We start from the raw sequence: 103,452 nt of genomic DNA, 5'->3' as shown, positions 1-103,452 counted from the left end.
CAACGAGCCGATCTGCGTCGAGGTCAAGGCCCGCAGCTGCGTGGAGGCCAGCGTGCCGATCTGATCCGTCGTCAACAGACCAACCTGCGTGCTGTTCAGGCCCGCAATCTGGCTGGTCTGCAAGCCACCCAGCTGCGTCGAGGTCAGCGCAACAACCGCCGTCGTCGTCAGGGCGTTCAAATGACCCGTCGTCAGGCCCGGCATCTGGGTGGCAGACAGACCACCAAGCTGCGTCGTCGTCAGACCCGCAAAGTCAGACGTCTCCAGAGCGCGAAGCTGCGTCGTCGTCAGACCGCCAAACTGCGTCTCCGTCAGCGCCGACGTCTGAGTGGTGGTCAGCGCGGCAATCTGGGCCGTCGTCAGACCACGCACCTGCGTCGTCGTCAGGGCAGCAAGGTCCGTCGTCTCAATCGCACTGAACTGCGTAGAGGTCAGCGCGGTCAACTGGAGCGTGGTCAGACCTGTGATCTGATCTGTTGTCAGCGCCGCAAGGTCGGTTGTTTCAATAGCCCGAACCTGGGTCGTCGTCAGCGCGCCAAGCTGCGTCGTGGTCAGTGCAGCGGCTTGCGTCTCTGTCAGCGCCGCCACCTGCGTTGTGGTCAACGCACGAACCCATGTTGTCGGCAGAACCGACAACTGAGTTGTTTCCAGGGCGCCGACCTGTGTGGTGCTAAGGGCGCCGATGCTGGTTGAGGTCAGCGATGCAAAAGCCGTGGTCGACAACGCACCAAGGGCCGTGGTGCTCAAGCCCACGACCTGCGTTGTTCCGATTGTCACCAGCTGACTGGTACCAAACGCTTGAATCTGATCGGTTGTGAGGGCACCCGCCTGCGTCGAGCTGAGCGACCGTATCTGGGTCGATGTCAGCGATGCGATGGTGGTGGTGGTCAACGCAGCGACTTGCGTTGTCGTGAGGAAAGACAAGACCGACATGGCTGTTGCTCCGACGCCCAGGTTTATTGGAGGAACAAGTCAAGACACGGTGCTGCCACACCATCGCCTGCGACTCACGAGCACGCCCCCGCAGACGCGCTCTAAACCCAATGGACCTCTGGAGCCTAACGCCGGATACACGCAGCCCATCTTATGGAATGCATTAAGCATCCAAGATAAACCGAGTCATTCCCCTTTTGGAGTAAGGCACCCAAATTTTTTGGGCCTGTATGGATATGATACCTCTTTCGGGCGGGAGTCAAGACGCATTTCTATTGCAGCTTTATGTCGACCCGTCATGACCCCAAAGACGCCCCCCCAAAAGGAAGACCAGGGATAAATCCACAATAACACGGGAATTTTTTCTCGTGAATTTTGGAGAATCCCTTTAATTTCGGATCGATAGGTTTACCCCCTCGGAAAATAGGCCTCCCTTGTCCCCCCATATGACGGCCTTGCGCTGCCTTTTCCTGATTGCCATGCATCATGGGATTCAGCTTGCGCCAGAAGAGCTACCCATCAGTGGCGCTAATGATATCAAGGGCTCTACCTTGAAGGCGATGCGCGCTGTCGGCCTGAAAGGCCGCACGTTGGAGCGCTGCAGCTGGGAAAAGGCCGGGCAGTTGGGAACAGCCTATCCGGCCTTTGCGATTCGCAAGGATGGCACTTGGGTGGTGCTGGCCCACATCATCACCGCCCCCGATGGCCAGCGTTTTGCGGCAGTTCTAGACCCGATCACCGAGCAGGAGGGCGTGAAGCTGCTGACGCCGGAACAGTTCATGGCGGACTGGAGCGGCACACTGATCATCTGCAAGCGCGTCTATGCGCTTACCGATGATAACCAGCCCTTCGGCTTTCGCTGGTTCATGCCGGAGATCGTCCGCCACGCCAAGTTGTTCCGTGGAGTCGCCATCTCGGCCTTGATGGCCAACCTGATCGGCCTGGGCATTCCCATGCTTTTTCAGGTACTCATCGACAAGGTCATCAGCCACCAGAGCTATCAGACACTTTTTGCTGTCGTGCTGATTTTCATCGTGCTGACCATGTTCGATGGCTTCTTCAGCTATGTGCGGCAAAACCTGATGCTGCTGGCATCAAATAAGATCGATGCCAGACTGACATCGCGCACATTCCAGCATCTTCTGGGGCTGCCGCTTTCTTTCTTTGAGACCAACACGGCCGGCGTATTGGTACGACATCTGCAGCAGACGGAAAAATTAAGACATTTTCTGACGGGGCGCCTGTTCCAGGTCATCCTGGACGCGGCAACCTTACCGATTCTTGTTGTGCTTCTGGTGTTTTATTCCGGCAGCCTGACCTGTGTGGTGCTCGCTTTTTCGCTGGCGATCGCTTGTGTGATCGGCGGCATGGTGCCCCGTTTCCGGTCAGAACTTGATCGGCTTTATCAAACGGAAGGTGCCCGTCAGGCGCACCTGGTGGAGACAATCCACGGTATGCGGGCGGTGAAATCATTGGTGCTGGAACCGCTGCGCCAAAAGGAATGGGACAATAAGGTGGCCCAGGCCGTGCGTCGGCATGCCTCTGTCGGCCGTATCGGCGCGCTCGGCACCGTCATCACCAACGGCCTGGAAAAGCTGATGCAGATCAGCGTATTGGCCGTTGGTGCCGTTGAGGTTTTTGATGGCAGCCTCAGCTTGGGCGCCTTGGTTGCCTTCAATATGCTTTCCGGGCGCGTCACCGGTCCCCTGGTCCAGATGGTTGCCCTGATCAATGAGTATCAGGAAGCCTCTCTTTCCGTGAAGATGCTGGGTACGGTGATGAATTCGGTGCCGGAACGATCTACCCGGTCCCGTCCTTCCCGCCCCCTGATCACCGGCGATATCCATTTCGATAGCGTAACGTTCCGCTACAGCGCGGGTGCCAATCCCGCTTTGCGGCATGTTTCCTTCACGGTGGAGGAAGGGCAGGTCATCGGGGTGGTCGGTCGTTCCGGTTCTGGAAAGACCACGATCACCCGCCTCATTCAGGCTATCCATTCGCCGCAGGAAGGGATGATCCAGCTGAATGGTGTGGACCTGCGCTACATTGACCTCAATCACCTGCGCCGGTCCATCGGCGTTGTGTTGCAGGACAATCTGCTGTTCCGCGGCACCATCCGCGACAATATTGCCGCTGCGCGGCCCGATGCCCAGATGCCGGAAATTCTGGAAGCGGCACGGATGGCCGGTGCAGATGAATTCATCAACCGGCTGCCAATGGCCTATGATACGTTTGTTGAAGAGAATGCGGCGAACTTCTCCGGCGGGCAACGCCAGCGTATTGCCATTGCGCGGGCCCTGTTGACGCGCCCGAGGCTGTTGATTTTCGACGAAGCAACCAGCGCCCTGGATCCGGAAAGCGAGGCTGTCGTGCAACGGAATCTCTCTGACATTGCCCGCGGCCGCACCATGGTCATCGTTTCACACCGCCTCTCCTCCCTGGTGACGGCAGATAAGATCATTGTGCTGGAGCAGGGTGAACTGGTGGATTTTGCACCCCACTCGGTGCTGCTTGAGCGCTGTGATATCTATCGCCATCTTTGGCAAACCCAGACGCAGCATATCCAATGAACGCGCCCTTGAAGAAGCTGGTCCCAGCCGCCCTGTGGCGACGCGCCCCATCGGTGCCTGCCAATCTGATAACGCCGGAGGCGCTGCCTTTCCAGGAAGACCTGGAAGAGGTGATTGCCGAACCACCACCGCCAATCCTGGGGAAGCCGCATCTGGCCGTCGCCACCCTGTTCGTCCTGTTGATCACGATCTCCGGTCTTGTTGAGGTCGATATGATCGTGGCAGGCTCGGGGCGCCTGCTGTCAGAAAGCCCGGCCATCGTTCTGCAACCCTTGGAGCGATCCATTGTTCGTGAGATCAATGTAAAGCCCGGCGATGCTGTGAAGAAAGGACAAGTGCTCGCGACCCTTGATCCAACCTTTGCCGGTGCGGATAAGGCGAGCTTGACTGCCCAACAGAAATCCATGATCGCCCAATTGCAACGATTGGGCGTCGAAGTGGCCGGGGAACCGCTGCCAACATCCATGGAGCTGTCCGAAGACCCGGACATGGTTCTGCAGGTCAATCTCTACAGGCAGCGTCAGGCGCAATATACGTCCACATTGGCGTCATTTGATGGCGAGATCGCTAATTTGCGGGCGGGCCTGCGGACCGCCCAGGATGATCGCACTTCTTTAAGCCAGCAGCTTGCCGTGGCACAGGACGTTGAGAACCTCCGCGATGAACTGTTCCGTGGGCAAACAGGCTCCCGCTTGCAGCTGCTGGACGCCCGGTCGAACCGCCTGCAGGTGGACCGCGCCCTGCAGAACACGACCAATCGGCTGAACGAGCTGAATTCCAGCCTGTCAGCCAAACTGGCACAGCGCCAATCCTTCATTGACCAATGGCAGCGGGAGTTGCTGGAAGAGCTGGTGCGGGTCCGCAACCAGGCTGTGCAAATTGATGAGGCCCTGACAAAGGCTGTGCGAATCAGCGATCTGGTCCGGTTGACCGCACCGCAGGATGGCATCGTTCTGGAGGTGGCGAAACGGTCCGCCGGATCCGTGGCGCGTGAGGCGGAAGCCCTGATTTCCATGGTGCCTAGCAATGTACCGCTGCTGGCGGAGATCACCATCCGTTCATCCGATGTCGGCTATACCAAGCCGGGAGATCAGGTGGAGGTGAAGGTCGATGCCTTTCCCTTCCAGCGCCACGGCATGTTGAAAGGCAAGTTGCAATCGATCAGTCAGGAGTCGTTCGCCGCCAACGGGGCAACTGAACAAACGGATGCACAGCGGGCACCGCTTCCGGCGGATAGCGGTGCGCTGCACCGCGGTCGGGTGGAGCTTTTATCCACGGAGCTGACCAATCTGCCGGAAGGGGCACATCTGATCCCCGGCATGACAGTCCGTGCCGAGATCAAGGTCGGACAGCGGACCATTCTGTCCTACTTCCTTTATCCCATTACCCGCGGCTTCAGCGAAGCGATCCGCGAACCCTGATAGGGGGTGCTTGGTCTGGCGCGTCAGGCCAGATCAAGCACCCCTCCCCTTCAGATCGGTCGCTTGAGAACACGTTCCATCGCCGCCTCGAACTGGCGGGTGAAGCGTTCCGTGTTGCCGATGCTGCGCATCCATGCCTCCCCCCCATCCAGGCGGGAACGCAAGGCCTGATAACGCGCAGGGTCATGGGCCAGCGACACCGCCAGCTCCACATAATCGGCGCGATTGGTCGTCACCAGCTCCGGCAAGCCAACGGCCGTCAGCAAGGCACTGGCCATGCGGGAGGCAAAAGGCTCTCCCTGAAGCGTGAGCAAAGGCAGCCCCACCCGTAGGGCATCACTGGCCACAGTCCCCGCATTATAGGGGGTGGTATCCAGGAACAGATCGGCCATCGCCATCCGGGCCTTGTAATGATCGGGTGACACGCGGGGAGCGAAGATCAGTTGTTCTGGCCCGACGCCCCGCTTGGCGGCCTCGGCGAGGATATTTTCCCGCGCCTTCTTTTCGTCGCTGACCAGCCAGAGAACACCATGCTTCACCCGGCGCAGTATCTCCATCCAGGCGTCGAACATCTCCTCCGTCAATTTATAATGATTGGAGAAGGTGCAGAAAATGAACTTGTCCGCCGGCAACCCCTCCCCTTCACGGCTGACCGGGGGGAGTTGCGGGGCACGGCTATCATTGGCCTGATAGAGATCATCCAGGTATAGCGGCTTCGGATGATACTGGTCGGCGATTTCAGGCGGGATCACATGCCGGTCGGCAATCAGGTAATCCAGCTCCGGAATCGGCAAGCCACCGATATAACCCAAATATGTCGCCTGAACCGGTGCCGGCTTCCACCGCAGGGTCTCCATGCGGGCGCCCTTGGTCAGGCCATTGAGATCAATGAGAATATCAATCTCGTCGGCCCGAATTCGCTGGGCCAGTTCCGCATCCTTCAGATGGGAGACCGGAATATGGTGATCCAGAGCGGCAACCACCCGGCGGCGAATATCGCTGCCATCCTCACGGGATGAGCAATAGCCAAACACCTCAAACTTTGACCGATCGTGACGCTCCAGCAACTCCACGATCAGAAAGCTCATGGCGTGGGCACAGAAATCCGACGACATATAACCAATGCGGATCCGGTCATGCCGATACCCTTCTGCCGGGGCCAGAAGCTGCGGAGCCGGCTTGATTTTCCGCTCCAGCCATTCCCGGGTGATCTGTATCTGGTCTGCCACCCGGTCAAACAGCGACAAAGCCGCCAGAGGCCCGCAATACCGTTTCACTTCCTCTGGCGACATGCCCGGAAGGGGCGGGGCAAATACAGGCCAGGCGCAAATGGCCTGACGGTTCAGGCTCCAATGCTGGATGGCATCGGGCTGCCGGGGATTGGTCAGAAGCGAGCGGTAAAGCACTTGTTCCGCCCCGTCCGGATCCCGTTTTTCCTCGAGAACACGGCCGATCTGATTAAGCAGCATGGTGCGTGCTTCGTCAGGCTGCAGAGCAGCGCGCCAGACGGCGAGGGCGCCGTCCGCATCACCGGCACCGCTTTTGATGATCCCGATATTATAGGCAGCCTGATAAAGATCAGGCTTCAGCATCAGCGCATTCTGGTAGGCCGTTACAGCATTGGCCTGATCCCCGGCGGCCGACAGTTCAACCCCAAGGTTGAACCAGACACCAGGCCCCCCGGCAGCGGCATTGCCGTGAACTTCCAGCCAGAGCTTGTAAATCTCCACCACGATGGCGGGTGTATAGGGCCGGGCCTGATCGACCAGTGCGGACAATCGGACAAAATCAAGCTGCGGCATGATGCTGCGCAGCCAAACCTGTTCACCCAACGGCATCGAAGCCACAGTGGGGCGACGGGCGATCAGGGCAAATTGCGGTGCAAAATCCATGGTCACAGCCATGTCTCCATCCATCCGTCAGAATCGGTTCACTGCGGGCCGGGAGCCGGCCAGAGACGTTTGTCGTAAGGAATGGGCGAGTAAGAATGCCGCCGCGCCAGAACTGCCCGATAGCGTTCCTCATAATCGGGAAGGAAGCTGGGCTCCACGCTGTCATGATCCAGCGCCGCGCCGATCTCCAGGTAAAGGTCAAGATTGGTAAGGTCAGGCTGCGGCACCTGGCCATCCTGCCATTCCTGCCAAAGGCGTTCACACAACGCCTCCATCTCCCGCACAAACAGGGGGGTATCGAACAGGACACAAGTGTCCCGCTGCGCCCGCAACTTTTCACGCACCGCCAGCAGGCGCGCCGGATCGCGCCCCAGCTCCACGGCAAGCCGCACATAGGATTCCGGGCTGTCGCAAACCAGTTCCGGCATTCCGGCCGCCCGCACCAGACTGGCACAGACGCGGGAGGCGAAATTGCGCCCCGGCACCGTGATCACCGGCACCCCCATCCACAGCGCATCTGAAGCCGTGGTGTGCGCCCCATAGGGCAGGCTGTCCAGGAACAGGTCGGCCAGGGGATAACGCGCCAGATGCATGGCATTGGGCATACTGGGGGCAAAGATCAGGCGGGCAGGATCAATACCCTGGCTGGTCGCCTCTTCCCGCAACCGCTGCGCCACCACCTCTTGCCCGCAGAGCAGCCACAGAACCGAATTGTCGACCTGCCGCAACACGTCCATCCAGCGGGCGAAGGTAAAGGGTGAAATCTTCTGCGGACCGTTGAAGCTGCAGAAAACCACCGCATTTTCCGGCAGCCCCAGTTCCGTCCGGGTGGGCACCTTGTCGGCGACGACACGTAAACTGTCATTCGGTTGGTAGCAGGGCAGACGCACCACCTTTTCCGAGCAGTATTTCTCCAACTCCGGCGGAATGATGAAATCATCGGCGATGATATATTGATGGTAGGGGGTGCCCATCGTGCCGGCATAGCCCAGCCAGTTGACAATTACCGGCGCCGGCCGGCGCGCCAGCATACGGGTCCGGCCGTCTTTGGTGTGGCCGTTAATGTCGATCAGAATATCGATCTGTTTTTCCCGGATCAGGCTGGCCGCCTGCTCATCATTCAAATCATTGATATCAAACCAATGTTCCACATTTTCCCGAATCCGGGCCTTGATCGGATCTTCGGCCTGGAAACCGCAGAAGAAGGCAAAGACCTCCACCTTGCTGCGGTCATGCAGGGCCAACATCTCCGCCGTCAGATAGCCAATGGCATGGGCCCGCAGGTCGGAAGAGAGATAGCCGATGCGCAAACGACCATCGGCCGCGCGCGGCCGACCGCGATAATCCTCCAGATCATGGAACGTCTCGGCCCAGCCCACTTCCTTGCAACTATATTCGTAGGCAGAGGCGAGGTTGAGCATCGGATCATCGGTGTAGATCGCCATGCTCAACGGGGCCAGCGCCTTGATCATCTGCGGGGCCGTCAGCCCCGCCACCGGGTTGATCACCGGCCAGCGGCAGAGGCGCTGACGCGACGACACATAATGCTGGATCACTTCCCGCTGATTGGGGTTTGTCTCCAGCGAGAGACGCAGCACCTCTTCCGCTTCCGCCGTGCGGTTCAACTTGGTCAGCAAGCGCGCACGCTGCTTGAAGGCGGTCAGACGGTAATTCAGGGTGACTTCATTTGCCGCCCCGGTCAGGCTGAGGGCATTGCCCCAGAATTGCAGGGCCATATCCTCCGCCCCCAGCCGTTCCAGCACGGAGCCCAGGTTGATATGGGCGGGCACCAGATCCGGCTTCAGCCGGATCGCCTCATTATAGGCATGCAGGGCCGCCTGGTCGTTCCGGTTATCGCCCAGCAGCACCCCGTAATTGAACAAAACAGCGGGAAGCAGCGGGTCATCGGCATGGCTGTCGATCCATGTCTTGTAAAGGCTGATGGCCTCCCCCAGGGCGCCGCCCGCCGCCAGCTTATTGGCACCACTCATGACATCAAGCGCGCTCAGATGCTGCACTGCCCATCCCCGTTGCTTCGTCGTCGCTACACCATCACCGGCCGGCACCATATCGCACAAGCACCACAGCATCGACGGTCACTGACAGGTTCCGTGGAAGCTCCGGTAACGATCCCTATGATTTGTCTGATGCCTTTGGCATTAAAGATTTCGGGCGCGGTGGGCCCTCTGCCTTTTGTTTATACCGACAGTTGATGGCAGATGCCACGACTTAAGCTGAAATGCCGAAGAGGATGATAAAGGCTTGGCACCATTGCCGGCCAACAGTATTTGTTGCCAGCAACCTGGGGGGAATCGTGGTGGCTGGCGTTTTGCGTAATCTGGGGTTTGGCTTGCTGCTGCTGGGGTTGGCCGGCTGTACGACGCACAGCCCACCGGCTGCACCCGCCGACCCGGAACTGGTATTCTGGGAAAGCATCCGCAACAGCCAGAATCCGGCGGAATTTCAGGCCTATCTCAATGCCTATCCCAACGGGCGCTTCGCGGAACTGGCACGCTTGCGCGTCAAACCACCCGCGGCGCCCGCCCCCAGCCCCACCCCGGCGGCGCCCAAGAAGCCCGCGGCCAAGCCACAAGCCAAGAATAACGTCCGCCCGCCGCCGCCGGCCCATCGCCAGGGGGAGCCGTCCATTGTCGATGCCCCGGCCCCGCCGGTGATGTGGGCGAAGATCGAAGCCCTGAACGGGGAGGCGGGGCCGGCCCTGCGCAGCCAGCTGATGGATTGCTGGACGCCCCCCGCCGTTCCGGCCGGCAATGGCAATATGCGGGCGGAGATCGGGGTTTACTTCGATGATGCGGGCCAGGTGCGCGGGGCTGCCTTCCTGGCCGGCAACAAGGATATGAGTGATCCGATCTTCGCCAGCTTCGTGCAGAGCGCGCTGGCCGCCCCGATGGATGCGGCCTGCCGGACAAGCCTGCGCCTGCCCAAACAGGCCGGCGATGCGGACAACCAGCGCCGGGGCGTGGTGATGCTGTTCGCCCTGGACAGCCCGCCCTGACGCTGCTCAGCGCAGGGCGTTGCTGATCAGGTAATTGGCATAATCCACCGGCTTCAGCCGGATGGGTGCCCGCTCGCTCTCCCCTTCCAGGGCGCGGGCCAGCACGATGTGGCGCTGCACGTCAGTATCCGTCAGCTTGTACAGTCCCAGTTCCCCCTTGATGCGGGGATAGTAGGTGGGGTCCACCTGCTTCTGCCGCTTGGCCAGACGTTCCAGCACCGCTGTCTCGTCCAGATCGGTTTCCACCTGCTTCAGCAGCTTCCAATCGGTTTCACCGGCCATGCCTTTGGCCAGCAGGACCGCCGGGTCGCCGTCGCAGACCCCAACCTTGAAGATATTCTTGCCCAGCCCGACATCCGAGGCCCATTGGCAGATATTGGCGCTGCGCGCCACATAGAGTGCGGCCATTCCCGTTTCCCTTGGCGAGGGCCGGCACACGGACCGGCATCTGTCTTGCGCTATAGCATGAAAATGGCCTGCGTCCAGCCGTTCCACGCTGCCTTTTCATTGTTCGGGTGCGCGGTATCAACGTCGCCCAGGAAACAGGCAACCGGGATAGGCGGCGGCGCCAAAAAAGGCACCGCAGTCCGGAAACGCTTGAAAGTCCGCAGCTTAAAGTTCATTTTATTATCATTGATTGCCTAATATTTGGACTGGTTATTCATGAAATCACTGATAATATTCACGCCCATAAAGCTCCAGAAAAGGAGCAGGAGCAAAATAATCGCAACAAATCAATCCAGCAGGCACCCTACGTGACGAGCATGATGCGCAATCTGGCCCGGTCGGAACTGAATTCAACCCCAACCAGCGGCAATGCCGCCTCACCAGAAACCATCATTGCCCTGGCGCGGGAGGTGGCCGACGTTTCGGCGCTGCGCACCGGGGCCATCGGTGACATTACCCGTCGCACCAAAATACTGGCCCTGAATGCCAAGATCGAGGCGGCGCGGGCCGGCAGCCATGGCGCCGGCTTCGGTGTTGTTGCGGCGGAGGTACAATCGATTTCCAGCGAGATTGATGAGGCCGCCAGCCGGATGCGGGATGAGATTGTCGGCAGCGCCCATCGGCTGCACCGCTTGGGCCAGGAACTGGTGGGCTCCATCCGGGGTCAACGCCTGGCCGATCTGGCGCTGAACATGATCGATATTATCGACCGCAATCTCTATGAACGCTCCTGCGATGTGCGCTGGTGGGCCACCGACAGCGCCATGGTCCAGGCCCTGGAAGCACCTTCGGCAGCAACGGCGACCTATGCGGCCGAACGGCTGGGCGTGATTTTGAAATCCTACACCGTCTATCTGGATATCTGGGTGGTAGATGCCAATGGACAGGTCATCGCCAATGGCCGGCCCCAGCGCTATGGGGTGCGGGGCCAGTCGGTGGCGGATCAAAGCTGGTTCCGGGATGCCATGGCCACCCGCCATGGCGGGGAATTCGCGGTGGCCGATGTCGCCATCAATCCGGCCCTGGCGGGGCAACCGGTTGCCACCTATGCCACCGCCATCCGGGCCGGCGGGGCGGAAACCGGCCGGCCGCTGGGTGTGCTGGGCATCTTCTTTGATTGGGCGCCCCAGGCCGGCACCGTGGTCAATGGGGTGCGGCTGACGGAAGATGAACGGCTGAGCAACCGCACCAAATGCCTGATCGTGGACAGCAATTTCCGGGTGCTGGCAGCCTCTGACCGGGCACTTCAGACCACAGCCCCCTATCCCCTGAAAACCGGCGGGCGCGATACGGGTTATTATCAGGCCGACGACGGCACCATGGTGGCCTTCGCGCTGACGCCCGGCTATGAAACCTACAAGGGGTTGGGCTGGTATGGCCTGATCGTGCAGAAGCCGCTGGAAACAGTGGCATAAAGGTTCTTTGCCCTGACGCGCCGACAGGGTCGGCGCGTCAGCATGGTTGGGGCTCATACTCAGTTGCCTTGATCAGAACCTATAGGTTCTGATCAAGGCCCTCAATCGCCGGCGCCAACATCCGTTGGCTTGGCTTCACGCGGCACGTGCCGCGCGGCGGCAGTCGCCGCCGTACCAAGTTGCGATGAGTTCACATCATCGCAACTTGGTATCAGGCCTTCTGAACCCCCGGCTTCTTGGGATCGACGGCAAATTTGGCGCGGGTGGAGAGCTTGCCCCCCCGCTCCGTCACCTTGTCCAACACCTTGAATTCCATCTCAAACCGCTTGTGGTTGACGTCGCAGATGCCATAGCCGCGCTGATCATTGATCAGCTTGATGTGCGGGTTTTCCGCCAGCATTCCCTTGGCGTTGGGGCGCATGTCGCTGCCATCCCCGCCCGAGGAGATGGAGGTGACGACGAACTCCGTCGCCACCACGGGCGTCGACTGGTCCATCGGATCCAGCTTGAGGTCGCCGGCGAAGTTCTGGTGCTCATCACCGGTCAGCACCACGGTATTGCGGATATTATTGTCGCTGAGATGCCGCAGCAGCCGCTTGCGGGCCACGCGATAGGGATCCCAGCTATCCATGTTGCGGATATCCTCTGGCCCCGGCTCCCGGTCGCAGGCCATCATCATCACCTGCTGGGCCAGGCTGTTCCAGCGGGCAGTGGATTTGGCCATATTGTCATACAGCCAGGCTTCCTGCCGGTCGCCCATCACCGTCAGGGCGGGGTCGTCCACTGCCGGACAGGCGGGACGGAAACCATCATTGCAGGGCTGGTCGCTGCGATATTGGCGCGTGTCCAGCACATGCATGTCCAGCAGGTCACCAAAGGTAAAGCGGCGGAACAACTGGATATCCGGCCCATTGGGAATGGAACTGCGGCGCAGCGGCATATGTTCATAATAGGCCTGGGCCGCGGCAGCCCGGCGCAGGCGGAAAATTTCCGGCGGCGTGCCATCCTTGTCGAAATCGCTGACCCAGTTGTCGACGATCTCGTGATCGTCCCAGACGGTGATCCAACTGGCCGCCATATGGGCCTGCTGCAGATCGGTATCCATCTTATAGACGGCATAGCGGCGCCGATAATCATCCAGCGAATAGGATTCGGGCAATCCTGTCAGGCGCGGCGTCGGCTCGGCCCGGTTGGTATTTCGGCTGAAATAGAAGGGCCGACCGCCGCTTTCATAAATGTAGTCGCCATAATGATAGACGAAATCCAGCTCTTCCCGCGCCAGCAGATTATAGGCGGTGAAGAAGCCCTGTTCGTAATTCTGGCAACCGACCACGCCGAAGCGCAGTTTCTGCAAAGGCGCACCGGCTGCCGGCGCCGTGCGCGCCACACCTTGCGGCGACCGCTCCCCGCCGCAGCGGAAGCGGTAATAATAGGGACGGCCGGGCTGCAGCCCCGTCACTTCCACATGCACGGCATGGCCCAGTTCCGGATGGGCCTTGGCCTGTCCCTTGGCAACGATATTCTTGAACTGCTCGTCCCCGGCCACTTCCCAACTGACCGGGATCACATCCTTGGCCATGCCGTAATCGGGCTCCAGCGGGCGCGGGGCCAGCCTTGTCCAGATGACGAAACCGTCCGGCCAGGGGTCGCCCGAGGCGACGCCCAGCTGGAACGGATAATCCAGGAAATTCATCTGCCCGAAAGCCGGACGCACCAGGGATGGCACCGCCAGGGCCGCCACGGCGGCACCGCCGGCAAGGCGCAGCAACTGGCGGCGGGTGGCAAGCAAGGGCGCGGGCAGGACGGGCTTCATCATCGAACCTGACATAAAGAGAAATGGCGGTCCTTTGACGACCGCCAAAGGGCTTCTGCCATCAAAGCCATGGCAAAAACAAGGGGACGTGCCGCCGCACGCCCCCTGGATAGGTTAAACGCCGATCGGCCCGCCGCCCTTGCGGCTGACCACCACCACAGAGGGGCGCGGCGGCAGGGTAGGCTTGAAATCCGGCCAGCGGGTGCCGGGATCGGCGAAGGTGGCGCGGCCGCCACTCTTCGTCACCTTCTCCACCCCATCGGCACCGGGGTGCTGGACGGAAAGGAACAGAGCCGAATCATCCGGGTTGAAGCTGGGGCCGGTCATCTCCGCCCCGATCGGCACGCGGAAGAACATGCGGGCGGTGCCGCGCAGCGGGCCTTCGGTTTCCACCGCCCAGATGCCATCGGCATCGCCGCTGGTCCATTGCCACTTATTGCCCTGGTCGGTGCCCACCCACAGCCGGCCCATGCTGTCAAAGGCGCAATTATCCGGGCAGGCGAACCAGCCATTGGCCGTGGTGGCTTTGTTGAAGCTGGCGCCCGTCTTCGGATCGGCCGGGTTGCCGGCCTTCAGCAGGATTTCCCACTTATAGGTGCTGGCCGTATGGTCATCGCCGGGCGGCAGCATTTCCACAATATGGCCCCAACTATTGGCCGGGCGCGGATTGGCCGGGTTCACCTGGGCCTGCACCGGGTGGATCGGGTCAGCCTTGGCCCGGTCATCATTGTTGGTCAGCATCACATAGACGCGGCCGGTCTTGGGATTGACCTCGATATCCTCCGGCCGGTCCATGCGGGTAGCACCCAGATGCGTGGCGGCCAGCCGGGCGCTGATCAGCACATCGCCCTGATCCTTGAAGCCATTGGCGGCCGTCAGCGGCCCCTGGCCATGCACCAGCGGCAGCCAAGTGACGCTGCCATCGGCATCGAAGCGGGCGACGGACAGCGTGCCCTCCTCCAGCAGTTTCATGTTGGCCTTGCGGTCGGCCGGGTTGAACTTGCCCTTGGAGATGAAGCGATAGACATGCTCGAACTTCTGGTCGTCGCCCATATAGACGATGACGCGGCCATCCTTGTTCAGATGCACCCCTGCCCCTTCATGCTTGAACCGGCCGAGTGCGGTCAGCTTGCGCGGGGTGCTGGTGGGGTCATAGGGATCAATCTCCACGATCCAGCCGAACCGGTTGGCCTCATAAGGCTCCTTGTTCACATCAAACCGCTCGTCAAACCGGCCCCATTGATAGAAGGGGGACGGGATGGTCATGCGGTCATAATTGCGCTGTTCCGGGTGGGACTGGTCGATCTTGCCCATGAAATAGCCGTCGACATTCTCCTCCCCCGACAGGATGGTGCCCCAGGGGGTCACGCCACCGGCACAGTTATTCATCATGCCGATGACGGTGCGGCCTTCCGGGTCGGCCTTGGTCTTCATGCGGGCATGGCCGGCGGCGGGACCGGTGATCGTCATCGCCGTCTTCAGGGCGCTGATGCGGCGGTTATATTTGCTGCCGCGGACATAGGCCCATTTGCCATCCTTGCCGCGCTTGATCTCGACGATGGAGCCGCCATGGGCGGCCATCTCGATCTCCGCCATCTCCTTGGTGATGGCTTCCGGGGCGTAACGATCCTGGCCTTCCGGCACCAGACCGGGGAACATCAGTTCGGCGATGGTATATTCATGGTTCACCCACAGCAGGCCGTGATCGGCGCTGTTGGACCCCAGCGGCAGCGGCATGAAGGCGGTGAAGTCGTTATTATAGCCGAACTGCTTCAACTGGCTGTCGGCCGTCTGCTTATAGGGGTCGAATTCCGGGCTGTCGGCGAACAAGGGCTCACCCCAGCGCAACAGCACATCGGCATCATGGCCAGCGGCGACATGGTGGTGATCATCCACCCCGCGCGTGATTTCCTCAAACACAAAGCTGAAACCGTCCTTGCCCCCCTTACCGGCGGCGGGGGCGGCCTGGGCGGCGGCATCGGCGATCCCGTCGGGCAGCGGCACGGCCGGACCAAAGGCGGCGATGGCCGCCGTACCCAGCAGGCCGCGCAGGATGTTGCGGCGGCCGAGACGCTGTTGCACCACCTCACCGAAGGTCGGTTCGCTCTCCGGGCTGCTGCCGCGATTCTGGACCGCTTCGAACTCTTCCAGGGTGATGCTATCAACGGACATGGGCCGGAAACTCCAATAGGCCGGAACCGGGCAAAGGCCGGGCCGGTGGCGTCAAACATATGCCGCCGCTTATAGACCCATGATGCTACAGTTATTTGACAGTCTGGCCGACAGCGATCCTCTGCCCGTCCGCGAAACAAAATATCCGCCATATCTTGCCCCCGCCCGACGAACTGGCTAGCTTGTGCGGCTGGTGTGACGGTAGCGTTCCAACCTTTGCGAGGGTGGGCGCGTACAGCCTTTTTTCGGAACGGTGCCGATGAATTTTTTTCGCCGTGCCGCCTGCGCGGCCGCTCTGACCCTGTCTGTTGTCGCAGCCGCCCCCGGCGCTGAATCCGAGAAGACATTTGCCCCTGCCATCGTCTTTGACATGGGTGGCCGGTTCGACAAATCCTTCAATGAAGGGGCCAACCAGGGGGCGGAGCGATTCCGGGCCGATACCGGGGTCAATTTCCGCTGGTTTGAGATCACCAACGAGGCGCAGCGGGAACAGTTCCTGCGGCGGCTGGCCGCGCGCAACGCCAAGGTGATCGTCGCTGTCGGCTTTTCCATGGCCCCTTCGGTGGAAAAGGTGGCCCGGGAATATCCCGATGTCCGCTTCACCCTGATCGACGGGGTGGTCGACCTGCCCAATGTGCAGTCGGTGGAATTCGCCGAGCATGAGGGCTCTTATCTGGTTGGCGTGCTGGCGGCCCTGGCGTCGAAGACCGGGACGGTCGGATTCGTCGGCGGCATGGATATTCCGCTGATCCGCCGGTTCGTCTGCGGCTATGAACAGGGCGTGAAGGCGACCAAGCCTGACGCCAAGGTGATTTCGAACATGGCCGGTTCAACGCCCACCGCCTGGGCCGATCCCACGCGCGGCAGCGAACTGGCGAAAAGCCAGATGGACCGGGGCGCGGACGTGATTTTCGCCGCCGCCGGCCAGACCGGCCTGGGCGTGCTGCAGGCCGCCGCCGATGCCGGCAAGCAGGGCATCGGCGTGGACAGCAACCAGAACCACCTGTTCCCCGGCCATGTGCTGACCAGCATGATCAAGCGGGTGGATGTGGCGGCCTATAATGCCTTCAAGGGCGTGATGGACGGCACCTGGAAGCCCGGCCATCAACGGCTGGGCCTGACAGAGGAAGGCGTGGGCTGGGCGCTGGATGACAATAACCGAGCCCTGATCACCCCGGAAATGCTGGCCGCCGTGACCAAGGCGGCGGATGAAATCAAGGCCGGCACCCGCCATGTCGTGAATTACAGCGACAAAGATAGCTGCGTCTATTAAGGCCCATCGGTTGAACACCCAACACCACGGATGCACGCAGTGACCGTCACGCCGGCCCCGCATTCTGCCCCGAAACCCGCCCATGAATGGGCGGTGGAGCTTGTCGGCATCGACAAGCGCTTCGGCCCTGTCCATGCCAACAAGGACGTCACGCTGCGCTTTGCCCCCGCCTCCATCCATGGGCTGGTGGGGGAGAACGGGGCCGGCAAATCGACCTTGATGAGCATCCTTTACGGCTTCTACCAAGCCGACAGCGGCCAGATTCTGGTGCGCGGCCGGGAAGTGGCGATCAAGGGATCGCAAGACGCCATCGGCCTTGGCATCGGCATGGTGCACCAGCATTTCATGCTGGTGGAAACCTTCACCGTTCTGGAAAATCTGCTGCTGGGTCACGAGGGCGGGCCGCTGCTGGCCCCCGCCGTGGCCCGCGCCCGCAAGGAGGTGGAGGCGCTGGAGCGCACCTTCGGCCTGGAAGTGCCGTTGGATGCGCTGGTCTCCGACCTGCCGGTGGGTGTGCAGCAGCGGGTGGAAATCCTGAAGGCGCTCTATCGTGGCGCCGATGTGCTGATCCTGGACGAGCCGACGGCCGTGCTTTCCCCACCGGAGGTGGCGCAACTGTTCCGCATCCTGGAACGGTTGCGGGCGGAGGGGCGCACCGTGGTGCTGATCACCCATAAGCTGAAGGAAATCATGGCCATCACCGACCATGTGTCGGTGCTGCGCCGGGGGGCGGTGGTGGCGGAATTCGCCACGGCGGCGACCAACCGGCAGCAATTGGCCGACGCCATGGTAGGCCGCAAGGCCAACCTGGAGGTGGAAAAGGCCCCGGCGGCGGCCGGGCCCGTGCTGCTGGCGGCAGACGGCGTGAATGTGGTGGATGCGCGCGGCGTCACCACCTTGAAGAATGCCAGCCTGACCGTGCGGGCCGGGGAGATTGTCGGCGTGGCCGGTGTGGCCGGCAATGGTCAGTCGGAATTGCTGGAAGTGCTGTCCGGCATGTTGCCCTTTGCCAGCGGCACGCTGACGATAAAGGGGGAGGTGCTGAAGGCCGGCAGCGCCTATGACCCGGCCGATGCCCGGCGGCGCGGTCTGGCCCATGTGCCGGAAGACCGGCTGAAACTGGCCGTGGTGAAGGAATTCCCCGCCGCACAGAGCGCCATCCTGGGCTATCACGACGATAAGCCGCTGGGGCGTGGCTGGCGGCTGGATTGGAAGCGGGTCACCGCCAAGACGGCGGAACTGATGGAACGGTTCGATGTGCGCCCGCGCGATCCCTCACTGCGCACCGCCCTGTTCTCCGGCGGCAACCAGCAGAAGCTGGTGATGGCGCGGGAGATGGAGAAGGAGCCGGACATTCTGCTGGTCGGCCAGCCGACGCGCGGGGTGGATATCGGCGCCATCGCCTTCATTCACAAGCAATTGGTGGGCTTGCGCGACCGGGGCAAGGCGATCTTGCTGGTTTCCGCCGAACTGGACGAGATCATGGCCCTGTCCGACCGCATCCTGGTGATGTGCGACGGGGAGATTGTGGGCGAATTGTCCGCCGCAGAGGCCACCGAGGGCCGTATCGGCAGCATGATGGCCGGCGTCGCATCCGGCGAGGAACAGTAAGATGAGTGCGGGAACCGGACCGGATAATCTGCCCTGGTGGGCAACGGGTGTGCTGCTGCCCGTCATCAATGTCGTGCTGGCGCTGATCGTGTCGGCCATCGTCATCCTGGCCATCGGGGAAGACCCGCTGGGGGCCATGTGGACGATGGTGCAAGGCGCACTGGGCACCAGTGAGGGGCTGGGCTACACGCTCTATTACGCCACCAGCCTGATCTTCACGGCGCTGGCCGTGGCGGTCGCCTTCCATGGCGGGCTGTTCAATATTGGTGGCGAAGGGCAGGCCTATCTGGGCGGGCTGGGCGTCGGCCTGGTCTGTCTGGCCGTGGGCAACATGCCCTGGTATCTGGTACTGCCGCTGTCCGTCCTGGGCGGGGCTGCCTTTGGCGGCCTCTGGGGAGCCATCCCCGGCTATCTCCAGGCCTATCGCGGCAGCCATGTCGTCATCACCACCATCATGTTCAATTTCATCGCCTCCTCGCTGATGGTTTACCTGATGGTGAATGTGCTGATCCGGCCGGGCCAGATGTCGCCGGAAAGTGCGCAGTTCGACAAGGCGACCTTCCTGCCGCTGGTGCAGGATATGGCGGCCGCCATCGGCATCCAGATGAACCCGTCGCCGCTGAATTTCTCCCTGTTTCTGGCGCTGGCCGCCTGTGTGCTGGTCTGGGCCTTCATCTGGCATACGCGCTGGGGCTTTGCCCTGCGCACCGTGGGTGCCAATGAAAATGCCGCCCGCTATGCCGGGATTGACCCGAAAAAGGCGATCATCATCGCCATGGCCCTGTCCGGCGCGCTGGCCGGCCTGCTGGGCGTGAATGAAATCCATGGCGTGCAGCATCGTCTGCTGCTGAATTTCCCGGCGGGCATGGGCTTCACCGGCATCGCCGTGGCCCTGATGGGCCGCAACCATCCCGCCGGCATCGTGCCCGCCGCCATCCTGTTCGGGATGCTGTACCAGGGCGGGACGGAGCTGATTTTTGACTATCCGTCCATCAGCCGCGAGCTGGTGGTGGTAATCCAGGGCGTGGTGATCCTGTTTGCCGGCGCCCTGGAACATATGTTCCGGCCGACACTGGTCCGGCTGTTCACGCCAAAGCCGGCGGGGGTGTGAGATGATGGACAGCTATTTCTGGCTGCTTTCCCTGCTGGACAGCATGTTTCGTCTGGCGACCCCGCTGCTGCTGGCAGCCCTGGCGGGCTTCTTCTCCGAACGCGCGGGCGTGGTGGATATCGGGCTGGAGGGCAAGATGCTGATGGCGGCGTTCGCCGCCGCCGCCACTGCCGCCTTCACCGGGTCGGCCGGGCTGGGCCTGCTGGCCGCCATCGGGGCATCGCTGGCGCTGGCGCTGCTGCATGGTTTTGCCTGCATCACCCACCGGGGCAATCAGGTGGTCTCCGGCGTGGCACTGAACATCACCGCCATGGGGCTGACCGCCGTGCTGGGCAATGCCTGGTTCGAAATGGGGGGCCGTACCCCCAACCTGCCGGCCACGGCCCGTTTTGGCGAACTGACCCTGCCACTGGCGGAGACGCTGCGCGGCATTCCGGTGCTGGGATCGTTTTATTACGAGGTGATCAGCGGCCATAATATCCTGGTCTATCTGGCCATGGCGCTGGTGCCGCTGACGGCCTGGGTCGCCTATCGCACCCGTTTCGGCCTGCGCCTGCGCGCCGTGGGCGAAAACCCGGCCGCCGTGGATACGGCGGGCATTTCCGTGCCGGCCCTGCGTTATCAGGCGGTGCTGATCGCTGGCCTGCTGTGCGGCCTTGCCGGTGCCTATCTTTCCACCGCACAAGGGGCGGGCTTCCAGACCAATATGACGGCCGGCAAAGGCTATCTGGCGCTGGCCGCCCTGATCCTGGGCAAGTGGAAGCCGGTGCCGACGCTGCTGGCCTGCCTGCTGTTCGCCGCCGCCGACGCGCTGCAAACCCGCCTGCAGGGCGTGGTGATGCCGGGCCTGGGCGAAGTGCCCGTACAATTGATCGAGGCGCTGCCTTATCTGCTGACCGTGCTGCTGCTGGCTGGCTTCATGGGCAAGGCCATTCCGCCCAAGGCCAGCGGCCGGCCCTATGTGAAGGAACGGTAAGGGGCGCGACGGTGGGGGAGATTACGCCTCCGCCGTCTCTCCACCACCGGACAGCGCCAGCTTGCTGGCCACGATGGCGGCCTGGGTCCGGCTGACCACGCCCAGGCGGCGCAGGATGACGGTGACATGGGCCTTCACCGTCGTTTCCACCACGCCCATTTCATAGGCAATCTGTTTGTTCAGCTTGCCCTCCGCAATGCCGGCCAGCACGCGCAATTGCTGCGGCGTCAGGCCGGCCACGCGGGCGGCCATGTCGCCATCCCCCGGCACGGCCGGGCCTTGGGTGGGCGGCAGCCAGATATTGCCATCCATCACCGCCTTGATCGCCTCGCCAATATGGGTGATGGGGGCGGATTTCGGCACGAAGCCAGAGGCGCCGTAATCCATGGCGCGCTGGATGGTGGTGGCATCCTCCATCGCGGAGACCACAATCACCGGCACGGCAGGAAATTCGTTGCGCAGCAAGGCCAGCCCGATCAGCCCGTTCATGCCGGGCATATGCAGGTCCAGCAGCACGGCATCGATATTATCTTCCCGCTTCAAGGCCGCCTCCACCTCCGGGAAGTTCGCCGCCTCCACCGTCGTCAGGCCCGCAATGGCACCGGTCACCGATTGGCACAGGGCCGCGCGCATCAACGGATGATCGTCGGCCACCAGAATGCGGAATGCCATAGACTGATCCCCTCCCCTGGAACGCTCACCGGGGCTTCGCCGCCCCATTCTTTCTTCAGGTAACGACCACGTATCACCATTATGGACAAGGGGACCACCCATTATCCACGGTCGCCGGCTGATCTTAAGGGTGGATCGGCCCAATACGGAAGGGGGGAGTGGCAGAAAATGGTCAAGGGGGCGGTCATTGCAACCGCCCTCTGTTATCGTGCCACCGGAATAAGGGTCAGTTTGGCTTTGCCCCCACCGGGATCAAGGCGCAAAACCGGCCCGCGGGTCATGCCCGCCCGGCTGCACCGGCAGCGGTACGGGGAAAGCGCTGACCACATCCGCCCAGGAGACGAACTTGAAATTGGTGGAGGCGGGTTTGCCGCTCATCCCGTTCAGATCGTCATTATAGCCGTCCTGCACCATCAGCAGGCCCTGCGGATATCCGGGCAGCACGAAAGAGACGATCTCCGCCCCGTCGCATTCCTGCACCCCATCCACGCCATTGGCGGCCTTGATGCGGAAGGAACCAAGATAGCGGTTATCGCCGCCACGTTCGAACACGGCGAACGTGTCATCCAGCCCGGAAGCATCCGGCTTGGGATGATCGCCATGGGCACTGCCCTGGCTGGAGACCACCAGATAGCCCTGACCATTGGCCCCGCGATACAGCGCCAGCCCTTCAACATCCCGCACCACCCGGCTGTCGGGATTGTTGAACGGGCTGTCGGTCGCCCCCCGGGTTTCATAGAAGGGCTTGTCGTCCGCCACACCGGTGGCAAGGTTCACCCGCCACAGGCCCACATCCTCCTGCCCAGCGAACAGGATCGACCGTTCCTCATCCACCACCATGCCTTCGAATTGCGGTGACCAATCCTTGGCCGTCAGATCCTGGCCCTTGTGGCTATAGGGGAAATCCCAGGCCCGCACCCGTTCATGGCCAACCGTGCCGTCTTGTTTCACCACCAGCCGCTGCTGCACCAGCCGGCCTTCCTTGCGCTGGGCGACAATGGCACTGACCGTATCGGTGGCCTTGTCATGCCAGAGCGTCAGGCCATAGGCGCTGTGCTGGTCCGTAACGGGGTTTTCCACCTCCCCCGAACCGTCCGGCGCACGGCGGGTGGGGAAGACCTGGCCCTGGGACAGGTCGGTGATATCGATCAGCGGGCCGCCGGGGGCCGCCGGGTCGATGCGCCAGACGATCAGCCGGTCGCCGCCCCGGTCGCTGGCCACGGCGATATCCATGCGGCTGCCATCCGGGCGCTTCAGCCCATAGGCGACATCGACATTGTTGTAACGGCCATCGGCAATGGGATCGAGGCGCTGCACCAGCTTGCCCGACAGGTCATAAACGCGCAGGCCGGCATTCTTCACCGCGCCGATCACCAGGCTTTTGGCCGGATCGGCGGGGTTCAACCAGAAGGCCGGGTCATCCGCATCGCCCTTATGTGCGTCATCGGGTTGGCCGGGGGCTACCTCCAGCACCGGCGCGACCTCTGCCACCGCCACCGGTCCGGCCTGCGCTGTACTGGCGGGCGGTGCCGGGGGCACTTCCGCTTTCTTTTCCGGCGAACAGGCGGACAGCAGCAGCAGCGCCGTCAACAGGGCGGCGGAGGGGGCCTTCATCGTCAACTCCTTGGTCTCATGCGATCAACCGGGGCCGGGACCGGCCCTGTCTGGATGGCGGCATCCTGGCGGGGCCAGCCTGAACGCTGCCTGAACGGCAACGCTCAGGGCTATCACAGGGACCAAGACAGTTTCGTGAAAACAAAAACCCCCGTGGCGGGCGCCACGGGGGTTTTGCGGGGCAGAAAGGCCGGATCAAACCAGCTTGGTCGTCACATTGATATTGCCACGGGTGGCATGGCTGTAGGGGCAGACCTTGTGCGCACGGGCCACCAGATCGTTGGCCACAGCGGCATCCAGACCCGGCAGGCTGACATTCAGCGTCACATCCAGGCCGAACCCTTCACCATCATCACGCGGGCCGATGCCAACATTGGCGGTGACGGAGACATCGGCCGGCACGGCGATCTTGTCACGTCCGCCGACAAATTTCAGCGCGCCGATGAAACAGGCCGAATAGCCGGCGGCGAACAGCTGTTCCGGATTGGTGGCGCCACCGGCCCCGCCGAGCGCCTTGGGTGCGGCCAGCGCCACATCCAGCAGACCATCGTCAGAGGTGGCGCGGCCATCACGGCCACCGGTTGCCTTGGCCGTCGCGGTATAAAGGATCTTCATGATGATATCTCCTGGTCGGTCTTGTTTCGGTTGGCAGGGGGGCCGCCGCAGCGCGCCCCGTTTGATGAGGTAAAGATCGCACGATAACTGATCGCTCGCAACTTATTTGATCGAGCGATAATAGATCGCTTGCTATGCGTTTTTGTTGCTGGTGCCGCTTTAACGGCAGGCGTGCTATGGTCGGCTTGACCAGACGAGCTTTGAAACGACCCAGCCCATGGAAAACGACGCCCGCGACCCTTTGTTGCTGTCGGAGCAGCTTTGCTTCTCACTCTATTCGGCGTCCCATGCCATGACGCGGGCCTATCGCCCCCGGCTGGACGCGCTGGGCCTGACCTATCCGCAATATCTGGTGATGCTGGTGCTGTGGGAGGGGGACGGGCTGCCCGTGCGGGTATTGGGGGAGCGGCTGGGGCTGGACAGCGCCACCCTGACTCCGTTGCTGAAGCGGCTGGAGGCACAGGGCATCGTCACCCGCCGGCGGGATACCGCCGATGAACGGGTGGTGCGCATCGACCTGACGGAAGAGGGCCGCGCCATGCGGGAAAAGGCCCGCCGCATCCCGCTGGAAATCGGCCATGCCACCGGCATGGACCTGCCCGATATTGTGGAACTGCGCAGCACCCTGAAGCGGCTGGCGGCGGCGCTGGAGCAATCCAGCGCGGGCAAGGGTTAACACCTACCGCCATTCCACACATGCCAGCGGGCCGGAAAGCCCGCTTGTGTTGGGGGCGCCATGGCCTGCATACAGCGAGGATGGGCACCGGCGGCCCCAAAGAAGCCGGGCGGCCGCGACATGCGCGGCCGGCAGAGCTTACAAGGATTTTCAGTTCTCCATGGATGATTTCTCGACGCTGGGCCTGACGGCTCCCCTGAATGCTGGTCTGATTGCCGCCGGTTATTCCAAGCCTACCCCTATCCAGGCCGCCGCCCTGCCGGCAGCCCTGGCCGGGCGCGATGTTCTGGGTCTGGCCCAGACGGGCACCGGCAAAACAGCCGCCTTCGCCCTGCCCGTGCTGCAGGCACTGGCCAATAGCGGTGGCCGGGCACGCCCCGGTGCGCCGCGCGCCCTGGTGGTGGTACCGACCCGCGAACTGGGTATCCAGGTCAGCGCTGTTTTCGACCTGCTGGGCATCCAGCTGGACAAGAATATCGCCGTCGTGCATGGCGGCGTTTCCATCAATCCGCAAATCCGCCAGCTCTCCGCCGGGATCGATATCCTGGTGGCCACGCCCGGCCGCCTGATCGACCTGATGGCACAGGGCAAGTGCCGGCTGGATGCGGTGGAATATTTCGTGCTGGATGAAGCCGACCGGATGCTGGACATGGGCTTCCTGCCGGCGGTGAAGAAGATCGTCGCCGCCCTGCCGAAGAAGCGGCAGACCATGTTCTTCTCCGCCACCATGCCCGATCAGGTTTCCACCCTGGCCGCCGGCCTGCTGCGCGAACATGTCCGGGTGGAGGTGACGCCGCCATCCACCACGGTGGAACGGATCGCCCAGTCCGTCATCATGCTGGAACCGGCGCAGAAGGCCCCCACCCTGGTGGCGCTGCTGCGCGATCCGGCGGTGAAGGGGGCGATCATCTTCACCCGCACCAAGCATGGCGCCAACCGGCTGGCCGCCCAACTGGCCGGCGCCGGGATCGAGGCGGCCGCCTATCACGCCAACAAGTCGCAAAATGCCCGCGAACGGGCGCTGAACGCCTTCCGCGATGGCGAAACCCGCGCCCTGGTCGCCACCGACATTGCCGCGCGCGGCATTGATGTGGATGGCGTCACCCATGTGTTCAATTTCGACCTGCCGGAAGTGGCCGAAGCCTATGTGCACCGCATCGGCCGCACCGGCCGTGCGGGGCGGGAAGGCCGCGCCGTCTCCCTGGTCACCCCCGGTGAGCGCCCGCTGCTGCGCGCGATTGAAAAGCTGACACGCCAGACCATCGCCCCCGATACGATGCTGCCGGCCGCCGCTGCCGCCCTGCCGACACCCAAGCCCGATCGGCCGGCCCAGCCGCAACGCCCGCGCCGTCCCCGGCCGGACGCTGGCCGACCGGGACAGGCCAAGCCGGCCGCCGGCCGTGGCGGCGACGCCTCCCGTCCGGCCCGACCCGGCCCGCGCGCCGCAGAGGAAGCCGGTGGCGAGAAGCAGGGTAATCCCGCCCGCAACCGTCGCCGGCACCGTGGTAACGGTGGCGGCGGTGGCAAGCCGGTCGCCACCAGCGGCGCAGGCAATGGCAATGCCCAGCGGGGTCCGCGCGGTCCCCGCCCCTCGGCAGGGTAAGCCCCCGCCAGCTTGCTTCCTGAAACGCTACATCCCTTTCCAGCGCCGATTCTTGTAATGGGGTTACATTTTTTGCCCCGTTCTGCATGTTGGGGGATCAAATCCGCCCGGATCGGTGCTAGAAAGGGATAACGAGTGGCCGCACCCGTCGGCCACCAATCCGTTTCAGGAAGGAAGCATCGTCCCCATGCGTCGCCATCGTCACGCCAAGATCGTCGCCACCGTCGGCCCGGCCAGCAATACGCCGGAAAAGCTGCGCGAACTGTTCCTGGCCGGGGCCGATGTGTTCCGGCTGAATTTCAGCCATGGCACGCATGAGGACCATGCCAAGGTCCATGCCGCCATCCGCGCCCTGGAAAAGGAAGTCGGCCGGCCCATCGGCATCCTGCAGGATCTTCAGGGCCCGAAGATTCGCATCGGCACCCTGGTCAATGGCAAGGAAGAGCTGGTGAAGGGCGAACGCGTCCGCTTCGTCCTGGGCAAGGAGCCGGGGACCAAGCAGAATATCCCCCTGCCCCACCCGGAAATTTTCGCCGCCATCATGCCGGGCCAGGATCTGCTGATCGATGACGGTCGGGTGCGCGTCACCGTGCGCGGCGTCACCGACAATGCCATTGACGCCGAAGTGATGGTGGATGGCGTCATTTCCAACCGCAAGGGCGTCAACCTGCCGGGCACGGCGCTGGACCTGTCGCCGCTGACGGAGAAGGACCGGGCCGATCTGGCTTTCGGCCTGTCGCTGGGCGTGGATTGGGTGGCGCTGTCCTTCGTGCAGCGCCCGTCCGACGTGATGGAGGCCAAGGGCCTGATCGGCGACCGCGCCGGGCTGGTGGCCAAGATCGAAAAGCCGCAGGCGCTGGAAAAGATCGACGATATCATCCGCCTGTCGGATGCCATCATGGTGGCGCGCGGCGATCTGGGCGTGGAAATCCCGCCCGAACAGGTGCCCGGCCGGCAGAAGGAACTGGTGCGCGCCGCGCGTCTGGCCGCCAAGCCGGTGATCGTCGCCACCCAGATGCTGGACAGCATGGTGGCCGCCCCCACCCCCACCCGCGCGGAAGCCTCCGACGTCGCCACCGCCGTCTATGATGGCGCCGATGCGGTGATGCTGTCGGCGGAAAGCGCGTCGGGCCAGTATCCGGTGGAATCGGTGGAAATGATGAGCCGGATCATCACCTCCACCGAACGGCACAGCGCCTATCGCCCCATCGTCACAGCACTGGAGCCGGAGCTGGACAGCACCCCGTCCCACGCTGTGGCCGGGGCTGCCGCCGATCTGGCCGACACCATCAAGGCCGCCGCCATTTTCGCCTTCACCGCCAGCGGCAATACCGTGGCCCGTATCGCCCGCAACCGGCCGGATGTGGCCGTGCTGGCCGCCACCCCCAATGCCGATGTGGCCCGCCGTCTGGCCCTGGTCTGGGGCGCGCACGCCATCCAGACCGGCGATGTCGGCAATTACGAGGAAATGGTGACCCGCGCCAAAGAATTGGCCGTGACGTCCGACTTCGCGCAAAGCGGTCAGCGCATCGTCATCGTCGCCGGCATCCCCTTTGGCCAGTCTGGCAGCACCAACAATCTGCGCATCGCTAAGATTTGATGCGTGCGAAGGCCGGGGCGGGCATGCAGCCGCCCCGGCAAGTTTATGGAGCATCCTGCCGATCAAGGGCTGACTTTCCTATCCTTTCGAGGTAGGCATAACAGCAGGTCCGACATTTGTATGATTGGGCCGTTGTCTGTGCGCGGGAGCCTTGATTGCCAGCCAGCCTGAACCTGGCACCGCTGTTCCTGAACATGACGGCCGTGGCCCTGGCCACCGCCGCGCTGCTGGCCTTTTTTCGCCTGGGTAATCCATATTTGCGCGGGGTCGGCACCTGGGCCGTGGCGCGTTTGGTGCTGGCAGCCGGTGCCGCCGTGCATCTGGTCGGCACCCAGCCCGAACTGCGCCTGCTGTTCCTGCCCGGTTTTTTGCTGATGTATCTGGCCATATTGCTGGATTATATCGGCCATTGCCGGTTTCTGGGTCGGTCGACGGCGGCTTGGCCTGCCCTGCTGGTGGGAGCCGTCACCATCATCATGCTGATGGTCATTGCCACCGCCTATGGCCCGCTGATCGGGGTGATCATGGGGCTGTCCATGCTGGCGCAGATTCTGCTGATCGCGCCGATCCTGATCTTGCTGCTGCGCCATCATGACCCGGCCCTGCGGGGGCCGACCCTGGCCATCGCCCTGCCCTATCTGGCCTGGATCATCATGCCAACGGTGCGGCTGATCCTGTTCAGTATCAATAAGTTCCGGCTGGGGATCGATAATGGTGTCGTCGGCCCGGCCATGTTCGTGGTTATCACCGGACTGATCTTGCAGGCCATGGGCATGGGCTGGATGATATGGACCCGCACTCGCCAGAAACGGCGGGCTGAGACGCCGCTGGCATAATCGCCCTCCCGCTCCGCACACTCGCCTTGTGAAACAACCGCCCTTCCCCGGGGTTATACCCCGGCAAGGCCCCATCGCCCGGCGCTGACCGCAAGGAGCCGCCGACGGGGCCCGTCGCTGTTGAAGGAGGTTTGCGTGCAGGAAAGGGTGCCCCCCACCCGACCGGCCATGGGTCCGCAACCGGGCCGGCCGAAAGAGACCACCCGCAAAGAACCGGCATGGACCGACGATACCGGATGGGTGATCCGGCGCACCGGCTATGATCCGGAAAAGGCGGCGCAGAATGAAAGCCTGTTCGCCCTGGCCAATGGCACCCTGGGCGTCCGGGGTGGCATTGACGAGGTGCCCAGCCTGACCGACGCCACCTTTCTGGCCGATTTCTTCGAACAGGCGCCGATCCATTATCATGAACGGTTCCCCGGCTTTGCCACCGCCACCGACACCCGTGTGCCGGTGGCGGATGGCAAATATATCCGCATCGTGCTGGGGGATGAGCCGGTGAATATACGCGACGGGCTGCTGGACGGGCTGTTGTGTGAACTGGACCTGCGCGCTGGCACCATGGGCCGCATCCTGCGCTGGACCAGCCCAAAAGGGGCCAGCGTGGAGATCGAAGGCCAACGTCTGGTCTCCCTCGCCCATCCGCAATTGATGGCGGTGCGGCTGACGGTGCGCTCACTGGATTACAGCGGGCCGGTGGCCCTGCTCTCCAGCATTCAATGGGGCAAGCGGGCAGAAAAGCAGGGGGACGATCCGCGCATCGGCGTGACCCTGGGCCATGGCGGTGTCGACAGCCAGCCGATAGAACAGAATGGCGTGCCGGCGGGGCTGGTGCAGCAGGCCCGCTTCAGCCAGCGCATCGCCGTCATCCGCCAGACCCATCGGCCGGGGCCGGGGCTGACGGCGGAACCGGTGTGGCAAACCCTGCATTCCCTGGTGGAGCCGTTCAGCGGCGAACTGACGCCCGGTCAGGAACTGACCATCGAGAAATTCGTCGCCTATGGCACCGCCGAACAGGCGGGGCCGGAGATCGCCCGAGCCCTGTTTGAGGAAGCAGGCGGCGTGCTGGCCGCCGCCCGCGCCATGGGCTGGGATGGTATCGCCCGCCGTCAGCGCCAGGAACTGGACAAGTTCTGGGGCGATGCCGATGTGACGATCGAGGGCGACCCGGCCCTGCAACAGGCCATCCGCTTCAACCTGTTCCACCTGTTCCAGTCCACCGGCCGCACCGGCACCAGTTCCATCGCTGCCAAGGGGCTGACGGGCGAAGGCTATGAGGGCCATTATTTCTGGGATACCGAAACCTTCGTGCTGCCCGCCCTGGCCCTGACTGATCCGGGGCTGGCGCGGCGGATGCTGGAATATCGCGTGCGCGGGCTGGAACGGGCCCGCGCCCATGCGCGGGCCATGGGCCATGCGGCCGGCGCGCTGTACCCCTGGCGCACCATCGCCGGGGATGAATGTTCAGCCCATTATCCCAGCGGATCAGCGCAATATCATATCAACGCCGATATCGCCTTTGCCGTGCGCTTTTATGAGGAGGTGACGGGCGACAGCACCTTCCTTTACACCCATCTGGCGGAAATGCTGTTTGAAACGGTACGCATCTGGCCGCAGATCGGCCGTTTCAACCCGCGCAAGGGCGGTGCCTTCACCATCCATGAAGTGACGGGGCCTGATGAATATACGGCATTGGTTAACAACAACTTTTACACCAATGCCATGGCACAGGCGCATCTGGCCCATGCCGCCGACCTTTACCGCCGCATGGCGCGGGAAGCGCCCGACCGGCTGGCGGTTCTGGCAGGGCAGATCGGGTTGATGCCGGCGGAGGCCGATCTCTGGCAGCGGGCGGCGGATGCCATGTATCTGCCCACCGACCCGTTGCTGGGCGTCTCCCCGCAGGATGATGATTTCCTGGACAAGCCGCTGTGGGATTTCGCCGGCACCCCGCTGGATAAATTCCCCCTGCTGCTGCATTTCCATCCGCTGGCCCTGTACCGCCATCAGGTCTGCAAGCAGGCCGATGTGGTACAGGCCATGCTGCTGGCCGGGCAGGCCATGGATAACGGGCTGAAGCGGCGCAATTTCGCCTATTATGAACCGATCACCGTGCATGACAGCACGCTGTCCCCCAGCACCCATGCCATCATCGCCGCCGAACTGGGGGAGGCGGAAAAGGCGCTGGCCTATTACCACCAGACCGCCCGGGTGGATCTGGACGACCTGCATGGCAATGCCAGCCATGGCGTGCATATGGCCGCCATGGCGGGAAGCTGGCTGGGCATCGCCTGGGGCTTTGGCGGCCTGCGCTGGCATGGCGGCATCGCCCGGTTCCGCCCCACCCTGCCGGCCGGCTGGGCCGCCTATGGCTTCGGCATCCTCTGGCAGGGGCGGCGGCTGCGGGTGCAGGTGACGGCGGCGGGCGCCTGTTACAGCCTGCTGGAGGGCCCGCCCCTGACCCTTCACCATTATGGCAAGCCTTTCCCCCTGACCGCCGGGGAAAGCCACTGCCTAGCGCTCTCCCCCTTCCCCTGGCCGGCCCGTGCCTTGATCTTTGATCTGGACGGGGTGCTGACCGACACGGCAGAGGCGCATTATCAGGCGTGGAAGCGGCTGGCCGACGATCTGGGCGTGCCCTTCGACCGCCGCCGGAATGAGGCGATGAAGGGCATCGACCGCGAGACGTCGCTGACCATGTTGCTGGACGGGTCGGGCCTGACCCTTTCGCCAGCAGCACGGCAAAAGGCCACCGACACCAAGAACGGCTATTATCAGGCGATCATCGCCGGCTACAGCCCTGCCGACCTGTTTGACGGCGTGCGGCCGCTGCTGGCCCAGGCGCGGGCGGCAGGGTTGAAGATCGGCGTCGCCTCGGCCAGCCGCAATGCCCCCACCCTGCTGGACAGGCTGGGCATCCTGGGCCTGCTGGACCATGTGGCCGATGCCGGAGCCATCGCCCACCCCAAGCCAGCCCCCGACATCTTCCTGTCGGTGGCCACTGCCCTGGGCGTTGCACCCAGTGAATGTATCGGCATTGAAGACAGCCAGGCCGGCATCACCGCCATCAAGGCCGCCGGCATGGTCGCCATCGGCATCGGCGACCGGGCGTTGCTGAAGCAGGCCGACACGGTATTCCCCCGTGTCAGAGAGATCGATCTGCCGGATGTGGTCGCCGCCGCAGACAATAGAGAGGGCAAATCATCGCTTAAGACTGGTTAAGGGCTCGCCGAATTGATCTATCTCATAAGTACGGAGGCAGGTGGGCGCGATTATGGAATCGTTAACGAAGTTCCCTTAATCCCCTACAGGGAGTAAGAGAGGGAACGATCATGCGCCTTAGCATTAAAATAAAAGTTGTTGGAATTGTCACTGTACTGGCCTTGCTTTCGCTGACGCAATCTCTTGTACAGGGTTTCTTCGCCTGGCAGGGAATGAGTACGGCTGAACAAGCATCGGATAGTAACCGGCAGGCCGCCATCATGCTGGATGCCGCCGGAAAACTTGCAGTGGAACGGGGCAGCACGAATGCGGCCATCGCGGGCGCTGCCACCAGCGCCGAACAGCGCGCAGCGGTGGACAAGGCCCGCCAGGCGGTGGACGCCGCCCTGGTCAATGTCCGGGCCGCCATGCAGCAGGCCGGCGCCCTGCAGTCCGCTCTTTCCAGCCTGGACAGCGCCAGGGCCAAGGCGACCGCAGCCATGGATGGAACCGGCGCGCGGGAACCCGGCCCCTGGTTCGCCACGGCAACCGGTGTCATCGAGAATCTGCTGGCCCAGGCCCGGCAGGATATTGCCGGCATTGCTCTGTCGGACGAGGCCGCTTTGGCCGAAGGTCTGGCCGTGACCACCGATCTGGCGGTGGTGGCCGAACATCTGGGCCGGCAGCGCGGCATGGTGGCCGGCATCATTGCCACCGCCAAACCGCCCAGCCCCACCCAGCTGGGGTCCATCGGCCATGCCAGCGGCGCCATCGCCATCAGTCTGGCCGGGGCCGAAGCACGGGCCAGCCGGCTGGCACCGTCCTTCCGCGATGGGGTCAGCGTGGCCGCACAGGCCACCGCCCGCATTGATACGGAGTTGAAGCAGGTACTGGCCGCTGCTGCATCCGGTGCCGCCTATCCGGTGGACAGCCAGGGCTGGTTCAAATCCGCCAGCGGCGCCATTGATACGGTGATCCAGGCCCGCCAGACACTGGAACAGGCCACCAGCGCCAAGGCAACGGCCCTGCGCAGCGCCCGCGGCTGGGGCCTGACGGGGGCCATATTGGTGGTGCTGGTGGGGCTCTGCATGGTGGGGCTGGCCATCCTGATCGTGACGCGGCAGATCCTGCGCCCGCTGGCCGAGCTGGGCCACGCCATCGGCCTGTTCGCGCGGGAGGATTACAGCGCCGATGTGCCCCATGCCAACCGCCAGGATGAGCTGGGCGCCATGGCCCGGTCGGTTGCCGTGCTGAAGCAGGCTGGCCAGGAGGCCGCCCGCCTGCGCGCGGTGGAGGCCGACCAGCGCGCCGCCCGCGACCGCCATACGGCCGAACTGGAACGGTTGATCGCCGATTTTGACGTCACCGCCTCCCTGGCCATCCGGGAGATGTCGTCGGCCTCCACCGAGCTGGAAGCGACAGCAGCGCAGATGTCCGGCATTTCCGGGGAGACGCTGCGCCAGTCGCAGGCCGCCACCGGGGCCACCAACGCCGCCAGCGACAAGATCCAGGCCGTGGCCGCCGCCGCAGAGGAACTGTCCGGCTCCATCGCTGAAATCCAGCGCCAGGCCAGCCGGTCCAGCCAATCCGCCGGCCAGACCATGGAACAGGCCGAACAGGCCGACCATACGCTGGCCAGTCTGGCCAGTGCTGCCCAGCGCATCGGCGAAGTGGTGGGCCTGATCTCCAACATTGCCGCCCAGACCAACCTGCTGGCACTGAACGCCACGATTGAGGCCGCCCGCGCCGGGGAGGCCGGCAAGGGCTTTGCCGTGGTGGCGGGGGAGGTGAAGGCGCTGGCCACCCAGACGGCGCGCGCCACCGACGATATCACCGGGCTGGTCGGCGAAATCCAGAAAGTGGCGGAACAGTCGGTTGCCGCCATCCGGCAGGTCAGCACCGCCATCGCTGGCCAAAGCCAGATCGCCGAGGAAATCGCCCATGCGGTGGAACAGCAATCCGCCGCCACGTCGGAAATCGCTGGCAGCGTGTCGGACGCCGCGGGCAGCGTGGTGCAGGTGGACGGTGCCATGGGTCAGGTGACGGGTGCGGCGGAGGAAGCGGGCGAGATGTCGCGTCAGGTCTCTCTCGCCTCCTCCAACCTCGCCCGCAACGCCACCCTGTTGCAGGATGAGATCACCCGCTTCTTCGCGGCCATCCGGGCGGCGTAAGCGAGGTTTGCGTCACCCCATGTTTTTTCCCGTCCATGGGCGGAATGGCGACAGGCAGACCCCGTGGCGGGAATACCCGAACGGCTTCCGCTCACCCGGAAGCCGTTCACGACAGAGACCGCCCCGCAGAAGGCGCCACGTCCACAACACCATTGTATGGAACCGTTTGAACACTAAATCGTCATAAAACATGGGGTACATATTTTTCTTTCCACCATAGGACGATCTCTGTTATATATCAGAAACGCAAAAGTAGATCAGATACCACCCACTGAAATGGTGTGAAATGAGATCCCGCGTTGGAACTTTTGTCGGAGTTCCCTTGCTTCTCATTGTCTTGGCGGCGTTTCCCGAACGTAGTGTCGCCCTGCAAGTGCTTATCAACCCGGCGGTGACCGACGGGGCGTTACAGATATCGGACATTAGACAGAAAGCAGCAATCTGGCCATCAGGTCAGAGAACCCTTACTTATTGGATTGACGCACAAGAACTGTGTGGTCGGCAATGGACACCCACGAAAACTTGCATGCGCGAGACAATTGTTGCTTCTAGTTTAGCAGCAGCGGCTAAGGATTGGGAGAATGCCTGCGCTGAGTGTGGCGTCTCTTTTACTCGCGTATATGAAAAAAGCAAAGCCACATTTAGAGTGAGATATATTGGATCAATATTATTATCATCAGGCGAGAAAAAAGCCCCAGCATATATAGCCCGTTCCTTTTTTCCAACGTCAGAGAGTAAGAATAGAATTTTACGGATATCTCCTGCCTATTTCTCCGAAAACGTAGAAAAAATCGGAATCATCCGGCACGAGTTGGGACACATATTGGGATATGTTCATGAGAATATTTGCAATGGTACAGCAAACCAGCTTCCGCCCGGACTAGCGAGTGTTTTGATCAATCAAAAAGATGAAAAATCCTTGATGGTTCAACCATGTGAGTTGTCAAATTTCAGTGGGTCTTTGTCTCTGTCCCCTTTGGACGTTGAGGGTCACAGAAAGATCTACAGCCCTGCCTCCAGTTCATCGAACTGACCCAGACAATGTTGGTTCTCCAATCACCTAAACTTCACGATAACAAACACAGAGAGGAAGATCATGCCTTCGCAAATCGATAACGGAACGGTACAGAGGGTTCACATAGAGACAATATCCGTCAATGATGTAAAAGAAGGTGATAATCTTTACCTTCATGATAGTCCAGATAAACTGGTATCTGTATTCCATGTGGATACGGATATCATCCGGGTGGAGGATTCAGAGAATTCATACTTGTTCGCCTTGACACCCGACGGCCAAGATTTGTTGGGTGCTCTTGCCTCGGGGATGCAATCAGTCGACCCGGAAGGCGGGGTTGACACTGAGGGTGAAGAAGGCGAGGACAAGGTTGCCGATTTTGCCCTCATCAGCGGGACTGTTAATATCCTGAAGAGAACTGCCAGTGCTGCCGTTGATGTCGGGTCTGAGGGAGCGAGAGCTGTTGGGCGCGGCGCCATCAAGGCAGGAGGGGTTATAATAGACGCTGGCAGCGCGGTGAAAGAAAAAACCTATGATAAGGTTTTTAATAAAAATGATGATATTGACAATCCAAATTCAAAATCAATTACAACCGATAAATTGGAACCGGGAGATATACTGCTAAAAAGACTACATAGTGATGACAAAACATCATCAGCCATTAATCTCGCTCAGCTTTCATTGAATGGCCTAAGAGGATATAAAGATTCCCATAAACTAACACATGCCATGATCTATATAGGCAATCGGAGAGTCATCGAAGCTGTGGACAAGGGCATTGGTATTTCCCCCTTGAGAGACCATAGCAGCTTCAATGGCTGCAACTACAACGAATATGATTTTTATGTCTTGCGTTGTCGAGATTCTCAAATCAGACAAATTGCCGTTCAGATGGCCAAAGAATTACTTCCCGATGAATCAGCGAATAATCTGAATATTTTCGAGGAATCTACGCCAGTAAAGGTAGAATACGACCACAAGAACTTATATCTGACCATTGGCTACAAGGCGATTGGTAGCGTTGCTAGCCTTGGTGGGGTTTCTGGCGGCGATAAACTTATCGACCTTGCTAGATCCGCGGTGGCCGATTCAACGAGTAAATTCAGCAGTGATCTAAAGAACAATCGGTCTCCAAAATTGTTCTGCTCAGAGTTGGTCGCCTACTGCTATCACGCAGCTGCAGATGCCAAGGGCCGAAAGCGCTACTTTCAGGGATGGCAACAAGGCATTCTTTCCCCAGAGCATCTTTACGTCTTTGGTCGCCGGGACGGGGAGAATTTTGAATATGTTGGTCGTCTGCCCGCCCATGCGTCCTGACGCTGTTGTATCTGAAACGGAACGGTTTTAAATCGGGGTCGTTTCGATCAGAATTTGCACAGTAAAATAGGAAGTATCTGCCTGGGTTACCACGTCACAGGCAGAAGATTGCCCGCTATATAATCCAAAACTGTATCATTGCCTCAAGTGTCTTCATTTGAGGCAATGATACCTTATACCAATCTCCCTTGATCGTGACTGATCCAGGGAGGTTTTGTGTTCCCTCAGGTGCCGGGCGCTGCCATCCGGCAGCTTGGCTTGGAGGCCGGCGACCGCCGGCCTCCAAGCCACCAAGGGTCAAACCCTCGGCTGCTTGGTATTATAACGCTATTTCTCCCTCACCCCAATATCCCCGGCAAATCCAGTCCCTTATCGCGCGCGCATTCCTGCGCGATATCATACCCGGCATCGGCATGGCGCATCACGCCGGTGGCGGGGTCGTTCCACAGCACCCGTTCCAGGCGCTTGGCAGCCTCGGGCGTGCCGTCGGCCACGATCACCATGCCGCTATGCTGGGAAAAGCCCATGCCGACGCCGCCGCCATGGTGCAGCGACACCCAGGTCGCCCCCGACGCCGTGTTCAGCAGGGCGTTCAGCAAGGGCCAGTCGGAGACGGCATCCGAGCCATCCTGCATCGCCTCTGTCTCCCGGTTGGGCGACGCGACGGAGCCGCTGTCCAGGTGATCGCGGCCAATCACCACCGGGGCCTTCAGCTCGCCCTTGGCCACCATCTCATTGAAGGCGAGCCCCAGCCGGTGGCGGTCGCCCAGCCCCACCCAGCAGATGCGGGCCGGCAGGCCCTGGAATTTGATCTTTTCCCGCGCCATGTCCAGCCAGTGATGCAGTTGGGCATTATCGGGCAGCAGCTCCTTTACCTTCTGGTCGGTCTTGTAAATATCCTCCGGGTCGCCGGACAAGGCCGCCCAGCGGAACGGGCCGATGCCCCGGCAGAAGAGCGGGCGGATATAGGCCGGCACGAAGCCGGGGAAGGCGAACGCATCCGCCACCCCTTCCTCCAGCGCCATCTGGCGGATGTTATTGCCGTAATCCAGGGTGGGTACGCCGGCCTTCCAGAAATCCAGCATGGCGCGCACCTGTTCGGCCATGCTGGCGCGCGCGGCGCGTTCCACCGACTTCGGGTCGCTTTCGCGGCCCTTGGCCCATTGGTCCAGCGTCCAGCCGCGCGGCAGATAGCCATTGATCGGGTCGTGGGCGGAGGTCTGATCCGTCACCGCATCGGGCCGCACGCCCCGGCGCACCAGTTCCGGGAAGATATCCGCCGCATTGCCCAGCAGGCCGACAGAGAGGGGTTTTTTCTCCGTACAGGCTTGGGCGATGAGGGCAAGTGCTTCATCCAGATTGTCGGTGGCGCGGTCCAGATAGCCCGTGCGCAGGCGCATGTCGATGCGCGACGGCTGGCATTCCACCGCCAGACAAGACGCGCCCGCCATCACGGCGGCCAGCGGCTGCGCCCCGCCCATGCCGCCCAAGCCGCCGGTGAGAATCCAACGCCCGGCAAGGCTGCCGCCATAATGGCGTCGCCCCACCTCCACAAATGTCTCATAGGTGCCCTGGACGATGCCTTGGGTGCCGATATAGATCCAGCTTCCCGCCGTCATCTGGCCATACATCATCAGGCCCTTGGCATCCAGCTCGTGGAACTTGTCCCAGTTGGCCCAATGGGGGACGAGGTTGGAATTGGCGATCAGCACGCGCGGCGCATCTTTATGGGTGCGGAAAACCCCCACCGGCTTGCCGGATTGCACCAGCAGGGTCTGGTCATCCTCCAGCTTTGTCAGCGCCGCGACGATGCGGTCGAAGCTCTGCCAGTCGCGCGCCGCCCGACCGATGCCGCCATACACGACCAGTTCTTCCGGCCGTTCGGCCACGTCCGGGTCCAGGTTATTCATCAACATCCGAAGTGCGGCTTCGGTCTGCCAGCTTTTGGCGCTGCGGGTGCTGCCATGGGCGGCCTTGATGCGGCGGGAATTGTCGATACGGTTCATGTCCTGTCCCCTTCAAGCGCCCAGTCGCGGCAGATGGTGAGAATGTGGGTCAAGGCCGACACCATCGGTGCGGCATAGGCGGGATCAAAGGCGGGTGGCCAGTTGGTTGCATCCAGCGGCCAGGCTGGTTCCGCCAGATAGCCCCGGCAGGCCAGTTCCATCTGCACCCCATGCACGCCATTGGCGGGCTGGCCGTAATGGCGGGTGATATAGCCGCCCTTGAAGCGGCCATTGCTGACACGGCTGAACTGTGTGACGTCGCACGCCCGCTCCACCGCCGCCTGCAGGGCGGGGGCGCAGGCGGTGCCGCTGTTGGTGCCGATATTGAAATGCGGCAGGTCGCCATCAAACAGGCGCGGCACGCGGGAGCGGATGGAATGGCAATCATACAGCACCACGCTTGGGTGCTGTTCGCTCAGCCGCGCGATCTCGGTTGCCAGGGCCGTGTGATAGGGCGTGTGGTAGAGGGCGCGGCGGCGGGCCAGTTCTGCCGCGTCCGGTTCCTGGCCGGGGCGGTAGAGCGGTTCGCCGTCGAAGCTGGTCAGCGGGCAGAGGTCGGTCGTCGCCTGTCCAGGATAGAGCGATGCGCCATCGGGCGGACGGTTCACGTCGATCACCGTCCGCGACAGGCGGGTGCGGATGATGGTCGCCCCCAGGTCGGCGGCGAAAGCGTAGAGGTCCGCCACATGCCAATCCGCATCCTTGCGCGCCAGCCAAGGATCGGCCAGGGCGGGCACGATATCATCGGGAATGTCGGTGCCGGCATGGGGGATGGACAGGATCAGCGGGACCGTGCCACGGGTGATGTCCAGCCAGGGATGGGTGTGGGGCATGGGGTGGTTCCTTGGGAGCTGGTTGGCTCTTTCTTTACCGTCACCCCGGCGAAGGCCGGGGTCCAGTTTCGTAGAGCGAAGCGCTTGTGACCCTGGACCCCGGCCTTCGCCGGGGTGACGGTTGGAGGGAATGGGAAGTGTTTCAGAGGGGAAAATCCCCCTCACCCCACCGCCGGCAACCCTTCCACCGTCGCCACCAGCGCCCCACCGCGCACCAGCGCCAAGGCCGCCTGAATGTCCGCGTGGAAATAGCGATCTTCCCCCAGCGTCGGGACATCCGACCGCAGCCGGGCGCGGGCGGCTTCCAGCACCGCACTGCTGGTCAGCGGCGCATGGAAATCGCAGCCCTGGGCGGCGGCCAGCCACTCAATCGCAATCACGGCAAAGCCGTTCTCCACCATCGCCATCAACCGCCGCGCGCCATGGGCCGCCATGGAGACATGATCTTCCTGGTTGGCCGAGGTGGGGATGCTGTCCACGCTGGCGGGATAGGCGCGCTGCTTGTTCTCTGAAACCAGGGCAGCGGCCGTCACCTGCGGGATCATGAAGCCGGAATTCAGGCCCGGCTTCGGCGTCAGGAAGGCGGGCAGGCCGGACAAGGCCGGGTCCACCAGCATGGCGACGCGCCGTTCGGACAGGCTGCCAATCTCACAGATCGCCATGGCCACCATGTCGGCGGCAAAGGCCACCGGCTCGGCATGGAAATTCCCGCCGGACAGAACGCTGTCATCCTCGGCAAAGACCAGCGGATTGTCGGAAACGGCGTTCGCCTCAATCAACAGGGTGCGGGCCGCCTGCCGCAGCAGGTCCAGGGCGGCCCCCATCACCTGCGGCTGGCAGCGCAGGCAATAGGGGTCTTGCACCCGCACATCATTATCGCGGTGGCTATCGCGGATAGCGGAGTTCGCCATCAGCCGGCGCAGCGTATCCGCCACGTCAATCTGCCCCTGATGGCCGCGCAGGCTGTGGATGCGCGGGTCAAACGGTGTATCGGACCCCTTGGCGGCTTCCGTCGACAGGGCACCGGTCACCAAAGCACTTTGCAGCAGCCTTTCCGCCTCAAACAGCCCAGCCAAGGCATAGGCGGTGGAAAATTGTGTACCGTTCAGCAGCGCCAAGCCTTCCTTCGGCCCCAGCAGCAAGGGCGACAGGCCAGCCTCAGTCAGGGCGGCGGCTGCGGGTTGGCGTACCCCCTCCACCGTCACCTCGCCATGGCCGATCATCGCGGCGGCCATATGCGACAGCGGCGCCAGATCGCCCGACGCGCCCACGGACCCCTGCGCCGGCACCACGGGCAAAATCCCCCTGGCCAGCATGGCCTCCAGCAGGGTCAGCACCGCCACCCGCACGCCCGATGCGCCGACGCCCAGACTGGCCAGTTTCAGCGCCATCATCAGCCGCAGCACATTTTCCGGCATCGGCTCACCGACGCCGGCGGCGTGACTCAACACGATATTGCGCTGCAATTCCGCCAGATCGGCGTCGGCAATGCGGACAGAGGCCAGCTTGCCGAACCCGGTATTCACACCATAGACGGGTTCCCCCTTGGCGATGATGCGGGTGATCGTATCGGCCCCGCGCTGCACCTGGGCATGGCAGGCCGGGTCCAGCATCGGGACCGCCCCCTGATAGATCGCCCGCCACTGGTCCAGGCTGACGGCACCGGGGGTGAGGGTCAGTGTGGTAGGCATCATTGTCCCCTGAAAATGCGGCTGTGCAGCGGGTTGAAACCCATGCGGTAGACCAGCTCCGCCGGTCGTTCGATATCCCAGATGGCGAGGTCGCAAGCCTTGCCGGCCTCCAGCGTGCCCACGCTGTCGAGCCGGCCGAGCGCCTGGGCGGCATGGCTTGTGACGCCCAGCAGGCATTCTTCCACCGACAGGCGGAACAGGGTCGCCCCCATATTCATCGCCAGCAACAGGGAGGTGAGCGGCGCGGTGCCCGGGTTGCAGTCGGTGGCCAGCGCCATCACCACGCCATGGCGGCGGAACAGGTCGATGGGTGGCAGTTTGGTGTCACGGGTGAAGTAAAACGCCCCCGGCAGCATCACCGCCACCGTGCCGGCCGTGGCCATGGCGCGCACCGCCGCTTCATCCACATGTTCCAGATGATCGGCGGACAACGCCCCGAGCGAGGCGGCAAGGGCCGCGCCCTGCAGGTTGGACAATTGTTCGGCGTGCAGCTTGATCGCCAACCCATTGCTCTTCGCGGCATGGAAGACGCGGCGCACCTGCGCCAGCGAAAAGCCGATCCCCTCACAGAACCCGTCCACCGCATCGGCCAAGCCCTGTTCGGCCACGGCGGGGATCATCTTGCGGCAGACCAGATCGATATAGGCATCATGGTCGTCGGCAAATTCCGGCGGCACGGCGTGGGCACCCAGAAAGGTGGTGGCGATGTTGACCGGTCGGGCATCGGCCAGCGCGCGGGCGGCGCGCAGCATTTTCAATTCATCCGCCAGGGACAGGCCATAGCCGGATTTCACCTCAACCGTCGTCACCCCTTCGGCCAACAGCGCATCCAGGCGCGGCATGGTCTGGCGGATCAGTTCCGCCTCATCCGCCGCGCGGGTGGCGCGCATGGTAGAGACGATGCCGCCACCGGCGCGGGCGATGTCTTCATAGGTCGCCCCCGTCAGGCGGAGTTCAAATTCATGCGCGCGGTCGCCGGCATGGACCAGATGGGTGTGACAATCAATCAGGCCAGGGGTGATCCAACGCCCCTGGCAATCCGTCACAGTAACGGTGTTGAGGGCGGGGGCATCGCTGGCCGGCCCGGCATAAAGGATGCGGCCATCGCGGGCGGCGATGATGCCATCCTCCACGACCCCCAACCCGCGCAGGTCGGCGCGCATGGTGGCCAGACGGGCGTTCTTCCACAGATGATCAGCCGGTGTCATGCGCGCTGGTTGCTCCCTGGGTTGTTTTTTGGCCCGTTACCCGATTGGGCCGGCTGGCGATGGGGGCCTTTGTTTCACTGCGCCTTACGCTTCTCCACCGTCACCCATGCTGCGGCCGGGGTGACGGTTGGGAAAGTGACAAACTCACATCCCTTTTATGTCTATACATTATTAATGTCTATACATTATCCTCACCCCCAGCCAAGAATCCTCACCCAAGGAAGCCCGCTCGTGACCCAAGCCCTCTGGTTCCACCACGCCCTGCTTCCCACCGGCTGGGCCGATCAGGTGCGGCTGGAACTGACCTCGGGCGTCATCACCAGCGTGCAAACCAACACCCCGCCCCAGCCAAACGATGAGCGCCACGCCATCGCCCTGCCAGGCCTGCCCAACCTGCACAGCCACGCCTTTCAGCGCGGCATGGCCGGGCTGGCGGAGGTGCGGGGGCCGGCGGCGGATAGTTTCTGGACCTGGCGGGAAGTGATGTACCGCTTCGCCCACCGCATCGGGCCGGAGGAGATGCAATCCATCGCCGCCATGGCTTTTGTGGAGATGCTTGAAAGCGGTTTCACCCGCGTGGGGGAGTTCCACTACATCCACCATGCGCCGGACGGCGCGCCCTATGCCGATCTGGCAGAGATGGGCGGGCGGCTGGCGGCGGCGGCGGATGAAACCGGGATCGCCCTGACCCTGCTGCCGGTGCTGTATCATTGCGGCGGCTTCGGTGGTCAGCCGACGGGCGAGGGCCAGCGCCGTTTCGTCAATCGGCCAGACCTTTTCGGCCTGCTGATCGCCGCCTCCCGCCGGGCTGTGGGCTTTCTGCCCGATGGTGTCGTGGGCGTGGCCCCGCATTCTCTGCGCGCCGTCACGCCAGAAAGCCTGTCGCTGGCCATCGCCCAGGCCGAAGGCGGGCCGATCCATATCCATATCGCCGAACAGATGCGGGAAGTGGCGGATTGTCTGGCCTGGTCCGGCCAGCGCCCGGTTGATTGGCTGTTGCAGAACATGCCGGTGACCGAGCAATGGTGTCTGGTTCACGCCACCCATATGGATGGGGGCGAGACGGAAGGGCTGGCGCGCAGCGGTGCCGTTGCCGGCCTCTGCCCGATTACAGAGGCCAATCTGGGCGACGGCATTGTCAATGCCGTGGATTATCTGACCGCCGGCGGGCGGTTCGGCATCGGGTCGGACAGCAATGTGCTAATCGATGCGGCAGAAGAACTGCGCAGCCTGGAATATGCCCAGCGGCTGAAACATCAGGGGCGCAATATGCTGGCCGGCGGCGGCGGCTCCACCGGGCGGCGGTTGTTCGATGGTGCGCTGGCCGGCGGGGCCCAGGCGCTGGGCCAGGGCTTGGCCGGGCTGCGGGTGGGGGCCTCGGCTGATCTGTTCAGCCTGGATGCCACCCATCCCAGCCTGATCGCGCGCAACGGTGACGGGCTGCTGGACGGGTTCATTTTCGGTGGCCGGTCGATGGTGGACATGGTTTGGCGGCGCGGGCGGTGCGTGGTAAGCCAGGGCCGCCATCAGGCGCGCGACACCATCGCCGCCCGTTATCGCCGGACGATTGAGAAGATCCTGTCATGACCCTGGCCGAGCCCGGCCCCGCCCCGCTGCACCAGCGCATCCGCGCCGATATTGAAGGGCTGATCCTGTCCGGCACCCTGCGCCCCGGTGAGCGCATCCCGGTGGAGCATGAATTGATGGCGCGCTATGGCTGCGCCCGGATGACGGTGAACAAGGCCCTGTCGGCCCTGGCCGATGCCGGGCTGATCGAACGGCGCAAGCGGGCGGGCAGCTTCGTCTCCAGCCCGAAAATCCATATGGCGGCCCTGGCCATCCCCGATATCCAGGCGGAAATCGTCGGGCGCGGCATGGATTATGGCATGGAATTGCTGCACCGCGCCCTGCTGCCGGCGGCAGAGGTGGCAGCCGACCGCATGGTGTTGAAGCGCGGCGGGCGGGCCTTGCTGCTGCGCTGCCGCCATCTGGCCGATGGGACCCCGTTCGCGCTGGAAGAACGGTTGATCAATCTGGCTGCCGTGCCGGAGGCGGAGGGCGTGGATTTTTCCACCGTGCCGCCCGGTTCCTGGCTGCTGTCACATGTGCCCTGGACTGAGGCCGAACACCGCATTGCCGCCATCCAGGCCGGCGCGGACGGGGCAGCCCTGGGGCTGGCGCAGGAGGCGGCGTGCCTGCTGCTGGACCGCCGCACCTGGCGGCAAACCCCCACCGGCCCCGCCCCCGTCACCGCCGTGCGGCAGTTATTTCCCGGCGCCATGTTCGATCTGGTGGCGCGCTTCAGCGGCGGGTAAGGCCGGGGCGGCGGCGGATTGCCGTTTTTATCAAGTTTGCCTGCCGCCCCGGCCAAGCAGGTTTTCCCGGCGCATGGTTCCCTTGACCCCTGATAATCGGTGCCGCGAACAGACGGCACCGGACAAGGGTCGGGAGGAAAAATCATGCAGATTACCGCTGCCGTCATCCGGGCGCCGGGTGGCCCCTTCAATCTGGAACATCTGGAGATCGAACAGCCGCTGCCGGGCGAGGTGCTGGTGAAGGTGGCAGCCACCGGGGTCTGCCATACCGACATGGTGATGCGCGACCGGCTGTTGCCGGTCCCCCAGCCGGTGGTGCTGGGGCATGAAGGGGCCGGCACCGTGCTGGCGGTCGGGGCCGGCGTCACCAAGGTGAAGCCCGGCGACGCCGTGGTGATGAGCTTCAATTCCTGCGGCCATTGCCCGTCCTGCAGCGACGCGGCCCCCGCCTATTGCCATGAATTCTTCCCGCGCAATTTCTTCGGCGCACGCGGCGATGGCAGCAGTGGCCTGTCCCGCGATGGGGAGATGATCCACGCCAATATTTTCGGCCAATCCTCCTTCGCCACCCATGCGCTGTGCCATCAGCGCAATGTGGTGAAGGTGCCGGCCGATGTGCCGCTGGCCCTGCTGGGGCCGCTGGGCTGTGGTGTATTGACCGGGGCCGGCACGGTGCTGAACGCACTGAAGGTGCGGGCGGGATCGTCGGTGGCGGTGATGGGCGTGGGCACGGTGGGGCTCAGCGCCATCATGGCGGCCAAGGTAGCCGGGGCTGCCCGCATCATCGCCATCGATCCGGTGGCCAGCCGGCTGGATCTGGCGTCCGAACTGGGGGCCACCCATGTCATCGATCCGCGCGGCGGCGGCAATCTGGCGGAAAAGGTGATGGGCCTGACCGGCGGGGTTGGGGTGGATTACGCCATCGACACCTCGGCCCGGTCAGAGGTGATCCGCCAGGGCCTGATGATGCTGGCCCCGCGCGGGGAATGCGCCGTGGTCGGCGCTGTCACCTTCGGCCAGGATATCCCCGTTGATGGCGGCCATCTGCTGTCCGGCGGGCGCCGGCTGCGCGGCGTGGTGGAAGGGGATGCCGATCCGGAACAGTTCGTGCCGCAACTGGTGGCGCTCTACCGTGACGGCAAACTGCCCTTTGACCGGTTCGTGCGCTTCTTCCCCTTCAGCGCCATCAATGAGGCGGTGGCAGAGTCCGAGGCCGGCCGGGTGATCAAGCCGATCCTGCTGATGCCCGGTACGGAGGTACCCACCCCATGAGCCTGGACCCCCATATTGCCGGGATGCTGGCCGAACTGAACGGGTCCGGCCAGCCGGACATGGGCAGCCTGCCCCCCGCCATCATCCGGCAGGTGATGCATGATAGCTGCCTTGCCATGGAAGGGCCGCCCGATGCGGTGGCCCGGGTGCGGCGGGATATCAACCTGACCGGGGCCGCCGGCCCCCTGCCGGCCCGGCTTTACACACCGGCCGGGGCGCCGCCGGTCGGCCCCTGCCTGCTGTTCTTTCATGGCGGTGGCTTTGTCGCCGGCGATCTGGACAGCCATGACGGGTTCTGCCGCCGCTTTGCCGCCCTGTCGGGCCTGCGGGTGCTGTCCGCCAGCTATCGGCTGGCCCCGGAACACCCGTTCCCGGCGGCGCATGATGATGTGCTGGCGGTGCTGCGCCAGGTGCTGGCAGGACAGGCCGATCCCAGCATCGACCCTACCCATCTGGCGGTCGGTGGCGATTCCGCCGGGGGCAATCTGGCCGCATCCGCCGTGCTGGATGTGGCCAATGACAAGGGCCCCCGGCCCCGCCTGTTGCTGGCGATCTATCCGGTGGTGCAGTTCACGCATGAAACGGAAAGCCTGCGCCGCTGTGGCGAGGGCTATCTGCTGACCCGCGCCAGCATGGACGCCTTCACCGCCATGACCTTCCCCGATCCGGAAAGCCGTGGCAACCGGCGCGCCAACCTGCTCGCCCGGCCTGACCTGATGGAAGCACCGGCAACCCTGGTGGTGACCGCCGGTTACGACCCGCTGATGGATGAAGGGTGCGATCTGGCCCTGGCCCTGCGCCGGGCGGGCGTGCCGGTGGCCCATCACCATCACCCGTCCCTGATCCATGCCTTCATCCATATGAGCGGGGTGACACCGGCCGTCCCGCAGGCCATCGCCAAGATGGCGGCCTTTGCCAAGGTGGCCGTGGGTGGGTAAATCCCAAGCTTGAACCCGGCTTTTACCCCGGTTCGCTAGGGTGGGATGATCCCACCCTGGAGAACCAGAGCCCCGATGTCCGCCGCCAACGCCCTGCCCATCGGCCTGCGCCACCGTGACGTTCTGTTCGCGCTGGGTCTGGTTTTCGTGCTGACCATCCTGATCCTGCCGGTACCGGGCTGGATGCTGGATATGGGTTTGGCGCTGTCCATGGCGATCAGCGTGCTGATCCTGATGGTGGGGCTGTGGATCGCGCGGCCGCTGGATTTTTCCAGCTTTCCCACCATCCTGCTGATTTCCACCCTGCTGCGCCTGTCGCTCAACCTTGCCTCCACCCGGCTGATCCTGTCACAGGGCCATACGGGCACGGATGCGGCGGGCCATGTCATCATGGGTTTTGCCGATTTCGTCATGGGCGGCAATTTCGTCATCGGCCTGATCATCTTTGCCATTCTGGTGGTGGTGAATTTCATCGTCATCACCAAGGGCGCCAGCCGCATCGCCGAAGTGGGCGCACGGTTCGCCCTGGATGCCATGCCCGGCAAGCAGATGGCCATTGATGCCGACCTTTCCGCCGGCCTGATTGACGAGACGGCGGCACGCCTGCGCCGCAGCGAGCTGGAACAGGAAAGCCAGTTCTATGGCGCCATGGATGGCGCCTCCAAATTCGTGCGCGGCGATGCGGTGGCGGGGTTGATCATCACCGCCATCAATATCCTGGGCGGGCTGCTGATCGGCGTCGCCCAGCATGACATGAGCTTTGCTGACGCCGCCCGCACCTATACCATCCTCAGCGTTGGTGATGGTCTGGTCACGCAGATCCCCGCCCTGATCGTCAGTCTGGCTGCCGGTATCCTGGTCTCCAAGGGCGGCAACAAGGGGTCCATCGATCAGGCGATGCTGACCCAGTTGGGCGCCTATCCCAAGGCGCTGGGGGTGGCGTCCGGCCTGCTGCTGCTGCTGGGGGCCACGCCGGGCCTGCCGCTGTTCCCCTTTCTGCTGTTGTCCGGGCTGGCGGGCAGCCTCGCCTGGTATCTGCCGCGCTATGCCGCCCAGCAGGAAGACCAGAAACGCCATGATGAGCTGATGGCCGCCAAGGCCCCCACGGCAGAAGAGCCGGTGGCCGACATGCTGCGGGTGGATGATATCCGGGTGGAGCTGGGCAGCGGCCTTGTCTCCCTGATCCTGGACCCGGCCACCGGCCTGTCGGCCAAGGTGCGCCGCCTGCGCAAGCGCTTTGCCACCGAATATGGTTTCCTGCTGCCCTCCGTGCGCCTGCGTGACAGCGCCAGCGTGGCCATGAATGCCTATGAAGTGTCGATCCAGGGCGTGATGGTGGCCAAGGGCGAAGTGCAGGTGCGCAAGATGCTGTGCATCGACCCGCGTAACGAGGGCATCGATGTGCCCGGCACCGACACGCGTGAACCCACCTTCGGCCTGCCGGCCCGCTGGATTGAGCCGATGCTGGCGGAAGAGGCGGAACTGAAGGGCTTCACCGTCGTCGACCCGGACAGCGTGATCACCACCCATCTGGCCGAGGTGATCAAGGAACATATGCCCATCCTGCTGAGCTATGCCGCCACCAAGCGGCTGCTGGATGAGATGGACCGGGAGCATCAGAAACTGGTGGCTGACCTGATCCCCGGTCAGGTCAGCCTGTCGGTGGTGCAGCGGGTGTTGCAGGCGCTTTTGGCAGAGCGGGTTTCCATCCGCAACCTGCCCTTGATCCTGGAAGGGATTTCAGAGGCCGCCGCCTGGACGCGCAACATCACCATGATGACCGAACATGTGCGTTCGCGGCTGTCGCTGCAGATCTGTCAGGCGCTGACGACCGGGGAAGGCTATATCCCCGTCATCGTCGTCAGCCCGGAATGGGAACAGGCCTTCCTGGATAATATTGTGGAGCAGGGGGAGGATCGGCAATTCGTCATGCCGCCTTCCACGGTGCAGGAATTCCTGCTGGCCGCCCGCGCCCGCATCCAGGCCCATGCCACGGCGGATTACTGGCCCGCCGTGCTGGTGGCGCCGGCGGCGCGGCCCTTTGTGCGGTCGCTGCTGGAACGGGTCAGCCCCTCCACCCCCGTCATTTGCCATAACGAACTGCACCGTAAGGCCCCCGTCACCACCATCGACCAGATTTAAGGGCGGACGCGGCATGACCAGCGCGCTGACCGACCTGTTGACGGCGGAAATCTATGGTTTCCTGCTGGTGGTGGCCCGGGTGGGGGCCGCCATTTCCCTGTTGCCAGGCTTTGGCGAAACGGCGGTGCCGATGCAAGCCCGGCTGGCGGCAGCCCTGGGGGTGGCGCTGGCCCTGTCGGCCGTGGTGCCGGGCCTGCCGCCGGCCCCGGATGCCGTGTCCGACCTGCTGGTGCAGGTGGCGGGGGAACTGGCGGCCGGGGCCTTTATCGGCATTTCCGCCCGCATCCTGTTCGCCGCCTTGCAGATCGCCGGGCAGATGATTGCCCAGTTGATGAACCTGTCCAACATCTTCACCTCCCCCGGTACCGGGTTTGAATCCGGGTCGGTGGCGGGGTCATATCTGATGATGGGCGGGCTGGTGCTGCTGTTCGTCACCGACCAGTACCTGTCCATCATCAAGGCCTTGCTGGAAAGCTATAAACTGATGCCGGCGGCCACGCTGCCTTCCCTGGCGGGGCTGGCCAAGACCACGGCGGAGACGGTTTCCACCAGCTTTCGCATGGCGGTGCAGTTCGCCACCCCGTTTCTGGTGCTGGGCTTCGTCTATAATGTCGGGCTGGGGCTGATCAACCGCGCCATGCCGCAATTCGCCGTCTTCTTCATCGGGATGCCGATTTCCATCCTGGGTGGGTTGCTGGTGCTGGCCATGACGGTGGCCGTCATCGCCACCAGCTTCATCGGCCATTTCGCCAGCTTTCTGCACCGGTTCGGGGGCTGAGGGCGATGAGTGAAGAGAGCGATGACAGCCAGAAAACCGAAGAACCGTCCCAACGCAAACTGGATGAGGCGCGGCGGCGCGGCGATGTGCCGGTCAGCCGCGATGTTGGCGCCATGCTGGTGGTGCTGGCGGCGGTGATCATGGCCGGCGGGCTGGGCCCGCATCTGGGCAGGGGGGTGATGACGCAATTGCTGCCGCTGCTGGAAAACCCCACCGATATCCTGCTGACCAGCCCGGCCGATGCCTTCCACCTGATCGCGGAGGTGCTGAGCGGCGTGGGCATCGTGCTGTTGCCGGTGGCGGGGTTGCTGCTGGCGGCGGGGTTCTTAGGGGCGCTGGGCCAGGGCAGCATCGTGGTGGCTGGCGAACGCATTCAACCCAAGCTGGAGCGGCTGTCGCCGCTGGGCGGGTTCAAGCGGCTGGTCTCGCTGCGCAATCTGGTGGAATTCCTGAAAGGGCTGGCCAAGGTGGCGGCGATCAGCACGGCCTTTCTGCTGGTGGTGGGGCCGGAACTGCGCAAGGCCGAGGCCATGGCGCTGACCGATGCGGTGGCCCTGCCCCTGCTGTTGGCCGATGTCACGGTGCGGCTGCTGGTGGCGGTGCTGGTGGCCAGCCTGCTGATCGCCGCCTTGGACCTGATCTGGCAATATATTTCCTGGCGGCGCAAACAGCGGATGAGCCTGCAGGAGCTGAAGGATGAATTCCGCCAGTCCGAAGGCGACCCGCATCTGAAATCCAAGATCAAGCAGTTGCGCCGCGACCGGGCGCGCAACCGCATGTTTGCCGAACTGCCCAGCGCCACGGTGGTGATCACCAACCCCACCCATTTCGCCGTCGCCCTGCGCTATGATCTGTCCAAGGCGCCGGCCCCCGTCTGCGTGGCCAAGGGGCAGGATATGGTGGCCCTGCGCATCCGGGAGACAGCGACCAAGCACAATGTCCCCATTGTGGAGAACCCGCCGCTGGCCCGCACGCTGCACAAATCGGTGGAGATCGGGGAGGAAGTGCAGCCTGAACATTACCTGGCCGTGGCCGAGCTGATCAGCCAGGTGCTGGCCATCAAGGCACAGACGACGGTGGCGTAATTTTAGTGTCCCTCAGACCCCACCCCCCGCGGCCCGGTAATCGCGCGGAGCCATGCCATAGCGGGCCTTGAACGCGCGGGAAAAATGGCTGGCATCGTTGAAGCCGCAGGCGAAGGCCAGTTCCGTCACCGTGCGGGTGCTGTGCAGCGGGTCACGCAGGCGGCGGGCGCATTCTTCCAGCCGGCGGCGCAGGATATAGGCGGAAATCGCCTCCCCCTCCCCCGCGGCCAGCAGGCGCAGATAGCGTTCCGACAGGCCCAACGCCTGGGCGATGGACGGTACCGACAATTCAGGATCGAACAGCCTTTGTTCGATCAGGCGACGGGCGCGGGCGCGGTGGCCGTCGGCCAGCGTGCCCTCTGCACTGCTGGTGCCGAAATTCAGGTGGCAGGCGGTGGCGAACAGGTCCAGCAGGGTGGCGGCCAGCCGCTCCCCCGCCTCCACCGGCAGCGGCCCGCCCTTCTCCACCTGTTCCCAAAGTTCGCCCAGCAACCCGCGCACCATGCGCAATGGCCCGGCACTGCCGGACAATTGCCGGCCCAGCAGGCCATAGGGGGCGGGCACGCGGCGGGTCAGTTCATCCGCCGGAATTCCCAGAATCAGGGTGCGGTTCTCCCCAATCAGGCCCAGATCATAAGGCGCGGCGGCATCGCACAGCACCATATCCCCCGGTCCCAGCAATCCCTCCCGGCCATCCTGCATCGCCAGCACCCTTCCCTGCAATTGCATGTGCAGGAAGAACAAATGCCGATGCGTGCCGGCGGCATGGGGTGGGCGGCGGATGATATGGGCGGGAAGCGAATGGGCATTGGCCAGCGACAGCCGGCCCAGGCTGGTGCTGGCAATATGGTTGTTGAAAAGGTCCGGATCGTCCGGCACCACATCCAGCGGGGCAAACACGCTGGACATCACGCCTTTCAAATAATCCAGCTTGGCGCGGGCCGTCGGCAGCCCGACCGTGGTGAAAACATGCATACCGCCTCCCGCCCGCGATTTCATCGCTTGGGCGGCATGATGAGCATAAAGATATGCCGCCGTCACCTATCGAAATGACATGCTGCGGTGCACCTTATACCAGCGGCGTGAAATCATGACCGATGGTCAAGCTTTCGCGCCCCTCAATCGCCGGCGGGCGCCTCCGCGCCCTTGGCTACGCGGCACGCGCCGCGCGGCGGCAGTCGCCGCCGTCCCATCGGTCAAAATTCTTGACCGATGGGATTAGAAGAATTCCAGATAGATGTGCCACCTCAGCCGGCTTCCGCCACCTGCGGCGGCAATTGCCAGGTCTCCTCCCCCGGCCGGATCACCCGGCGGCGACGCGGGGGCGGGGCGTCGGCCAGATCGTTGCGGCGCAGCAGCACCAGCCGCAGATTGGCGGCCACCCGGTCGAAATAGGCATCGCCCTTGTCGGGCGTGCGGGAATGGTAATGTTTGACCGACCGGGTCCAGTTGCGCAGATCGCCGTGAAATTCCTTCAGCATGTCGGCGGCATAGTCGACATTGGCCACCGGATCGAAGGCGGTTTCCAAGTCCGCGAAGGCCTTGGGGTGCCAATGCAGGTTCACCTGCATACAGCCAACATCGATGGAGCGCACCCCGCGCTTGCGCAGGGCCTGGACATGGGCGATGGCCGCCTGTTTGTCCGCGAAATAGCGGCCCTGGCCATCGGCATTCACGGTCCAGGGCCAGACGGTCAGCCGCCCGCCAATCTCCCGCCCGCTTTCCGTCACCCCGATGGCGATCAGCAGCCGGCCCGGCATCCGCCGTTCCTTTTCCGCCTTGCGGATGGCCTGCAGGCAGGCCTGGGTGTGATCCTCTGCCGCTGCCGGCGCGCTCAACCCCAGCAGCAATAATATCGATAAAAGTACCCGCCTCATGCCCCACCCGGGGCGACGACATGGGTCAGCACCTCCGTCCAGAAGCCGGAGACGACATGGAACATGAAGGGCAGCGACAGCACGATGGCGACCAGGATCAACACGATCTTGGGCACGAAGGACAGCGTGGCTTCCTGCACCTGGGTCAGCGCCTGCAGCAGCGAGATGCCGAAACCAACCACCAGCGCCACCAGCAAGGGCGGGGCCGCAGCCAGCACCACGGCCCAGATGCCGGACCGCAGCAAATCCAGAATATCGGCTTCGGACATGGCAGCAGGCCCTCCGCCGGTCAGACCGGCATCCGCATGATTTCCAGATACGCATTCACCAGCTTGTCGCGCACGGCCACGGCGGCCTGCACCGTCAGTTCCGCCGACATGGTGGCCTGCACCACTTCCTGGGTACTGGCCTTGCCCTGCAGCCCGGCAGCGGCGGTCTTTTCGCCCTGGCGAACGGTGTTGATGGCATCCTTGACGGCATTGCCCACCAGTTCGGGGAAGCTGCCGCGCTTGGGCAGGGTGATGCCGGCCACCGGCTGGGCGGGACCGGCAATACCGGCCAGCTTGCCAGCGGCATAGGCGCTGGTGACGCCGGCGGTGGGAACGATGATGCTCATATTTCCTACCTCTGACGGAATCAGCTACGCAGCATGTCGATGGTGCGGCCCAGCATGGTGCGGGCCTGCTGCATCACATTCAGGTTGGCATCGTAGGAGCGCCCGGCCTCCCGCATATCCATGGCTTCGACGAGGCTGTTGACGTTGGGCGTCTTGATATAGCCATTCTCGTCCGCTGCCGGGTGGCTGGGGTCATAGCGCAGGGTGAAGTCGCTCTCATCCCGGCCAATGCGCTTCACCTCCACCTTGTCGGCGGAAAGGGCGCGGTCCAGCACGCTGGAAAACACGATGGTCTTGCGGCGATAGGGATCGCCGCCCGCCACCTCAGATGTTGAATTGGCATTGGCCATATTCTCTGCCACCACGCGCAGGCGGGTGGCCTGGGCCTTCATACCGGCCGCGGCAATGCCGAAGGAACTGGTCAGATTGTCGATGGACATGGCCTATCCTATTCAGCGCGTGTTGAGGGCGAGGCGCAACATGCCGGCATGTTTCTGGAACAGGTTGGTGGCCAGATCATAGGCCTGGCGGATATCCGCCGATTTCACCATCTGCTCTTCCAGCACCACGCCATTGCCGTCGGGCGCCATTTCATAGGTGGCACTGCGGCGATCTTCCTTGAAACCGGCATTCTGGCGCAGCGGGGTCAGGTGGCGCGCATCAGTGCGCGCCTGTTCCGCGTTGCCGCCGCTCATCACCGCCTGGAAATCGAAGGGCTTCAGGTCGCGTGCCTTCACGCCCGGCGTGTCGGCATTGGCAATATTCTCCGCCACCAGCTTGTGCCGGGCGGTGAGATATTCCATGCGATGGCTGGCCAGATTGAACAGGCCGATCGAATTCAAATCCATCCGCTGCTGCCCCGTTTGCGTGTGGCGTCGGTCGGGGCGGATGTTTCCATGCGCGGGCTTAAAGCGGCGTTTAAGCCGGTGCGGGCTTTAATCGGCTTTAAACCCCCGCTTTCAAGATGGGCTGCACATCACGCAGCAGCAGCGAAGAAGGCAGCCGCCATGACCATCCTGGCCGGGCTTTTGGCCGATATCCAGCAGATCGAGGGACCGCGTTTCCATGGGCAGGTTGTCACCTGTTCCGGGCTGGCGCTGGAGGTGGAGGGGCTGGAACGCCGGCTTTCCGTCGGCGATGGCTGCCGGGCCTTCACCCGCGACGGCAAACCGGTCCCGTGCGAGGTGGTGGGGTTCCGCCAGGGCCGCGCCGTGCTGCTGCCCTTCGCCCCGCTGGAAGGCATCGGCCTGGGGTCACGGGTGGAGGCCGGCACGGCCATGGGGCTGGTGCGGCCCCATGCCGGCTGGCTGGGCCGGGTGGTGGATGCCTTTGGCAAGCCGATGGATGGCAAGGGCAGCCTGCTGCGCGGCGATGATAACCGCAGCCTGCGCGCAGCCCCGCCCCCCGCCTTTGACCGCCGCCGCATGGGCGCGCGGCTGGAAACCGGCATCCGGGTGATGGATAGTTTCGTGCCGCTGTGCCGGGGCCAGCGCCTGGGCATCTTCGCCGGCTCAGGTGTGGGTAAATCCACCCTGCTGGCCATGCTGGCCCGGTCCAGTGCCGCCCAGGTGAATGTGATCGGGCTGATCGGTGAGCGTGGGCGGGAGGTGCAGGAATTCATCCAGGATGATCTGGGGGAAGATGGGCTGGCCCGCTCCGTCATCATCGTCGCCACGGGGGATGAGCCGGCGCTGGCGAGGCGACAGGCAGCCTATCTGACCATGGCGGTGGCGGAATTCTTCCGTGACGCAGGCCATGACGTGCTGTGCATGATGGACAGCGTTACCCGCTTTGCCATGGCCCAGCGCGAAATCGGCCTGTCGGCGGGGGAGCCGCCGACCACCAAGGGCTATCCGCCTAGCGTCTTCGCCGAACTGCCCCGCCTGCTGGAACGCGCCGGGCCAGGGCGGGACGGCCAGGGCGACATTACCGGCGTCTTCACCGTGCTGGTGGATGGCGGCGACCATGATGAACCGGTGGCCGATGCCGTGCGCGGCATCCTGGATGGCCATGTGGTGATGGATCGCAAGATCGCCGAGCGCGGCCGCTATCCGGCTATCGATGTGCTGAAAAGCGTCTCCCGCGCCCTGCCCGGCTGCCATTCGGAAGCGGAAAACGCCACCATGAATGGTGCGCGCAGCCTGCTGTCGCGCTATGAGGCGATGGAGGAGATGATCCGCCTGGGCGCCTATCGCCTGGGCAGTGATGCGGAGGTGGATCAGGCCATCAAGGCCAACCCGTCGCTGCAGGAATTCCTGCGCCAGCGCAAGGGTGAAAGCACGCCCAGCACCACCAGCTTTGAGGTGCTGGGCCAGATCGTGGCGGAAGTCACCGCCCCGCCCCCGCCACCCCCGCCCGAACCAGAAGCGCGCAAGCCGGGCGCGCCGCGGGCCAAGCGGGGGTAGGATCGAGAAAGCGTCGCTTGGTCCGGGACCGACTGGTTCCCGGACCAAGCGACGCAGCCGCCCCCCTATCGCCGTCCGCGCGGCAGGGTGACGGCCGCCATCAGCGTGTCAGCATTGATCGTCGACCGGCCGGAGAAAAGCTGAAGCACCGGGGATGTGCCGGTGCCCACGGCACCCTTGCCCTGCAGATCCCACATCATCATGAATTTCTCCACCAGCCGCTTCACCTCGGTCAGGTCTTTCAGCTTCTTGATATCAAGCCGCTTTTCCAGCATTCCCACCTGCCGGTCGATATCGGCGCGCGCTACCTCCTCCGGCAGGCCAAAGGCGGTGCGCACCACCTGGGACAGGGCCTTGTCCGCCAGCACGGAATACCAGTTGCTGACGCTGGCCGCCTTGCGCTCAAAATAAAGCCCCAGGCGCAGCGCCTCGTTGGTGTTGCCGGCAGAGACTTCAAAGCTCATCCGCTCATACCGGCTGACAATATCCTTGACGAAGGGCGGGCTGCCGCGCCGCATGGTGCCGGTGTTATTGAGGCTGAAACTGACGGCCAGGGCCGTTTCCTTGGCCCCCGCCTTGACCGCAAACGAGTTGCTGTCGCTGGGATTGCTCTCCAGCACCTGGCGCAGATATTTCGTATCCGCCGCGCGATCCCCCAGATCGAAGGCGGCCAGCACGATGCCGCGCAGCTTGGCATCCTTCAACAGCTCATCGGCCCCGGCACCGGCCGACAATTTCTGCTGCACATAGCTGACATCGCTGCGCACCTGCCAGCGGGCGGCAAAGGCCGTCTTCTGCTGATCGTAACTACGCATCAGCATCGTATATTGGTTGGCGCTGGACAGCGCGCCGCTATTGCCCTTAGCCGTGTCCCAGGCGGTGAAGAAGGCCTCGCGCAGGCGGCCCTGATCAACATCATTGCCCTTGTACTTGCCAAAGGGCATGGCCTTTTCCAGCGTGGCCGCCTGCGCCTTCACATCGGCCGGACCATAGGGGTCAGGCAGGCCGAAGGCCATGCGGGCCACCTTGGCCAGCTTTTCATCGGCCAGCACGGAATCCCAATCGGCCTTGCCCGTCACGCGCCGGGTGAAATCCAGCATCATGCCCAGGGCTTCGTTCTTCTGGCCTACATCTGCTTCAAACGCCTTGGTGACATAGGCGTCGGAAATCTGGCTGACGAAGGAGCTTTTCACCGTCGATCCGCCAAAATTGAAGGCGGCGGCCAGCTGCTTGAAACGCACATCATTCAGCCGGCTGGCATAGGACCGGCTGTCCGACAGGTCGCTTTGCAGCACCTTGCGGATCAGCGCCTGGGAATTGACCTGATCTTCCAGCCCGAAGGCCCGCATCACATAGGTGTAAAGTCGCCGGTCGCCCATCAGATCATCGACGGACGCCACGGTCGGCAGCTTCTTGCGGGCATAATCGGCATCCGCCTTGTTCTGCTGGTCATTGCGCACCAGCCCCATCTGGCGGTCCAGGGTGGAGTTCAGCACCTGCCATTGCGACAGGGTGGAGCCATAGCCGGCCGTAATGGTTGCAGCGCCATAGCCGGTGATGCTCACAGCTTGATCTCCCGGCTGGGGCTATCCGCCGGCTCTTCCTGCAAGGCATAGCCAGGGGGGATACGCAGCAGGATATCGCCGGTGCGCGGGTCGATCACCTCGGTGAAGATGCGCTGGGTCTGCGGGTCCAGCACCACACGATAGGGGCGGCGCTCGCTGGACGGTTCAGGCGGCGCTGCTGCCGCTTCCTCCTGGGCAGCGCTGGTCCCCCGTGCCTCATCCGCACGCACTGGCGGATCGACCCGCACCAGCCGGTAAAGGCGGGACGGGTCGGAACCGGAAACGGGTTCGATCGGCTTGGCTTCTCTCATGGTCACTCCTTCCGCAGGCTCTGGCGTGCGGCGACGGGACCGGCCTTGCAGCCCTTCGAATGCGGGCGCCTACGCACCCACCGCCGCTTCTGACGGGGGTTCGACCGGGACAGCCGCCATTGACGGCGGCAGCAACATATCCTCATAGGCGATGACCGGCCGCAGGGCCGCCAGCGCCTTGTAGAAATCGCCTTCCCGCACATGCCGGTCGGCATCCGCCAGATGATGGGTCATCTCCGGATCGCGGATGGCCAGCCGCAACTGGGTGATGAAGGTGGCATAAAGCGGCAATTGCTGGGCCGCATGTTGCGGGTCCAGCAGCATGGCCTGGATGGTGTAATAGGTGCGCTTGACCGGGGTGACGGCATCCTGCGGCTGCAGGATGCTGCGCCCGGTCATCACCTGGGCATGGTTGGCCACGGTGACCGTGTTGCGGTGGCGCCCGTTCTCGATCACCACCCCATTGACGATGAATTTTTCAAAGGGTTTCAGCTTCAGCTTCAATCCCATGATCGATCTCCCCAGAAATCGGCCGCTGGTATCAGTCGGGCCGGCGGTCGGCCAGGCCCTGGATGATCGCCCGGTTGACATCCACCAGGGGCGCCAGCGGCCGATCCGATTGCAGGGCCTGACCGCTATAGCGGTCCACCCACAGGCCCAGCGAGATCAGGTTGGCCCGCAGCTCAACCGGCAGCAGGTTCCCCTCCTCCCCCAGATCGGCCACCAGCGTGTTCCATAAGATGCGGTTGCGGGAAACGGCATGGATGCGCGCCTGGCGATCCTCCCCCCGCCCGGCGGCTTCCAGCTGCAGGGTGACCTGCTGGAAAACCCGTCGCTCCAGCTCCCGTGGGGCGGAGGTGTCCTTCATGGACTGTCGATAGGCCGTAATGCTCATGGACGCACCGTCCTGGTTTTTCAAGAAATGGCCTGATCACCTTACCCGGCACATATTAAATGGCGATAAAGTATAGAATTAATCCGGGATTAAAAACGCACCGGACCATTCCGAAGAAAATCAATAAAGCACAATAAATGGAAAAATGGGGCCACCGTTTCCGGTGGCCCCAGACGCAAGAACAGGCCGCTATTAACGGAACAGCGACAGGATGTTCTGCGGGGCCTGGTTGGCGATGGACAACGCCTGGGTACCCAGCTGCTGCTGCACCTGCAGGGCCTGCAGACGGGCGGATTCTTCATTCAGATCCGCGTCAACCAGGGCACCGATACCGGTATTCAGGCTGTCTACCAGCTTGCTGGTGAAGTTCTGCTGCAATTCCAGGCGGGTACCGACAGCACCCAGCTCGGCGGCATAGGCGGTGACCGTATCCATCTGGGTGTCGATTTCGGCCTGGATGGCCTTGGCCATGGCGGCACGGTCAACCGAGGTGGTACCGGCCTTCAGCGCGGCGGAGATGCCGGTGATGAAGTCGGTCACGGTCGCACCGGTGCCGGCATTGTAAGCGGCCGTACCGGTGGTCACACCGGTCGTCGGGTTGGTGGTCTGCTGCGTCACCGTCGCCGTCGGCGGGGTGGCGCTGGCGCCCAGATTCTGCGCCTTGATGCTGTCGGTCACGGCCGACACACCCGTGCTGTCCCGCTTGACCGAGACGACCAGGGTGGTGGTCTTGATGTTGTCCAGCAGGTTTTCGCCGTTATAGCTGGACGCCTTGATGGTGGACGTCACCTGGGCAACCAAGCTGTCAATTTCGTTGGCGATCTTGTTGTGATCGACCGAGGCGGACGTGGCCAGCGTCAGCTGATCGTTGATCTTGGACATCAGGCCGTTGATGTTTTCCACACCCACGCGGGCGGTGGAAACCGTGGCGGCGGAGAGCGAGATATTCTCGTTCAGCACCTTCAGGGCCGACACGTCGGACTTCATGGTGGTGGCGATCGACCAGTAGGACGAATTGTCCTTGGCGGTCGACACCTTCATGCCGGTGGAAATACGGTTCTGGGTGGTTTCCAGATTGGCGGTGGTGGAGCGCAGCGTCTGCAGCGCAACCATCGAGCCGACGTTCGTCAGAATAGAAGCCATGATCTGTTTCCTTCGTGGATGGATTTGGATCTAGCGCCTTCTGACGCTGCCGCCCTGGCCCTGTGGGCCATCTGGCAGATGCCCACCTGTCGGGGACCGGGGCTGGTGCTTACTCTGGCAGGGGAAGATTAAACCCGGTTAAAAAAAGAAACCCCCGCCGGCAAAACCGGCGGGGGTGGGAGGCGGGGAGGGAGAGCGGAACGGGATCAAAACTTGTAGGAGACGCCCAGCAGGTAGCGGCTGCCATATTTTTCGTAATTGATGGTGTTGCGGGTATCGTCATTCTCATAGGTCACAAAGGCCTCGTCGGTGAGGTTGTAACCCTGGAGAACGATGGACAGCCCTTCCAGATCACCTTCCTGGAACTCATAGCCGATCTGGGCATCAACCAGCGTTTCGGCCTTGCCATTGCGCAGGGTGCGGCCTTCACCAAAGCCATTCACCTCCGCCCGGTACTTGGAACGGTGCGAGACGGAGACACGGGCGGAGATGCCGTTCAGGTCGTAATAGAAGGTGCCCTGCGGCGTCCATTTGGAGAAGCCGGGGATCGGCTGGCTGGAACCGGGGCCATCAGGCGAAATGCTGGTCTTGGTGTAACCGACATTGGCCGTCAGGCCGAACCCTTCCAGCGCCGGGTGAATATCCTCAAACGGCAGGGACAAGGCCAGTTCCACGCCCTTCAGCGTGCCGCCATCGCCATTGACGGGGCGGGTATTGAGACCCAGGTTGGTCACCGGCGCCCGGTTGCCGGTATAGGCAAAGCCGGTAAAGTCAAAGACTGTCGCCTGCTTGTAGATATAGGTCTTCAAATCCTTGTAGAAGCCGTTCAGGGCAACATAGCCGGCCTTGCTGAAATAATATTCGTAGGTGACATCCAGCGCATTGGCCATCCAGGGCTTCAACTGGGCATTGCCGCCTTCCGCCTTCCAGGCCGAAACATCGGGGTTGGTGTTGTTGACGCGGGTTTCGTCAAACGTCACCTTGGTGGAGGCACGCAGCTCATCCGGCCGGGCCCGCGCCATCTGCCGGGAGAGACCGACGCGGATTTTATGATCCGGGTTGGGCAGGGCAAACACCAGATTGGCCGAGGGCAGCAGCTCGGTATATTTGCGGCCATCGGTGCGCATCACAAACAGGCCAGGGCCGGTCACGGCAGCACCATAGCTGCTTTGGTCGGTATGCACCACCTGCAGGCCGACATTCCCGGTCAGGGTGACGTCGCCCAAATCCTGTTCGATATCGGCCTTGATGAAGCCGGTGACGATATCCTCGTTGAGATCCCAGGGGCTGACGGCGCAATCCACGCGCGGGCAGGCGATCTGCGTGTAAAGGCCATTGCCCAGCAGATAGCGGGGATCATAGGCGATGACATTGCCCACCCCGATGAAGGAAAGATCAGCCGCCCCACCCACCAGAGCCGCCGACGGGATGGCGACAGAGGTATTGTGCTTGGGGTCTTTCACATTGGCGGTCAACGCCAGATAGAATTCATCCTGGCGGTACGTCTTGTCGCGGGAGGAATAATTGACCCCCAGCTTGACGGACTTCACGGCGCTATCATCGAATTCCTTGGTGATGTCGCCGCGCACGGCCCACAGCTTGTCATCGACATGCGGCTTATTGAGATAGCCATCCTGGCCACCGGGCACCACATCCCCGCCCCAGCCCTGCGGGCCGGTCAGCAGGATCAGCGACGGGTCGGCATAGTTCAGGCGGCTGGTCAGGCGGTTGCCATCGTTGCCGGTGGTGAAATCCACCCGGTCGGTGGCCCCCACCCCGGCACGGCCGGTGCCGGCATAGGTTTCCAGCCGCTCGCTGTTGCGCTTCACCTTGCTGTAGCTGGCATCCAGGGCCAGGGTCCAGCTTTCCACCGTATATTTGCCGTTCCAGCCGGCGGAGAACAGGTCGGACTTGGTGGTACGCATATCATTGCGCACCACGCCCTTCACATTGTTGAAGCTGCCGGCGGTCACCAGACCATTATCGACGGAGCCGACCACCGGGGTCAGACCACCCCAGTAGAACGGCATCTCCACGCCGCGCTGAATCTGGTCATCATCGAAATGGGAGTAATAAAGGTCCAGCGTGGTGGCGAAATTGTCGGTCGGTTCATATTCCACCGTGGCGGTCACACCGGTACGCTTCAGCGTTTCGGAATTCACCCGGTTTTCGATGCCGCCCAGCACGCGCGGCGGCGTGTCCTTGGGGCCGGAGAGCGGATAGCCCCAGGCGCGGGAATATTTGGTCTGGGTCGGCTGGTTGATATGGGCCACGCTGATGGCCACCCCCAGCGTGTCATTGGCGAACTGGTCGACATAGGCACCGGTGACGCGATAGCCCAGCTTATCGCTGTCGGGGTTCAGTTTGCCATTGCCGGCCAGTTCAGTGCGGGCCGACATCGCCATCACCCGCTTGCCATGCTGCAGCGGGCGCATGGTGCGCAGGTCCACCGTGCCGGCCAGACCCTGGCCGACAACGCCGGCTTCCGGTGATTTATAGACCAGCACGCTGCTCATCACTTCCGACGGGTATTGGTCGAACTCGACGGAGCGGTTATTGCCGGTGCTGACCTGTTCACGCCCGTTCAGCAGGGTGGCGGTGAAATCCGGCCCCAGGCCGCGCAGGCTGATCGACTGGGCGCGGCCATCGACGCGCTGGGCGGCAATGCCCGGCAGGCGGGCAATGGCCTCCGCAATGGAATTGTCCGGCAGCTTGCCGATATCTTCCGCCGAGACGGCTTCGACAATCTGGCTGGATTCCCGCTTCAGGGCGATGGCATTTTCCAGCGACTGGCGATAGCCGGAGACGACAATCTCATCCAGCGCATCCCCGGCCGGGGCCGTCTGGGCCAGCGCCAGACCGGCCGGCAGCAGCGAAACAGCGGCAACGGTGGCGCCCAGCGCCAGACGCAGATTCTTGTGCTTGGACATTCCTACTCACTCCCCAAAGCGTCGATGACGCCGCTTTTTCTTCGTTGAACCGTCAATTGGTCGCCCGACACACAGGCAAACCGGTACCATCCCCGCCAGGGGCGCCCGGCCCCTTCGGCGGATTTTCATGTCTTGTTTGGAAGTTGTCCGACAGAACAGGGTTCACGACCAAATATTACGGTCACCACTATTTCTGTACCGTCACACGCTCCCTAAAGTTACCAGAATGGTTCATCGGATCGCTCGCTTGCGGCGGCTGCCCCTCTTCCATCCCTGCTTTTCCCCAGCCCTTGAAAGTGTCGGGGGAACTGGCTTGCTCTGGGTTTAGTTTAGAAAAAAGCCCCTTCCACCGGGAGCATGAAAATACGTATGCAGCGAATTGTTGCAATGCGACGCATACGTATTCAGTTACCAGCCAGCAACAAAAAGGCTGCGGCTTGCAAACGGGCCACGCGATGCCCACTCTTCTGCCCGGGTTTCAGCGTGGATGGTGGACATGGACAGGCTTCAGGCGATGCAGGTTTTCGTGCGCGTGGTGGATGCCAATGGCTTTGCCCGTGCCGCCGATACGCTGGGCCTGCCCCGCGCCTCCGTCACCACCATCATCCAGAACCTGGAAGCCTATCTGGGGGTTCGGCTGTTGCAGCGCACGACGCGGCGGCTGAACCTGACACTGGATGGCGCCGCCTATTACGAGCGCGCCCAGCGCATCCTGGCCGACATCGAAGAGGTGGAGGGCTCCTTCTTCGATGAGAAGCGCAAGCCGCGCGGACGGCTGCATGTGGATATGCCGACCTCCATCGGGCGGCTGATCGTGGTGCCCTCCCTCTGCGGCTTCAATACGCTCTATCCCGATATCGAATTGAAGCTGGGGATGAGCGACCGGCCCATCGACCTGATCCAGGAAGGGGTGGATTGCGTGCTGCGGGTGGGCGATCTGCCCGTCTCCTCTTCCCTGGTGGCGCGGCGGATCGGCTTGCTGTCGCGGCTGACCTGTGCCAGCCCGGCCTATCTGGACCGCTATGGCGTGCCGGCCTCACCGGACGATCTGGCCCTGCATAAGGGCGTGCGAAAATTCACCACCCAGTCCAGCCGGCTCAGCGAGTTTCATTTCACCATCGACGGGGAAAGTGTGGAACGGCCGATCCGCAGCGCCATCGCCGTCAATGACAGCGAAGCCTATGTGGCCTGCGGGCTGGAAGGGTATGGGCTGTTGCAGCCCGGCCGCTTCATGGTGCTGCCCCACCTGCAAAGCGGTGCGCTGGTGGAGGTGCTGGCCCCCTGGCGCCCCGCCCCGGTGCCGGTGCATGTGGCCTATCCGCAGAGCCGGCAATTATCCCCGCGCGTGCGCGTCTTCATCGACTGGATCATCGGCATTTTCCAGGGCTGCCCCCTGTTGCAGGGGGAAGATGGCCTGGCGGACTGTGGCAAGGAGTTGATGGCGGCAAGTGATGAAAGCTGTACGCTCGCCTGAACCCTGGTGCATCCGATGCACCATAGATGACGCATTACGCACTTTAAGCGACGGCCGATCCGGCGTGATATCGGGACATCTTCACCCATCGCCGGACCTGACCGATGCCCACGCCCACCGCCAGCAATGCCGATCTTCTCCGCCGCCGCAGCGCCGCCGTGCCGCGCGGTGTGGCCACCGCCTTCCCCATCTATGCCGACCGGGCGGAAAATGCGGAATTGTGGGATGTGGAAGGCAATCGCTTTGTCGATTTCGCCGGCGGCATTGCCGTGCTGAACACCGGTCACCGGCATCCCAAGGTGATGGCGGCCGTGGCCGCCCAGGCCGAGCGTTTCACCCATACCGCCTTCCAGGTCGCCGCCTATGACAGCTATATCGAGCTGGCGGAGGCGCTGAACGCCCGTGCCCCCTTCAAGGCCCCAGCCAAGAGCATCCTGTTCACCACCGGTGCGGAAGCGGTGGAAAATGCGGTGAAGATCGCCCGCTGCGCCACCGGCCGCAACGGCGTCATCACCTTCAGCGGCGCCTTCCATGGCCGCACGCTGATGACCATGGCGATGACGGGCAAGGTGCTGCCCTATAAGCGTGGCTTTGGTTCCATGCCGGCGGAGGTCTATCACCTGCCCTTCCCCGTGCCGCAGAATGGCGTGACGGTGGCCGACAGCCTGAAGGCGCTGGATTTCCTGTTCGCCGCCGATATCGGCCCCGACCGGGTGGCCGCCATCGTCATTGAGCCGGTGCAGGGCGAAGGCGGGTTCCACCCCGCCCCGGTGGAACTGCTGAAGGCCCTGCGGGAGATTTGCGACCGTCACGGCATCCTGCTGATCGCTGACGAGGTGCAGTCCGGCTTTGCCCGCACCGGCCGGCTGTTCGCCATTGAACATAGCGGCGTGGAGCCCGACCTGATCACCATGGCCAAGTCGCTGGCCGGTGGCTTCCCGCTGTCCGGCGTGCTGGGCAAGGCGGAGATCATGGACCGGGTGGAGCCGGGTGGGCTGGGCGGCACCTATGCCGGCAGCCCGCTGGCCTGCGCCGCCGCCCTGGCCGTGCTGTCGGTGATCGAGGAAGAGGGGCTGTGCGCCCGCGCCGATGCCATCGGCGAGACCATCAAGGCCCGGCTGGAAACGTTCGCCACCCGCAATGATCTGGTGCCGATCACCGCCATCCGGGGCCTGGGCGCGATGATCGGCTTTGACATCGTCACCGACCGCACCGGTGGCGCGCCGGACAAGGAAACGACGGCGCGGGTGACCGCCAAGGCGCTGGCCGAAGGGTTGATCCTGCTGTCCTGCGGCACGCATGGCAATGTCATCCGCATCCTGGTGCCGCTGACGGTGGGCGATGCCGTGCTGGCGGAAGGGCTGGCCAAGCTGGAACGCGCGCTCACCCTGTGACCCGCAGCGCCTACCGGAGACGATTGACATGAGTAGTTTTCTGAATGATTCGGCGCTGCTGCGCGGGCAGGCCTTCATCAATGGCGTCTGGTGTGATGCCGATAATGGCGGACGCTTCGATGTGGCCAACCCGGCCAACGGTGCCGTGCTGGGCCAGGTACCGGCCATGGGCGGGGCGGAAACCGCCCGCGCCATCGCAGCGGCCAACGCTGCCCTGCCGGCCTGGAAGGCGCGCACCGCCAAGGATCGCGCCAGCCTGATGATGCGCTGGCATGATCTGATCCTGGCCGCCAAGGAGGATCTGGCCCGGCTGCTGACCCTGGAGCAGGGCAAGCCGCTGGACGAGGCGCGGGGCGAAATCGGCTATGGCTTGAGCTTTATCGAGTGGTTCGCGCAGGAGGCCCGGCGCGTCTATGGCGATATCGTGCCGACGCACAAGCCGGGGGCGCGCCTGCTGGTGCTGAAGGAGGCTGTGGGCGTGGTGGGGGCCATCACGCCCTGGAACTTCCCCAACGCCATGATCACCCGCAAGATCGCCCCCGCCCTGGCGGCCGGCTGCACCGTGGTGCTGAAACCGGCCGAATCCACCCCGCTGTCGGCCCTGGCCCTGGCGGTGCTGGCGGAACGGGCAGGCTTCCCGGCCGGCACCATCAATATCGTCACCGGCGATCCGGTGGGCATCGGCCGGGAACTGACGGCCTCGCCCATCGTGCGCAAGCTCTCCTTCACCGGGTCCACCCGGGTGGGCAAGCTGCTGATGGGGCAGAGCGCCGACACGGTGAAGAAATTGTCGCTGGAGCTGGGCGGCAATTCACCCTTCATCGTTTTCGATGATGCCAATCTCGATACCGCCATTGCCGGGGCCATGGCCTCCAAATACCGCAATGCCGGGCAGACCTGTGTCTGCACCAACCGTTTCTATGTGCAGGATGGCATCTATGATGCCTTCGTGGACCGGCTGGTGGCGGCGACGGAGGCATTGACGGTGGGGGATGGCTGTCAGCCCGGCATCCAGCAGGGGCCGATGATCAATGCGGCCGCCATCGCCAAGGTGCAGGAACTGATCGCCGATGCGGTGGCCAAGGGTGCCCGCGTGCTGACCGGCGGCAGCCCCCATGCGCTGGGCGGCTGCTTCTTCCAGCCCACCGTCATTGTCGATGTGACGCCGGAAATGCGGCTGGCGCGGGAAGAGATTTTCGGCCCCGTCGCCGCCATCCAGCGCTTCCAGGACGAGGCCGATGTGGTGGCCCGCGCCAATGACACGGAGTATGGTCTGGCCGCTTATTTCTATAGCCGCAAGCTGGCCCGCATCTGGCGGGTGGCGGAAGCCCTGGAATATGGCATGGTCGGTGTCAATGAAGGGCTGATCTCCACCGAATCCGCACCGTTCGGCGGGGTGAAGCAGAGCGGGCTGGGCCGTGAAGGCAGCAAATATGGCATCGATGAGTATCTGGAGACCAAATATCTCTGTCTGGGTCTGGATGAGTGAACCGGCCGGCGGGCAGGGGGGGAGATGAAAATTCCCCCCCTGCCCGCCCTGCGTGCCTTTGAAGCCGTGGCCCGGCATGGCAATGTCCGCCGTGCCGCCGAAGAGCTGGGCCTGGACCATACGGTCGTCAGCCGCCATCTGCGCAGCCTGCAGGAACTGGTGGATGCCCAGCTGGTCCGCACCTCCCGCCAGGGGGTGGTGCTGACCCAGGCGGGCAGCGACTATGCCGCCCGTATCCGTTCAGCACTGGCTGACATTGCCGATGCCACCCGCGATGTGTCACAGGAAAAGCGGTCGGCCAGCCTGACAATCGGCTGCCTGCCCGGCTTCGCCCTGCGCTGGATGACGCCGCGCCTGCCGGATTTTCAGCGCCTGCATCCGGAAATCGATATTTCGTTGCGGCCGGGCGATATCAAGCCCGATCTGGCCGATGATACGCTGGATGCCCAGATCGGCTATGGGGCGCCGGCCGCCGGTGACATGCGGGTCGCCGTGCTGGCGCGGCCCCGCGTCTTCCCCGTGGCCAGCCCCTTCTGGCTGGAAAAGCACCCGACCCTTGCCGATGATCTGGGCGGGCTTGCCACTGCCCCGCTGATCCATGAGGAAAGCCATGAGCAATGGCGGGTCTGGTTCGCCGCCGCCGGCCTGACGGCACCCAAGGAACTGCGCGGCCCGAAATTATGGCACGCGCATCTGGCGGTGGAGGCGGCCCGGCTGGGCCAGGGCGTGGCCCTGGCCAATGAGCTGATCTGCGGGGCCGATCTGGCCAGCGGCGGTCTGGTGGAACTGGGCACATCCGCCGTGGTGATGCAGCCCTATGTGCTGTTCGCCCGCCCCCGCCGCTGGAACGAGCCGGCGCTGGCCCGATTCCGCCGCTGGCTGGTGGCCCAGGTGCGCCAGGATATGACCAGTGCGCGGCGTGCGTGAGGGGTCCGACGATTTTTCATCACATTATAGCGGAAAATCGGATTTGGCGTCATTCCCCCGCCGCCTTCTCATCCAGACGCAGCGGTCCCTGCGGGATGCTGGCCGCAGCGTGCTGCAGCGTCATGGTGTAAAGCCGGGCCACCAGCTGGCCTTTTTCTTGCGCTGTCAATGGTTTACCAGCACCTTGCTCCCGCCGCTCCACCGTATGGATCATGGCCGCCAGCAGGATATCGTCGATCACCACGGGAGCTGTAGCGTTGGGCGCATGACCATGCATCATCTCCCCTCGCCCCAGCAGCAACCAGTTGATATCCACCCCCATGGCCGCCAGTTCGGTCAGCCATTCCAGCTTGGGTGGACCTTGGTCGGTTTCGTAGCCATTATAGGTGGAGGCTGGCAAATTCAGCCTCTCCGCCATCTGCGCACGGGTGGAAAAGCCAAAATGACGCCGAATGGCCCGCAGCCGGGCAGCGACGCTGTTCATCGCACGCCCCCCGACGGGTGCTGGCCGAATATCTGCCTGCCAATGTTTCCTCCCGTCAGGCGGGAGTGGAAATTTAGTTTAAAATCGAAAAATGACTCCCATTTTCCGTTGCGATTCGATTTTTTGGTTTGTAAGCTGCTCGCCATGGCATGGATCTTCAACACAGGGGATGTGATGGCATCTGCCAGGTGGCAGGACCGAAACAGGGAGCAATCATCAGTATCGCGCTTCATTAGGCAGCCACTCACCCTGGCGGCAGCTTGTTGCATTGCCTGCCCTGGCGGTTAGCACGCCCTGGTTTTTCCAACTGCGGTAGAGGCTTGCCGTTGCCAATTTGATGCGTCTATCCCGGTCGCGTGTAAATTGGTCCTGATGCCTATTTCGTATAGCAGCAGGCCGTCTCCTGAATTTAGACCGGTTTTCCGCCCGTTCAAATGGTTAAGCGGTAGCGGACCTCCGTGTCTTGTCAACAAACAAAAATCCAGCCAGTGGGAACCAAGGAAACTTGGAAAGGGCGATGGGGTGCGACCGCATCGACGCCGCAGGCTCCTCCCGTGTCTGCCGTCGCTGCACGAGGAAGGGCTGGAGAATGTTGGACAATATTCGAATCAGGTCGAAAATTCTGCTGGTTCTGGTGTTCATGGCCGCCGTTGCGGGCGTCATCACCGTGACCGGAACGCTGGGGCTGCGCAATGTCGCCGCCGCGACAGAGGGAATCAGCACCACATCGGACGAGATTCTTTATGGTGCCCGGTTCCGCCGTATCGCGGTGGAAATGCAGCAGCAGGAATACCGGCTGGCACTGAAACCGGACGGGTTGTCGGAAATCCGGCAGAATCTGGCGAAAATCCGCCAGGATTTCATGGAACAGCATCAGGCCGCCAAGGCCACCGGCGATGCTGAACAGCAGAAGAAGCTGGCCGAAATCCTGCGCACCTTTGGCGACTATGAAAAGATCCAACGCAAGACGCTGGAACTGGCGGCAACGCCGGGAACCCGCCAGGACGCATTGCTGGCCGCCATTGATGCCGAGGCCGCTGCCCAGGCGGAATGGACCAGCGATGTCATGGATTATGTCAATTATACCAATGCCAAGGGCAAGAAGCTGGCTGCCTATGCCGATGATACGGCCGATACAGCCCTGCTGGTGATGATCCTGGTGGCTGTGGGCGGCATCGTGCTGGGCATTGCCGGCGGCATCTGGGTGGCGCAGACCGGCATCATCAAGCCGATGGCCGCCATTGTCGGCTGTCTGCGCCGGCTGGCCGATGGTGACAGCAAGGTGGAGCTGTTCGGCACCGACCGCAAGGATGAGATCGGTGCCATCGCCGGCACGGCCATTGTCTTCAAGCAGAATGCCCAGGCGCGCGAGAAGCTGGAAGCCCAACAGCGCCAGGAGCAGGCTGCAAAAGAGGAACGGGCACGCGCCATTGATGCGATGATTTCCCGCTTCGACAACGAAATTTCGCAAGCCCTCGGCGTGCTCAGCGGGTCCGCCACGGAGTTGGAGGCGACGGCGCAGTCGCTGTCTTCCGCCTCTGAACAGGTTTCCCAGCAATCCGGCATCGTTGCCTCCGCCACCGGGCAGGCGGCGGCCAATGTGCAGACGGTGGCCGCCGCCACGGAGGAGATGACCGGATCGATTCAGGAAGTGGCCCGCCAGATGACGGGGGCCCGTGACATCGCCCGCGCCGCCTCCCAGGAAGCAGAGCAGGCGCAGGAGAGAATCCAGGGGCTGAACGAGGCGGGGCAGCGCATCAACGATGTGATTGCCCTGATCGAAAGCATCGCCGGGCAGACCAACCTGCTGGCGCTGAACGCCACCATCGAGGCCGCCCGCGCCGGGGAGGCCGGCAAGGGCTTTGCCGTGGTGGCCAGCGAGGTGAAGACCCTGGCCAACCAGACCGCCCGTGCCACCGACGATATCCGCACCCAGATCACCTTGATGCGTGACAGCATTGACGGGTCGGTGGAGGCGATCAGCCGCATCGCCGAGGTGATTTTCCGGCTGAACGAGGTCTCGGCCACCGTCGCCGGTACGGTGGAGGAACAGACCGCCGCCACCGGGGAGATCAGCCGCAATGCCACAGAGGCCGCCACCGGCACGCAGGAGGTTTCCCGCACCATCAGCGGGGTGCGGGAGGCGGCGGAAAGCTCGGCCGCAGGCTCGGTACAAGTGCTGGGCGCATCGCGTGAACTGGCCAGGCAGACGGCCAGCCTGCGTCAGGCGGTGGAAACCTTCATTCAAGGCGTGAAGGCGGCATGAGATCGGCATGAAGAACCTGCCGATACCCAAAAAGCCGGCGGGGGCAGACAACACCCCCGCCGGTCCGCAGCGGCGCCAGCGCACGGTCAGTCTGGCTGAACGGGTGGCCCGGCTGGCCTGGATGGAATGCGCCGACGGCGCCACCCGCCGCGACCTTGCCGCCCGTGCCGCCGCCGCTGCCAAGGCGGAAACGGCGGATGCAGGGGAAACGGAATAGGCGCCAAAGCCGCCACCCCCACCCGTGGCACCTTGTCACCGCCGGCATGGGCTTGCGATCCGGCATGGGGCGGCCTATCTTGCCCATTGATGAAACGGTGTGATCGGATATGGCGGCGCCATGGCGCCCTGCGCCTGCTGGTGGCGCTGCTGGGGCTGGTTGCCCTGGCGGCCATGCCCGTGCGTGCCCTGTCCATCAGCGCTGTTCATCACCCGGCCCCCGTCATGGCAAGTGCCATGCCGGACATGGCCGATGGGGAATGCCCGCTGCATCAGGCAAGCCAGCCAACCCCACCGCCAGACCATGGCAAGACCATGCATGAAAGCGCGGGCAAAGGGGCCGGCCCCTGTTGTGTGGCCTGGTGTGTGGCGGCCGCCCTGCCGGGTTCGCCGCTGCCGGTGCTGTTTCCACCGCCGGCCCGGCTGACGCCGCCGGTGAATATCGCCGACCATGATGGCCGGCACCCTGCCCCGCCTTTGCGGCCGCCGCGCGGGTGATGTGCGGGGGTGGCTTGCCGCCGCCCTGCCCTTCACCCACCGCCGAACCCTGCACAAGACGGAGCCTTTGCCATGAAGGCCATTCTCCCCGGCGCCCTGCTGGCGCTGAACCTGTTCGTCATTCCCGCTGCCTTTGCCCAGCATCAGCAGCATCAACAGGCGGCCCCCGCCGCCAATACCGACACCGCCATCGGCCAGCCGGGCAAGGCAGAGGCCGCCAGCCGCACCATCGCCATCACCCTGTCCGACATGGCCATCGATCCGGCCCGGATCGCCGTGCAGCCGGGGGAAACGGTGCGCTTCCAGATCACCAACAAGGGCCAGTTGCTGCACAGTTTCGTCATCGCCAGCCCGGACGGCCATGGCGAGCGACAAGCCATGATGGGCATGATGCTGGACCATGGCATGGTCACCGATACCGCCATCGTGCCGGCCATGATGAATATGAAACATGACGGCCACGCGATGGCGCATGACCATACCGGGCTGGTGCTGGTGGAACCGGGCAAGAGCGCTGAACTGGTCTGGCGCTTTCCGCAGGGCGGGGTGATCGAGGCCGCCTGCGACATGCCCGGCCATTATGAGGCGGGCATGGTCTCCCGCCTGACCATCGGTCATGACGGTCATTGAACGGGGGCCGACATGTCGATCAAGCAAGCGGGCCTGTCTCGGCGCGACGCCCTGAAACTGGCCAGCGCCGCCGGTCTGGCGGGGGTGGCCATGGTCTATCCCGGCCGCCGCGCCTTTGCCGGGCTGAAAGAGACCACGCTGCTGGTGACGGAAAACCGCATCACCATTGATGGTGACAGCTTCCCCGCCATCACCATGGGGGGCGGCGTGCCCGGCCCGACGCTGTATTGGCGGGAGGGGGAGGAGGTGCTGGTGCATGTGGAAAACCGGCTTTCCGAGCCCACCTCCATCCACTGGCACGGGCTGCTGCTGGAAGGGGTGATGGATGGGGCGCCCGGTTTCAACGCCTATAGCGCCATCGGGCCGGGGGAGAGCTTCACCTATCGCATCAAGCTGCGCCAGTCCGGCACCTATTGGTATCACAGCCATTCCGGCGGGCAGGAACAGCGCGGCATGTATGGCGCCATCGTCATCGCCCCCGCCACGCCGGACCCGGTCAAGGCCGACCGGGACCATGTGCTGCTGCTGTCCGACCATACGGCGGACCACCCGGACCATATCCTGCGCAAGCTGAAGGTCAGCGAAGGCTATTACAACCGGGGCAAACGCACCCTGTCCGACCTGTCGGCGGATATCGACCGCGACGGGTTGGCCGCCGCCTGGAAAGACCGGCGCGACTGGGGCGACATGCGGATGGACCCGACCGATCTGGCCGATGTCACCGGTTATCGCTTCCTGGTCAATGGCAAGGGCATCGCCGACAATTGGACAACCCTGTTCAAGCCGGGGGAGCGGCTGCGGCTGCGCATCATCAACGGATCGGCGATGAGCATTTTTGACGTCGCCATCCCCGGTCTGGCCATGATCGTGGTGGCCGCCGACGGGCAGAATGTGCTGCCGGTGAAGGTGGATGAATTCCGCATCGGCGTCGGTGAGACCTATGATGTGATCGTGCTGCCGACGGAGGATCGCGCCTATACGCTGATGGCGGAGCCGATCGACCGCAGCGGCTATGCCCGCGCCACCCTGGCCCCACGGGAGGGGATGCAAGGGGAGATTCCCCCCCTGCGGCCCCGCACCCTGTTGACCATGGCCGATATGGGGATGCATGGGGACCATGGCGGCATGGATCATGGCAGCATGGACCACAGCACCATGGATCATGGGGCGATGGACCATTCATCAATGGATCACGCGGCCATGGGGCACGCCATGCCGATGACACCAGCAGCCCAGGAAGGGCCGCCCAGAGGCTGGGAGCAGGCCGGCACCCCGCCGGGCAAGCGCGCCCTGCGCTATGCCGACCTGAAAGCCTTCAGCCGCAATCCGGAGGCGACAGTGCCGACGACGGAAATCATCCTGCGGCTGACCGGCATCATGGAGCGCTATATCTGGACCCTGAATGGCCACAAGTTCGACCATGGCGACCCGATCCGGGTCCGCTATGGGGAGCGGGTGCGGCTGCGCTTCATCAACACCACCATGATGGCCCATCCCATGCACCTGCATGGCATGTTTTTCGAGCTGGAGAATGGCCAGACCGACCGGATGCCCCGCAAGCATGTGGTGATCGTGCCACCGGGCAAGGAAGCATCGGTGGTGCTGACCGCGAACGAGCCGGGGGACTGGCCGCTGCATTGCCACCTGCTGTTCCATATGAATGCCGGCATGATGACGCGCTTCATCGTCGATCCCCCCGCCACACCGGCGCGGTCGTAACGGGAGGGATGAGAATGATGAAAAGGATGATCAAGGCCGCCCTTGCCATGGCGGCACTGGCCCTGCCCCTGCCCGCCACGGCGATGGAAGGGCATGGCGACATGCTGATCTGGCAATTCACCATGGATCAGTTGGAACAACGCTGGCATCAGGGCCAGGACAGCACCGCCTGGAAAAGCGACGGCTTTATCGGCGGCGATGTCAGCAAGCTGCGGCTGAAAAGCGAGGGCGACGTCAGCGACGGCCGCCTGGACCATCTGGAGGTCCAGGCGCTGTACAGCGTGATGGTGCATGATTTCTGGGATTTCCAGGCGGGTATCCGCCAGGATTTCCGACCCCGGCCACAGACAACTCATCTGGCCATCGGCTTCCAGGGGCTGGCCCCGCAATTTCTGGAGGTGGATGCCCAGGCCTTCCTGTCCGAGCGTGGCGACGTGACGGCACGGCTGGATGTGGAAACCGACCTGCTGCTGACCCAAAAACTGATCCTGCAACCCCATGCAGAGGTGGAACTGGCAGCACAGAAGGTGCTGGAGACCGCAACCGGTGCCGGGGTTTCAGAGATGAAACTGGGCCTGCGGCTGCGTTATGAGCTGGTGAAGGAATTCGCCCCCTATATCGGCGTGGCCTGGGAACGCAAGCTGGGGGAGACGGCGCGGCTGGCAAAGGCCGACGGGCATGACGCGGCCGATCTGCGCCTTGTCACGGGCCTGCGTTTCTGGTTCTGAATTTCCAACCTGCGGATACCAGCGGTCATCAGCGATGATCGCTGGTATAGTCCCCCCGATAAACCCGAAAACGGGTAGGGCGACCAGGGGATGGAACGCGATGCGGGCTCTCGGGCTTGGCGGCAAGATCGGCTATGGGATCGGGGATTTCGGGCTGAACCTTTATTGGCAGTCCATCCTGGTCTTTATCGTCTTTTTCCATGTGGATGTGCTGGGGCTTTCCGCCTGGACGGCGGGGGTCTGTTTCTTCATCGCCGGTCTGTGGGATGCCGCCATGGACCCGCTGATGGGGGCCTTGTCGGACAAGACGCGCAGCCGATGGGGGCAATATCGGCCCTTCATCCTGCTGGGGGCGGTGCCACTGGCCGGGGCCTTCACCTTGTGTTTCAGCCCGCCTTCCTGGCTGGTGCCGGGCAGTGCGGCCATGGTGGCTTTCGCGCTTGCCAGCCATATGCTGCTGCGAACCACCTATAGTGTGGTGGGCATTCCCTATTCCTCCCTGACAGCGGCGATGACCAGCGATACGGAGGCACGCGCCAGCCTGACCGGCTGGCGGATGCTATTCGCCTTCATGGGCTGTACGGCGGTGACGGCGCTGCTGCCCTTGCTGGCGGCATGGTTTGGCCAGGATGGCGGCAATGGCTATGGGCCGGCGGCGGCCATCATCGGCACCATGTCGGTGGTGGCCCTGCTGATCTGCGGGCTGTCGGTACGCGAACAGGCGCGGCCGGCTGTGGTGTTGCCGGCGGCAGCTGAAAGGGGCGGCAACGGTTTCTGGGCTGCCATCGGGCGCAACGGCCCCTTGCTGCGGTTGATGGCGGCCACGCTGGTGATGCAATTGGGGCTGGGGGTGCTGCTGCGCAACCTGCCCTATCTGATGAAATATGATCTGGGCGATGCCGCGCTTTCCGGCACGGCCCTGCCCTGGCTAACGCTGCTGGGGGTGGCCAGCGTGCCCGTCTGGGTGACGGTGGCCAAGCGCTGGAACAAGCGCATCCTGTGGCAATGGGGCAGTGCGGTGGCAGCGCTGGGGGCGCTGGGGCTGATGCTGGAACGCGGGCTGTGGCCGACGCTGATCTGCATCGGGCTGGTCTTTATCGGCCATACCGCGCATGGGGTGGCCACCTGGTCCATGCTGCCGGACACGGTGGATTATGGCCAATGGCGCAGCGGGCGGCGGGACGAGGCGAAGATTTACGGCATCGCGTCCTGCGTGCTGAAATTATCGCTGGGGGCATCGGGCATTGTCGCCGGCTGGGCGCTGGACTTGGTGGGGTTCGTGCCCAATGCGGAGCAGGCGCCGCAGACGCTGGAACAGTTCCGCCTGCTGGCGGGGCTGCTGCCGGCGGCGGGGCTGGCGGCATCGGCGGCGCTGATCTGGCGCTATCCGCTGGATGCCCAATCCCACCGGCAGATTCTGGGACGGCTGGCAGCCGGGGCGTGAGGGGAAGCCCCCACGCCCCAGCCGTTCCGTGCACCCTTACCGGCTGTGGATTTCCACGGCCAGCAGCTTGGGCGCCGGGAAATTCGGCTGAATGGTCGGCGGGGCCAGACGGACATCCAGCTTGGCCCCCGGTGAGCGGGCAAAGCGGGAGGCTGCCAGCCCATCCGGCAACGGCACCACAAAGGTGACGCGGTTGCCACCATTATGCGCGGCGTGGGCGGCATGGGCCGGACCATGGGCCGCCAGACCACCGAAGAAGGAGATGGTGCCGGCATAATAGGGGCTGTCCGCCGCCACCGTTTTCACATCCGCCGGGGCATTGACCAGCACATCGAACTGACGCGGCGCATCCATGGCCGTGGGCCGTTCAAAGGTGATGGTGGCGATCATCCGGCCCGCCGGCGCGGAAAGGCTGACCGTGCCGCCATCCTGTGAAGCGCCCAGCAGCAACGGGGCCGCACCTTCCGCCACCTTGGTGGCGGTGGGCACATAGGGCACCAGCTTGTCATACCGATAGCCGAAGCGGGCAGCGTGGATGTAATCCCCCGCCTTGCCATTCAGCACATATTTGCCATCGGCATCGACAAAGAACAGGAACGGGTCTTTATCAAAATCGACACGATCCGCCCCCGTCGGCAAATCGGGCAGGCCATATTTCTGCTGCTTGGCCGACCAGCTTTCCCACAGACGATCCATATTGGCATGGTGCAGGAAGAAGATGGGATCAACCGGCGACAGGTTGTTGGTCATGTTTCCATAGGGGCCGGGATTCCAGTTACCTGGAGCATCGAAGTAACCACCAATGAAATTATGCACATGATTGTGCGGCTTCCCCTCCAGGATAGAAAAAAATCCTGTCTTCGATGGAGCATCATTGTGTGAAGCGGTACGGATACTGGTAAAGCTGGTTTCTGGAGATGAGGCGTTGAATTGAGCTGGCGCCAGCCCGCCATTCACATCATTAAAGCTACACTCACCAGCCAATTTAGGCGGCAGGGCGCGGTTATCAATGGGAACGTAACGGGCCTTTTCCGTAATCGCGAAAGCTTGATCGCCGATACTGAACTTCTGGTTGACGGGATCCCAGCCCATCACCGCCTTCCACAGATCATCGAAACTTTCATAGCCACGCAGTTTCTGCTGCGCCAACTGATCGGCGTTGAGCGTGTTCCAGTAAGCCTGAATGGCGGGCTTCACCTCCCGCTCAAAGGTCGGCAAGTCCTTGGTGTATTTGGCATAAACCTCATTCGTCGGTGTCAGCACACCGGCGAACATGGACAAGGGCACTTCCTGCAATTCCGACCAATCCCAATAGGGGAAGGCGAATTCCGGGTTGCCGGAAAGCTTGCGCACCGTCTGTTCGAAATAACCGACATAGCCCCGGTGCCAGACATAGAACCACCAGTTGCCATGCGGGCAATCCATCATATGCACGAAGGCATTGCGGAACCAGTTGTGCGGGTGCGAGAGCGGCAGGTCCAGCATCTTGCGCACGGCCACGGCATAGCTTTTCAGCATGTCCTGGCCCTTCTTGCTGGTGACGTTGTAACGCACCCAGCGAAACGGGTTTGGCAAGGCCTGGGCCGGCACGCTCAGCGCCCCCAGACCGGCAATGGCAGCCGTACCAGCCAAAAGGCCACGACGTGAAACGCGCATCTGCGACTCCTCTCTTATCATTGTAGGGGTGCAGAGGGTATTACCCACGAACCAATAAGTCACATACTATTACACCCTGAGGTGGATTTAGGCATTTTCCTATTGCGACTGGAGGAAGTTTTTTTCAGCAGACATTGCGTTTTACGGCCAAATTGACAGGGGCATACCCGCCGCAATCCCGCGCGCGATGGAGGGTATGCCCCCCTTGAGGGAGAGAACCCTTTGCCTTACCCTTCCAACAGGCACTTCCGTTGCGAGAGACCATGCCCTTCTATCGGGATGAACAGGACCAACTGTTCTGGCACAGCGCTTTCCAACCCGTGCTTATGCCGGGTGTCGCGGATGAGGAACGGCGGATTTGGCCTGTGATCCGGCAAATCCGCCCCGGGCGTCAGGGGGCGCTCCTGCGTCTTTGTCAGGCCAATGCCGCTTTGTGTGCGGCGCTATCCCTGGCAGGACTATGGCTGCTGCTGAAGGGTCAGGAATTCTGGGGATTCGAGATCGCCATTGGTGCCTTTATCCTCGCCACGGCAGGTCCAAGCACATTGACCCTCTGGGCAGGCGATGATGTCCGTTTTTCCCAACCCGTACGGCTGGTCAAAAACAACGTAAACCCCTTGATACCGGCAATGCTGGCGCTGACCTCCGCCCCGGTGATGTTCGCCTGTGCACAACACTTTATCGGGAACGCATTCTGGTCAGCGCTGGCCGCCCTGGGCCTGATGCTGGTGCATGGTCTGCGCTTCGCCCGGATTTGGCGACAGGCACGGGAACAGTGAGCGATATCATCCCCCCTTTGATCGTGACCGATCAAAGAGGATTTCGCGTTCCCTTATATGCCGGGCGGCGGCAACACGTGGTGCCGGGACAGACGGCCCCGCCCATTTGCGGGCATGGCGCCCGTGATCAGCGCCGCCGCGGGCCGCCCTCGCTCCAGCCCATGCCGCGGCTGATCTGGCGGGCCGTCTCCTTCACCGTTTCCACCAGTTCCTGCATCCGCGCGTCGCTCATATATTGCGCGGCACTGGACAGGCTGATGGCGGCGATGATCTTGCCATTGGCACCCCGGATAGGGGCGGCAACGCAGCGGATACGGTCTTCATTTTCTTCCAGATCAAAGGCATAGCCGCCGGCGGCATAGGCCTGCATCCGCTTCAGCCAGACGGGCCAATCATCCATGGCCCAGTCACGATCCGCAAAAAAATGCCGCCAGCGGGCCTCTGTCTCATCCAGGATCAGGGCCTTGCCCAGGCCGGTGGAGGCAATCGGATGACGTTCCCCAACGCGGGAGCCGATTTCGATGCGGCGGCGGCCGGGGATCTTGTCCAGATAAAGCGCATGGTCGCCATCCAGAATGCCCAGATGCACCGTATCCTCGGTGGCGGCGGCCAGATCCTCAATATGCGGGCGGGCGACGCGGGGAATATCCATCTGCCGCTGGGCCAGATAGCCCAGTTCCAGCAGCTTCGGCCCCAACTGATAGCCTTCCCGGGGGGTCAGCACCAGAAAGTCCCGCTCCACCAGGGCGGCAGCCAGCCGATGGGTGGTGCTGCGGGTCAGGTCCAGCCGCTGGGCCAGCTTGGCCAGGCTGATCGGGCCTTCCGCCACCGCCTCCAACACATCCAGGCCCCGCAGCAGGGTCTGGCTGCCGCTGGGGGTGGCCTTCTGCTGGGCCTCTGCCTCTTCATGGGCACCATTGCCAAGGGCGGTCACGCTGGTCATCGGCTTCGCTTTGCTGTCTCTCATTTTGCGGAACAACATCCCATAAATCCGCCGACACAACAAGCGACGGCGCAACAATATCGCCCTGGGCGTCCGGCGACGTCTCCCAATTGCCCGGTGACGGTCGTCCCCACTAAGTGGAAATCCTGCGCGACGATACGCCTGAAGGGCGACGGTGACTCAATCCGTTTCCGATAATGAAACAAAAATCACGGATCGGAACGATATATTTCCAAGAAATATTCCCATCCGGAACCGAATATTGAAATACTCAAAAGAGTGTATTTTTCATAATTTGATCCATTAAGTTTGCGTTAACTAACGCAACCTACCATAAAATAGAAACATATAATTCGTACACGCGTATGCAGTTGAACCCCGAGAGGTGATGATGACCGCGCGTTCAAACCCCTATGGCGACCTTTCTGCGCTGGCAGCACGAATCGAGGGGGAGGATCCCCAGCTCGACAATCTGCTGCTACCGGCCGACGGTTTTTTTCAGAAAGCAGAGACCAGCCAGCGCCGCCTGACGGATCAGGTGGCGCTGGCGCTTCGGGAGAGTTTCGCCGGCTGGAATGCTGCGGATTTCCCCACCCTTTACTGCGCCTGGGGCCGGGCGCGCACAGGCTCCACCGCGCTGGCCAACCTGTTCGGCACAGCGGGCCTGCCCTCCTATTATCAACCGGTGAAGGCGTTGATGCGCCAGTTCCTGGCCGGCGACGCCGTCAGCCCCTGGCAACCGCCGCGTGAGAATTTTTTCTGCAAGGATGTGGCCGGCCCCTATACGCTGGCGGAATGCCTCTATATCCCGGCACAGATGCTGGTCGAGGCTGGATATCCGCCGGAAAAGCTGCATCTGGTGATTCTGGACCGCCAGCCGGAACGGTCGCTGGGATCATGGCTGCGCAAATGGTCGGGCCGGCTGGAGCGGGAGCGGTTGTTGGCGCATTTCGTCTGCGCCTCGATGAACACGCTGCGGGTGGAAGCCCATGCGCGGCGTTACGGCATCGCCGTCACCCATTATGTTTATGAAGCCGCACAGGAACCGGCCCTGGCGATACCCGCCCTGTTCAACCGGCTGGGCCTGGGACCAGACGCCATGACCGCCGCGCTGAAGGAATGGACGCCACTGGACAGCCTGGATGCCGAAGGCTCCCGCGTCATCTTCCCCGTGGAACCGGATGCCTATGTCGTGCCGGGGCTGCATCGGGCCGATGCCGATGGCTATCGCTACCGCCCCGGCACCTGCGACGGGGTCACCCAGGAGGACCGGGCGCTGCTCTACATGCTGGGGGTGGAAGCCGCCTATCAGCGCAATGCCCGGGCCTGCCGGCATGAGCTGGGCCTGCCGGCCCGCCTGTTGACACAGACAATGCCACCCATCGCCGCCGTGGCGTGACGCCCCCTCCCCTTTTTCCTGCCGCCCAACCGCCTGTTCCCCCCTGAACAAGGAATCGCCATCATGCTGAGCAACCTGAAAATATCGCATCGGCTGCTTCTCTTCGTGCCGGTATTGGCCGTGGCGCTGATCCTGGCTGTTGGCTCCGGCCTCAGCACCCTGCGCACCACCCTGGTGCATGACCGCCAGCAGGAACTGATCCAGATTCTGACCATTGTGCGCGGCATCGCCCAGAACTGGCATGATCGCGAACAATCCGGTGAGATGAACCGTGAACAGGCGCAAAAGGGCGCGGGTGACGATATCCGCAAGCTGCGCTTCGGCAATGGCGAATATATCTATATCAATAATTATGACGGAGTGACCGTCGTCCACGCCAAGCGGGACTTCGAAGGCAAGAACCGTATGGGTTTCAAGACGGCCGACGGGGTGGAAACCGTGCGGCTGGGCGTCGAGGCGGCCAAGAAGGGCGGCGGCTTCTTCACCTATAATTTCTCGCGCCCCGGTGTGAATGGCGGGGAGGCGGTCAATGTGCCGAAGCTGAGCTACAGCCTGGGGTTTGAGCCCTGGCAGTGGGCCCTGGGTACCGGCGTTTATATTGACGATATTGACGAAACCTTTAATGCCATCCTGGTGAAGATGCTGCTGCTGGCCGCCGCCATCCTGCTGGCGGGCAGTGTCGTGGCCGTGCTGCTGGCCCGCTCCATCGCCCGGCCGCTGACCATGATGACCGACCGCATGGGCCAGTTGGCCGATGGCGATCTGGCTGTCGAAATCCCGCTGTTGAGCGACCGCAACGAAATGGGCCGGCTGGCCCAGGCGCTGGACGTGTTCAAGCGCAATGGCCTGCGCGCCCAGGAACTGACCCGCGCCCAGCAGGCCGAGCAGGAGGCCAAGGAACGCCGGCAGGTGGCGGTGGAGAAGTCACTGGCCGATTTCCAGGACAAGGCGGCCCATATTGTCGGCAATCTGGTCAATGCCTCGGAAAAGGTGCGCAATCACTCCTCCGGGCTGGCCAGCATGGCGCAGCAGAGCCGCGGCCTGATCGATGGCGTCAATCAGGCGGCATCGGAAACCACCAGCAATGTGCAGATGATCGCCAGTGCTGCCGAAGAACTGGCCGCCGCCGTGGGCGAAGTGAACCAGCAGGTCACCCGTTCCACCGACATTGCCGAACGCGCCGTGCATGAGGCGGGGCAGACCAGTGCCACCATGGGCGGTCTGGCCGAAGCGGCACAGAATATCGGCTCCATCATCCAGGTGATTTCCGATATTGCCAGCCAGACCAACCTGCTGGCACTGAATGCCACCATCGAGGCGGCGCGCGCCGGGGAGGCCGGCAAGGGCTTCGCCGTGGTGGCGTCGGAGGTTAAGACGCTGGCCAGCCAGACCACCAAGGCAACCGACGAAATCCAGTCCTATGTCACCGGCATCCAGCGCGAAACCCAGCGCGCCGTGGAAGCCATCGACAATATCGCCCGCGTGGTGAACGATATGCGGACCATTGCCACCGGCATCGCCTCGGCCATGGAACAGCAGGGCGCTACCACGGCCGATATTGCCCGCAATATCAATCAGGCCGCCATGGGCACCCAACAGGTTTCGGCCAATGTGGTGGGTGTTGCCGGGGCGGCGGAACAGACGGCACAGTCGGCCAATTCGCTGAACGGGGCGTCGGAAGACCTGCGCCGCGATGCGGAAACGCTGAATACGGAGATTACCAGCTTCTTCAGCCGCTTGCGGGCGATCTGATGCAGGGCGGCGGCGATGGGCCAGCAATACCCCATCGCCGCCGCACCATTGCCTATCGTCCTGCAGACTTGGCCACTTCCACGGCGTAGGTATAGACCTCCCCGTGCATGTTGGCGCGGAAGACCACCCATTTGCCGTCGGGCGTGAAGGTGATGTTCGGCTCCATCCGGTAATCATGGTCTTTCATGTTCACCAGCTTTTCCGCCCGCAGCACGCCGGGTCGGATCAGGTTGGCGGCATCCCGCGCGCTGATGCCGGCAACGTCGGGAATGCTTTCCGGGCGAAACAGGTAAATCCACTTCCCGTCCTTGGCCTTGGCCACCATCTCCGCATCGCCGCCATCGCCGGCAAACAGGGTGCCGTCGCGGCTGACATTATAATGCACGGACCATTCATCGCGGGTCAGGTGGTACCAGGTGCGCTTGCCCGTGGCGATCTCATAGCCGGCCAGCCAGAAATCCTCGCCGCGCGGGGTTTGCAGGTCGTACCAGATCATCTTGCCGTCATGGCTGAAGAACTCGTGACCGGCGATTTCCATATTCATGCTGCGATTATGCACCTTGGTCAGGCCCGTGCCATCGGTGCGGATCAGCCAGATCCGGTCCACCTTGTGCCACGGCCCCTCATGGCAGAACATCAGCAGGGTGGGATCGTTGGGTGAAAACTGCACATGGTTCAGCCAGTCCTTTGCGGCGTGAACCACCTTGCGCTCACCGGTTTTGATGGAGAGGGTGAAAATCTCCATCGGGATGCGGGCTTCCAGCCGGTCATTCAGCCGCACCTCCTTGGCATCGGCAAAGCTCAGCGGTTTGCCGTCCGGACCGGTGGCGGCGTAATGATCGTCGAACTTGGTTGTGTTCTGCTTGGGCGCGCCCGGCTGCAGCGCAAAATCCCGTTCCGCCCAGGTGCCCAGCAGCAGGGTTTCATCGGCATTGATGGATTCGATCCGCCCGCTTTTCACATGCGCAATTTTGGTGGGCTTGCCGCCTTTGCTGTCGATCCAGAACAAATCATAGGGGCCGCCCTGCTTCACATCATCATTGGCGTAATAGACGCGGCCCGTCTTCGGGCCGACGAACAGCACCGCCAGATGCTCCCCCTTCACCAGTTCGGTCTGCTTGCGGGTTTCCAGATCGATGATGGAAATGGTGGTGGCGGAGCTGACCACCATGCGCTTGCCATCGGGCGTATAGGCATTCTGGTGGAAATAAAGGCTGCGGCTGCCCGGCTCACTGGACAGCCGCACCACGCGGTGACCGGTATCCGGGTCCACCCATTCGCGCGGCGGCTCAGCAGCGGTCACGGCGGTGCTGACCAGCAGGGCCAGGGCGGCCAGCCAATGCATCCGCTTTTTCATGGTGTTTCTCCCTCATCATCCGTCAGCCCGCGCACATCCCGGCAGACCAGCCGGGGGGTGGGCATGGCGTTTCTGGTTTGCAGATTGTCAATGCGCACCCCATCCACATCCTCCAACCAGACCGCCGGGCGACCATCGGGGGAGAGCGTGGAGAGGTGGATATCACGCAGGTGCAGGCCGCGTGCATGGCGGACATAAAGCCCATAGGAAGGCAGGGTGCCGAACATGCTAGGTTCCGGATAGGCATCGGGCTTTTCCGGCACCGGGTCCGCCACCGCATCCAGCCCGCCGGCATAGGTGATGCGGATATCCTGCAACGTCACCTCCTCAACGGGCTGTTCCGGCAGCCCGGCGATGAGGGAGGCGTAACGGGGATCGACATCATGGGCGGTGATATGGGCAAAGCGGATACGGCGCATCGGGCCGGGCTTCGTCCCCTCCGGGGCACGCAACCGGGCACCGATGCGCAGGAACAGGGCGGCGGTTGTCACCTCCCGCATGGTGATGTTGCTGATGGAAATATCCTCCAGCACCCCACCATCCACGGTTTCCAGCGCCAGCCCGCGCGAGCGTTCGATCGTGCAGTTGGAAATGACGATGTTGCGGAAGCCGCCATGGCTTTCCGTGCCCAGCTTGATCCGCCCCGTCACCCGGTCCCGGTCGGGCGAGAGCTGTTGCGTGCGTCCATAGGTGCCATCCAGCAGGGTACCCAGGTCAAAGCCGCTGACATGGCAATTGCTGATGGCAACATGCTCCGTCGCCCGCGCCACGCCTAAGGCACCGGAGCTTTTCAGCACCAGCGCATCATCGTTGGGCGTGTTGATCTGGCAATTGCTGACGCGGACATGGCGCACGGCATCCAGGTCGATGCCATCGCGGTCGGTATCAATGCGCAGATTATCGATGGTCAGATTGTCGGTGCCGGTGGCCAGGATGGCGAAATGCCCGCCCTTGAAGATGCTGAAATCGCGCAAAGTGATGTTGCGGCAATTCTTCAAGGCAATCGCCTTGTTGCCAAGGCCCCGCATCAACGCTTCATCCGGGTCTTCGGCGGCCAGTTCAGCCGCACTCATCCCCGCCATGCTTTCGGGGAAATAGCCTTTGCGCTTGGCCCACTTCGCCCCCGGCCCCTTGGAGGTCAGCCCGGCCCCGTCGATCAGGCCGGGGCCGGTAATGGCGACGTCATTCACCCCATCGCCCCAGATCAGGCTGTTCTGCCAATGGGAATGGCCGAAATCCTGATAGAGATCATGCGGGTTGGGCTCCGGCAGGTCATAGGCACCGCCATGGCGGGCCGGGTCCGCCGCCAGCAGCACACAACCGGCATCCAGGTGGAGCGCCACGCGGCTGTACAGCCGGATGGAAAAGGACAGCCAGCGCCCCGCCGGCAGCCAGACCGTGCCGCCACCGGCGGCCACGGCGGCAGCGATGGTGCGGTTGATGGCGGGGCTGTCCAGCGCCACGCCATCACCCACGGCACCGAAATGCCGGATATCGAACAGCGGACTCATCGCGGGGGGACCAGTTTCACGGCGGTGGCGGCCTCCCGATCAGCGGTCAGCCAGCCGTCTTTTTCTTTCAGCTCCACCACCTGGATGACGGAACGGCGTTTCCAGGTCGGGTCTGCTGCCGCTTCCGGCTCCCCTTCCTGCTGCACGAAATAGTAGAGATACGCACGGTCGCCGCTGACCAGCACATCCGGGTGGCCACCCTTGGCCCGGTCGGTCAGGGCCGTGCCGGGCTGTTCCAGCAAATTATAGGGCTGGTGTTCCCAGTTGGTCAGGTCTGTGGAGCGATAGACGCCCAGCCCCGACCAGGCATCCAGGATCAGCCAGTAATAGCCTTTCCATTCAATGATCTGCGGGCCTTCGCCGCGCTGTTGCACGGCGATGCCGCCTTGGGTCCAGCTTTTCAGGTCGTGGCTGTCGGCATAATGGGTGCTGCTGCCGTCGCGTTCATCCTTGTACCAGAGCCGCCAGCCACCCCCGGGCAGCGGATGCACGGCGGCATCAATCACCCGGTCGGAACCAAGGTTCAGCTTGTCGGCAAAATCCCAACGCTTCAGATCTGTGCTGGTCAGGTGGATGATGTCGCGCGGGGCGTTCCAGTCCTTGAAGATGCCGGGCACGATGGTCAGCCACATATGATAGGTGTCGCCGATCCGCTCCACATTCGGCGCCCAGAAGGTGACGGGCTGGCCCTCGCCATAGCGGATATCGGCGGTGCCCTGATAGGTCCATGTATTGCCGCCATCGTTGGACCGCGCCATGCCGATGGCCGTGCCGTGCACCCATTCCACCCCCTGGGCATTGGGCAGCGTGGCGCGGCGGTTGGTGTAGAACATCACCCAGTCACCCGCTTGGCGGTCATAGATGATGGAAGCGTCGGCCGCCCCGTCAAAGATGGGATCGCGGAACAGCGGTTTGGGGGCGGTATCGGCGGCAAGGCTGGGGGTGGGCACCAGCAGAAAGAAGGCAGTCGCAATCACACCCATGGCCTGTTTTGCCTTCCCCGCGAAAGCGGGGAACCAGGGGCCACGGGAACCACGCATCGGTGCAGACGGCCCCTGGACCCCCGCTTTCGCGGGGGAGGCACCCTTTTTTTCGCCCGGCCGTATCGCGCAGTCACACAAACCCATGGCTGCGCCCCCATTCGATGAACAGCGCCGGCCAGGCGGCCACGGGGGCGGCCTTGGGGCTGCGCAGGCCGAAGCCGTGGCCGCCGGCTTCAAACAGATGCATCGCTACCTTGGCCCCCGCCTTGCGTAGGGCGGCATAGATCAGCAGGGAATTTTCCACCGGCACCACCGCATCATCGGCCGCCGCCGTGATGAAGCTGGGCGGTGCGTTGACCGGCACGCCCTGATCGGCGGAGAATTCCGCGATCCGATCCGCCGCCGGGTTTTCCCCCAGCATCTGCTTGGCCGAACCGGCATGGGCGATACCGGGCACCATGGAAATGACCGGATAACCCAGTGCCGCGATATCCGGGCGGGCGGAGACCTGATCAGCCGCATCCACCGGCTGGTAGGTCACCTTGTCAAACCGGGTAGCCGCCATGGCGGCCAGATGCCCACCGGCGGAAAAGCCCATCACCCCGATGCGGGCGGGATCGATGCCCCAGGCCTTGGCCCCGGCGCGGATCAGGCGGATGGCGCGTTGGGCATCCTGCAAGGGCGCATCCGGCCCGGCTGCCCAGCCATCGGCCGGCAGGCGATAGAGCAGGACGAACACCGTCACCCCCTCTCCCGCCAGCCATTGGGCAATGTCGTACCCTTCCTTGCCCACCACCACGCGCTGATAGCCACCGCCGGGAATGATCAGCATGGCGGCCCCATTGGGCTTGGCCGGGCGGAACAGGGTGAGGTTGGGCTGGGTGACATTCAGGATCGCCACGTCGCGGAAACGCGGATCATCCGACCGCGCCACCTCTGACTGTTTCACCGTTACCTTGTCGCCGCCGGGCGGCTTGTCACCGGGCCAGAGCGACAGGGTTTCGCCCTTCACATCGGCGGCCTGGCTGGTACCGGGCAGGCTGGCGGCCAGCAGGGCGGTGGCAGCAGCGGTGGTGAACAGGGTGCGGCGTTGCATGGTGGTTATCCTGTTTTGCTTCTAATCCAGCGAGTATGGCCGTAGCCGCCCCACCAACTTGCCTCCCCCGCGAAAGCGGGGGTCCAGGGGCCAAAGGCACTGAAGCATTGGTCCTTATGATCCCTGGTTCCCCGCTTTCGCGGGGAAGGCAGGAAAGAGCCAACGCCGAGGCTCTCAATTCCCCCGCGGCGTCACATCCGACCGCATCGGGCTCTCTGCGATCCGCACGGCATCGGGCAAAGGTGGATGGGCAGGGTCGAAACGGCCCACATCCCCCTTGATATGATCCTTCAGCGGCAGGGCCGACGCCCGTATCCCCTCCACCACGCAGCGGGCCAGCAGCCAGGCGCCGTAATTATTATGGTGGGTGGCATCCTTGCCATCGGCGGCAAAGGCGCGGGGGGCCACTTCCGGCCCCAACGCCTCGTACAAAACCTTGCTCATGGCGGTCAGGTCGATCAGCGTTACCTGTTCTTCCGCCGCCACCCGGCGCACCGCGTCGGGATAATCGCCATGGCTGTTGGTGATCTGGCCCTTGGCATCGAAGGTCCGGCGATGCATGGAGGTGACCAGCACCGGTGTCGCCCCGCGCCGCCGTGCCTCCGCAATGAAGACGCGCAGATAGGCGGGATATGTTGTGGCCGGGTCGGCATAGGTCTGCGGCCAGCCCTGTTTGCTGTCATTATGGCCGAACTGGATGAACAGATAATCGCCCGGCTTCATCCGGCTCAACAGCTTGTCCAGCCGCAGCCCGGTGATGAAGCTTTTCAGCGTCTCCCCGGATTCAGCATGGTTGGCGACCGCCACATCCGGCGTCAGGAACGCCGTCAGCATCTGGCCCCAACTGGCGCCGGGTTCCGCCGGCTGGTCGGTGACGGTGCTGTCACCGGCCAGATAGAGGGTCGGCACATCCGCCCGTTCAATGGAAAGGGCCGCCAGTTTGGGGGCGCTGCCGTCAAATTCCAGGGTCAACTTGTCATCCCAATGGAACTTGCCCTGCTCCCGGTCATTGATGCGCACCGCATGGCCGCCGGGGGCATTGGGCGGCGGGGGCGGCAGGGCGGTGTCCCGCACATTGACGATGAAATGGCGCGTCTCAAACCGGCCCTTCGCCGTCGCCACATCGGCCAGCATCAGCCGCCGGCTTTCCGCCTTCACGGTGGTATCACCCGCCGCCCCGGCATCGCCCAGCGTGACGGTGATCCGGTAATTGCCCTCCGGCACCTTGACGGAGAACAGGAAGGGCTTGTCCGCTGCCGGCCGATAGGCGGGTTCAAACCCAAAGCCCTTGGACGGGTCATAAAGATCGCCAGCCGACACCGCCACCGCCTCGGCCGGGGCCTGGGCGGCGGGGCTGAAGCGGAAATCCCAGCGCTCCCGCGCCTGTGCCGGCAGGGTGGAGAGCAGGCCGATGCCGATCATGGCCAGCAGCCGCCCCCTCATAGGCCGGCGATCCCCAGACGGTAGAGACGATTGGCATTGCCGGCGAACATGGCCCGGCGTTCCGCCTCGGTAAAGTCTGCCGTGATGGCATCATAGGCGGCGTAATGCGTGCCGAAGCTGCCATAAAGCCTGTCGACGGGGAAATTGCTGGCGAACATGGCCCGGTCGGTCCCGAACGCCTCAATGGCCTGCAGCACGAAGGGGCGCAGGCTGTCGAGGGTCCATTGCCGGTCGATCATGGCCAGGCCGGAGATTTTGATCGACACGTTGGGCTGGGCCGCCAGCAGGGCCAGCCCGCGCCGCCACAGGGCCAGGCCTTCATCGTCACGGTCGGTCGGCATCCCGGCATGGTTCAGCATCACCGGAATATCCGGGTGCCGGGCGGCCAGTTGGGCCGCCAGTTCCATCTGGCTGGGATAGATCTGCAGGTCGAAGGACAGGCCATATTTGGCCAGCAGCGCATAACCCGCCTGCCAATCCGCATCGCCGATCACATCGCGGGCGGAATAGGTTCTGGCCGGATCGCTGTGGAAATTGATGATGTGGCGGATGCCGCGCACGGCGCCGTGTTCCGCATGGGCGGCCAGCAGCTTTTCCACCTGCGGGTCATTCAGCGCGGCAAAGGCCACCAGCCCCATGGGCAACCGCCCCTCATCCGCCACGCCCTGCAGCCATTGGGTTTCCGCCAGCGAATGGGCGGTGCTGGCACCGGCCTCCACATGCACCACACCGCGCACATCGAACCCGCTGGTGTCGGCCAGATAATCGCTCAAGCCATAGGGCTTGGCGATGGGGGCCACGTCACCGGCCGCATTGGGCGGCAGCGGATCATCCATCAGCCAGGAATAATGCTGACGGGTGAAATCCCACAGATGCATGTGGGGGTCGATGATCGGCAGGCTGGTCATGGCTGGCTCTCCCTAATGCGTGGTTTTTTTGGCAGCGTGTACTTGATGCAATCTATCGCTCTTTCCTGCTTCCCCCGCGAAAGCGGGGGGCCAGGGGCCGCAGGCTCCAACGTCGGGCTTGTGGCCCCTGGTTCCCCGCTTTCGCGGGGAAGGCAGAGGGAGGGGAGATGAGAGCGGCGGTTACCGCCGCCCCCGTCCCCACAGCGTCTCGTAACGCCAGCCGGTCAGGTCTTCCAGGATGGCCTTGCGGTCCGGTGTCGTCTCCATCCGGCCTTGCTTGAAGCGGGCGATTTCCTCCATCAGGATGGCATGGCGCGGGCCGTCCAGCTTGAAGCGCAGGGAAACCAGGAAACCGCCGCACAGCACGGCGATGGTGCCGATGCCCATCACCAGCAGGATGGTGTTGATGGCCGCGTCGCTCTGCACTTCCGCCTTGGGCACGAAGCCGCCAGCCTCCAGGATCAGGCCCACGCCCATCACGGCGGCGGCCTGGGTGGCCTTGCGGATGAAGGTCATCACCCCGGCGAAGATGCCCTCGCGGCGCTTGCCGGTCACCACCTCATCCACATCGGCCATGTAGTTATAGGTGTTCCAGGGAATGTAATTCAGCCCGCCCCGGCCCATGCCCGACAGGGCCACCGGCACGAACAGCCACAGCGCCAGATTCTCCGGTTTCACCGCATCCAGCAGCAGGAAACCCACCACACCCAGAATATAGAAGCACACCGCCACCCGGTAAGACGGAGCGGGGTGGAAGCGCAGGCAAAGCTGGATGAACAGGGCCACCGCGAAAAGCTGCACGATATACATGCTGCCCAGCATGGAGGAGGCCACGGCGACCGAGCTGCCCATGGCGAAAACGATGAAATAGGTGAAGACAGCGTTGAACACGTCCTGGCTGATATAGCCACCCAGATACATGCCCAGATGCAGCCGGAAGGCGCGGATTTTCAAGGTGGAGAACAGGTTGGCATAAAGCGTCTTGAAGCTGTCGCCCAGGCTCTGCACCGGTTCACCCGCCTTCAACTGCTCCACCTCGGCCACGGACCGTTCAAAGGTGAAGGCCCAGGTGAAGGACAGCACGATGGCAAAGGTCACGGCGAAGATGACGCCCATGATGAAGAACGTATCCGCACTGTCCTTGCCGCCGACCCAGCCGATAATGGCCGCCGGCAGGAAGCCGGCGGCAATGGCGGAGCTTTGGGCGAACAGGATGCGGATGCCGGCCAGCTTGGCCTTGATCTTGTAATCCTTGGTCATTTCAGCGGCCAAGGTTTCATAGGGGATCAGGACGACGGCATAAATCGTCTCAAACAGCACATATGTGGCCAGATAATACCAGAAGCTCTGTCCCCCCACCCACATCAGGGCGAAGCTGGGCACCAGCGGGATGGCGATCAGCAGGAAAAAGCGGCGGCGCCCGAATCGGCGGCCAAGCGCCGTGCGATAGAAATTATCGGACAGATGCCCGACCAGGGGGCTGACAATGGCATCCAGCAGGCGGGCGATGGCGAAGATGGCCGCCGCCTGCGTGGCCGACAGCCCGCAGAAGGTTGTATAGAAATACAGGATCCAGCCGCTGATCACGGCCATCGACCCCGCGCCCAGGATGTCATTGGCACCATAGGCGAGGTAGTTGATCGGTTTGACAGGCCGTGCGGTCATGGGCGTTTCCTGGGGTTTTTATGGATTTGGGCCGGTGCTGCTGCGCCGTGGCGTCTGTTCTGTCGGGCTTCTCTTGAGTGTGCCGACCTTCATAAGCACCTCCATTGCCTTCCCCGCGAAAGCGGGGAACCAGGGGCCGCAGGCACCAACCGTCGGGCTTTTGGCCCCTGGACCCCCGCTTTCGCGGGGGAGGCAGGGAGGAGGCAAATGGCTAACTTAGCGCCTTAGAGCCTTCGCCGGGATGACGGCGGGGGATGGGGCATTTTCAGCCCCATCCCCACCCCCTCAGATAAACCGGCGCATCAGCTCCGTCAGGCACAGGATGGCCAACGACTGGCCATAGGGCATGGAGGTCAGCTTGACGTCGCGGTAATACTGCAGATCGGAACCCAGGGCGGTGCCGAAGGACACGTCCTGCAGCTCCCCATCGGGCGCGATCTTGGCCAGCACGGCCTTCACCGCCTTGATGGCCATCGGCTCATATTCGGCGGAGATATAGCGCTTGCGCACCGCCTTCATGATGCCATAGGCAAAACCGGCAGCGGCCGAGCTTTCCAGGTACGAGGACGGATCGTCGATCAGCGTGTGCCAGCGGCCTTCCTCGGACTGGTACTTGGCCAGCGCCTTGACCTGATTTTCCAGCGTGTCGATCAGGAAGGTGCGCAGCGGGTCGCCCTTCTTCAGGTCCAGCAGTTCAATGAATTCCGGGATGGCGATGGTCACCCAGCAATTGCCACGCGCCCACAGCGCGTTGGCGAAATTGTGCCGACCGTCGAAGGTCCAGCCATGGAACCACAGGCCGGTCTTGGTATCGAACAAATACTTGATATGGATGAGGAACTGGCGCTTGGCCTCTTCCACATATTCAGGACGGTTCAGCAGCAGGCCGATCTTGGCCAGCGGCAGCACGCTCATCATCAGCGTATCGTCCCACAGTTGCTGCGGGTTCTCGCTGTTGAAGACGATGTGCTGGAAGCCGCCTTCCTCCGTCTTTGGCAGCCCATCCATCACCCATTCGGCCCAGGTGTCCAGATAGGGGATGTAGGACTGATCGCCGGTCTTTTCATACAGATAAGCCAGCGTCAGGAACGGGCTGACGGTATTGATATTCTTGGTCGGCGTGCCGGCGGCGAACCGGTCGCGGAACCAGTCCAGCATGATCTGGAAGGCACGGGCATTGTTGGTCTGCTCGTAATATTTCCACATGCCATAGAGGCCGATGCCGTGGGTCCATTCCCAATCGTTCCAGCCCTTGGTGTCGATAACGCGGCCATCATCCAGACGCAGCAGGAATTCCCCGGTCTGGTCCTTGATATCGACCAGATTGCTGATCAGCAGATCGATGGTCTTGGTGACATCCGCCGCCTGGATGCCATGGGCGAGGTTGGGCATGGGTCTCTATCCTTGAAGAGAGGCTTGGGTGCTGTTGTTTGGGTTGGGAAGGCCCGGGGGCCTTTTGGGGGTTCGGAAACTGTAAATACGCTTTTAGCTATCTCTCACTGCCTCCCCCGCGAAAGCGGGGGTCCAGGGGCCGCAGGCACTAACCGTAGGGCTCTATGGCCCCTGGTTCCCCGCTTTCGCGGGGAAGGCAGCAAGGGGGCAGTTGCGCAATCCTCACCGCATCACCTCCTTGAAGGCGGGGGACTTCACCATTTCCACCTTCAGCGGGCTGCGCGCGGTGCGCATATTCACCAGACGGACGGCTTCCAGCGCGTCGCCCGGCTGGCCATCGCTGGTCACGGCCAGTGCCAGCGTGTTCTTGCCGTTCGGGTTCAAAATCCCGCTTGGGATCACAAAAGTGCGCTGCGGCCCGACATTGGCGATGAACTGGCCCATGTTCCAGCCATTGACGAAAATCAGCGCCCGGTAATTGCCGGCCGACCGTACCGTTGCAGTATCCCCGATCGACAGGCCCAGCGACACATCATGTCCCTTGGGCGCGTCCAGCGTGAACTCTGTCCGGTACCAGCTTGTACCGGCGGGAGTATTGGCGGCGGGAACGCTCACCTTCTGCCAGGACCGGTCATCGAAACCGGGCAGGTACCAGCCGGCGCGTTCACCATACAGGCCGCCATTATTCATCGGCCCGCGCACCGTGTCCTGAATATCCTCGCCCCCCAGATTGCCCTGGATCTTCCAGGAAATCGGCAGCAGGAAGCTCTTGGCGGTCGGGTTGGTCAGGGAGGCGGCGATCAGGCCGCGCGCTTCCTTGTGCTGATCGTCCGCTTCCAGATCCCAATGGTGGGAATTGTTGCGCACCATGACGGACAGCACCCGTTCCCCCGGCCCGCGCAGGGCTTCGGGGATATCGAAGCTGGCCACACCCTGGCCCGGCGGGCGGGCAAGGCCGGTGGGCAGCACATTCTGCCCCAGATAGTGCCCATCCAGCCAGACCTGCACCATGCCGGCCCCGCCGGCCCCGTAATGCAGGTCCAGCCTGGTCACGCTGCCATCGCTGGTATAGCGCCCGCGATACCAGACATCACCATGATGGAAGCCGTAATCATCCATGTTCAGCAGCGGCTGGCCGGGGGGCGGCTTGACGAAGCTGGCGGTTCGGCCAGAGCGCACCTTCTGCCAGGTGCTGTCGTCAAAATCCTTTGCCGCTTCCGGGGAACCGGGTTGGAAGCGCCAGTCGGCCTTGGTCAGGTCCGGCAGGTTGATGGCGTCCGGCCCCTTCAAGGGTGCCTTGGCGATCAGGCTGCCGCCGACACCCGGTTCCATCGACAGGCTGTCGCTATTCCAGCGCACACGGGAAACGTTGGCCGGTGCCCAGACTTCCAGCGCGCTGTCAGCACTGGTGTCACCGGTCAGGTCCAGCGTGCGGCCATCCAGCTTGGCCGACCGCACCAGCGAAGGCCCGCGCTGCAACAGCACGCCGGCGGCGGTTTCCTGCCGCCAGAATGTCTGCGCCGTCGGCACATCGGCCAGCAGCAGCAGCATGTCCGGGCGACCACCGCCGGAAATCCGCACCCGTGCCAAGCCATCATGCACATAGTTCAGCCGCAGGTCGCCCTTGGCGGCATCGAAGCTGCTTTCCACCTTGCCTTCCAGCACGGTGACGGTCGGCGCGCTGGCATAGCGCAGCACGGTTTCCCCATCCTCCCCCTTGCGGCCATAGAACAGGGCGAGATCGCCCTCCCCCTGGCGCAGGTGGGTGAACAGTTCGGACGTGGAATAGACCAGCCGCTGGCGTTCCAGATTATAGCCGGCCAGCCAGAGCTTGGCGTCATAGCCATTGATGCGCAGCGTGCCGGCCTGCGGGATTGCATAGTCACCATCGGGCAGCTTGGCCTTGAAGGTGAAAGCATCATCCGTCTGGGCATTGGGCGGGTTGTGCATGGCCACCAGCAGCCGGGTGCCGGTGCTGGGGTTCACATTATGATAAAGCTTGATCTTGTCGGACGAGGGCTGCAGGCCGTCTGCCTTTTCCATCTGGGTCAGATCTTTGACCGTCGCCAGGAAATGGCCCATCAGCTTCATGGTCTGCGCCTTTTCGCGCAGGCCCCGCGTCTCGTCGATGGCCGAGCCGTAATCGTATGACGTAAACACCACCGGGGCCGGCAGCCAGCCCCAGCTGGTACCGCCGAAGGTCATGTAAAAGCTCTGGATCGTCAGGCCATTGGCAATGTTGCTGCCATAGAAGACCCGCTGATAGGCCGATCCTGTCCGCTGCGCCGTGCAGGGATAGGTGTCGTTGCTGCCCCAGTAATCGAACCAGCCGCCGCCGAATTCCGCAGCAAAGCCGGGCGTGTTGGGGGAAGCCGAGGCGCCCCCCTTGGCCCCGCCCGGCCCATAAAGGCCCCAATCAGGGGCCACGGTGGGATTGCCGGTGCTGCCATCCACATTGCAAGACCCGCCGGGATAGCCATCAAAGGCATACAGCTCGTTCGGCCCTTCCACCGTGCCCGGCACATTGCTGCCCTTGGGCACCCAATAACCGTTGCGGCCCTTGTCATTATGGAAGATCGGCACGGTAATGCCGTCAGCCCGCACTTTGTCATACAGGTGCTGCATATAGCGCTGGTGCGACGGGGTGGTCACATCCAGCTCATTCTCGATCTGATAGAGAATGACGCTCCCACCATTATTGATCTGGTGCTTGGCAATGATGGCGTTGATCTGGGTCAGCCATTCATCAGCCGCGGCCAGATATTCCGGGTGGTCGGTGCGGGCCTTGGCCTGTTGGTTGACCAGCCAGGAGGGGAAGCCGCCGCGCGTCACCTCCGCATTCATATAGGGGCCGGGCCGGGCCACGACATAGAGCCCCGCTTCCTGCGCCATGGTCAGCATCCGGTCCATGTCGCGGATGCCGGTAAAGTCGTACACACCCTGTTTGGGGGAGTGGTAGCCCCAGTCAAAGTAAATGGCGACCGTGTTATAGCCGCTGGCCTTCATCTTCTGGAACACGTCCCGCCACAGGTCCGGGCTGGGCAGGCGGAACGGATGCATCTCCCCACCCCAGGAGAAGATGCGGTTGCCATCAATCTTCAGCGAATACTTGTCGTATGTCACACGCTGCGGGCCGGGGGCGATGGCGGCCTTCGGGACCGCCTTGTCTGCCCCGCCTTCCTTCAGCACGGTGAAATGGCGCACCGTGCCGGACAGGCCGGGCAATTCCACCTTCGGCGTCCAGCTGTCAAACCCGTTGATGCTGTCACTGTACCAGTAGCGCTTGTCCATATATTGGTCGAAATAGATGCGCCAGCCGCCATCGGGGCGCTTCACCAGGGCCGGCCCCTCGACATGGCGGCCCCAGCCGGCCCAATCGCCGGACTTGATCACCACCCAGGGCCCTTCCAGGCTGGCCGCCGTTGCCAGTTCGATGAACTTCGTCGTCTCGTTCTTGGCGAAAGCGTAGTAACGGCGATCCTGCTTGATGATGAAGGCATCAATATAGTTCGGGCCCAGCCCGCTCAGCAGTTTCGGCGCCGACCATTGCGTCAGCCCGGCATCCTGCGCCGTCAGGAACCAGGGCTTGAACAGCCCGTGTGTGCCGTTGCTGGAAACCGACAGCACCAGATGCACGCTGCCATCATCATCGCGGAACCATTCCGGTGCCCAGGCATTGGTGATGCCGGGCACAGCAATCTTCTGATTGCCCAGGAAGGTCCAGCTGGTCAGGTCGCTGCTGCGGGCAAAGCCGATCTCGTCGCCGGTCCAGTTGGTGGTATAGACGACATAATAATTGCCGTCGCGGTGCCGCATGATGGACGGGTCGCGGATCAGGCCGGCCGGCGGCTGATAGGCCAGTTCCTTCACCGGCTTGAAATTCAGGGCGTCATCGGCGCGATAGACATTCATCGCCGCCGCATTGCCATTGCTGAAGCTGGTCAGCGTATAGGTGGGGCTGTCCTTGGCCACCACGGGGGCGGCGGACAGCAGGAACGGCAGCGTGGCCAGCGCAAGCGCCAGGGCCAGCTTCCGGGGGTAGCTGTGCTTCTTCATACCGATGCCACCACTCAGGCAAAGTGGAACATCGGCACCAGCGGCACCTCAACCGGGGAATTGTCCGGGTTCACATCCATGATGTCAGCCATATAGTCCCACCAGCGGCGCATTACCGGCTGTTGCGGCAGTGCGGCGCGCTGTGCCTCAAAGCCCGGCTTCAGCTTCAGCACCGCGAACAGGGACAGGCTCTCTTCATCCAGGAAGATGGAATAATCATAAATGCCCGCCTCGCGCAGGGCGTCGGCCAGGTCGGGCCACAGCACATCATGGCGACGCTTATATTCCTCAACAAAACCGGGCTTCAGCTTCATGCGGAACGCGGTGCTGGACATCGACCCACTCCTTGGCTTTTCGTTATGGTTCACCTGGGTGCGCCCATGGTGAACCGGTTTCCTCCCCGTCGACGCTGCCACGCCGTCACGGCCTTGTCTGGATGAATGAAACAGGCTGGCGGGGGTGGAGCCAACGGAGAACAAGCAGTGCTTTTCCACGTCCCCCAGCACCCTCCCCGGCGCGTCACATCCATCTTCTTAAAAAGCCCAGCCCTTCTTATCAGAGGCTGACCGGGTTAGTAATATAATATGGACACCAATTGCACAATATGAGATTTTTTCCCAAAAAGCAGGAAGCGCGGCGGGGCTGGCGGGTGATGGTCGGCATATTTTCGTGATAGAACAATAGGTTATCCCATAATGTGAAATGACATGCTGGGATATGAAAAAGTTCTTGCCTTTTGTATGATCAATAGCCAAAATGCCAACCAAGAATGAATAAGGCACAGGGCGGGAAAGAGGGTAAGTTTTTCATACCTTGAAATCATCAGCTGGATCGTGGCTGGCATTGATGTCACCGGTGTCATTTTCGCTGTCATCGGGCAGGCTGCTAGCGACGGGTTCAGCCAGACAGAATGTTTGTTGCGTGCTGTTATTATGACAACAGCATCGACGACAACCATATTCAGCAGATACCTGCTTTTTCACTTTCAGTATATCTGCTGAATTCGTGGGTTACCGTGGCGTCAGTCAGAGTGATTTGGCAACATACGGAAACCTATATCGCGCCTTTACTTCTCCCTAAACTCGAAATCCGTTGCGCAGCACCCTGTGGCAACGGATTTTTCTTTTGCAATTTTGCAACACGAAAATCCATATCTCGAATTTCTGCCCAAAATCCCAAAATATGCCGTTGATTGCCACATAGTGGCCATATACTGTGAAAACACAGGCATCGGGGGCACCGCCATCCGGGCCACGAATAAAGCGCAAGTTGGGGAAAGCCCGGCACATTCTGTGCGCGGGAGATCACATGACGAAAAGCGTCCGGCCCGGTCGGCAAACGACCCGGTGAAGGATGCCATCTGTGAAGGTGTGGGAGGATCGGATGTCATACCGTAACGGTCGCGCGGCGCGGCCCGGTAAGTTGTTGTCGTGCGCGGCGGTCGGTCTGGCCCTGGCCGGCCTGGGGCAATCCGCCCTGGCGCAGCAGGCCGCACAAGTTGCCCAGCAGAATGAAACCGTTGAGCTGGAAGAGATCATCGTCGTCGGCACCCGCGCCAGCCTGCAATCTGCCATTGAGCGTAAGAAGCGCGCCAATACGGTGGTGGACAGCCTGGTGGCGGAAGACGTCGCCTCTTTCCCCGACAAGAATGTCGGTGAGGCCCTGCAGCGCATCACCGGCGTGCAGTTGAGCCGCGCCTTCGGTGAAGGCGAATCCGTCTCCATCCGTGGTGTTGAGCCTGACCTGAACCGCGTTGAAATCAACGGCGTTTCGATTCTGGGCAGTGCTGGTTCCGGCAATCGTGGTGCCGATCTGCGCGACCTGGCCTCCGAACTGATCAAGTCCATCGACGTGTTCAAGGGCTATACGGCCGACATGACGGAGGGGGGCGTCGGCGGGACCGTGTCGATCCAGACGCGCCGGCCGCTGGAACTGAAGAAGACGCTGTTTTCCACCACCATCTCTGGCCAGTATCTGGACCTGATGGACAAGGTGACGCCGCGCGGCAATATCACCTATGGAGACAAGTTCCTGGATGATCGGCTGGGCGTGCTGCTCAACGCCACCTATGACAAGGTGCAGACGCGCGGCGACTATCTGCGCAACACCGAATGGGTGGCCCTGGCCGATTTCGACAATTCGCCGGACAAGACCCGCACCGTCGCCGGCTATGAAAGCTACGCGACCAAGGCTTCGTGCAACAGCATCACCAATGCGACCAACCGCACCAACTGTCAGTCGCAGTGGAATGACCTGTCGCCGCGTATTCCGCGCTACAGCCTCTGGCACCGTGATGATGAGCGCATCACCGCCATGGCGACGCTGCAATATCAGGTGACGGATGAGTTGGATGTCTATGTGGACGCCAACTACAATCAGCGCGACCAGTTCCTGACCGACTATAATTATGCCGTTGATCTGACGGCTGCCACCCGGTTTACGACGGCCGGCGCGGTGGTGGATGAAAACCATAACGTCATCGGCCTGACCACGGCCACCGCCCTGCCCACGGCGCCCAACACCACAACCGGTGCCGGCCGCATTTTCAGTTCGCAGATGCGTGGCTTTGATTACGAGTTGAAGTCTCATTATTATACGGGCGGCTTCAACTGGAAGGGTGACCGGCTGACGGCATCCGGCTTCTTTAACACCTCTGAATCCACCATGCGCACCGACAGCAACTCTGTTGCCATCAGCGCCACCATTCCCGGCATCCGGGTCAATATTGGTGAGGATGGGGTTCCGTCTTTCATCTTCCCCAGCGGGTACGATCCCAGCAACCCTGAAACCTATCGCAATGGTGGGGCTGAAATTCAGTACCGCCCTGAAGAGGTTGAGGTCACGGAGAAGAATGCCAAGCTGGATTTCGATTACAGCCTGGATCGCTGGTTCCTGACGACGCTGGAATTTGGTGGTCAGTGGCGTGAAACCGGTTCGCTGCGTTACGCCGGTGGCGGCTATGTCACGCCAGATAGGGTAACTGTCCCCAGCGCCAATATCACCAGCACCGTATCCCTGGATACCACGAATAACGGGCTGAAATGGACCAACGCCCGTCTGGTCGATTTCGTGCGCAGCACCGCTCGCATGACGCCGCAGAATTTCTACGAAGGGTACAAGGGGAATATCGGCGGTGCGCCGAATGGCTGGCTTGCCCCGGATATCACCAAGATCGGTGACTGGTTTGATACCTCCGGCTTCAATCATGACCGGGTCCGCACCTCCAACGGCTATGCGCAGATCCCGGCCCATGACCTGGATGAAACCATCTCGGCCGGTTACGCTAAGGGTAACTTTGCCTTCGACCTGTTTAACATTCCGGTGGATGGTAACGTTGGCGTGCGCGTGGTGGAAACCAAGGTCACGGCCAGCGGTGCACTGACCAAGAATCGGCGTTATGTTAACGCCGCTGGTTTGACGGTGACAGAGGTGGTGGGCACAACCCCCATCTCGGTCGATCAGAAATATACCGACACGCTGCCCTCCCTGAATCTGAGCTTTGGTCTGGTGCCGGATGAGGTGATTGCCCGCCTGGGTTATGCCAAGGTGATGGCCCGTCCCAAGCCCACCGACCTGATTGCCTCGTCCAACAGCTCCAGCAGCTCTGCCACGCCGTCCTGCACGATTGATGACACGGGCACCGATGGCGTTGCCGATACCTGCACCTTTGGCAATCCCGCATTGAAGCCCTATCGGGCCGATCAGTATGATGTCAGCCTGGGCTGGTACATCAACAAGGACACGCTGCTGAGCGCTTCTTACTTCTACAAGGATGTGAAGAGCTTCATTCTGGCGCGCACGCTGATCCGGAATGTCGATATTTTCCGCGATGGCTCGCTTTATGACGTGAACATGCCGATCAATGGCGCTGGTGCCAAGATCAACGGCGTGGAACTGTCGGCCCAGACGGCCTTCACCTTCCTGCCCTCGCCCTTTGATGGGTTGGGTGTGAATGTGAACTACACCTACTCCACCGCCAAGGATGTTGGGCTGTTCAACTCCCTGACCGGGGAGGAGCTGTCCTTCCCCGGCCTGTCCAAGCACAGCTATAACCTGGTCGCCTATTACGACAAGGATGCCTATAACCTGCGTATCGCTTACAATGGTCGCAGCAAGTGGCTCCAGGCAGCGGCTGAACGCTCCGGCAACCCGGTGTTCCGTGACGGCACGGGCTATCTGGATGCCAAGTTCACCTATCGCCTGCTGGATACGGGCATGTCCTTCTTTGTTGAAGGCAAGAACCTGACCCGTGAATCGGAACGCAGCACGTCTGGCGATGATATCCGCATGACGCAGCTGGAATATTCCGGTCGCCGCTTCTTCCTGGGCGCATCCTACAAGTACTGATCCTGATCCCCCACCGGGCCGGCAACGGCCCGGTGGGCTGGATAAAGAAAGGGCGGCATCCGGGTCTCGGGTGCCGCCCTTTTTCATGGGCTCTGGTAAACCACCAAAAGAAGGGGGCTCTCCCGCCCCCCCTCCCCGTCTCTTACGGCGTGCGGATATTGGGGGCCGGCGGCGGGGCCATGCCGTGGCCTAAGAAGAAGCTGGTATGGGGCGGCTGGTTATAGGCAACATTCTGCCAGGCCACGCCCAGCCGATAGACCGGATCATGCATCAGGGTGACGAAGCGGTAATCGGTGGGCCAGGGCGTGGTGTAAATCCGCAAGGCGCTGTTATCCTTGGTGCGCCAAATCACCTCTTCCCGCCAGTCGCCCAGAATATCGGCGGAAAGCGTGGGATTGGCCTTGGTGCCATTGTTGGAGGCCACGCCCTGGGGCGCCAGCAGGGTGACGGTCTCCCCCTTCCCCCAGTCCCATTTGGCGATTTCCTCCTTATCCAGCAGCTCGCGCAGCAGGTCGCCATCCCACCAGATGCCGAAATTCACCTGACGGGGATGTTTGGGGGCGATCAGGGAGCCCTGGGCGCTGTACAGTGCCGGGGAATTGCTGGCCCAGGCCTCCGCCCCCGGTGAGCGCGGATCGATATCGAAGGCCACGCCGCGCCCGGTATCCCGATCCGTCGGCGTGCTCCACAGCAGCTTGCCGGTGGCGGCATCCAGCATGGCGGCACCGATGCCGCCATTGCGGCTGGGCACCTCATGCACGCCGAACCGTTCCAGGCCGGGATGCAGCGGGTCCAGATCGCCGACATGCAGCGTGTCGCCATGGTACAGCTTGGCCGACCACAGGCCCTTGCCATTATCATCGATGGCCATGGAGCCATAGATGATCTCATCCTTGCCATCGCCATCCACATCGGCAACGGCAAGCTGATGGTTGCCCTGGCCGGCATAATCCTGATTGCCGGGGGCGGAACTGTCAAAGAACCAGCGCTGGGTCAGCTTGCCGTCACGCCAATCCCAGGCGGCCAGCGTGCTGCGCGCGTAATAGCCGCGCGCCATCACGATGCTGGGCCGTTCCCCATCCAGATAGGCCACACCGGCCAGGAACCGGTCAGACCGGTTGGCATAGCCATCGCCCCATACCTGCGTCATCCGTTCCGGGCTGGGGGCGTCGGTTTCATCGTCGCGGCCCGGCAGATAGGGCTGGCTGGCCAGCGCCTTGCCGGTCCGCCCGTCAAACACGGTCAGATATTCCGGGCCTTTCAGGATACGGCCTTCCAGTTTGGCCACCTTGCTGCCATCGGCCTTGGTTTCCGCCCCTGTGCGGTCGGCCTGGGGCACATCACCGGCATGGCCGCGCCAATCGGCATTGGCATCGCCGATCACCTGGCCGGTGCCATCCACCGTGCCGTCACTGGTGCGGGCCACCAGTTCGGCCCGGCCGTCGCCATCGAAATCATAGACCAGGAACTGCGTGTAATGGGCGCCGGCGCGGATATTGCGGCCCATATCGATGCGCCACAGCCGGGTGCCATCCAGGCGATAGGCATCCAGGATCACCGGCCCGGTATAGCCGCTGAAGGCATTATCCTTGGAATTGCTGGGATCCCATTTCAGCACGATCTCATATTGCCCATCGCCATCCAGGTCGCCGACGCTGGCATCATTGGCGTTGTAGCTATAGGCCTCCCCCGTCGGGGTGGTGCCGCCCGGCGGCTGTTGCAGCGGAATGGTCAGGTAGCCCTGCCGCCACACCGTTGCTGTGCCGGCCACCGCCTGTTCCGCCCCACCCTGCACCGGGCGCAGCGTATAGGTACCGCCGCCATCGGCCCCCTTGTCCAGAAAGCTGGTGGGGCCGGTCAGCGGCTTGCCATTCAGTTTGCGCCCGTCGCGGTAGAGGTTGAAGGCCAGATCGGCCGGGTCGGTGCCCAGCAGGCGCCAGCCCACCAGCACCCCGCCCTGGGCGGGCACGGCCACCATGCCGCGATCCAGCTTTTCCATCTGGCGGGGGGCGGCGGCCTGGACCGCCGGGGCGGCCAGCGCCACGGCGGCGGTCGCCAATCCCATGCACAGCATCACCGCGCGGCTGGCGGGGGAAAGCACTCTCATATCCACTCCCTGGGCTGGTTTTGGGCTATTATATGCTGATTGATCTGACAATTAAATTCCAATATAGAAAACATCACATCACAATATGGAACAAACCACCCATATAAGGGCGGTGGCACGCGGCAGGAAACGGGAGCAAGCGGAATGGCTTTCAGCACGCCCAATCGGCGGGATTTCATGCGCGCCAGCGCCATTGGTGCCACGGCCACGGCGGCCCTGACCCTGGCCAGCACGGCCGGCAGCGCCGTGGCCGCGACCAAGGAGAAGGCGCCGGACACCCGCCTGCGCTGGATCGACGGCAAGGCCCCGTCGCTGCATCTGGGCCAGAGCTGGGGCGTGCCCTGGCCCCAGGGCGCCCATAAGCCCAGCCAAACTTTCCGCCTGCGCGATGCCAGCGGCCGGGATGTGCCGGTGCAGAGCTGGCCGCTGGCCACCTGGCCGGACGGGTCGCTGAAATGGTCAGCCCATAGCATTCCCGCCGGGGAAACCCCGGCTGAAACCTATGAAATGCAGGCTGGCAAGCCCGCCACCCCGGACAGCCCGGTGAAGCTGGTGGAAAAGGCCGATGCCATCACCATCAGCATCGGTTCCCGGCAATGGCTGGTTCCCAAACAGGGCAGCCAACTGATCGCCAGCGCCAGCGTGGACGGGCGGGAGGTGCTGCGCGGCCTGCATCTGGTGGCGATATCGCAGGATCAGCCGGACCTGTCCGACACCGGCAGCCTGACCCAGCGCAATTTCACCAGCGCCATCGGCAAGGTGACGGTGGAACAATCCGGCCCCATCCGCGCGGTGGTGAAGCTGGAAGG

Annotated in this window: 78 protein-coding genes and 1 pseudogene (1 of these 79 running past the window's edge); 40 read left to right on the top strand and 39 right to left on the bottom strand. The window is 63.1% G+C overall.

Annotated elements, in window-relative coordinates; genetic code table 11:
- Positions 1-933, bottom strand: a pseudogene (locus PCJ49_RS16055) (heme utilization protein); the annotation flags it as partial.
- A gap of 446 nt (positions 934-1,379) precedes the next feature.
- Here PCJ49_RS16055 and PCJ49_RS16050 point away from each other — a divergent pair.
- Positions 1,380-3,503 (top strand): peptidase domain-containing ABC transporter, encoded by a 2,124-nt coding sequence (locus PCJ49_RS16050; RefSeq protein WP_269911812.1) that lies wholly within the window; start codon positions 1,380-1,382, stop codon positions 3,501-3,503.
- Between the two features lie 8 nt (positions 3,504-3,511).
- A complete protein-coding gene (locus tag PCJ49_RS16045; RefSeq protein ID WP_269911811.1) occupies positions 3,512-4,924 on the top strand; it encodes an HlyD family type I secretion periplasmic adaptor subunit in 1,413 nt (470 codons plus the stop codon).
- Positions 4,925-4,974: 50 nt separating this feature from the next.
- On the opposite strand, the gene PCJ49_RS16040 is transcribed toward PCJ49_RS16045, so the two are convergent.
- Both PCJ49_RS16040 and PCJ49_RS16035 read right to left on the bottom strand, forming a co-directional pair.
- Entirely contained in the window at positions 4,975-6,828 is a 1,854-nt protein-coding gene (locus tag PCJ49_RS16040; protein ID WP_269911810.1) for a glycosyl transferase family 1, read from the bottom strand.
- 26 nt (positions 6,829-6,854) lie between these two features.
- Positions 6,855-8,807, bottom strand: a complete 1,953-nt coding sequence (locus tag PCJ49_RS16035) for an O-linked N-acetylglucosamine transferase (RefSeq protein ID WP_269911809.1) — start codon at positions 8,805-8,807, stop codon at positions 6,855-6,857.
- Positions 8,808-9,133: 326 nt separating this feature from the next.
- Between PCJ49_RS16035 and PCJ49_RS16030 the strand changes: the two genes are divergently transcribed.
- Positions 9,134-9,832 carry a hypothetical protein gene (locus PCJ49_RS16030; protein WP_269911808.1) on the top strand — a complete coding sequence of 233 codons (699 nt, stop codon included), beginning with the start codon at positions 9,134-9,136 and terminating at the stop codon, positions 9,830-9,832.
- A 6-nt stretch (positions 9,833-9,838) separates the two neighbouring features.
- Here PCJ49_RS16030 and PCJ49_RS16025 read toward each other — a convergent pair whose 3' ends face one another.
- Positions 9,839-10,240, bottom strand: a complete 402-nt coding sequence (locus PCJ49_RS16025; RefSeq protein ID WP_269911807.1) for a hypothetical protein — start codon at positions 10,238-10,240, stop codon at positions 9,839-9,841.
- A gap of 356 nt (positions 10,241-10,596) precedes the next feature.
- Here PCJ49_RS16025 and PCJ49_RS16020 point away from each other — a divergent pair, with 356 nt between their 5' ends.
- The gene (locus PCJ49_RS16020; RefSeq protein WP_269911879.1) at positions 10,597-11,694 is read left to right on the top strand and encodes a methyl-accepting chemotaxis protein; all 1,098 of its coding nucleotides are present in this window, start codon (positions 10,597-10,599) and stop codon (positions 11,692-11,694) included.
- Positions 11,695-11,905: 211 nt separating this feature from the next.
- On the opposite strand, the gene PCJ49_RS16015 is transcribed toward PCJ49_RS16020, so the two are convergent.
- Positions 11,906-13,510: an alkaline phosphatase D family protein gene (locus tag PCJ49_RS16015; protein ID WP_269911806.1), complete on the bottom strand. Its 1,605-nt coding sequence runs from the start codon at positions 13,508-13,510 to the stop codon at positions 11,906-11,908.
- A 111-nt stretch (positions 13,511-13,621) separates the two neighbouring features.
- Positions 13,622-15,679, bottom strand: coding sequence for a PhoX family phosphatase (locus PCJ49_RS16010; RefSeq protein ID WP_269911805.1), 2,058 nt, complete (start codon positions 15,677-15,679; stop codon positions 13,622-13,624).
- Between the two features lie 259 nt (positions 15,680-15,938).
- Between PCJ49_RS16010 and PCJ49_RS16005 the strand changes: the two genes are divergently transcribed.
- Genes PCJ49_RS16005 through PCJ49_RS15990 form a run of 4 tightly spaced genes read left to right on the top strand, consistent with a single transcriptional unit; the run spans position 15,939 to position 20,650 of the window.
- Positions 15,939-16,952 (top strand): BMP family ABC transporter substrate-binding protein, encoded by a 1,014-nt coding sequence (locus tag PCJ49_RS16005; RefSeq protein ID WP_269911804.1) that lies wholly within the window; start codon positions 15,939-15,941, stop codon positions 16,950-16,952.
- Positions 16,953-16,991: 39 nt separating this feature from the next.
- Positions 16,992-18,563 carry an ABC transporter ATP-binding protein gene (locus PCJ49_RS16000; RefSeq protein WP_269911803.1) on the top strand — a complete coding sequence of 524 codons (1,572 nt, stop codon included), beginning with the start codon at positions 16,992-16,994 and terminating at the stop codon, positions 18,561-18,563.
- A 1-nt stretch (position 18,564) separates the two neighbouring features.
- Positions 18,565-19,674, top strand: coding sequence for an ABC transporter permease (locus PCJ49_RS15995; protein WP_269911802.1), 1,110 nt, complete (start codon positions 18,565-18,567; stop codon positions 19,672-19,674).
- A 4-nt stretch (positions 19,675-19,678) separates the two neighbouring features.
- Entirely contained in the window at positions 19,679-20,650 is a 972-nt protein-coding gene (locus tag PCJ49_RS15990; protein ID WP_269911878.1) for an ABC transporter permease, read from the top strand.
- 21 nt (positions 20,651-20,671) lie between these two features.
- Here PCJ49_RS15990 and PCJ49_RS15985 read toward each other — a convergent pair whose 3' ends face one another.
- The 3 genes from PCJ49_RS15985 to PCJ49_RS15975 all read right to left on the bottom strand — a co-directional run bounded on the left by PCJ49_RS15985 (position 20,672) and on the right by PCJ49_RS15975 (position 23,551).
- Positions 20,672-21,322 (bottom strand): response regulator transcription factor, encoded by a 651-nt coding sequence (locus tag PCJ49_RS15985; protein WP_269911801.1) that lies wholly within the window; start codon positions 21,320-21,322, stop codon positions 20,672-20,674.
- Positions 21,323-21,574: 252 nt separating this feature from the next.
- Positions 21,575-22,936, bottom strand: coding sequence for a phytase (locus PCJ49_RS15980; protein ID WP_269911800.1), 1,362 nt, complete (start codon positions 22,934-22,936; stop codon positions 21,575-21,577).
- A 195-nt stretch (positions 22,937-23,131) separates the two neighbouring features.
- Positions 23,132-23,551, bottom strand: a complete 420-nt coding sequence (locus tag PCJ49_RS15975) for an organic hydroperoxide resistance protein (protein WP_269911799.1) — start codon at positions 23,549-23,551, stop codon at positions 23,132-23,134.
- A gap of 217 nt (positions 23,552-23,768) precedes the next feature.
- Here PCJ49_RS15975 and PCJ49_RS15970 point away from each other — a divergent pair, with 217 nt between their 5' ends.
- The 8 genes from PCJ49_RS15970 to PCJ49_RS15935 all read left to right on the top strand — a co-directional run bounded on the left by PCJ49_RS15970 (position 23,769) and on the right by PCJ49_RS15935 (position 35,970).
- Positions 23,769-24,227 carry a MarR family transcriptional regulator gene (locus PCJ49_RS15970; protein WP_269911798.1) on the top strand — a complete coding sequence of 153 codons (459 nt, stop codon included), beginning with the start codon at positions 23,769-23,771 and terminating at the stop codon, positions 24,225-24,227.
- 160 nt (positions 24,228-24,387) lie between these two features.
- Positions 24,388-25,830 (top strand): DEAD/DEAH box helicase, encoded by a 1,443-nt coding sequence (locus PCJ49_RS15965; RefSeq protein WP_269911797.1) that lies wholly within the window; start codon positions 24,388-24,390, stop codon positions 25,828-25,830.
- Between the two features lie 187 nt (positions 25,831-26,017).
- Positions 26,018-27,430: a pyruvate kinase gene (gene pyk, locus PCJ49_RS15960; protein ID WP_269911796.1), complete on the top strand. Its 1,413-nt coding sequence runs from the start codon at positions 26,018-26,020 to the stop codon at positions 27,428-27,430.
- 155 nt (positions 27,431-27,585) lie between these two features.
- Positions 27,586-28,266 (top strand): hypothetical protein, encoded by a 681-nt coding sequence (locus tag PCJ49_RS15955; protein ID WP_269911795.1) that lies wholly within the window; start codon positions 27,586-27,588, stop codon positions 28,264-28,266.
- Between the two features lie 135 nt (positions 28,267-28,401).
- A complete protein-coding gene (pgmB, locus tag PCJ49_RS15950) occupies positions 28,402-31,488 on the top strand; it encodes a beta-phosphoglucomutase (RefSeq protein WP_269911794.1) in 3,087 nt (1,028 codons plus the stop codon).
- A gap of 212 nt (positions 31,489-31,700) precedes the next feature.
- Positions 31,701-33,638, top strand: a complete 1,938-nt coding sequence (locus PCJ49_RS15945; protein ID WP_269911793.1) for a methyl-accepting chemotaxis protein — start codon at positions 31,701-31,703, stop codon at positions 33,636-33,638.
- Between the two features lie 322 nt (positions 33,639-33,960).
- Positions 33,961-34,671 carry a hypothetical protein gene (locus tag PCJ49_RS15940; RefSeq protein ID WP_269911792.1) on the top strand — a complete coding sequence of 237 codons (711 nt, stop codon included), beginning with the start codon at positions 33,961-33,963 and terminating at the stop codon, positions 34,669-34,671.
- A 63-nt stretch (positions 34,672-34,734) separates the two neighbouring features.
- Entirely contained in the window at positions 34,735-35,970 is a 1,236-nt protein-coding gene (locus tag PCJ49_RS15935; RefSeq protein WP_269911791.1) for a hypothetical protein, read from the top strand.
- A 338-nt stretch (positions 35,971-36,308) separates the two neighbouring features.
- Here the strand turns inward: PCJ49_RS15935 and hutU are convergent, their stop codons facing one another.
- From hutU to hutI, 4 genes are all read right to left on the bottom strand, one after another.
- Positions 36,309-37,976 carry a urocanate hydratase gene (gene hutU / locus PCJ49_RS15930; protein ID WP_269911790.1) on the bottom strand — a complete coding sequence of 556 codons (1,668 nt, stop codon included), beginning with the start codon at positions 37,974-37,976 and terminating at the stop codon, positions 36,309-36,311.
- Complete coding sequence (gene hutG / locus PCJ49_RS15925; protein WP_269911789.1) at positions 37,973-38,809, bottom strand: N-formylglutamate deformylase; 837 nt, start codon at positions 38,807-38,809, stop codon at positions 37,973-37,975. Before hutG ends, hutU begins: the two co-directional genes overlap by 4 nt.
- A 161-nt stretch (positions 38,810-38,970) precedes the next feature.
- Complete coding sequence (hutH, locus tag PCJ49_RS15920; protein ID WP_269911788.1) at positions 38,971-40,503, bottom strand: histidine ammonia-lyase; 1,533 nt, start codon at positions 40,501-40,503, stop codon at positions 38,971-38,973.
- The gene (gene hutI / locus PCJ49_RS15915) at positions 40,500-41,708 is read right to left on the bottom strand and encodes an imidazolonepropionase (protein ID WP_269911787.1); all 1,209 of its coding nucleotides are present in this window, start codon (positions 41,706-41,708) and stop codon (positions 40,500-40,502) included. Before hutI ends, hutH begins: the two co-directional genes overlap by 4 nt.
- A gap of 231 nt (positions 41,709-41,939) precedes the next feature.
- On the opposite strand from hutI, the gene PCJ49_RS15910 reads away from it, so the two are divergent.
- The 7 genes from PCJ49_RS15910 to flhB all read left to right on the top strand — a co-directional run bounded on the left by PCJ49_RS15910 (position 41,940) and on the right by flhB (position 50,238).
- Complete coding sequence (locus PCJ49_RS15910) at positions 41,940-43,295, top strand: formimidoylglutamate deiminase (RefSeq protein WP_269911786.1); 1,356 nt, start codon at positions 41,940-41,942, stop codon at positions 43,293-43,295.
- A complete protein-coding gene (gene hutC / locus PCJ49_RS15905; RefSeq protein WP_269911785.1) occupies positions 43,292-44,023 on the top strand; it encodes a histidine utilization repressor in 732 nt (243 codons plus the stop codon). The genes PCJ49_RS15910 and hutC overlap by 4 nt, the downstream gene beginning before the upstream one ends.
- A gap of 144 nt (positions 44,024-44,167) precedes the next feature.
- Positions 44,168-45,295 (top strand): NAD(P)-dependent alcohol dehydrogenase, encoded by a 1,128-nt coding sequence (locus PCJ49_RS15900; protein ID WP_269911784.1) that lies wholly within the window; start codon positions 44,168-44,170, stop codon positions 45,293-45,295.
- A complete protein-coding gene (locus PCJ49_RS15895) occupies positions 45,292-46,233 on the top strand; it encodes an alpha/beta hydrolase (protein WP_269911783.1) in 942 nt (313 codons plus the stop codon). The genes PCJ49_RS15900 and PCJ49_RS15895 overlap by 4 nt, the downstream gene beginning before the upstream one ends.
- Positions 46,234-46,308: 75 nt before the next feature.
- Entirely contained in the window at positions 46,309-48,375 is a 2,067-nt protein-coding gene (gene flhA, locus PCJ49_RS15890; RefSeq protein WP_269911782.1) for a flagellar biosynthesis protein FlhA, read from the top strand.
- 13 nt (positions 48,376-48,388) lie between these two features.
- Positions 48,389-49,153, top strand: a complete 765-nt coding sequence (locus tag PCJ49_RS15885) for a flagellar biosynthetic protein FliR (protein WP_269911781.1) — start codon at positions 48,389-48,391, stop codon at positions 49,151-49,153.
- Positions 49,154-49,158: 5 nt separating this feature from the next.
- Positions 49,159-50,238 carry a flagellar biosynthesis protein FlhB gene (gene flhB / locus PCJ49_RS15880; protein WP_269911780.1) on the top strand — a complete coding sequence of 360 codons (1,080 nt, stop codon included), beginning with the start codon at positions 49,159-49,161 and terminating at the stop codon, positions 50,236-50,238.
- Between the two features lie 12 nt (positions 50,239-50,250).
- Here the strand turns inward: flhB and PCJ49_RS15875 are convergent, their stop codons facing one another.
- The 6 genes from PCJ49_RS15875 to PCJ49_RS15850 form a co-directional block, all read right to left on the bottom strand.
- Positions 50,251-51,213, bottom strand: coding sequence for a helix-turn-helix domain-containing protein (locus PCJ49_RS15875; protein WP_269911779.1), 963 nt, complete (start codon positions 51,211-51,213; stop codon positions 50,251-50,253).
- Between the two features lie 272 nt (positions 51,214-51,485).
- Positions 51,486-52,115 carry a lytic transglycosylase domain-containing protein gene (locus PCJ49_RS15870; protein ID WP_269911778.1) on the bottom strand — a complete coding sequence of 210 codons (630 nt, stop codon included), beginning with the start codon at positions 52,113-52,115 and terminating at the stop codon, positions 51,486-51,488.
- The gene (gene fliQ, locus PCJ49_RS15865; protein WP_269911777.1) at positions 52,112-52,384 is read right to left on the bottom strand and encodes a flagellar biosynthesis protein FliQ; all 273 of its coding nucleotides are present in this window, start codon (positions 52,382-52,384) and stop codon (positions 52,112-52,114) included. The genes PCJ49_RS15870 and fliQ overlap by 4 nt, the downstream gene beginning before the upstream one ends.
- Before the next feature lie 20 nt (positions 52,385-52,404).
- Positions 52,405-52,731 carry a flagellar hook-basal body complex protein FliE gene (locus PCJ49_RS15860; RefSeq protein WP_153205592.1) on the bottom strand — a complete coding sequence of 109 codons (327 nt, stop codon included), beginning with the start codon at positions 52,729-52,731 and terminating at the stop codon, positions 52,405-52,407.
- Positions 52,732-52,751: 20 nt separating this feature from the next.
- A complete protein-coding gene (gene flgC / locus PCJ49_RS15855; RefSeq protein ID WP_089289137.1) occupies positions 52,752-53,171 on the bottom strand; it encodes a flagellar basal body rod protein FlgC in 420 nt (139 codons plus the stop codon).
- Positions 53,172-53,183: 12 nt separating this feature from the next.
- The gene (locus PCJ49_RS15850; protein ID WP_153205590.1) at positions 53,184-53,579 is read right to left on the bottom strand and encodes a flagellar biosynthesis protein FlgG; all 396 of its coding nucleotides are present in this window, start codon (positions 53,577-53,579) and stop codon (positions 53,184-53,186) included.
- Between the two features lie 159 nt (positions 53,580-53,738).
- Here PCJ49_RS15850 and fliI point away from each other — a divergent pair, with 159 nt between their 5' ends.
- Positions 53,739-55,136, top strand: a complete 1,398-nt coding sequence (gene fliI, locus PCJ49_RS15845) for a flagellar protein export ATPase FliI (RefSeq protein ID WP_269911776.1) — start codon at positions 53,739-53,741, stop codon at positions 55,134-55,136.
- Between the two features lie 65 nt (positions 55,137-55,201).
- Here the strand turns inward: fliI and PCJ49_RS15840 are convergent, their stop codons facing one another.
- From PCJ49_RS15840 to PCJ49_RS15815, 6 genes are all read right to left on the bottom strand, one after another.
- On the bottom strand, positions 55,202-56,701 hold the full coding sequence (locus tag PCJ49_RS15840; RefSeq protein WP_269911775.1) for a DUF1217 domain-containing protein: 1,500 nt from the start codon (positions 56,699-56,701) through the stop codon (positions 55,202-55,204).
- Positions 56,698-57,012: a hypothetical protein gene (locus tag PCJ49_RS15835; RefSeq protein WP_269911774.1), complete on the bottom strand. Its 315-nt coding sequence runs from the start codon at positions 57,010-57,012 to the stop codon at positions 56,698-56,700. Before PCJ49_RS15835 ends, PCJ49_RS15840 begins: the two co-directional genes overlap by 4 nt.
- Positions 57,013-57,081: 69 nt before the next feature.
- Positions 57,082-57,522, bottom strand: a complete 441-nt coding sequence (locus PCJ49_RS15830) for a flagellar biosynthesis repressor FlbT (RefSeq protein WP_269911773.1) — start codon at positions 57,520-57,522, stop codon at positions 57,082-57,084.
- Between the two features lie 31 nt (positions 57,523-57,553).
- Positions 57,554-57,907 carry a flagellar biosynthesis regulator FlaF gene (gene flaF, locus PCJ49_RS15825; RefSeq protein WP_269911772.1) on the bottom strand — a complete coding sequence of 118 codons (354 nt, stop codon included), beginning with the start codon at positions 57,905-57,907 and terminating at the stop codon, positions 57,554-57,556.
- Between the two features lie 192 nt (positions 57,908-58,099).
- Complete coding sequence (locus PCJ49_RS15820; RefSeq protein WP_269911771.1) at positions 58,100-59,050, bottom strand: flagellin; 951 nt, start codon at positions 59,048-59,050, stop codon at positions 58,100-58,102.
- Positions 59,051-59,256: 206 nt separating this feature from the next.
- Positions 59,257-61,980 (bottom strand): TonB-dependent receptor, encoded by a 2,724-nt coding sequence (locus PCJ49_RS15815; protein WP_269911770.1) that lies wholly within the window; start codon positions 61,978-61,980, stop codon positions 59,257-59,259.
- Between the two features lie 496 nt (positions 61,981-62,476).
- Between PCJ49_RS15815 and PCJ49_RS15810 the strand changes: the two genes are divergently transcribed.
- The 4 genes from PCJ49_RS15810 to PCJ49_RS15795 all read left to right on the top strand — a co-directional run bounded on the left by PCJ49_RS15810 (position 62,477) and on the right by PCJ49_RS15795 (position 67,264).
- Entirely contained in the window at positions 62,477-63,454 is a 978-nt protein-coding gene (locus tag PCJ49_RS15810) for a LysR family transcriptional regulator (protein WP_269911769.1), read from the top strand.
- Between the two features lie 104 nt (positions 63,455-63,558).
- Positions 63,559-64,848 (top strand): 4-aminobutyrate--2-oxoglutarate transaminase, encoded by a 1,290-nt coding sequence (gene gabT, locus PCJ49_RS15805; RefSeq protein ID WP_269911768.1) that lies wholly within the window; start codon positions 63,559-63,561, stop codon positions 64,846-64,848.
- A 28-nt stretch (positions 64,849-64,876) separates the two neighbouring features.
- The gene (locus tag PCJ49_RS15800) at positions 64,877-66,337 is read left to right on the top strand and encodes an NAD-dependent succinate-semialdehyde dehydrogenase (RefSeq protein ID WP_269911767.1); all 1,461 of its coding nucleotides are present in this window, start codon (positions 64,877-64,879) and stop codon (positions 66,335-66,337) included.
- A 24-nt stretch (positions 66,338-66,361) separates the two neighbouring features.
- Positions 66,362-67,264, top strand: a complete 903-nt coding sequence (locus tag PCJ49_RS15795) for a LysR substrate-binding domain-containing protein (protein ID WP_269911766.1) — start codon at positions 66,362-66,364, stop codon at positions 67,262-67,264.
- Between the two features lie 49 nt (positions 67,265-67,313).
- On the opposite strand, the gene PCJ49_RS15790 is transcribed toward PCJ49_RS15795, so the two are convergent.
- Complete coding sequence (locus PCJ49_RS15790) at positions 67,314-67,748, bottom strand: helix-turn-helix transcriptional regulator (RefSeq protein WP_269911765.1); 435 nt, start codon at positions 67,746-67,748, stop codon at positions 67,314-67,316.
- Between the two features lie 589 nt (positions 67,749-68,337).
- Between PCJ49_RS15790 and PCJ49_RS15785 the strand changes: the two genes are divergently transcribed.
- From PCJ49_RS15785 to PCJ49_RS15755, 7 genes are all read left to right on the top strand, one after another.
- Positions 68,338-70,014 (top strand): methyl-accepting chemotaxis protein, encoded by a 1,677-nt coding sequence (locus PCJ49_RS15785; RefSeq protein WP_269911764.1) that lies wholly within the window; start codon positions 68,338-68,340, stop codon positions 70,012-70,014.
- A 7-nt stretch (positions 70,015-70,021) separates the two neighbouring features.
- Positions 70,022-70,231 (top strand): hypothetical protein, encoded by a 210-nt coding sequence (locus tag PCJ49_RS15780; protein WP_269911763.1) that lies wholly within the window; start codon positions 70,022-70,024, stop codon positions 70,229-70,231.
- 89 nt (positions 70,232-70,320) lie between these two features.
- The gene (locus PCJ49_RS15775; RefSeq protein WP_269911762.1) at positions 70,321-70,728 is read left to right on the top strand and encodes a hypothetical protein; all 408 of its coding nucleotides are present in this window, start codon (positions 70,321-70,323) and stop codon (positions 70,726-70,728) included.
- A gap of 72 nt (positions 70,729-70,800) precedes the next feature.
- Entirely contained in the window at positions 70,801-71,358 is a 558-nt protein-coding gene (locus tag PCJ49_RS15770) for a cupredoxin domain-containing protein (RefSeq protein WP_269911761.1), read from the top strand.
- Positions 71,359-71,370: 12 nt separating this feature from the next.
- Complete coding sequence (locus PCJ49_RS15765) at positions 71,371-73,077, top strand: copper resistance system multicopper oxidase (RefSeq protein WP_269911760.1); 1,707 nt, start codon at positions 71,371-71,373, stop codon at positions 73,075-73,077.
- Positions 73,078-73,091: 14 nt separating this feature from the next.
- Positions 73,092-73,805, top strand: a complete 714-nt coding sequence (locus PCJ49_RS15760; protein WP_269911759.1) for a copper resistance protein B — start codon at positions 73,092-73,094, stop codon at positions 73,803-73,805.
- Positions 73,806-73,905: 100 nt separating this feature from the next.
- Positions 73,906-75,249, top strand: coding sequence for a glycoside-pentoside-hexuronide (GPH):cation symporter (locus PCJ49_RS15755; RefSeq protein WP_269911758.1), 1,344 nt, complete (start codon positions 73,906-73,908; stop codon positions 75,247-75,249).
- Between the two features lie 36 nt (positions 75,250-75,285).
- Here PCJ49_RS15755 and PCJ49_RS15750 read toward each other — a convergent pair whose 3' ends face one another.
- Entirely contained in the window at positions 75,286-76,905 is a 1,620-nt protein-coding gene (locus tag PCJ49_RS15750; protein ID WP_269911757.1) for a tyrosinase family protein, read from the bottom strand.
- 263 nt (positions 76,906-77,168) lie between these two features.
- On the opposite strand from PCJ49_RS15750, the gene PCJ49_RS15745 reads away from it, so the two are divergent.
- Positions 77,169-77,684, top strand: a complete 516-nt coding sequence (locus PCJ49_RS15745; protein WP_269911756.1) for a hypothetical protein — start codon at positions 77,169-77,171, stop codon at positions 77,682-77,684.
- Between the two features lie 127 nt (positions 77,685-77,811).
- Here the strand turns inward: PCJ49_RS15745 and PCJ49_RS15740 are convergent, their stop codons facing one another.
- Positions 77,812-78,627 carry an IclR family transcriptional regulator gene (locus tag PCJ49_RS15740; protein ID WP_089288259.1) on the bottom strand — a complete coding sequence of 272 codons (816 nt, stop codon included), beginning with the start codon at positions 78,625-78,627 and terminating at the stop codon, positions 77,812-77,814.
- A gap of 388 nt (positions 78,628-79,015) precedes the next feature.
- On the opposite strand from PCJ49_RS15740, the gene PCJ49_RS15735 reads away from it, so the two are divergent.
- Positions 79,016-80,026, top strand: a complete 1,011-nt coding sequence (locus PCJ49_RS15735; protein ID WP_269911755.1) for a sulfotransferase family protein — start codon at positions 79,016-79,018, stop codon at positions 80,024-80,026.
- 63 nt (positions 80,027-80,089) lie between these two features.
- On the top strand, positions 80,090-81,778 hold the full coding sequence (locus PCJ49_RS15730; RefSeq protein ID WP_269911754.1) for a methyl-accepting chemotaxis protein: 1,689 nt from the start codon (positions 80,090-80,092) through the stop codon (positions 81,776-81,778).
- Positions 81,779-81,830: 52 nt separating this feature from the next.
- Here PCJ49_RS15730 and PCJ49_RS15725 read toward each other — a convergent pair whose 3' ends face one another.
- From PCJ49_RS15725 to PCJ49_RS15680, 10 genes are all read right to left on the bottom strand, one after another.
- Positions 81,831-83,135 carry an oligogalacturonate lyase family protein gene (locus PCJ49_RS15725; protein WP_269911753.1) on the bottom strand — a complete coding sequence of 435 codons (1,305 nt, stop codon included), beginning with the start codon at positions 83,133-83,135 and terminating at the stop codon, positions 81,831-81,833.
- A complete protein-coding gene (locus PCJ49_RS15720) occupies positions 83,132-84,646 on the bottom strand; it encodes a glycosyl hydrolase family 28-related protein (protein WP_269911752.1) in 1,515 nt (504 codons plus the stop codon). Before PCJ49_RS15720 ends, PCJ49_RS15725 begins: the two co-directional genes overlap by 4 nt.
- Positions 84,643-85,629: a hypothetical protein gene (locus tag PCJ49_RS15715; RefSeq protein WP_200819912.1), complete on the bottom strand. Its 987-nt coding sequence runs from the start codon at positions 85,627-85,629 to the stop codon at positions 84,643-84,645. The genes PCJ49_RS15720 and PCJ49_RS15715 overlap by 4 nt, the downstream gene beginning before the upstream one ends.
- 130 nt (positions 85,630-85,759) lie before the next feature.
- Entirely contained in the window at positions 85,760-86,725 is a 966-nt protein-coding gene (locus PCJ49_RS15710) for an alpha/beta hydrolase (RefSeq protein WP_269911751.1), read from the bottom strand.
- Between the two features lie 174 nt (positions 86,726-86,899).
- Positions 86,900-88,168, bottom strand: coding sequence for a rhamnogalacturonan acetylesterase (locus PCJ49_RS15705; protein WP_269911750.1), 1,269 nt, complete (start codon positions 88,166-88,168; stop codon positions 86,900-86,902).
- On the bottom strand, positions 88,165-89,076 hold the full coding sequence (locus tag PCJ49_RS15700; protein ID WP_089288254.1) for an amidohydrolase family protein: 912 nt from the start codon (positions 89,074-89,076) through the stop codon (positions 88,165-88,167). The genes PCJ49_RS15705 and PCJ49_RS15700 overlap by 4 nt, the downstream gene beginning before the upstream one ends.
- A gap of 180 nt (positions 89,077-89,256) precedes the next feature.
- On the bottom strand, positions 89,257-90,741 hold the full coding sequence (locus tag PCJ49_RS15695) for an MFS transporter (protein ID WP_269911749.1): 1,485 nt from the start codon (positions 90,739-90,741) through the stop codon (positions 89,257-89,259).
- A 285-nt stretch (positions 90,742-91,026) separates the two neighbouring features.
- Positions 91,027-92,133, bottom strand: a complete 1,107-nt coding sequence (locus PCJ49_RS15690; RefSeq protein ID WP_269911748.1) for a glycoside hydrolase family 88 protein — start codon at positions 92,131-92,133, stop codon at positions 91,027-91,029.
- 222 nt (positions 92,134-92,355) lie between these two features.
- The gene (locus PCJ49_RS15685) at positions 92,356-96,189 is read right to left on the bottom strand and encodes a beta-galactosidase (RefSeq protein WP_269911747.1); all 3,834 of its coding nucleotides are present in this window, start codon (positions 96,187-96,189) and stop codon (positions 92,356-92,358) included.
- 14 nt (positions 96,190-96,203) lie between these two features.
- Positions 96,204-96,524, bottom strand: a complete 321-nt coding sequence (locus PCJ49_RS15680; protein ID WP_269911746.1) for an L-rhamnose mutarotase — start codon at positions 96,522-96,524, stop codon at positions 96,204-96,206.
- Positions 96,525-97,572: 1,048 nt separating this feature from the next.
- Between PCJ49_RS15680 and PCJ49_RS15675 the strand changes: the two genes are divergently transcribed.
- Positions 97,573-100,536 carry a TonB-dependent receptor gene (locus PCJ49_RS15675; protein ID WP_269911745.1) on the top strand — a complete coding sequence of 988 codons (2,964 nt, stop codon included), beginning with the start codon at positions 97,573-97,575 and terminating at the stop codon, positions 100,534-100,536.
- Positions 100,537-100,678: 142 nt separating this feature from the next.
- Here the strand turns inward: PCJ49_RS15675 and PCJ49_RS15670 are convergent, their stop codons facing one another.
- Positions 100,679-102,643, bottom strand: coding sequence for a rhamnogalacturonan lyase (locus PCJ49_RS15670; protein WP_269911744.1), 1,965 nt, complete (start codon positions 102,641-102,643; stop codon positions 100,679-100,681).
- Positions 102,644-102,787: 144 nt separating this feature from the next.
- Between PCJ49_RS15670 and PCJ49_RS15665 the strand changes: the two genes are divergently transcribed.
- Positions 102,788-103,452: the beginning of a hypothetical protein gene (locus PCJ49_RS15665; RefSeq protein WP_269911743.1), read on the top strand. It continues 2,104 nt past the right edge of the window; the window shows 665 of its 2,769 coding nt (coding positions 1-665); the start codon lies at positions 102,788-102,790; its stop codon lies off the right edge, out of view.

The organism is Niveispirillum sp. BGYR6 (assembly GCF_027568365.1).
Taxonomy (GTDB): domain Bacteria; phylum Pseudomonadota; class Alphaproteobacteria; order Azospirillales; family Azospirillaceae; genus Niveispirillum.
The sequence above is the reverse complement of the archived record's forward strand: the minus strand, read 5'-3'. Positions and strand labels throughout refer to the sequence as shown.

Bases quoted from the DNA above. Each gene is read 5' to 3' on its own strand.
- PCJ49_RS16050 (WP_269911812.1), top strand. From the start codon at position 1,380: ATGACGGCCTTGCGCTGCCTTTTCCTGATTGCCATGCATCATGGGATT.
- PCJ49_RS16040 (WP_269911810.1), bottom strand. From the start codon at position 6,828: ATGGCTGTGACCATGGATTTTGCACCGCAATTTGCCCTGATCGCCCGT.
- PCJ49_RS16035 (WP_269911809.1), bottom strand. From the start codon at position 8,807: ATGAGTGGTGCCAATAAGCTGGCGGCGGGCGGCGCCCTGGGGGAGGCC.
- PCJ49_RS16025 (WP_269911807.1), bottom strand. From the start codon at position 10,240: ATGGCCGCACTCTATGTGGCGCGCAGCGCCAATATCTGCCAATGGGCC.
- PCJ49_RS16020 (WP_269911879.1), top strand. From the start codon at position 10,597: ATGATGCGCAATCTGGCCCGGTCGGAACTGAATTCAACCCCAACCAGC.
- PCJ49_RS16015 (WP_269911806.1), bottom strand. From the start codon at position 13,510: ATGATGAAGCCCGTCCTGCCCGCGCCCTTGCTTGCCACCCGCCGCCAG.
- PCJ49_RS16010 (WP_269911805.1), bottom strand. From the start codon at position 15,679: ATGTCCGTTGATAGCATCACCCTGGAAGAGTTCGAAGCGGTCCAGAAT.
- PCJ49_RS16005 (WP_269911804.1), top strand. From the start codon at position 15,939: ATGAATTTTTTTCGCCGTGCCGCCTGCGCGGCCGCTCTGACCCTGTCT.
- PCJ49_RS15995 (WP_269911802.1), top strand. From the start codon at position 18,565: ATGAGTGCGGGAACCGGACCGGATAATCTGCCCTGGTGGGCAACGGGT.
- PCJ49_RS15990 (WP_269911878.1), top strand. From the start codon at position 19,679: ATGGACAGCTATTTCTGGCTGCTTTCCCTGCTGGACAGCATGTTTCGT.
- PCJ49_RS15985 (WP_269911801.1), bottom strand. From the start codon at position 21,322: ATGGCATTCCGCATTCTGGTGGCCGACGATCATCCGTTGATGCGCGCG.
- PCJ49_RS15980 (WP_269911800.1), bottom strand. From the start codon at position 22,936: ATGAAGGCCCCCTCCGCCGCCCTGTTGACGGCGCTGCTGCTGCTGTCC.
- PCJ49_RS15975 (WP_269911799.1), bottom strand. From the start codon at position 23,551: ATGAAGATCCTTTATACCGCGACGGCCAAGGCAACCGGTGGCCGTGAT.
- PCJ49_RS15970 (WP_269911798.1), top strand. From the start codon at position 23,769: ATGGAAAACGACGCCCGCGACCCTTTGTTGCTGTCGGAGCAGCTTTGC.
- PCJ49_RS15965 (WP_269911797.1), top strand. From the start codon at position 24,388: ATGGATGATTTCTCGACGCTGGGCCTGACGGCTCCCCTGAATGCTGGT.
- pyk (WP_269911796.1), top strand. From the start codon at position 26,018: ATGCGTCGCCATCGTCACGCCAAGATCGTCGCCACCGTCGGCCCGGCC.
- PCJ49_RS15945 (WP_269911793.1), top strand. From the start codon at position 31,701: ATGAGTACGGCTGAACAAGCATCGGATAGTAACCGGCAGGCCGCCATC.
- PCJ49_RS15935 (WP_269911791.1), top strand. From the start codon at position 34,735: ATGCCTTCGCAAATCGATAACGGAACGGTACAGAGGGTTCACATAGAG.
- hutU (WP_269911790.1), bottom strand. From the start codon at position 37,976: ATGAACCGTATCGACAATTCCCGCCGCATCAAGGCCGCCCATGGCAGC.
- hutG (WP_269911789.1), bottom strand. From the start codon at position 38,809: ATGCCCCACACCCATCCCTGGCTGGACATCACCCGTGGCACGGTCCCG.
- hutH (WP_269911788.1), bottom strand. From the start codon at position 40,503: ATGATGCCTACCACACTGACCCTCACCCCCGGTGCCGTCAGCCTGGAC.
- hutI (WP_269911787.1), bottom strand. From the start codon at position 41,708: ATGACACCGGCTGATCATCTGTGGAAGAACGCCCGTCTGGCCACCATG.
- hutC (WP_269911785.1), top strand. From the start codon at position 43,292: ATGACCCTGGCCGAGCCCGGCCCCGCCCCGCTGCACCAGCGCATCCGC.
- PCJ49_RS15900 (WP_269911784.1), top strand. From the start codon at position 44,168: ATGCAGATTACCGCTGCCGTCATCCGGGCGCCGGGTGGCCCCTTCAAT.
- PCJ49_RS15895 (WP_269911783.1), top strand. From the start codon at position 45,292: ATGAGCCTGGACCCCCATATTGCCGGGATGCTGGCCGAACTGAACGGG.
- flhA (WP_269911782.1), top strand. From the start codon at position 46,309: ATGTCCGCCGCCAACGCCCTGCCCATCGGCCTGCGCCACCGTGACGTT.
- PCJ49_RS15885 (WP_269911781.1), top strand. From the start codon at position 48,389: ATGACCAGCGCGCTGACCGACCTGTTGACGGCGGAAATCTATGGTTTC.
- flhB (WP_269911780.1), top strand. From the start codon at position 49,159: ATGAGTGAAGAGAGCGATGACAGCCAGAAAACCGAAGAACCGTCCCAA.
- PCJ49_RS15875 (WP_269911779.1), bottom strand. From the start codon at position 51,213: ATGCATGTTTTCACCACGGTCGGGCTGCCGACGGCCCGCGCCAAGCTG.
- PCJ49_RS15870 (WP_269911778.1), bottom strand. From the start codon at position 52,115: ATGAGGCGGGTACTTTTATCGATATTATTGCTGCTGGGGTTGAGCGCG.
- fliQ (WP_269911777.1), bottom strand. From the start codon at position 52,384: ATGTCCGAAGCCGATATTCTGGATTTGCTGCGGTCCGGCATCTGGGCC.
- PCJ49_RS15860 (WP_153205592.1), bottom strand. From the start codon at position 52,731: ATGAGCATCATCGTTCCCACCGCCGGCGTCACCAGCGCCTATGCCGCT.
- flgC (WP_089289137.1), bottom strand. From the start codon at position 53,171: ATGTCCATCGACAATCTGACCAGTTCCTTCGGCATTGCCGCGGCCGGT.
- PCJ49_RS15850 (WP_153205590.1), bottom strand. From the start codon at position 53,579: ATGGATTTGAATTCGATCGGCCTGTTCAATCTGGCCAGCCATCGCATG.
- fliI (WP_269911776.1), top strand. From the start codon at position 53,739: ATGACCATCCTGGCCGGGCTTTTGGCCGATATCCAGCAGATCGAGGGA.
- PCJ49_RS15835 (WP_269911774.1), bottom strand. From the start codon at position 57,012: ATGAGAGAAGCCAAGCCGATCGAACCCGTTTCCGGTTCCGACCCGTCC.
- PCJ49_RS15830 (WP_269911773.1), bottom strand. From the start codon at position 57,522: ATGGGATTGAAGCTGAAGCTGAAACCCTTTGAAAAATTCATCGTCAAT.
- flaF (WP_269911772.1), bottom strand. From the start codon at position 57,907: ATGAGCATTACGGCCTATCGACAGTCCATGAAGGACACCTCCGCCCCA.
- PCJ49_RS15820 (WP_269911771.1), bottom strand. From the start codon at position 59,050: ATGGCTTCTATTCTGACGAACGTCGGCTCGATGGTTGCGCTGCAGACG.
- PCJ49_RS15815 (WP_269911770.1), bottom strand. From the start codon at position 61,980: ATGTCCAAGCACAAGAATCTGCGTCTGGCGCTGGGCGCCACCGTTGCC.
- PCJ49_RS15810 (WP_269911769.1), top strand. From the start codon at position 62,477: ATGGACAGGCTTCAGGCGATGCAGGTTTTCGTGCGCGTGGTGGATGCC.
- gabT (WP_269911768.1), top strand. From the start codon at position 63,559: ATGCCCACGCCCACCGCCAGCAATGCCGATCTTCTCCGCCGCCGCAGC.
- PCJ49_RS15800 (WP_269911767.1), top strand. From the start codon at position 64,877: ATGAGTAGTTTTCTGAATGATTCGGCGCTGCTGCGCGGGCAGGCCTTC.
- PCJ49_RS15795 (WP_269911766.1), top strand. From the start codon at position 66,362: ATGAAAATTCCCCCCCTGCCCGCCCTGCGTGCCTTTGAAGCCGTGGCC.
- PCJ49_RS15790 (WP_269911765.1), bottom strand. From the start codon at position 67,748: ATGAACAGCGTCGCTGCCCGGCTGCGGGCCATTCGGCGTCATTTTGGC.
- PCJ49_RS15785 (WP_269911764.1), top strand. From the start codon at position 68,338: ATGTTGGACAATATTCGAATCAGGTCGAAAATTCTGCTGGTTCTGGTG.
- PCJ49_RS15780 (WP_269911763.1), top strand. From the start codon at position 70,022: ATGAAGAACCTGCCGATACCCAAAAAGCCGGCGGGGGCAGACAACACC.
- PCJ49_RS15775 (WP_269911762.1), top strand. From the start codon at position 70,321: ATGAAACGGTGTGATCGGATATGGCGGCGCCATGGCGCCCTGCGCCTG.
- PCJ49_RS15770 (WP_269911761.1), top strand. From the start codon at position 70,801: ATGAAGGCCATTCTCCCCGGCGCCCTGCTGGCGCTGAACCTGTTCGTC.
- PCJ49_RS15765 (WP_269911760.1), top strand. From the start codon at position 71,371: ATGTCGATCAAGCAAGCGGGCCTGTCTCGGCGCGACGCCCTGAAACTG.
- PCJ49_RS15760 (WP_269911759.1), top strand. From the start codon at position 73,092: ATGATGAAAAGGATGATCAAGGCCGCCCTTGCCATGGCGGCACTGGCC.
- PCJ49_RS15755 (WP_269911758.1), top strand. From the start codon at position 73,906: ATGCGGGCTCTCGGGCTTGGCGGCAAGATCGGCTATGGGATCGGGGAT.
- PCJ49_RS15750 (WP_269911757.1), bottom strand. From the start codon at position 76,905: ATGCGCGTTTCACGTCGTGGCCTTTTGGCTGGTACGGCTGCCATTGCC.
- PCJ49_RS15745 (WP_269911756.1), top strand. From the start codon at position 77,169: ATGCCCTTCTATCGGGATGAACAGGACCAACTGTTCTGGCACAGCGCT.
- PCJ49_RS15740 (WP_089288259.1), bottom strand. From the start codon at position 78,627: ATGACCAGCGTGACCGCCCTTGGCAATGGTGCCCATGAAGAGGCAGAG.
- PCJ49_RS15735 (WP_269911755.1), top strand. From the start codon at position 79,016: ATGATGACCGCGCGTTCAAACCCCTATGGCGACCTTTCTGCGCTGGCA.
- PCJ49_RS15730 (WP_269911754.1), top strand. From the start codon at position 80,090: ATGCTGAGCAACCTGAAAATATCGCATCGGCTGCTTCTCTTCGTGCCG.
- PCJ49_RS15725 (WP_269911753.1), bottom strand. From the start codon at position 83,135: ATGAAAAAGCGGATGCATTGGCTGGCCGCCCTGGCCCTGCTGGTCAGC.
- PCJ49_RS15720 (WP_269911752.1), bottom strand. From the start codon at position 84,646: ATGAGTCCGCTGTTCGATATCCGGCATTTCGGTGCCGTGGGTGATGGC.
- PCJ49_RS15715 (WP_200819912.1), bottom strand. From the start codon at position 85,629: ATGGGTGTGATTGCGACTGCCTTCTTTCTGCTGGTGCCCACCCCCAGC.
- PCJ49_RS15710 (WP_269911751.1), bottom strand. From the start codon at position 86,725: ATGCAACGCCGCACCCTGTTCACCACCGCTGCTGCCACCGCCCTGCTG.
- PCJ49_RS15705 (WP_269911750.1), bottom strand. From the start codon at position 88,168: ATGAGGGGGCGGCTGCTGGCCATGATCGGCATCGGCCTGCTCTCCACC.
- PCJ49_RS15700 (WP_089288254.1), bottom strand. From the start codon at position 89,076: ATGACCAGCCTGCCGATCATCGACCCCCACATGCATCTGTGGGATTTC.
- PCJ49_RS15695 (WP_269911749.1), bottom strand. From the start codon at position 90,741: ATGACCGCACGGCCTGTCAAACCGATCAACTACCTCGCCTATGGTGCC.
- PCJ49_RS15690 (WP_269911748.1), bottom strand. From the start codon at position 92,133: ATGCCCAACCTCGCCCATGGCATCCAGGCGGCGGATGTCACCAAGACC.
- PCJ49_RS15685 (WP_269911747.1), bottom strand. From the start codon at position 96,189: ATGAAGAAGCACAGCTACCCCCGGAAGCTGGCCCTGGCGCTTGCGCTG.
- PCJ49_RS15680 (WP_269911746.1), bottom strand. From the start codon at position 96,524: ATGTCCAGCACCGCGTTCCGCATGAAGCTGAAGCCCGGTTTTGTTGAG.
- PCJ49_RS15675 (WP_269911745.1), top strand. From the start codon at position 97,573: ATGTCATACCGTAACGGTCGCGCGGCGCGGCCCGGTAAGTTGTTGTCG.
- PCJ49_RS15670 (WP_269911744.1), bottom strand. From the start codon at position 102,643: ATGAGAGTGCTTTCCCCCGCCAGCCGCGCGGTGATGCTGTGCATGGGA.